Genomic DNA, 112,514 nt, shown 5'->3' on the forward strand with positions numbered 1-112,514 from the left:
TCGGCATATTTGAAGCCGGCCCACTTGCCGTCGAGCCAGTCAGCCTTGTTCGGCTTGTAGCCGGCGCCGGCTTCGAGCTCGGCATCGAGACGGGCGCGCCAGTCGGCCTTCGCCTTGTCGACTTCGCCTTCGGTCATCACGCCATCGGCGATGATGCGCTTGGCATAGATATCCAGCGTCGACTGATGCGCGCCGATCTTCTTGTACATCACCGGCTGGGTGAACGCCGGCTCGTCGCCTTCGTTATGGCCGTGGCGGCGATAGCAGAACATGTCGATGACGACAGGCTTGTGGAACTTCTGCCGGAACTCGATCGCGATCTTGGCGGCGAACACCACCGCTTCCGGATCGTCGCCGTTCACGTGGAAGATCGGAGCATCGATCATCTTCGCAACATCGGACGGATAGGGCGACGAACGGGAGTAACGCGGATAGGTGGTGAAGCCGATCTGGTTGTTGACGATGAAGTGGATCGAACCGCCGGTGCGGTAGCCCTTCAGGTCCGACAGCGCAAAACATTCCGCGACCACGCCCTGACCTGCGAAGGCCGCATCGCCATGCATCAGCAGAGGCAGCACGGAAATGCGCTGGTCTGGCGGATCACCATTCTGGTCCTGCTTGGCGCGGACCTTTCCGAGCACCACGGGATCGACGATTTCAAGATGCGACGGGTTCGCCGTCAGCGACAGGTGGATATTGTTGTTGTCGAACTCGCGATCCGACGAGGCGCCGAGGTGATACTTGACGTCACCCGAGCCTTCGACCTCGTCCGGATTGGCCGAACCGCCCTTGAATTCATGGAACAGCGCGCGGTGCGGCTTGCCCATCACCTGGGTCAACACATTGAGGCGACCGCGATGTGGCATGCCGACGACGATGTCACGGACACCCAGGCTGCCGCCGCGCTTGATGATCTGTTCCAGCGCCGGGATCAGTGATTCGCCGCCGTCGAGGCCGAAGCGCTTGGTACCGGTGAACTTGACGTCGCAAAACTTCTCGAAGCCGTCGGCTTCGACCAGCTTCTGGAGGATGGCGCGGCGGCCTTCCGGCGTGAAGCTGATTTCCTTGTCCGGGCCTTCGATACGTTCCTGGATCCACGCCTTCTGCGCGCGGTTGGAAATGTGCATGAACTCGACGCCGAGGGTCTGGCAGTAGGTGCGCTGCAGGATCGCAACGATCTCGCGCAGCGTGCCGTATTCGAGGCCGATGACGTTATCGAGGAAGATCTTGCGGTCGTAGTCGGCATCGGTGAAGCCGTAGGAGCGCGGATCGAGCTCCTCGTGATCCTTCTGGCCTTCGATGCCCAGCGGATCGAGATTGGCGTGGAAATGGCCGCGCATGCGGAAGGCGCGGATCAGCATCAAGGCGCGTACCGAATCGCGGGTCGCCTGATTGATGTCGCCGGTCGGGGCGGCAGCACCGGGCTGCGCGGTCTTGGCGGCGAGCTTGGCACCCATCACCTTCTCGACCTGGGCCCAGTTGCCGTCCATGGCGGAGGTCAGGTCGTCCTTGGGCGTCAGCGGCCAGTTGGCCTTCTCCCAGGACGGGCCTTCGGCGTTCTTCTGAACGTCGGCGGGCGAGTCCTTCAGGCTCTTGAAGAACTCCTGCCACTCGGCGTCGACCGAGGAGGGGTCCTTTTCGTAACGGGCATAGAGGTCGTCGATGTAAGTGGCGTTTGCGCCTTGCAGAAATGAGGAGAGTGCAAAGGCGGCGTTCGCGTCCTGGCGAGACATGATGGCGTCCTGATTTGGTATCGCGCGGAAATTTTAACGAGGGCTGATCCGGTTGCCGGACCATCCTAAAGTCGAGCGAGCTTCTACCCTATTTAATCCGAATGTGCGCCCTGAAAAGCACGAAGAACTGAATATTTCGTCAATTCTTTGTGCGCGAGATTTTGTCCGCTGATTTCAGTCGACGACACTGAGGTCTTCCTTGGCCAAAGCGGCAGCGCCGCCTTGCAGTCCGGCGCGTCGGGTGCGGCGGATTTTGGGCGGTCCGCAGGCCTCGTCGAGCAGGGCATTGGCGGCCATGCCGGCGGCGTCTGCCACGGTCGGGTCGCGGGTCACCATGGCGGCGACGATGGCGCCGTCCATCAAGAGGCCGATCTGGTGCGCGAGAAAGTCCGGCTTCTTGGCGCCGGCGGCCTCGGCCAGTCCGGAGATGTGCTTGAGAATGAACGACTTGTGCCGGATCGTGATGTCACGCAGTCGGGTCTCGTCCTTGGAGTGTTCACCGACCGCATTAATGAAAACACAGCCATAATAGGTCTCTTCGGCAAACCAGCCCTTCAGCGCGGGGAAAATCGAATCCAGTTTTTCACGCGGAGTTCTGGCGCGTTCCACGGCGGCAATGAACCAGCCGCGCCAGGTCTCGCTCTCCGCCCTGAGCACGGCGTCGACCAGGTCGTCCTTGGATTTGAAGTTTTTGTAGAGCGTGGTTTTGGCCGTACCGGCCTCGCTGACGATGGCGTCTATGCCGGTGGCATTGATGCCATTCTTGCAGAACAGCCTTGTCGCCGCGTCCATCAGCCGCTCCCGCGGCGTCACCTGCGGAACATTGCTTTCGACAGCCTGCGGCATCGCATCAGTCATGCCCTGTCATATGTCATGGCGCGCGCGCGGCGCAAGCGATCATCGGTTCCTGACCAATATTCGAGCGGGTAAATACGCTTTTGCCGCGCTAAGCGGCAGTTCAGCCTGTGCCCCATTTTGCGTCAATTACGCAACTCGCTGATCCCACGATGATTTTTGCATCAGCCGACGCTGGCACGGTTTCTGCAAAGCTACAGAACGTTCTGTATCTTGCCATCTTTCCAAGGGAGAAAACCAATGACTGCTGTTGCCGCCAAAACCGCCCTGACCGGCTGCCTCGCGCCGATCGACAAAGGCGGCCTCGAACAGCTGATCGCCAACGGCAAAGCCAATCCCAATGTCATCAAGACGCTGAAGTGCAAGACGGTGGCCGAGGGCAAGTTCCGCCACGCCAACTACATCCGCAATCTGCCGCCCTATATCGTCGATGAGCCACCAGCCCTGCTCGGCGACGACACCGCGCCGAATCCGTCAGAGGCGTCATTGGCGGCGCTTGGCTCCTGCATCGCCGTCGGCCTGCACGCAAATGCCGTGCATCGTGGTTGGACCGTCAACAAACTCGAACTGCAGCTCGAAGGCGATCTCAACATCACTGCCGTCTGGGGCACCGGCGATATCAGCGAGAAGCCGGTCGGTTTCACCGATGTGCGCATCAAGGTCGACATGGAATGCGAAGGCGTTCCCCAGGCCGAGATCGATGCGCTGATCACCCACGTCAAGAAATGGTCGCCCGTCGCCAACACGTTTACGCGCCCGGTCAATCTCGAAGTCTCTGCCTGAATGTGAGTTAGCGCGGCCGCAGCGATGCGGCCGCAGTCTCTCTTCCTTGTGCGTGACGGAGGTCGACATGACCACGACGGCAGTGCTGCGGAAATCTGACGATATTGAAGGGGCCGGCGACACACCGTCGCTCGTTGAACGAATAGCTGTCGTCGCGCGCACCGATCTTTCACCAATAGTTTTGGAGATCGATGAAGGCACAATCTATCCAGATCGTGCGCTACGTCATCTCGGCGATGTCGGTGCCTGGTCGGCACACGCGGATCTCGGCGAGACGATCGCGGGCATCACCACCATCGGCGAGACCTGCGGCTCCACGGCCTTCATGGCGTGGTGCCAGAACACGCTGGTCTGGTACATCCTCAACTCCGACAACGCCGCGCTGAAGGCGAAGTATCTGAGCGATGCCGCGAGCGGCAAGCTGCTCGGCGGCACGGGCCTCTCCAATCCGATGAAGAGCTTCTTCGGCATCGAGAAGCTCAAGCTGAAAGGTCGCCGCACTGATGGCGGCTATATCGTGCGCGGTGCTCTGCCATGGGTGTCGAATCTTGGTCCCGACCACATGTTCGGCACCATCTTCGAACTCGATGACGGCTCCGGCGAGAAGGTGATGTTCCTCGCCGACTGCGCCGACGAGAATCTCTCGCTGACGCCATGCAAGCCGTTCCTTGCCATGGATGGCACCGGCACCTACGCCGTGCAATTCCGCGACGTCTTCATTCCCGACGATCAGGTGCTCGCGGCACCGGCGATGCCGTTCGTGAGGAAGATTCGCGCCGGTTTCATCCTGATGCAGATGGGCATGGGCCTTGGGCTGGTGCGCGATTGCGTTGCTATCATGCATAGCGTCAAGCCGTCGCTCGCCCACGTCAATTGCTTCCTGCCGCAGCAGCCCGAGGATTTCGCCGGGCTTCTCGCGAAAATGGAGGCCGAGACGATGATGCTCGCCGCCACACCCTTTGACACGAGCAATGCCTATTGGCGCAGCGTCGTCGAACTGCGTCTGCGCGCCGGCGACGCCGCCGTCGCCGCAGCCCATGCAGCGATGCTGCATTGTGGCGCGCGCGGCTATCTCAAATCGCACCGCGCCCAGCGCCGACTGCGCGAAGCCTATTTCGTGGCGATCGTCACCCCCGCCACCAAGCAGCTCAGAAAAATGCTCGCAGACAATGCGCGCGAATATCAGGGAGACCAGGGCGGGGCGTGATCCCGATCATGCAAATGATCCCGATCACGCGAACGGAAAGCGAATTGACTTAAGTCACGGCGAAACGACAGGCGATCCAGCACAAACGACTCAACAACGACGGTTCAACACAGTGGAGGCTTTCAATGGCTGAAGTTCTCATTTCCGCAGACGACCTCGTCACGTTCATGAAGTCAGAACCTTGTGTCATCATCGACACGCGCAATCCCGACGCCTATGCGGCCGGGCATATCCCCGGCGCCGTCAATCTCCATGAGATCTTTACGTTCCTCGCCACCTCGACGCCCGAAGGTATGGACGAGTTGAAGAAGAAGTTCGCTGCGGCCTTCGGCGGTGCCGGCCTGTCCGGCAGCGAGACTGCGGTGATCTACGAACAGTCGATGAATTCGGGCTTCGGCCAGTCCTGCCGCGGTTACTTCCTGCTGGAGTTTCTCGGCTATCCCAGGATCAAGGTCCTGCATGGCGGCTTTGAAGCCTGGACCATGAAGGGCCTGCCGACCACCACGGACGTTCCGACGCCGACGGCAGCATCCTTCGTCATCAAGCCGGAAGCCGGTTCGATCCTGATCGATGCGGGCACCATGCAGGGCGCGCTCGGCAATCCGTCGATCGCCATCCTCGACGTACGCGATGTCGACGAGTGGATCGGCGAAAGCTCGTCGCCCTATGGCAAGGATTTCTGCCCGCGCATGGGCCGCATTCCCGGCGCCGTCTGGATCGAGTGGTACCGCATGATGAAGCCGACATCGGAAGGTCCGCGCTTCAAGTCGAAGAACGAGATCCTCGCCGAATGCGCGACTGTCGGGATCACGCCGTCGACCACTGTCTATCTTTACTGCTTCAAGGGCGCACGCGCGTCGAACACGTTTCTCGCGCTAAAGAACGCCGGCGTGGCTGATGTCCGGATGTATTTTGGTTCGTGGAACGAATGGTCGCGCGATACGAAGTATCCAATCGAGGAAGGTTTGCCGCTGGTTGGCGAGAAGCAGGCGCAGGCGGCGTAGAACTCCAGTGTCCTCGCCCGGCCGGGCGCGCACTTGGACCGGGCGATCCAGTCAGAGTGTCAAAACAAAAGGCCCGCTCTCGCGAGCGGGCCTTTCTTTTCTCAACTCTGCCGAGCTCAGCTTAGCCCTTCAGCACATCAACCAGCGTGGTGCCGAGGCGGGCCGGTGATGGCGAGACACGGATGCCGGCGGCTTCCATGGCTGCGATCTTCGACTGGGCATCGCCCTTGCCGCCGGAGACGATTGCGCCGGCATGGCCCATACGACGGCCGGGAGGTGCGGTGACGCCGCCGATAAAGCCGACCATCGGCTTCTTGCGGCCGCGCTTCGCTTCGTCCTTGATGAACTGTGCCGCGTCCTCTTCCGCCGAACCACCGATTTCGCCGATCATGATGATCGAGGTGGTCTTGGGGTCGGCCAGGAACATCTCGAGCACGTCGATGAACTCGGTGCCCTTGACCGGGTCGCCGCCGATGCCGACTGCCGAGCTCTGGCCGAGGCCGGCCTGGGTGGTCTGGAACACGGCTTCATAGGTCAGTGTGCCGGAGCGCGACAGGATGCCGACGCTGCCGGGCTTGAAGATGTTGGCCGGCATGATGCCGATCTTCGACTCACCAGCGGTGACGACGCCCGGGCAGTTCGGCCCGATCAGGCGCGACTTGGAGCCGGACAGCGAACGCTTGACGCGCACCATGTCGAGCACCGGAATGCCTTCGGTGATGCAGACGATCAGCGGAATCTCCGCGTCGATGGCTTCGCAGATCGCGTCTGCTGCGCCCGGCGGCGGCACATAGATCACGGATGCATCGGCGCCGGTCTTGTCGCGGGCTTCGGCCACGGTGTCGAACACCGGCAGGCCGATATGCGTCGAGCCGCCTTTGCCCGGCGAAGTGCCGCCGACCATCTTGGTGCCGTAGGCAATCGCCTGTTCGGAGTGGAAGGTGCCGTTCTTGCCGGTAAAGCCCTGGCAGATGACCTTGGTGTTCTTGTCGATCAGGACGGACATCGGCTTACTTTCCCTTCACGGCGTTGACGATCTTCTGAGCGGCGTCGTCGAGATCGTCGGCGGGCAGAACGTTGAGACCGGATTCACGGATGATCTTCTTGCCTTCCTCGACATTCGTACCTTCGAGGCGGACAACCAGTGGCACCTGGAGGCCGACAGCCTTCACTGCGGCGACAACGCCGGCAGCGATGACGTCGCATTTCATGATGCCGCCGAAGATGTTGACCAGGATGCCCTTCACGTTCGGATCGGCAGTGATGATCTTGAACGCTGCGGTCACCTTCTCCTCGGAAGCGCCGCCACCGACGTCGAGGAAGTTGGCCGGGCTTTCGCCATAGAGCTTGATGATGTCGAGCGTGGCCATTGCGAGGCCGGCGCCGTTGACCATGCAGCCGATGGTGCCGTCGAGCGCGATGTAAGCGAGGTCATATTTCGACGCCTCGATTTCCTTGGCGTCTTCTTCGGTGGTGTCGCGCAGCGCGACGATTTCCGGGTGACGATACAGCGCGTTCGAGTCGAACGACATCTTGGCATCGAGGCACTTGAGTTCGCCCTGCTTGGAGATGATCAGCGGATTGATCTCCAGCATGTCCATGTCCTTGGCGATGAACGCGGTGTAGAGCTGCGACACCAGCTTCTCGGCCTGCTTGGCGAGATCGCCCTTGAGGCCCAGCGCCTGCGCCACGGTGCGGCCGTGGTGGCCCATCACTCCGGTGGCTGGATCGACCGAGAAGGTCACGATCTTGTCCGGGGTGTTGTGCGCGACTTCCTCAATGTTCATGCCGCCTTCGGTGGAAACCACGAAAGCCACGCGTGAGGTCTCACGGTCGACGAGCAGCGAGAGGTAGAATTCCTTCTCGATGTCCGAGCCGTCTTCCAGATAGATCCGGTTGACCTGCTTGCCCGCCGGGCCGGTCTGTTCGGTCACGAGGGTCGCGCCGAGCATTTCCTTGACGAACTGCTTGGTCTCGTCGATCGACTTGGCGAGGCGGACGCCGCCCTTGTCGCCGGCCGATGCTTCCTTGAACTTGCCCTTGCCGCGGCCGCCGGCGTGGATCTGGCTCTTCACCACCCACAACGGACCACCCAGCTGCTTGGCGGCAGCTTCAGCTTCCTCGGCCTTGAGGATTGGCACGCCCTTGGAAACGGGCACGCCGAATTCCTTCAGCACGGCCTTCGCCTGATATTCATGGATATTCATAAGTTGCTCCCGAACCCCGGATGGTGAACTTGGAATTCACGTCATTTTCTTTGAACTGGCATACCGTATACCAAGCATGCTGCAAGTCAAAGCCGACGATAATTCCGCGTGACGGACGAATTGGCTGAGGGGTTCGTTGCAGTGTTTGCCAACGTCGTCAAATGCAAAACCGGCACCCAGAGGGTGCCGGTGAAGTGAGCTTGATCTTAGCCGAGCAGGTCGGGTGCGATCTTCTTGCAGGCGTCCATCAGGCCGACCACCGAAGCTACCGACTTGTCGAAGCCTTCCTTGTCCTTGCCGAGGAGTTCGATCTCGACGATGCGCTCGACACCCTTGGCGCCGATGACAACGGGAACGCCGACATACATGTCCTTGACGCCGTATTCACCGTTCAGGTGAACGGCGCAGGGCAGAACGCGCTTCTTGTCCTTGAGATAGCTCTCAGCCATCGCGATGGCCGACGCGGCCGGAGCGTAGAAGGCCGAACCGGTCTTGAGCAGGTTGACGATCTCGGCGCCGCCATTGCGGGTACGGTCGACGATTTCGTCGATGCGAGCCTGCGAGGTCCAGCCCATCTTCACGAGGTCGGGCAGCGGGATGCCGGCAACGGTCGAATATTTGACCAGCGGAACCATGGTGTCGCCGTGGCCACCGAGCACGAAAGCGGTGACGTCTTCGACCGACACATTGAATTCATCGGCCAGGAAGTAGCGAAAGCGCGCCGAGTCCAGCACGCCGGCCATGCCGACGACCTTGTTCGCCGGAAGACCGCAGGCCTTCTGCAGCGCCCAGACCATCGCATCGAGCGGATTGGTAATACAGATCACGAAGGCATTCGGGGCGTACTTCTTGATGCCTGCGCCAACCTGCTCCATCACCTTGAGGTTGATCGAGAGCAAATCGTCGCGGCTCATGCCCGGCTTGCGCGGCACGCCGGCGGTGACGATGATGACGTCCGAACCTTCGATCGCCTCATAGGAGTTGGCGCCGGTCAGCTTGGAGTCGAAGCCGTCGACCGGTGAGGACTGCGCGAGATCGAGCGATTTGCCCTGCGGCACACCTTCCGCAATGTCGAACATCACGACGTCGCCGAGTTCTTTCAGGCCGACGAGGTGAGCAAGTGTTCCGCCGATCTGACCAGAACCAATCAATGCGATTTTGTTACGCGCCATGGGAAATCTATCCTTTAAGCCCGAAGGGGTAGGGAGGGAGCAGGAAATGCTGACAGGCTGGTTATCCCTTTCGCGGACACCGTTCAAGTCGGAGCCTGCCCAATTGTCGAGCGCCGGCCTGCAATGCAAATTATTATGAGTGAACTGGAAATTGGAATCGCTCGCGAAAGTACCGATTCCGCTTTGATATCGATCTGATCGCGCGCGTCAGGTTTCGACCAGGCCGGTGGTGGCGCCTGAGGCGGTGGAATCGCTGCGGCCATGGGGCAGGGCCAGATATGTTTCTGAACCCATCTCGAACAGCCGCGACGCGGTCCGCGCGAATTCCATTGCCTCGAAACCTTCGCTGGCCTGATACAGCGCGTGCGGTTCGCCGGCCGCCGAGGCCATCAGCTTCACGGCATTGTCATAGAGCGTGTCGATGAGTGCGATGAAGCGTTTGGCGGCGTTGCGGTCGCCGTAGTCCATCATCGGAATATGTTCGATGAACAGCGTGTGATAGTCGTGCGCCAGTTTCAGGTAGTCTGACGCGCCAAGCGGCTTCTCGCAGAGGTCGCCAAATGAAAACCGGGCCACGCCCTGCGCTTCCAGGGGAACGCGTAGCGTGCGACCCTTGATCGAGATTTCACGCGACTTTGCCGGTGCGCCGCCCGTGAGCTTTGCCCAAGCCTTGTCGAGCGCGGCCTTTGCTGCATCATCGTCCGGCACCAGCCAGCTCTTTACGCCGGCCAGTTTTTCCAATCGATAGTCGGTGCGCGAATCCAGCTTGCGCACCTCCATATGATCTTCGATCTGTTTGATGAACGGCAAAAACAGCGCGCGGTTGAGACCGCCTTTGTAGAGATTGACGGGTTCGACATTGGACGTCGCGAAGACGACGGTGCCGAGCTCGAACAGCCGTGCGAACAGTCGGCCGAGGATCATCGCATCGGCGATGTCGGTGACGTGAAATTCGTCGAAGCAGAGGAGCCAGGCTTCGTCGAAGATCGAATTCGCCGTCAGCGCGATGACATCGCCGTCGGGCAGCTCGCCGCTCGCGATTTTCTGGCGAAAATTATAGATGCGCTCATGGGTGTCGGCCATGAACTCATGGAAATGAGCGCGACGCTTGTGCGTGACCGCGCTGGCTTCGAAGAACAGGTCCATCAGCATGGTCTTGCCGCGGCCGACCTCGCCATGGACGTAGAGACCGCGCGGCGGTTGCATATCCTTGTCGCCGAACAGGCGTCCAAAGAAGCCCTGCTTGCGCGGTGGCTTATAAGTGGACAGCGCAACGTCGAGCGCCGCGATGGCCTCGACGGCGCCGGCCTGCGCCGGGTCAGCCTCGATGGCGCCGGAGGCTACGAGGGCTTGATATTGTTCGCGGAAGGATTGCGGAGGGCTGGACGACATGGGGCCCTAACGGCCCCATACGCCCGGAAAATGCAAGATGCGAATTGGTCGAAGCGGATATGCGCTCATGCGCAGAGCGCGTAGGAATCCTCGACCAGATAAGGGCCGCCGCCCGTGGATGCCCGCGACGAGAACAACACGAAGCGCGAGGCGGTGAAGATCTTCGTCGGGAAGTAGCCCCGCACCGAAAGATAGTCGGCGACGTCGCGGTCGCAGGAATCGCGCAGCCGGGCCAGCGTGACATGCGGCGTGAATTTGCGGCCCTCGGGCTCGAGCCCGCAGCGGCGCACCAGCCGTTCCAGTTCGGATTGCAGTTCAAGCAGCGGACGGCTCGGCTCGACCGCAGCGACGACAGCGCGGGGTTTCTTGCCGCCGAAGCTCGAAAGGCCACGCACCGCGACCTCGAAGGGTCTGCGCTCCACGCGTGACATCAGATCGGCGATTTCGTTGGCGGAAACGCCATCGATATCGCCGATGAAGCGAAGCGTGACATGATAATTTTCGGGATCGATCCAGCGTGCGCCTGGCAGGCCGCCACGCAAATTGGCCAATGTCTGGCCGATCTCGGCTGGTATCTCCAGTCCGGCGAACAAACGCGGCATAGTCAGCTCCTCTTTGCCGGGGCGCGATTTTCGCCGAAAGGTGCTGACTACGGTGTGCTTACGCACGCCCGCACCCCTCGGCGAAAATCATGCCCGAACAAACGAGCCGGTGACGAATCACCGATGTCTTTTTTTACCCGACTTCTGTGACTCTGCGAAGCAGATGCCGCGCTCGGTGCATGAAGGTTCCGTGAAAAACCGTCATTAAGGTTGAGGCTGCCTGTTTCTCAACTGCGTTGCCCAGCGATCGTGCCGACAAATGCCTCGACGCTGGGCAGGATGTTTTTCACGACGATGTCGACGCCATCCGCTGTCGGATGCATCGCGTCGGCCTGGTTGAGTTTACTGTCACCGGCGACGCCTTCGAGAAAGAACGAATAGAGCGGCACGCCAAATTGCTTGGCGAGATCCGGATAGATCGAATTGAACTTTTCCGCATAGTCGGCGCCGTAGTTCGGCGGTGCCACCATGCCGCAGAGAAGCACGGCGATGTTGCGGGCCTTCAGCCGCGTCAGAATCTCGGTGAGCGCCGCACGCGGGACCTTCGGATCGGTGCCGCGCAGCGCGTCGTTGGCGCCGAGTTCGACGATCACGCCCTGCGTCCCCTCGGGCACCGACCAGTCGAGCCGCCCGAGGCCGCCCGAGGTGGTATCCCCGGATACACCGGCATTGATCATCTCGACCTCTATCCCCTTGTCCTTCAGGGCCTTTTGTAGCCGGACCGGAAACGCGGCTGCCGCCGGCAGGCCATAACCTGCGCTCAGGGAGTCTCCCAGCACGACCAGTTTGACGGGCTTGGCCGTGCCGGTGGCGGCCGTCTGCGCCGTGGCGGTGGGGATCGGAAGTGCGGCCGTCAGCCCGGCGACGACCAGCCACATAAACGTGCGCAGCAGCCCCTCGACCGCCGCAAACGAAGTGCCATATGAAGCTCGCATGGATACTTTCATTGAAGCCTCATCATCGGCCGGCGTTTCGCCGGACACCATTTCAATCTCGAACATCAACCTCTCGCTCGGCACCGGCGCTGCGCGGGTGCATATCCTCAAGGATATCAGCCTGCGCGTCGGATCGGGTGAAGCGATCGGGCTGATTGGCCCGTCGGGCTCCGGCAAGTCCACGCTGCTGATGGTGATGGCGGGGCTGGAGCGTCCTGACTCCGGTCAGGTGGTGGTCAATGGCACCTCTTTCAATGATCTCGATGAGGACGGATTGGCGCGGTTTCGTGGCCGTCATGTCGGCATCGTCTTCCAGTCCTTTCACCTGATCCCGACCATGACGGCGCTGGAGAATGTCGCGGTACCGCTGGAGCTGGCAGGTCATCCCGACCCAGCCGGCCGTGCGGCGCGCGAGCTGGAAGCGGTCGGTCTCGGTGCCCGTCTGCATCACTATCCGACCCAGCTTTCCGGTGGCGAGCAGCAGCGCGTCGCGCTGGCGCGCGCATTGGCGCCGGATCCTGCGATCCTGGTCGCCGACGAGCCGACCGGCAATCTCGACGAATCCACCGGCGGCCAGATCGTCGATCTCTTGTTCGCGCAGCACGCGCAGCGCGGCATGACGCTGGTGCTGGTGACTCACGACAATACGCTGGCGCATCGCTGCGACCGCGTGGTGCGATTACGTTCCGGCCGGATCGATGGGCCCGCCACCGAGCGCAACTGGGTCGAGACGGCCTGATCCGATGACCATCACCGAGACCATTCCTAACAGCCGAGGCCCGTCGCTGGCGTTGCGTTACGCTTTCCGCGAGCTGCGCAGCGGCCTGCGCGGCTTCTACGTTTTCATCGCCTGCATCGCGCTGGGCGTCATGGCCATCGCAGGCGTTGGCTCGGTCGCGGCAAGTTTGGGCGAGGGCGTGGCGCGCGAAGGCCGTACGCTGCTCGGCGGCGACGTGGCATTCTCGCTGATGCAGTGTGAGGCCAAGCCGGAAGAACTCGCCTTCTTGCGCGCACGCGGTGCGGTGTCGGTTGCCGCAACGCTGCGCGGCATGGCGCGCGCGCCGGACGGCAATCTTGCGCTTGTTGAGATCAAGGCCGTCGATGGCAGCTATCCCTTGCTCGGCAAGGCGACCCTGGCGCCGGACATGCCGATGAGCGATCTGCTCGCCGAACGTGACGGGGCCTATGGCGCCGCGACGGATACGACATTGATGGCCCGGCTAGGCCTCAAGGTTGGTGACCGCCTCACGGTCGGTAATGCGACGTTCGAGCTTCGCAGCGAAATTTCAGCGGAGCCCGACAAGCTCGCTGGCGGTGTCGGTTTCGCGCCGCGTTTCCTCACCAGTGAGGACGCTCTGCGCGCCACCAAGCTTCTGCAGCCCGGCAGTCTGGTGCGCTGGATCTATCGTGTTCGCCTGCCGGACACCGTTTCCGGCGATCGCGCTGCCAAGGCGCTGGCCGACGCCGCGCGTGCCCAATTGCCGCAAGCCGGCTGGGAAATCCGTTCGCGCGACAACGCATCGCCGCAGCTTGAGCGCACCATCACGCGATTCACCCAGTTCCTGACGTTGGTCGGCCTCGCGTCACTGCTGGTCGGCGGCGTCGGCGTCGCCAATGCCGTGAAGAGCCATATTGATCGCCGCCGCGATGTCATCGCGTCGTTGAAAGCGCTTGGCGCGACTGGCCGCGACGTATTCGCGATCTACCTCACCCAGGTACTGGTGCTGGCGGTGATCGGCTCGCTGATCGGCATGGTGGTCGGTGCGTCCCTGCCGTTTGCTATTGTCGGCCTGTTTGGCAAGCTGCTGCCGCTGCCGGTGGTGCCGGCGCTTCATCTCGGCGAGCTGGCGTTGTCGTTGCTGTACGGGCTGCTGACGGCGCTGGCTTTTGGGCTGTGGCCCTTGGCCCGGGTGCATGACGTCCCGGTCGCGGCGCTGTTTCGTGATGCGGCATTGACGGAATCTCACCGGCCGAAGTTGCGCTACATACTCTGGATGGCACTCGTGGTCGGGGTGCTGATCGCGGTGGTGGTCGGGCTCGCTTACGACAAACGCGTCGCTGCCGTATTTGTGGTGTCGTCGATGGTCGTTTTCGCCTTGCTGCGCGGTATCGCTGGCGCATTGATGGCTTTTGCGCGCAAATTACCGCGGCCGAGCATGACCATGCTGCGGCTGGCTATTGCCAATATCTACCGGCCGGGCGCGCTGACGCCGTCGGTGGTGATGTCGCTCGGGCTCGGCCTGACGGTGCTGGTGACCGTCACCCAGATCGACGGCAATCTGCGCCGGCAGTTCATGGCAGCGCTGCCGGAGAAGGCGCCGTCGTTCTATTTCATCGACATTCCCTCCACCGAGGCCGACCGCTTCAGCGCGTTTCTCAGGGAGAAGCAGCCGCAGTCGACCGTCGAGGATGTGCCGATGCTGCGCGGCCGGATCGTCGCCGCGCGCGGCGTCAAGGCAGAAGACCTCAAGCCGTCATCCGATGCCGAATGGGTACTGCAGAGCGACCGCGGCCTCAGTTACACCAACGAGGTTCCGCGTGGCTCCAAGCTGGTCGAGGGCGAATGGTGGGCGCCCGACTATAGCGGCCCGCCACTGGTGTCGTTCGAGAAGAAGCTGGCCGACGGGCTCGGGCTCAAACTGGGCGACGAGGTCACCGTCAACGTGCTCGGCCGCGATATCACCGCCAGGATCGGCAATATGCGGTCCGTCGACTGGCAGAGCCTCGGCATCAATTTCGTCCTGGTGTTCTCGCCCAATACCTTCCGCGGTGCGCCGCATACCCATATTGCCACGCTGACCGAACCGAAGTCCGATCCGTCCCAGGACGCCGGTCTGGTCAAGGCGGTGGCCGACGCATTCCCGATGATCACCACCGTGCGGGTCCGGGAAGCGCTCGACACTGTGGGATCGGTTGTCACAAATCTCGTGCTGGCGATCCGCGGTACCAGCGCGGTGACCCTGCTCTCGGCCATCCTCGTGCTCGGTGGCGCGCTGGCCGCCGGTCACCGGCATCGCGTCTATGACGCCGTGATTCTCAAGACCCTCGGCGCAACGCGTGCGCGGCTTTTGGGTGCCTATGCCCTCGAATATCTGATGATCGGCCTGGCCACGGCGGTGTTTGGGGTCATCGCCGGCTCGGTGGCGGCGTGGCTGATCGTCACGCGCCTGATGACGCTGAGCTTTGTCTGGCAGGCTGGCAGCGCGGCTGGCGTCGTGCTGGCGGCGCTAATTGTCACAGTGGGTTTGGGCCTGGTGGGTACGTTGGTAGCCTTGAACCAGAAGCCTGCCACCGTGTTACGGAATTTGTGACCTGTTTTGACACGAAGCAGCCTTTGCACGGGCTGATTCGTGCAAAATGACTGAGAAATCGCCAAGCTTGCGTCAGGCTGAAAGTTTACCCGGTTGCCTGAATGCAAATCGGAGCGACATTCCGCCACGCGTGGAAGCTTGCAGCGAATGTGTTAGTTTACCACATACCCTATGGGTCAGGCATCGAGCGCAGATGACATCGATTTTTTATGAAATCGAGTTTAGTGTCAGGAAGCGCAGATATCTGGGATATAATTCGAACCGGCGACGCGAACCCTTTGCGATCAGCCGGACAACATCGAGGTTTCGACCATGTCGGATCTAGACCGTAACTATGCTTCCCCCTTCGGCCGGGCCGGCGCGCGCGATGCCGCTGCCGTGGACGCCGGACTGCGCTCCTACATGCTGCGCATCTACAACTACATGACGATCGGTCTGGCCATCACCGGCCTGGCTGCTCTCGGCGTGTACATGGCCGCCGTGACTACCGACCCGTCGGGCGCCGCTGCCCGGATCGGTAGCTCCTACCTGACGCCGTTCGGCTATGCGATGTTCGTGAGCCCGCTGAAGTGGGTGTTCATCCTGGCGCCTCTGGTCATGGTGTTCGCCATCTCGTTCGGCATCAACCGGCTGAAGCCGGCTACTGCGCAGTTGCTGTTCTGGGCCTTCGCGGCTCTGATGGGCATCTCGCTGTCGTCGATCTTCCTGGTGTACACGCACACGTCGATCGTGCGGGTGTTCTTCATCACCGCTGCCTCGTTCGGTGCGCTGAGCCTTTACGGCTACACCACCAAGCGTGACATGACGGGCATGGGCTCGTTCCTGCTGATGGGCCTGTTCGGCATCATCATCGCGAGCGTCGTGAACATCTTCGTCGCTTCGTCGATGCTGCAGTTCATCGTGTCGGTCGTCGGTGTGCTGATCTTCGCGGGCCTCACTGCCTACGATACCCAGCGGTTGAAGAACGACTACATCTACGGTTACGCCTCGCAGGGCGGCGATATCGCCGAGCGCGCGGCGATCACCGGTGCCCTGTCGCTCTACTTGAACTTCATCAACCTGTTCACGCTGCTGCTGCAGCTGCTCGGACAGCGCGAATAAGCTCAGAGCATAGAGAAGATCTTAGCCCCGACCGAAAGGCCGGGGCTTTTCTTTTGGGTGGAGCAAAAATAGTCTCAGCGCCATGTCCGATATTGAAATCAGGCCCGCCACGGCGGCAGATCTGCCCGCGATCACCGCGATCTATGCCGAGGCGGTGCAGTTCGGCACGGCCACGTTCGAACTGATCCCGCCAGATTTGGCCGAGATGACGCGGCGTTTCGAGGGGATGGTGAGCGGGGGCTATCCGTATCTCGCGGCTGTGCTGGAAGGCCGGGTTGTCGGCTATGCCTATGCCAGCGCGCATCGCCCGCGACCGGCCTATCGCTTTACCGTCGAGAATTCGATTTATCTCGATCCGAAAGCCCAACGGCGAGGCGTTGGCGGCAAACTTCTGGCGCGGCTGATCGCCGAATGCGAGAGCCGCGGCTACCGCCAGATGGTCGCCGTGATCGGTGACAGCGCCAATGCCGGCTCCATCGCGGTTCATCGCAATGCCGGGTTTCAGATGGTTGGGGTGCATACCGATGTCGGGTTCAAGTTCGATCGCTGGCTTGATACCGTTTCGATGCAGCTCGCACTTGGCGACGGCGCCCGCACGCTGCCCTGACGCTGTGCGAATCGATTACACCACCGCCAGCTTGCGATCAATCACCAGGAGCACGCGGTCGAGTTCTTGGCCGCGGCGCAGAATCATGCCGCTGGCCGAGATCACACTATACATGCCCTGCTTGCGCGCCAGTCGCGGATCTTTCTCGATGCGATAGAGCGGCACTTCCGACGAGCGGCGGAACACCGAGAACACCGCGCGGTCGCGCAGAAAGTCGATGGCGTAATCGCGCCACTCGCCGTCGGAGACCATACGGCCGTACAGGTTGAGGATGCGGCTGAGCTCAAGGCGATTGAAGCTGACGACGGGCGCGGCGGCGGCAGAGCCCGTCGCCGCGCGATTCTCGGTGGGCTCAGTATCTCCCGGAATCACATTCATGCAGCGCCTCCTGTCATATCGTCGACATGATCGCGCCGACCGCGGTCCTCTGCAAGGGCCGATCCGCAGGCCCGATGGTAGAAATTTCCCGTCACGGGAACGTCAGGTGAATCTTATTGCCGCCAAATTTTGGCCCATCGGGCGCCCTTCTGGATTGCGACAAGAAGATACTGCGTCGGGTCCGGTTCTTCCGGTCTCGGATTCCTCAGCCCCCAGCCCCCCGCGGTCGTTGGGATCGGACCCTGCGCAGGAAGTTAATCCCCACTGGGCCAACGCAAGTTGGTCCTTTTCTTTTTGGTGGATGCTTTTGCGAGACCATCAAGCGTCATTGCGATAGGCGAAGCGACGAAGCAATCCAGTCTTCGCCGAGGGCTCACAATGGTGCGGGCATGCCACGCGTAAGGGCAGCAGCTACCGAAGTTATCAATCTGAAGACTTACTGTAGCGACGTATAGGCCGCGCCGCGCATCGCGCCGGGCTTGTCGCGCGTGCCGTCTTGCACATAAACGACGGCGGCATCGACACCATCCCTGGAGATGTTCTCCAGCGGCAGCGTCCAGTTGGCGGCGTTGCCGGTCCAGTCACCGACCTTCAGCCAGTTCCGGACGACATTGTAGTAGGTCAGTTGCTTGCCGCGATTCTCGCCGCGCCCGACCGTGATCGGCACTGCCTTCGACACGGAACAGATCCAGACTTCGCCATGCGCCGTATCCGGCGCATTGTTCGATGCGGCAACGGACACGTTGACGTGTTTGCCGGAAACCGACATCGACACCGGCACCGTCATCACGGTGCCTTTCTTGGTTTCGCTGATCGCGCCCTGGATACGATCGGCATCGCTGCCGATCACTTGAGTGGCGCCGTTGACGACGACTTGCGGTGTGTAGACGTCGCGATCGCCGCGCATCTGCGAATAGGCCTTCTGCCGTGCGCTGAAACGCGAGTCGGCCAGCGTATCCTTCCAGCCAAGGTAATCCCAGTAGTCGATCGGCATACTTAATGCGATCACGGATGGGTCTTTGGCGAGGTCGCCGATGATCTTGTCTGCAGGCGGGCAGGACGAGCAACCTTGCGAGGTAAACAGTTCCACCACGGCCCTAGGCTGGGCCAGCGCGCTACCGCTTGCTGCAATGGCGGCGCACACGCTGAGCGCGCCGGTCCACTGCGATATGCCGCCAAAGGATTTCATGAGGTTTTGCCACGCTCGAGGTGAGACACATAACAGACGGTGTCGCACATTGGTGTCGCTAACACGTTCATGCCCTCAAACGCCAGAAGGCGGCCCTTCATAGGCCGCCTTCTGTTCACTAGCCACTCACTTCGCGGTGAGGCACTACGTCACACCACGTATGGGCGTCAGGCCGCAAGCTGACGCAGCACGTAATGCAGGATGCCGCCATTGCGGTAATATTCGAGCTCGTCCAGCGTATCGATGCGGCAGAGCAGCGTCTCCTTGTGGAGTGAGCCATCGGCCGACACGATTTCCGCCACCATCTGCTGGCGCGGCTTGATGTCGCCCGTCAGACCGCGGATCGTGACCTTCTCGTCGCCCTTGAGGCCGAGTTTCTTCCACGATGAGCCGTTCTCGAAGGTTAGCGGCAGAATGCCCATGCCGACCAGATTGGATCGATGAATACGTTCGAAGCTTTCGGTAATCACGGCGCGAACGCCGAGCAGACGGGTGCCCTTTGCAGCCCAGTCGCGCGACGAACCGTTGCCGTATTCGGCACCGCCGAACACGACCAGCGGCACTTGTTCGGCCTGATACTTCATCGCGGCGTCGTAGATCGACATGGCTTCGCCATCGGGCCAGTGCTTGGTCATGCCGCCCTCCGGCACGTTGCCGTCAGCACCCTGCATCATGAAGTTCTTAATGCGGATATTGGCAAAGGTGCCGCGCATCATCACTTCGTGGTTGCCGCGGCGCGTGCCGTACTGGTTGAAGTCGGCCGGGCGCACCTGGTGCTCCGACAGATACTTGCCGGCGGGTGAGGTGAGCTTGATCGAACCGGCAGGCGAGATGTGGTCGGTGGTGATCTTGTCGCCGAACAGAGCCAGGATGCGCGCATCGACGATGTCGGTGGTCGGTTCCGGTTCCTTCTTCATGCCTTCGAAGTAGGGCGGGTTCTGCACATAGGTCGAACCCATGTTCCACTTGTAGGTCTCGCTCTCGACCGTCTTGATCTTGCGCCAGTTGGCGTCGCCGTCGAACACGTTTGCGTACTTCTTCTTGAAGATCGTCGACGTCACGTACTTCTTGATGAAGGCGTTGATATCCTTCGTGGTCGGCCAGATGTCTTTCAGGAACACCGGCTTGCCATCCTTGCCTTCGCCGATCGGCTCGACCGCTAGATTCTTGGTCACCGTACCGGCAAGTGCGTGCGCGACGACCAGCGGCGGCGAGGCGAGATAGTTTGCCTGCACGTCCGGCGAGACGCGACCCTCGAAGTTACGGTTGCCCGAAAGAACCGCTGCGGCAACGATGCCGTTGTCGTTGATCGATTTCGAAATCTCCGGCGGCAGCGGGCCGGAATTGCCGATACAGGTGGTGCAGCCGAAGCCGACGAGGTTGAAGCCGATCTTGTCGAGATCGAGCTGCAAGCCGGAATTGGCGAGATATTCAGCGACGACCTGCGAGCCCGGCGCCAGCGAGGTCTTCACCCACGGCTTGGTCTTGAGGCCCTTGGCCACGGCGTTACGTGCCAGCAGGCCGGCGGCGATCAGCACGCTCGGATTCGAGGTGTTGGTGCAGGAGGTGATGGCAGCGATCACCACGTCGCCATGGCCGACATCGAAGTTCTTGCCCTCGACGGGGAAGCGCGCGTTGTGGTTATCCGGCTTCTTGTATTCGGTGGTTAGCGCGGCAGAGAAGCCTTCGGCGATGGCGGGCAGTGCGACGCGGCCTTCCGGACGCTTCGGGCCGGCCATCGAGGGTACGACGTCGCCGAGATCGAGCTTCAGCGTTTCGGTGAACACCGGATCGGGCGACTTGGCGGTGCGGTACAGGCCCTGCGCCTTAGCATAAGCGGCAACCAGTGCGACACGCGCCGATTTGCGGCCCGAAGTTTTCAGATAGTCGATGGTGGCGGCATCGACCGGGAAGAAGCCGCAGGTCGCGCCATATTCCGGCGCCATATTTCCGATTGTCGCCTTGTCAGCGACCGACATGGCGTCGAGGCCGGGGCCGTAGAATTCCACGAACTTGCCGACGACGCCCTGCTTGCGCAGCATCTGGGTGACGGTGAGCACGAGGTCGGTGGCGGTGACGCCTTCCTTGAGTGCGCCCGACAGCTTGAAGCCGACCACGTCGGGCAGCAGCATCGACTGCGGCTGGCCTAGCATCGCGGCTTCCGCCTCGATGCCGCCGACGCCCCAGCCGAGCACGGCGAGGCCGTTGACCATGGTGGTGTGCGAGTCGGTGCCGACCAGCGTGTCCGGATAGGCGACCTCGAAGGTGCCGGTCTTCTTGCCGACCGTCATCTTCTGCTTCTTCGTCCAGACGGTCTGGGCGAGATATTCGAGATTGACCTGGTGGCAGATGCCGGTGCCGGGCGGCACGACGGAGAAATTCGAGAACGCGCTCTGGCCCCACTTCAGGAACTCGTAGCGCTCCTTGTTCTGCTTGTACTCTTCGGCGACGTTCTTGCCGAACGCCTTGTTGTCACCGAAGAAGTTCACGATCACCGAGTGGTCGATGACCAGATCGACCGGGACCAGCGGGTTGATCTTCTTGGGATCGCCCTTCAGCGCCTGCATCGCGTTGCGCATGGCAGCAAGATCGACTACCGCGGGGACGCCAGTGAAGTCCTGCATCAGCACGCGCGCAGGGCGGAACGAGATTTCGTGCTCAAGCTTGCGCTTCTTCAGCCATTTCGAGAAAGCAACGATGTCTTCCTTCTTGACGCTGCGGCCGTCCTCGTTGCGCAGCAGATTCTCGAGCAGGACCTTCATCGAATACGGCAGCTTCGAAATGCCCGTCAGACCATTTTTCTCAGCGAGCGGCAGGCTGTAGTACACGTAAGTTTTAGCGCCCACCTTGAGGGTTTTTTGGCACTTGAAACTGTCGAGCGAGGTCATGCGAAGGGGTCCCAATTCAGTTGACCGATACCCGGAAAAGGGTATCTACACACCGTCGGCGGAGAAGGCCGGTTTGCTCGCTGGCGCCGATTGTGTGCTGCATCAAGTTCCGACTTATAGAATCTTTCTAGAACCGCTGCCATATCCACAATCGTTTGCAGCCCTGCGAAATGATGCAACAACGCCGCGGCGACCTCTGAGCCAAATCAGATGGTCATGGAAGGGTTAAGATGCGGCTCTCGGGGCGCAATTTGAGATGCCTGCGGGGTGGCCGCGAAGTCTTCGCCGGGCTCGATTTCGATGCCACGGCAGGCACGACCGTGGCGGTCATTGGCCCTAACGGAGCAGGTAAAACCTCGTTGTTGCGGTTGATCGCAGGCCTGCTGGCGCCGGCCGAGGGCTCCATCACTCTCGAGGGCGGCGACGGCGAAATGACTGTTGCCGAACAGGCCCATTACCTGGGCCACCGCGACGCCATGAAGCCGGCTTTGACGGTGACGGAAAACCTGACCTTCTGGGCCGACTTCCTCGGTGGCACGCCGGCCGATCCAGCCACGTGCATTGCAGCAGTAGGTCTCTCCCATGCCGCAGCATTGCCCGCGGGTTTCTTGTCGGCCGGCCAGCGTCGCCGGCTGTCGATTGCGCGTCTGCTGACCGTCCGCCGGCCGATCTGGCTGCTCGACGAACCGACCGCAGCGCTGGATCTCGCCAGCCAGCGAGTGTTTGCGGGGCTGATGACGGATCATCTCGCATCGGGCGGACTGGTTATTGCCGCGACCCATGGTCCGCTCGGCATTCCCGCCCGGGAGTTGCGCATCGGGGGCGAGGCGTGAGTGCCCTTGGCGCGTTGATTCGCCGTGACATCCGTATTGCCGTCCGGGTCGGCGGCGGGGCGCTGATCGGTGTGCTGTTCTTTCTGACGGTTGTCGTCCTGATGCCTTTCGCGCTGGGGCCGGATCTGGCGCTGCTGGCACGGCTGGGGCCGGCGATTCTATGGCTCGGGGCGCTGCTCGCGAGCCTGCTGACGCTGGACCGGTTGTTTACCGCCGATCACGACGATGGCTCGCTGGATCTCATTCTGATGAGCCGGACGCCACTGGAACTCGCCTGCGCCGCCAAGGCTCTTGCACACTGGCTGGCCGCGGGCGTGCCGCTGATCGTCGCGACGCCAGTGCTGGGGCTGCTGCTCAATCTCGACGGATCGGCGACGCTGGCGGTCGCCCTGACGCTGTTGGCGGGCACGCCGGCGCTGACCTTCACCGGCATGATTGGCGCCGCGCTGGCGGTGACGCTGCAGCGCGGCGGGCTCTTGCTGGCGGTGCTGGTGTTGCCGTTGTCGATCCCGGTGCTGATTTTCGGCGTTGCGGCCTCCAATGCGGCCATCGCCGGACAGTTGTCATTCTCGACGCCATTCTCGATCCTCTGCGCGCTATCGCTGGCGAGCCTCGTGATCGGGCCTTTCGCGGCGGCGGCGAGCCTGCGGCATGGACTGGATTGAGACAGTTGGATGGATCACGACAGGCTGAGACACTGGATTGACCTGGGTCAACTCGTCGCGAGCCGTGTTGAACGAGAATAAGTTGCATTGATCGCGGACAGGGCCGCGACTATTGGAAATGCCATGACGCTGACCGAACTCGCCAATCCAACCCGGTTCCTGTCGCTCGCCACCCGCATCCTGCCGTGGCTGGCGATGGCGACGGGCATTCTGCTTGCGATCGGCTTGTATCAGTCGGCCATGGCCCCCGATGACTATCAGCAGGGCGCCACCGTCAAGATCATGTTCATCCATGTGCCCAATGCCTGGCTGTCGATGTTCGTCTGGGGCGTCATGAGCGTGGCATCGCTGGGCACGCTGGTGTGGCGGCATCCGCTCGCCGACGTCGCCGCCAAATCCGCAGCACCGATCGGCGCGGCCTTCACCTTTCTCGCACTGGTCACGGGGTCGCTGTGGGGCCGGCCGATGTGGGGTACCTATTGGGAATGGGACGCCCGACTGACTTCGGTGCTCATTCTGTTTCTGATGTATCTCGGCCTGATCGCGCTGTGGCGCGCCGTCGAAGATCCATCGCGGGCGGCGCGCGCCGCGGCGGTGCTGACCTTGGTCGGCGCCATCAATATTCCGATCATCAAGTTCTCGGTCGATTGGTGGAATACGCTGCATCAGCCTGCGTCGGTGATGAAGATGGGCGGCTCGTCGCTCGACAAGTCGTTTCTGATCCCACTGCTGGTGATGGCGGTGGCATTCTCGCTGCTGTTCATCACACTGCATCTCGCGGCCATGCGTAACGAGATCCTGCGGCGCCGCCTGCGTGCGCTGCAGATGCTGCAGGCCTCAAAGCCGGTGGCACTCCCGTGATGGCGCTTGGTCCCTACGCATCTTTCATCGTCACGTCCTACGCGCTGGTCGCAGCGGTGGTGCTGATCCTCATCGTGTGGATCGCCATCGATCATCGTCGCGTCCGCGCGCGGCTGCATGAGTTGGAATCCTCCGGCGTGGCGCGGCGCTCGGGTCGTGGCGCGACGGATCTCACATGACCACGCAAGCCACTCCAAAGCGCCGCTGGGTGCTGGCACTGCCTCTGCTGATCTTTGCCGCGCTCGCAGGGCTGTTCTGGTTTCGGCTCGGAGCCGACCCTGCGAAACTGCCCTCGGCATTGATCGGCCGCGCCGCGCCACAGACGACATTACCGGCACTGGAAGGCCTTACCGATAGCGATGCGCTGGTGCCGGGTCTCGATCCCGCAGCCTTCAAGGGCAAGGTCAGTCTCGTCAATGTCTGGGCATCGTGGTGTGTGCCGTGCCACGAGGAGGCGCCGCTGCTGACAGAACTCGGCAAGGACAAACGGCTGCAACTGGTCGGCATCAACTACAAGGACGCACCGGACAACGCGCGCCGCTTTCTCGGTCGTTACGGCAATCCGTTCGGCATCGTCGGCGTCGACGGCAACGGCCGCGCCGCGATCGAATGGGGCGTCTATGGCGTGCCCGAAACCTTCATCGTCGGCCGCGACGGCCGCATCGCCTACAAGATGGTCGGTGGCATCACGCAGGAAAATTACGAGCGCGTGCTGAAAGTCGAGATCGACAAGGCACTGCAGGCAGGGTCCTGAGCGCAATCCTCATCATGAGCAAGCCGGCTTAACTACCAAAATAAACTTCAGCTTTTATCTGCGGTTCATTTTCGCGCCATGGCGGCGCCATGAATCCGCAGCTAGCTTGATGGCGTTACTTAACCGTCCTTGGAGGGACACCACGATGCGCCATTTCAAATTTGCTACTTTGACCGCTGCCGCTCTCACTCTGGGTCTGCTCGCATCCGCGCCGTCGATGGCGCAGTCGCCGCAGCCCGCTGCTCCCGCCGGCAAGATGGCCCCGGCTGCCACATCCAAGATGGCGCCTGCCAGCGAATCGAAGATGGCCCCGGCACCGAAGGCTGAGCTGCTCGATCTCAACTCCGCCAGTGTCGAGGCGCTCGAGGCTCTGCCCGGCATCGGCAAGGCCTATTCGGCGGCCATCGTCAAAGGCCGTCCGTATAAGGGCAAGGACGAACTCGTGCAGAAGAAGATCGTGCCCGAGAAGACCTATGACGGCATCAAGGACAAGGTCATCGCCAAGCAGAAGAGCTAGGCGCGATCGCTTCGCTCGTCCGGAAACGCATCGGCGCAGCCGCGCCGGTGCGTTTTCTTTTGTGGTCCATCACGATCAGCCGATAACGCTGTCCTTCACCACATCGCCCAATGCGGCGAAGTCCGCCTTGCGCGGAGACGTCCGGCGAAAGGCGAGGCCGATGGTGCGGCCGGGCTGCGGATTCTCCAACCGCAGGAATTTGACGCGCTGGTCGCGTTGTTCGACGTCGGCGGCGATCTGCGGGATCAATGTCACGCCATAGCCGCTGGCGACCATCTGCATCACCGTGGAGAGGCTGGACGCAGCGAAGGCCATGCCGTTGCCGCCGGACTGATGGCCGCGCGCTGCGGTGGCGCAGAAGGCCAGCGCCTGATCGCGCAGGCAGTGGCCGTCCTCCAGCAGGATCAGTCGGCTCTGGTCGATCTCCATCGCCTTGATGCGTTTGTCGGCCGGACGGGGATCGTCTGCCGGCACCGCGAGCAGGAACAGATCGTCGAACAATTTGGCCGTATCGATCTCAGGCTCGCCAAGCGGCAGCGCCAGCATCGCGGCATCGAGTGCGCCTGACTTGATATCGTCGACCAGTTGCCTGGTCTGCGTCTCGCGCAGCTCCAGCCGCAATTCCGGAAACTGTTTCTGTAGCATCGGCAGGATCCGCGGCAGCAGATACGGCGCCAGCGACGGGATCACGCCGAGCGTCAGCCGCCCGGTCAGGAGTCCACCGCGATGCCGCGCAAAGTCCACCAGGTCGCGCGAGGCCGCCAGCACATCCTCGCCGCGCCGCGCCACTTCGCGCCCGACATCGGTCAGCATCACCTCGCCGGGCCGGCGCTCCACCACCTTGACGCCCAGCGTCCGTTCGAGATCGCGTATCTGCATCGACAGCGCAGGCTGGGTGACGTTGCAGGCCTCGGCCGCGCGGCCGAAATGGCCGTGTTTGGCGAGCGCGGCGAGATAGCGGAGCTGGCGGAGCGTGATCATGGATCATCAGATAAACTGATCGGAGAGAGAAGACAATTCGACTGGACCTGATCTAAGAATTCTTCCAATCTCTCGTCACGAAATCCAATTAGGGTGAGCGCCAAGCTCGCCGAGGAATTCGGCAGACAATTGAAATTAGACAGCTTTTGGAAAATTTGAGCGGGTTTTTGAAGGCGATCCGGTGTGTCGGTGTTGCCTGGGACGGCTCATATTCCAAACAGCCAGAAGGAGAGACTGATGGACACGACGAATGAGAATGGCGCCGGCAAGTGCCCCGTTGCGCATGCCCCCGCTGCCCGGGCCAATCGTGACTGGTGGCCGAACAAGCTAGACCTGTCGATTCTCCACCAGCACTCGTCGCTGTCCGATCCGATGGGCGATGCGTTTAACTACGCCGAGGAATTCAAGAAGCTTGATTACGAGGCGTTGAAAAACGACCTGCGCAAGCTGATGACCGATTCGCAGGATTGGTGGCCGGCTGATTTCGGACATTACGGTCCGCAGTTCATCCGCATGTCGTGGCACGCCGCCGGCACCTATCGGCTCAGCGATGGCCGCGGCGGTGGCGGTCGCGGTCAGCAGCGTTTCGCTCCGCTCAATTCTTGGCCGGACAACGTCAACATTGACAAGTCACGCCGCCTCCTGTGGCCGATCAAGCAGAAATACGGCAACAAGATCTCGTGGGCCGACCTGCTGATCCTGACTGGCAACGTGGCGCTGGAGACCATGGGTTTTCGCACCTTCGGTTTCGCTGGCGGTCGCGCCGACGTCTGGGAGCCTGATCAGGACGTGAACTGGGGCCCCGAAACCACGTGGCTGTCCCACCGGTCGCTCGACAAGTTCGAAGCTCCGCTCAGTGCCACGGAAATGGGCCTGATCTATGTGAATCCGGAAGGTCCGGGTGCCAGCGGCGATCCGGTTGCGGCCGCCAGCTTCATCCGCGAGACCTTCAAGCGCATGGCGATGAACGACGAGGAAACCGTGGCGCTGATCGCCGGCGGTCACACCTTCGGTAAGACCCATGGCGCTGCGCCTGAGTCCCACAAGGGTCCCGAGCCTGAAGCTGCCGGCCTGGAAGCGCAGGGTCTTGGCTGGGCGAGCAACTACGGTACTGGATCCGGTGCAGACGCCGTTGGTAGCGGCATTGAGGTCACCTGGACGCAGACGCCGGCGCAGTGGAGCAACTTCTTCTTCGAGAACCTGTTCAAGTATGAATGGGTGCAGACCCGCAGCCCCGGTGGGGCCATCCAGTGGGAGGCCAAGGACGCCGAGGAAGTGATCCCCGACGCGCATGATCCATCGAAGAAGCACAAGCCGACCATGCTCACGACGGATCTGTCCCTGCGCCTGGACCCGGCCTATGAGAAAATCTCACGCCGCTTCCTGCAGAATCCGCAGGCCTTCGCTGAAGCTTTTGCTCGGGCCTGGTTCAAGCTGACTCATCGCGACATGGGTCCGCGCGTGCGTTATCTCGGTCCGGAAGTGCCCAAGGAAGAGTTGATCTGGCAGGATCCGATCCCTGCGGTTGACTATCCCGTGATCGACGACACCGACGTCTCTGCGCTCAAGGCCAAGCTGCTGGCATCGGGCCTGACCGTGTCCGAATTGGTCAGCACGGCCTGGGCTTCGGCCTCCACCTTCCGTGGCGGCGATAAGCGTGGCGGTGCCAACGGCGCGCGCATCCGTCTGGCCCCTCAGAAGGACTGGGAGGTTAACCAGCCGGCTCAGCTAGCCAAGGTGTTGCAGGTGCTCGATGGAATCCGGAAGGAGTTCAACGCGGCGCAATCCGGTGACAAGCAGGTTTCGCTTGCCGACCTGATCGTCCTCGGCGGCAGCGCGGCGGTCGAGAAAGCCGCGAAGGATGCTGGCCTGGATGTAACCGTTCCGTTCTCTCCGGGGCGCGGCGACGCCTCGCAGGCGCAAACCGATGTGGAATCCTTCGAGGTGATGGAACCGGTCGCGGACGGCTTCCGTAACTACCTCAAGGGCACGTCTGCCGTACCGGCCGAAGTATCCTTGGTGGATCGCGCGCAGTTGCTGACGCTGACCGCTCCGGAAATGACTGTTCTCGTCGGCGGCTTGCGGGTACTCGGTGCGAATTCCGGGCAGTCTGTGCGCGGTGTCTTCACCAAGACACCGGAGACGTTGACCAACGACTTCTTCATCAACCTGCTCGACATGAGCACGGAGTGGAAGGCGGTCGATGGCTCGAACAACGTGTACGAGGGACGTGATCGCAAGAGCGGCGAAGTCAGGTGGACCGGTACACGCGCCGATCTGGTCTTCGGTTCGCACTCGCAGCTGCGTGCCTTCGCGGAGGTCTATGCAAGCGCCGACGCCAAGCAGAAGTTCGTGAAGGACTTCGTCAAGGCTTGGGTGAAGGTGATGAACGCGGATCGTTTCGATCTTGTCGAGAAGCCGATACTGCAGGCGGCTGAGTAACCTCGGCCCGCCATCGTGCATATGAAAGCCCCTGCGACTATGTCGCGGGGGCTTTTTCTTGTCGCGCCGCGTCATACTCAACTGTCATCACTGACACTGCCGGTTACTGGATCCCGTTTTCGCGGCGATGAGAGTTTCAAAGAGTCTGAGCGCTCTGCGTCTTGCAGCTTTCTCCGAATCCCCGCACAAATGGCAAAATGTTTCTCCGGAGGATCTCCAGATGATGAAACTCTACTGGTCGCCGCGCTCGCGCTCATTCACGGCGCTTTGGCTGATGGAGGAAACCGGCGTCGCCTATGAGCGCGTGCTGACCGATATCTCCACCGGTGCGCAGCGCACGCTGGAATTCCTCGCCGTCAATCCGATGGGCAAGGTGCCGGCTCTGCAGGACGGCGATGCCACCATGGCCGAGGCTGCGGCAATCTGCGCTTATGTGGCCGAGCGTTATCCCGACGCGAAACTGGCGCCACCGCTCGGCGACTCGCATCGTGCGAAATATCTCTATTGGCTGTTCTTTGCGCCGGGCTGTATTGAACCGGCGATCGCACAGATCGCGACCAAGATGGAGTTGAATCCGGTGGCCGCGGGCTGGGGCGATGCGCAGCGCGTGTTCGATGTGCTCGAAGCCGCGCTTGATGAAGGTCCATGGATTCTCGGCGGACAATTCTCTGCCGCCGATATCGCCATCGGCTCTGGACTGAACTTCGCCGTGCGCAATTTCAAGATGGTGCCGTCGCGCCCGGCGTTCGAGCGCTATCTCGATCGTTGCAGCGCCCGTCCGGCCTTCCAGCGCGCGATGAAGTTTGCATCGGGGGAGAAGACGTAAGGCGAATTACTCGCCTGCGTCCGCCTTCAGCGCATCCGGATGCGGCATCGAGATGATGTTGTAGCCGGAGTCGACGAAATGCGTTTCGCCGGTCACGCCGCCGGAAAGATCCGACAGCAGATACAGCGCAGTGCCGCCGAGTTCTTCCAGTGTTACGCCACGGCCGAGCGGCGAATGTTTCTGCTGGAATGCGAACATCGCGCGGGAATCGCCGATGCCCGAGCCGGCCAGTGTACGTACCGGGCCAGCCGACACAGCGTTGACGCGAATGCCCTGGCGGCCAAAGTCAGATGCGAGATAACGCACCGAGGCTTCGAGAGCGGCCTTGGCAACGCCCATGACATTGTAGTTCGGCATCACGCGGGTCGATCCGCCAAAAGTTAGCGTGATCATGGCGCTGCCCGGCTTCATGATTTCCGACGCGCGCTTGGCGATTTCGGTGAAGGAGAAGCAGGAGATCACCATGGTGCGCGAGAAGTTCGCACGCGTGGTGTCGGCGTAGCGGCCCTTGAGTTCGTTCTTGTCGGAGAAACCGATGGCGTGGACCAGGAAATCCAGGCTGCCCCATTTCTCCTTGATCGCAGAGAACGTAGCATCGACGCTGGCGATGTCCTCGACGTCGCAGGGCAGGATCAGATCCGCATTGAGCGATTCCGCCAGCGGCTTGACGCGCTTGCCAAGCGCATCGCCTTGATAGGTGAAAGCCAGTTCGGCACCCTGCGCATGCAGGGCCTTGGCGATTCCCCACGCGATCGAATGATCATTGGCGACGCCCATGATCAATCCGCGCTTGCCCTGCATCAGTGATGGCATCGCGCTATGCGTCCATCCGCTTGAAGACCAGCGTGGCGTTAGTGCCGCCGAAGCCGAAGGAGTTCGACAGCACGGTGCCGACCTTCACATTGTCGATGCGCTTGCGCACGATCGGCATGTCGGCGAACACTGGATCGAGTTCGGTGATGTTGCCGCTCTCGCAGATAAATCCGTTCTGCATCATCAGCAGCGAGTAGATTGCTTCCTGGACGCCGGTGGCGCCGAGCGAGTGGCCGGTGAGGGCCTTGGTCGCCGAGATTGGCGGGCATTTCTCGCCAGTGCCGAACACGTTGCGGATCGCCTGCATTTCCGGCGGATCGCCGGCAGGCGTCGACGTCGCATGCGGGTTGATGTAGTCGATCTTGATGCCGCCGGTGGTGGCCAGCGCCATCTTCATGCAACGCTCTGCGCCTTCGCCCGACGGGGCGACCATGTCGTAACCGTCCGAGGTGGCGCCGTAGCCGATGATTTCGCCATAGATCTTGGCGCCGCGTGCTTTTGCGTGCTCGAGTTCTTCGACCACGACCACGCCGGCGCCGCCGGCGATGACAAAGCCGTCACGGCTGACGTCATAGGGACGCGAGGCCGTCGATGGGGTGTCGTTATACTTCGAGGACATTGCGCCCATGGCGTCGAACAGTACCGAGAGTGACCAGTCGAGCTCTTCGCAGCCGCCGGCGAATACGACGTCCTGCTTGCCCCACTGGATCATCTCATAGGCATTGCCGATGCAGTGGTTCGAGGTCGCGCAGGCCGAAGAGATCGAATAGTTCACGCCCTTGATCTTGAACCAGGTCGCGAGCGTGGCGGATGCCGTCGAAGACATCGCCTTCGGCACCGCGAACGGACCAACGCGCTTCGGACCCTTCGTTCGCGTGATGTCCGCGGCTTCGACGATGGTGCGTGCGGAAGGTCCGCCCGAGCCCATGATGATGCCGGTGCGCTCGTTCGAGATGTCCGACTCTTCGAGACCGGAGTCCTGGATCGCCTGTTCCATGGCGATGTGATTCCATGCGGCGCCTTCGCCGAGGAAGCGCATCGCGCGGCGGTCGATCACATCGGCCGGATTGATGGTCGGTGCGCCCTGCACCTGCGAACGGAAACCGAGCTCTGCGTATTTGTCGGCGCGCGTGATGCCCGACTTTGCCTCATGGAGGCTCGCAAGCACTTCCTGAGTGTTGTTTCCGATAGATGAGACAATGCCCATCCCCGTGACGACAACCCGCCTCATGATCGCCTCGCCCTTTGAATTACGTTGTTGTGGAACTGGCGGTCGCCCCCTCGGAGACCGCCGTTGAATGGCACCCGGTAGATCACGTTCCCGGCTGCAATGCGGCAGGTGCTTCCTGCTTGAACAGGCCGACCTTCAGGTCCTTGGCGCGATAGATAATCTCGCCATCGGCCGAAAGCGAGCCGTCGGCAATCCCCAACCACAATTTTGAACGCATCACGCGCTTGATATCGATGGTGTACACGACCTTTTTGACGTTCGGGAGAACCTGGCCGGAAAACTTCAGCTCGCTGAGCCCGAGCGCACGTCCGGGGCCGATGCCGCCCGACCAGCCCAGAAAGAACCCGACCATCTGCCACATGGCGTCCAGGCCGAGGCAGCCCGGCATGACCGGATCGCCCTTGAAGTGGCAGGCAAAGAACCAGAGGTCCGAATTGACGTCGAGTTCAGCGCGCACGAGACCCTTGCCGAATTCGCCGCCATCAGCCGTGATCTCGGTGATGCGGTCGAACATCAGCATCGGCGGCAGCGGCAATTGAGCATTGCCTGGTCCGAACAGCTCGCCGCGGCCGCAGGCCAGCAGGTCTTCATATGCGTAGCTGTTGCGTTGTTCCTGGATCATGCCGGCTTTCTGGGATGGTGGTGGCTACCCGGGTGGAGTCGCCACATATAGAATTGTTCCAAATGACACGGGAACTTGCCCCGGCTGGGCGCTCTCTATCATAGGCTTATGGGGCGGCAAAGCGGCGGATCGCCTGCTTTTGGCGGGTTATTGACCATGTTGCGATGCACTGCGGAAGCATCCCTTCTGATGCATGGCTCCTAGTTGCGAAAACCTTGCATCTGAGGCCCCGCCTTTCTATAATAGAAGGCTAATTCAGTGTTCTTTTTGAGTGTGAACGGCAGGATTACTGACGTGGATATGAGCGACAGCGTTTCAGTTCTGAATGACGCAGCTGCGGTTGCGGAAATCAATCACGGCCGCCAGCCGGCTTTGACTGGTTGCCCGTGGCATGACGTCAACGAGATGCTGCAGTCGGTCGGTCTGCGTCCCACTCGTCAGCGAATGGCGCTGGGCTGGCTGCTATTCGGCAAGGGCGCGCGTCATCTCACCGCGGAAATGCTCTACGAGGAAGCGACTCTCGCCAAGGTGCCGGTGTCGCTGGCGACCGTTTACAACACGCTCAATCAGCTCACGGATTCCGGCCTGCTTCGTCAGGTCAGTGTCGATGGTACGAAGACCTATTTCGATACCAATGTGACCTCGCATCACCACTACTATCTCGAGAACAACCACGAGCTGGTCGATATTCCGGACCAGAACCTCGTGCTGACCAAGATGCCGGAAGTCCCCGAGGGCTTCGAGATCAGCCGCATCGACATGGTCGTTCGTCTGCGCAAAAAGCGCTAACGGCTTTATCCAAATTCTGAAGTTATTTGCGCCGCCGAACCGTTTTCGGCGGCGTTTGCTCGCCAGCTGCAGCCGTCGCCATGATAGCGCGGGCGAGGGCGCGGCCGGTGCATTCGTAGCCGGCTGCGGAATTGTGTAGTCCGTCCCAAGCCGTCAGTGCTCCCATGGAGAGCCCTGCGTCCACTGCACGGCGCATCAGCTCGAAGCGCGAGAACAGCGGTGCGCGTCCCTGCCGGGCGGCGTCAGCTATGCTCGCCTGCATCTTGGAATATTGCGATGCAAGAATGATCGGCGCGTATTGCTGATCCATCAGGATCACGTCGGCGCCGTCAGCCTTCAGCAGGCGGATGCCCTCGACGATCCTGCCGGTCAGGCTGTCTGCGCTTTGCAGCCAGGTCACGTCATTGGTGCCGATCTGCCAGATCACCAGATCCGGGCGATGCGCCAGCACATCGCGGTCGAAGCGGGCGATATTGCCGGGGATCGTGTCGGCGTTCCGCCCACTATTGATGACCTTCAGCCGCAGTCCCGGCTTCAGGCGTTGCAGCTCGCTCTGCAGCATGCCGGGATAGGTTTTGGTGGGGTCGGATTGCCACAGGCCGAGCGTCGAGGACGAGCCCGTGGCGACGATCTTGAGCGGGCCACCGGTTTTGAGCGCAGCCACGGTGCGCGGAAGGGTCGCATCACCAGACAGCCGCTGATCCACAGCCAGACACGCCTCAGTGGCGGATTGCGCACGAGCCGGGCCGGACCATGGCAGCGCTGCCATGGCGACCACTGCGCCGGCGCAGGCCAAGCTCCCGATGCGGGATGTGCTCAGTTCACCTTCTCGTCGGCGTAGACGCCCCATAGCCGTTGCTGTTCGATCCAGCCATCAAAGCCGTTGCCGATCACCCGGCACCAGCCATTGTTGCAGCGCTTTACCTGCGCCACGACACCCGCCTGTAACCGCGCTGCGACGGCGCTGGTCGCATCCGGATTGTCGTAGATCGAGGCGAGTTCGTCCTTGGATTTCATGGTCACGACCGCGGTGCGGCGGCCGGACAGCAGCGAGTGATAGACCCAGCCCTCGGCGCCCTCGGAATCACGAACGCGGCGCCAGTTCTCGTATTCGGCGGTGATCTCTACCGGCAGGCCGGAGCGAGTATAGACCCAGGCGACATCGTTGTCCTTGGTGGGGCCGGCGCGGACATTAACGTGATCCGACTTGAGGCTGACGTAGCGCGGCACCGGCAGGCCGCTGGCGCCCAGCGGCGTGTCCTTGGCAGCGAGAGCCGGATCGATTGCTGCCGCGATCAGAGTACCCATCGCCAACATCGCACACGCAAATCGCCGGAACGCCATCAACCCCACCTCAACCCAATCCAAAGAACGCAAGTGCCGCCGCGCCGCACGCGCCTGTTGGGTTCTTGTTTTGGCTTGGTCTTCTGCTAGAGAGGACCGAAGGCCAAGGCACCAAAAAGGGTGTCGGGGAACCCGAGGAAACGGTGAATTCGCGGCTGCGGCAGTTTCGAACAACCGGGTTAATGCGGACTGAACGGATTAGCCAAAGCGCGAGTGAGCAGGACATGTCGGTCAAGAAAAAGCCTCTCGTCATCGTCACGCGCAAGCTGCCGGACTCGATCGAGACCCGTATGCGCGAACTGTTCGATGCGCACATCAATCTCGACGACACGCCGCTGACGCCCGAGCAACTCGCTGAAGCGACCCGCACCGCCGACGTGCTGGTGCCAACCGTCACCGACGAGATCACCAAGGAACTGCTCGAGCATCCCGACTGCAAGCTCAGGCTGATCGCCAATTTTGGCAACGGCGTCGACAACATCGATGTCGTCGCGGCCCATGCCCGCGGCATCACCGTCACCAACACGCCGAAGGTGCTCACTGAAGACACCGCCGACATGACCATGTCGATGATTCTCGCGGTGCCGCGCCGGCTGATCGAGGGTGCCTCGATTCTGACCGAAGGCAAGGACTGGCAGGGCTGGTCGCCGACCTGGATGCTGGGCAAGCGGTTAGGGGGCAAGCGGCTCGGCATCATCGGTATGGGCCGTATCGGCCAGGCCGTGGCGCGCCGCGCCCGCGCCTTCGGGCTACAGATCCACTATCACAACCGCAAACCTGTCGCGCCGAAGATCGCCGAAGAACTCGGTGCGACCTATTGGGATTCGCTCGACCAGATGCTGGCGCGCATGGACATCATCTCGGTGAACTGTCCGCATACGCCGGCGACGTTCCACCTGCTGTCGGCGCGCCGTCTCAAGCTGATCCGCAAGGACGCCTATATCGTCAACACCGCGCGCGGCGAGGTGATCGATGAAGAGACGATGATCAAGCTGATCGAATCGGGTGACATTGCCGGTGCCGCGCTCGACGTGTTCGAGCACGAGCCCGCGGTGAGTCCGAAACTGGTGCGGCTCGCGCGCGCCGGCAAGGTCGTGCTGCTGCCGCATATGGGCTCGGCGACGATCGAAGGTCGTGTCGAGATGGGCGAGAAGGTCATCATCAACATCCGTGCCTTCCTCGACAATCACAAGCCGCCGGATCGTGTGCTGCCGAACATGCTGTAAGGCGCGGCATCTATGCGACGCTAGATTTACGAGGTCAGTTTGAAAATGAGATAGGCCGCGATGCGGCCCTCGCGGGTGGCTTTGCGGCCGTAGCGCGTCATGGTGTAGTTCGGCCATGGCAGGCGCCAGTCATCGGCGCGCTCTGCAGTCCAGGTGAAATCCGGCGATCGCGACACATGCCAGAGTGTCCACGCGACGTAATCCGGAATGTCATGCACGAAACGAAATTCGCCTGACGGCTTCAGCACGCGCGCCATCGCAGCCAGTGTTGCGTCCTGCACGAAGCGGCGCTTCCAGTGACGCTTCTTCGGCCACGGATCCGGATGGATCAGGTCGATGCGTGACAGCGATTGGGCCGGTGCCCATGTGAGAAGTTCAGCGGCGTCGCCGGCGACGAGGCGGATATTGCCGATGTTCTGAGCCTCGATCTGCGTCAGAATCTTCGCCATGCCGTTGATATAGGGCTCGCAGCCGATGAAGCCGATGTCGGGATGCGCCAGCGCTTCCGCGACCAGATGTTCGCCGCCGCCGAAGCCGATCTCCAGACGCACGGTCTCGACATCAGTGCCGAACAGCGTGCGGATATCGTCAGGTGCCGCGTGTGCGATGTCGACGGTGAGCGCCGGCAGCAGCGTCGCCATCAGGTCGGCCTGATGGTCGCGCAGCTTGTGGCCCTTGCGGCGTCCGAAGAACGAGCCGGTGTAATGGCCGCTCTCGGCAGGCGTGGACGCACCCGCATCAGTGGGGGCATCGTGATCGTTATGATTGGAATTGGCTGTGGTCATCGCGCGCGAGTGATACAGCCGAAACGCCATCGGCGCCATCAGGCGCGATGACGAATTTCCGTTGAAACTACCGTGATTTTAGCGCTGATCCGGGGCTTCGCGCGAAGCGATCTGTTCGACCAGGTCGACGATGCTGCGGCGGAGCTTGGCATCGGTGATGCGCGTGAAGGCGCGGGTCAGAGCGAGGCCTTCGGAGGTGGCGAGGAAGTCGGAGACATAGGCAGGCGAGGACGCTTCAGCGAAGCCTTCGCCGTTATGGATCGCGCCGGGGCCGCCTTCGAACAGGAACGAGACGGGGACCTGCAGGATTTCCGAAATCTGCTGCAGCCGGCTGGCGCCGACGCGGTTGGTGCCCTTCTCGTATTTCTGAACTTGCTGAAACGTCAGACCGAGGGCTTCGCCCAGCTTTTCCTGACTCATGCCGAGCATAATGCGCCGCATGCGCACACGGCTGCCGACATATTTGTCAACAGGATTGGGCGCTTTCGTCGACATCTCAATTACTCCTGGATCACATCAAGGGAGACGGATCATGCGTGGCAATCCGTCATTTAGGGCGGCTTCGGTTGTAACCAAAGGTATCCTAGTGGATTATAACAACCGCGCAAATTTTCCTAAGCGGAAAATTTAAGCCACTGCACCTTTATTTCTCAATAGGTGAGAAATAAAGCTTACAAAGCTAGCTTAAAAAGCAATCACATCGAGAGGGTTGTTCGGTAGGCGGCGAAAGCTAGCTTGCAAGCTATATCAAATGCTTCAAGTATCAAGCTAGTGACGTACCGGCGTACGCCGCCGAACGGCGAAAATGATCGCGAGCGCGACAAACATCGCGGCGGGAATATCGCCGATTTTCGAGTAGACCGTCGGCGAAATGGCCGCTGGTAATCCCGAATCCAGCACGCCTTCGACACCGAGATCGAGCCGCGCGATCAGGCGGCCGACAGGGTCGACCACGACGGAAATGCCGGTGTTCGCAGCGCGAACCAGCGGCAGGCCTTCCTCGATGGCGCGGACGCGGCTTTGCTGCAGGTGCTGATAGGGGCCCGTGGAAATCCCGAACCAGCCATCATTGGTGAGATTGACGATCCAGCCCGGCCGATCGTTGCGCGTGGTGATATCGTCCGGGAAAACCGCCTCGTAGCAGATCAGCGGCAGCATGTGCGGCGCGCCGGGAATGTCCATTGGCTTCCGGCGCGTGCCGGGAATGAAGCCGCCATGGACTTTGGTCAATTGCTGGAAGCCGATCTTCTCCATGAAGCTCTGGAACGGCAGATACTCGCCGAACGGCACCAGATGAAGTTTGTCGTAGGTCGACAGGATGCTGCCGTCATGGTCGATCACGTAAATGGAATTATAGGCCTGCGTGATGCGCGCGCCGAGTGGCGCATCCGGCGGGCGCACGGCTCCGGTGACCAGCACGGTGCCTTTCGGCAGCAGATTGGCGATCTGCGCCATCGCATCGGGTTCGCGCGACAGGAAGAACGGGAATGCCGATTCCGGCCAGATCAGGATGTTGGCTGCGCCGACGCCTGAATTCTGTGGACCGGTCGCGCGGTCAGACAGCGCAAGATATCTGCTCATGACATCCGCCTTGGCGGAATAGTTGAAGCGCGTGTCCTGCGACAGATTCGGCTGCATGATGCGCAGTTTCACATTGGCAACCAGTTGCGTCGGGGTGCGTGACAGCCGGGCCATGCCATAGGCGCCCATCGCGACGAGCAGCACCAGCGCAAGCGCCGGCGCCAGCCACGGCCGCTGCGTGCGCGAGCGTCCGTCGATCAGCACCGCAGGCGATGCAAAGATCGCTACGGTGATAAATGTCAGTCCCCATAGGCCGACCAGCGATGCGCTCTGCGCGAGCGCGAGCGGTTCGGTGAGTGCATAGCCGAACGCATTCCAGGGAAAGCCCGTCAATACATGACCGCGCAGCCATTCGCCGATCGTCAGGCTCGCGGCGAGCGCGAAGATCCGCGCGACATCCTTGGTCCAAAGCAGGCGTGCCAGCGCGAAGCCGATCGCAGTGAACAGCGCGAGATAGGCGGGCAGGCCGCAGATCGCGGCGGGCAACAGCCATGCGAAGGTCTGCGCGTCGACGAGGAAAGCGTAGCCGATCCAGTATAGGCCCGGCACGAAATAGCCGAAACCGAACCACCAGCCCGCCATGGCGGCCGCGGGAATGCCGCGCATCTTGCCGGCGGCGGCGCCATCGATCAGCCAGACGACGACGGGGAACGTGATGAACAGCACCGGCCAGGCGTTGAACGGCGCCATCGCCAGCGACGATACCGCGCCGGCCAGCAGCGCGATGCCTGCGCGCTTCCAACCCCAAGCGAGAATGATGCTGAGTGCGACCGAGCGCAGGCTGCGTGATGTCACGGCGTTCCCGCGCTGTCGCCTGATGGAGGCGTATTCACATTGTCATTGGACGGTGCCGCGCCGGTGTCCGATGACGCATCGCGGCGGCGTGGTTCGCGGGCACGCGGCGCAGGCCGCTCCTTGCGGGGGCCGACGCGCAGCCGCTTGACGCGGCGCGGATCGGCATCGAGCACTTCGATCTCGAAATTGCCGGGGCCGGAAATCACCTCGCCGCGCACGGGCAGCCGGCCGACATGGGTGACGAGATAGCCGCCGAGTGTCTCGACTTCCTCGCCGTCTTCGCCGGTCTCGAATTCTTCGCCGATCATGGCGCGCACGTCATCTAGGCTGGCGCGTGCATCGGCGATGAAGCTGTCGCCCTGCCTGACAATGGATGGCGGCTCGTCGCTGTCGTGTTCGTCATCGATCTCGCCGACGATCTGCTCGACAATGTCCTCGATAGAGACGAGGCCGTCGGTGCCGCCATATTCGTCGACAACGAGTGCGAGATGGATGCGTGCGGCCTGCATCTGCGCGAGCAGATCGATGGCGCGCATCGATGGCGGCACGTAGAGCAGCTTGCGGATGATGCCGGTGTCAACGACGGTCTGCGCCAGATCGACCGAACGTAGGTCGAGGCCCGCGGGAAACACTTTCTTCTTCTTGGCCGTCGACGGCACGACGTTGCGCGCCTTCACGGTCATGTATGCCAGCAGGTCGCGGATATGAACGATGCCGACGGGATCGTCGAGGGTTTCGTTGAATACGACCAAGCGCGAATGCGCCGCGCTCTCGAACAGGCCCATCAATTCGCCGAGCGAGATATCCTGCTTCACCGCGACAATATCGGCGCGATGCACCATGACGTCGGCGATGCGGCGCTCGTTGAGCCCCAAAATATTGCGCAACATCGTGCGCTCGATGGTGGAGAAGCCGGTCTCGTCCGGCGCGGAGGCGTCGAGCACGACTTGCAGGTCGGCACGCACCGAGCCCGGCTTCCAGCCGAACAGCGAGCGGATCGCGCGGGTCAGCCAGGTCTCCGACGTCGGGCGCATGACCTCGCCGTCGTGAACCACCGCAGGCAGATTGCTTGAGGTCTTCGAATGATCGCTTCTAGTGTCGCCGTCCGGCATCTCAGGTCACCCGATCCTGATCTGCATAGGGGTCCGGGATCCCGAGCGTTGCCAGGATCTCGCGCTCCAGCGCTTCCATCTCTTCGGCTTCGTCGTCCTTCTCATGATCGTAACCGACCAGATGCAGAAAACCGTGAATGGCGAGATGGCTGAGATGGTTGGCGAAGCTCTTCTCTTCTTCGTCAGCCTCGCGGCGCGTGGTCTCGTAGGCAATAGCGATGTCGCCGAGCATGCGCGGCATGTCATCGGGCTCGTCCGCGCCTTCGGGCGGCTGCAGCGCCGGGAATGACAGGACGTTGGTCGGCTTGTCGATGCCACGCCAGTTCTGGTTCAGCGTGCGAATGCCGGCGTCGTCGGTGAGCATGATGGCGAGTTCGGTGTCGGCCGTATCGGTATCGACCATGGCGGCGGCGGCTTCGATGGCGCGGTGAATCACGGCGTCGGCATCGGCCTCCGCAGACCAGCAATCGGCGACAACAAGAACCTCTGTCGCGGGAGATGAATAGGTCGGCATCGGTATCGAACTTCTTTCGCGAACGGACCCGATTCCGGGTCCGCCGTCAGCGTATGAGTGTGTCATCAGGTCTTTGTAGCGACCGCCTTCTGCGGCGTTCCTTCGTAGGCGGCGACGATGCGGGCCACGAGTTCGTGGCGGACGACGTCTTCGCCGGTGAATTTCACCTGCGAGATACCCTGCACGCCGTCGAGCAGACGCGCGGCCTCGGCGAGACCCGAGGTCTGGCCGTTGGGCAAGTCGACCTGCGAGGGATCTCCGGTGATGATCATGCGGCTGTTCTCGCCGAGACGCGTCAGAAACATCTTCATCTGCATTGAGGTGGTGTTCTGCGCTTCGTCGAGGATGATCGCGGCATTGGTCAGCGTGCGACCGCGCATGAACGCAAGCGGCGCGATTTCGATTTCGCCGGTCTGCAGTGCGCGTTCGACAATGCGCCCGTCCATCAGGTCATACAATGCGTCATAGATAGGGCGCAGATAGGGATCGACCTTCTCGCGCATGTCGCCGGGCAGGAAGCCGAGCCGTTCGCCGGCTTCCACCGCGGGACGCGACAGGATGATGCGATCGACCTCCTTGCGCTCGAACAGCATCGCCGCCTGCGCAACCGCAAGCCAGGTCTTGCCGGTACCGGCGGGGCCGATGCCGAAAACCAGCTCGTTGCTTCTCAGCGCGCGGATATAGGCGTCCTGCGTCGCGGTGCGGGCACGCACCGGGCGCTTGCGCAGATTGATGGTGTCGAAATTCGAGGCGGCTGCTTTCGATCCCTTGGGATCGAACGGAAACAGCGTGCCTTGTGCCAGCGTCGCGCGGATCGTGCCTTCGACATCGCCGGGGGCAAGGTCATGGCCCTGCACTGCCTGCGCATAGAGCGTTTCGAGCACACGGCGGGCGGCGTCGCAGGCGTCGCGGATGCCGGTGAGGGTGATGTGGTTGCCGCGGGAATCGACGACGACATTCAGCCGGCGTTCGATGATCGCGAGGTTCTGGCCATAAGGCCCGACCAGCGAAGAGGCCGCCCGGTTGTCATCAAAGTCGATGACGACCTGCGTCTCGGCCTGCGGTGGAGTATCGAGTTTGCGAACAGCGAGCGTAGACGAATCCGATGCGCTTTTGGCCAAGAATTCAGGCTCCCGTGACGGTGTGAGAACGGACTGGCTGCAACACTGGTGGTACTGGAGAACTAGCAACTGGAGGTGATGCGAGGCTGCCGAGCAGGCTGTAGCGCTCAAGGCTCTCAATGGTGACCGGAAGCACCTGGCCGATGATGTCGTCAGAAGCCATCACATGGGCCGGCTGCAGGTAAGCGGTACGACCGACGATCTGGCCGGGATTGCGCGCGGGGCGTTCGAACAGCACATCCACAGTGCGTCCAATCGTGGCCGCGTTGAAGGCCGATTGCTGGCTGTCGATCAGGTTCTGAAGCCGCACCAATCGCTCGTCCATGTCAGCCTGTGACACCGTCTCCTGCAAATCCGCGGCCGGCGTTCCCGGACGCGGCGAATACTTGAACGAATAAGCGCCAGCGTATCCGATTTGTGTGACGAGCGCGAGCGTGGCTGCAAAATCTTCCTCGGTCTCGCCCGGGAAGCCCACGATGAAATCAGAAGTAAAAGCAATGTCTTGCCGCGCGTCGCGAAAACGATCGATGACGCGGCGATAATCTTCGGCTGTATGTTTGCGGTTCATGGCCGCCAGAATGCGGTCGGAACCCGACTGCACGGGCAGATGCACGAACGGCATCAGCTCCGGCAAATCGCGATGCGCCGCGATCAGCGTGTCCTCGACATCGCGGGGATGGCTGGTCGAATAGCGCAGCCGGGCGATACCGGGAATCTCGGCGAGGCGATAGAGCAGCGTGCCCAGCGCCCACGGGCGGCCGTCGGGGCCCTCGCCGTGATAGCCGTTGACGTTCTGGCCGATCAGCGTGATCTCGCGCACGCCGTTATCGGCGAGCCGCTGCACGTCGTCGATGATCTTCGCCACGGGGCGCGAGACTTCGGAGCCGCGGGTGTAGGGCACCACGCAGAAGGTGCAGAACTTGTCGCAGCCTTCCTGCACGGTAACGAAGGAGGAAATGCCGCGGGCGCGAATCGCTGCCGGTTTCGGCGGCGGCAGGAAGCCGAACTTGTCCTCGACTGGAAATTCGGTGTCGAGCGCGCGGCCGCCGGCTTTCGCCTGCTTCAGCAGCGCCGGCAGGTTGTGATAGCTCTGCGGCCCGACCACGACATCGACAACAGGCGCGCGGCGAATGATCTCGTTGCCCTCGGCCTGCGCGACGCAGCCGGCGACGACCACGTTCATCTTGCGTCCGGCCTGCGCGGCTTCCGCCTTGGCCACGCGCAGCTTGCCGAGCTCCGAATAGACCTTCTCGGACGCCTTCTCGCGGATGTGGCAGGTGTTGAGGATCACCAGATCCGCGTCGTCGACATTGGCCGTCTCGACGAAGCCTTCCGGCGCCAGCGTGTCCACCATGCGCTGGGCATCGTAGACGTTCATCTGGCAGCCGTAGGATTTGATATGCAGCTTACGCGGCGCGGTCATGGAACCTGTAATGGGCTGGAAATGCGCTTGCTGCGCAGCGCTCAATTATAGGCTAACGCTCGGAAAATCCAGCATTTCTGCAAAATATAAGTGCTCGCAATGGCTTAGGCGAGGCCGACGGGCTCGCCAGCCAGTGCGCCCCTGGCCACCAGGCCAGGGAGCTGCCGCATATCGTCGAATACGAGATGGGCTCCAGCGGCCGTCAGGGCTGCCGCGGTGGCCGGGCTGCAATGGCCGCCGCCGTGATAGCCGAATACGGTCATGCCGGCTGCGACCCCCGCCGTCACGCCGGGAATGCTGTCCTCGATGACCACGCAGCGCTTGGGTGCGGCATTCATTTGCGCGGCGGCAAACAGAAACAGATCGGGCTGCGGCTTGCCGCGCTCAACCTGCAGAGCGGAAAACAGATGCGGATCGAAACGGTCGAGCAGCCCGGTCGTGGTGAGGCTGCTGCGAATGCGTGTCGGTGTGCCCGAGGACGCCACGCAAACCGGGTGTGACAATATTGCGAGCGTCTCTGCGATATGCGGGATCGGCTGCAGCTTCGCGCCGAACACCTCGTCGATCGTGGCTTTCAGCGTCGCGGTGTAGTCATCGGGCAGCACGCGGCCGAGCTCGGTCTCGACTTCCAGGCGCGCCTCGCGCGCGGACCGGCCGAGGAAACGCTCATGCACCTGATCGGCGGTGATGGGATAGCCGAACTGTGTCAGGACATCTGCGTGGACGACGCAGGCGAGGGACTCACTGTCGACGAGCACGCCGTCACAATCGAAGATGACGAGATCGAAGCGCGAAGAAACTGAACTCACTTGGTTGATTCGCTCACTTGGTGGTTTTGTCCTCGTCGAGCGGCACGCAGTACAGCTCCAGCCGGTGATCGACCAGCTTGTAACCGAGCTTCGCGGCGACTTCAGCCTGCAATTTCTCGATTTCTTCAGACGTGAATTCGATGACGGTCCCGTCACGCAAGTTGATCAGATGATCGTGATGGCTGTCACGCATCGTCTCGTAGCGCGCGCGGCCTTCGCGAAAATCGTGACGCTCGATGATGCCGGCGTCTTCGAACAGCTTCACAGTGCGATACACCGTCGAGATCGAGATCTTGTCATCCACCGCAACGCAGCGGCGATACAGTTCCTCGACATCGGGATGATCGTCGGCTTCCGCCAGAACGCGCGCAATCACGCGGCGCTGCTCCGTCATGCGCATGCCGGTCGCGGCGCAGCGCGCCTCGATACCAGCAGACTTCATCGCAGATGATTTCAGTGCAGTCATGATCCGGATCCCATCGTGGCTTCTTTTGCCACTCCGCAGGCGTCAGGACAAGTCGCGCCGCATCACCAGCGCATTCAATTCCGCTCCATCCGCTTCCTTGTAGTAGCGTTCCCGGCGTCCCGCGACTGCGAAGCCGGTTCTGTCATAAAGCCGCCGCGCGGGTAGATTGTTTTCCTCGACTTCGAGGAATACGGTACGCACGCCGCGACCGGCCAGATGGCCGAGATGGGTGAGAAACAGATCGCGCGACAGGCCGCGGCCGCGATGACCCGGCGACACCGCAATGGAGAGAATCTCGGCTTCATCGGCGGCGATTCGCGAGACCGCGAAGCCGACGAGGCGGCCGCGCAGTTTCAGCCGATGCACGAGGGTGTTTTGTTCGCGCAGCATCTGCTCGAATTCCCCGGCACCCCAGCCGCGATGGAAGGACGCGGCATGCAACTGCGCGAGTTGTCGCGCGTCGCGGAGCGTGGCGGGCTCGACCACAGCATTGCCGCGGCTGAACAGGCGCAGCCACCAGGCCGGCATCATGATGCGGCTAGTGCGGCCTGCTGCATCAGGCTGCTTTGCGGCTTGGCATCGGGTGCGCGCAGATAATAGGGACGCGCCAGCGCGGTCTCCGGATTCACCGCGGCGCCAAGCCATGCCACCCATGAGATTTCGGGAGCGGGTTGCATATCGACGCGCAGCGGCGCCGGTGCATCGGACGGCCAGCGCGCGGCCAGGATCTCTGCGGCATTGCCGACCAGATACGGTGCGCCGAACTGCGCGGCCTCAAGGGCCTCGTCGATGGGGATGACGCCCGGCCGCACCAGCGAGGTGCCGTTACCGCTGACGACCTGGAAATAGACATGGTCATGCCGCGCATCGATGGCGGCGATGACAGGCGCATCCATGTTCTCACTGACGACGGGTGCCGCATAGGCCGTCAGTGTGGTGATGCCGACCACGGGCTTGCTGGCCGCCAGGCCAATGCCGCGCGCCGCCGCCAGGCCGACGCGCAGGCCGGTAAAGCTGCCCGGACCAGTGGTGACGGCAATGCGGTCGAGGTCGGCGAAGGCGATGCCGGAATCCGCCATGACGCGCCCGAGCAACGGCATCAGCGCCTCGGCATGTCCGCGCTTCATCGGCATGGACTCATGCGCAATGAGCTTGCTGGTGCGGGTGTCGAGGATGCCTGCGGCGCAGGCGTCAAGGGCGGTATCAATGGCAAGGATCAACATAAAGAGACGCTACCACGGCTTGCGAGGGTTTGCGCCTGCCACTCGCAGAATATCGCTCCACGCGCAATGGTGCTGTGATTCGCGTTGCTGCCGGAGAGGGGGCGGCAGCTTTAGCGTGCATCCACTACTCGCTTTCTCATAAAGATATTTTCACAAGATACGATAGCGAGATCATGAAAGTTCCCGTGAGCGAAATGCGCCCGTGGACAGCTTCAGTTTCGCTCTGGCTAAAAGCTTCACTTAATAAATTCTTCGGAGATCGATGAGATAAGCATACCGTTCGGAAGCGACATTTCGCGGATGCGCGTGGCTTTCATGCGGGCTGAAATTATTCGTCTAATTTTTTGAATACGATTATATTTATGGGAGGCGATTCGATGCTGCATTGGTTGAGCAGTTCAGGGGCGCGCGAGGGGCTGGCCCTGGCGGCAGCGATCAAAAAATCGCAAGCGGTGATCGAGTTCAGCGCTGACGGCACGATCCTTGGAGCCAATCAAAACTTCCTGTCCGCCCTTGGATATACGCTGGAAGAAATCGTCGGCAAGAACCACAGCATGTTCGTGACGCCGGAGATGAAGAGCAGCGCGGAATATCGCACGTTCTGGAACAACCTCAATCGCGGCGAGTACCAGGCCGGCGAGTTCAAGCGTCTCGGCAAAGGTGGCAAGGAAGTCTGGATCCAGGGTTCCTACAACCCGATCCTTGGGAATGATGGCAAGCCCCTGAAAATCGTCAAGTTTGCCATGGATACAACTGCAGTGAAAATCCGCAGTATGGACGATGCCGGCAAGATCGCAGCCATCGGTCGTTCGCAGGCTGTCATCGAGTTCAAGCTCGATGGGACGATTGTCACGGCCAATGACTTGTTCTTGAATGTCATGGGTTACAATCTCGCGGAAATCGAAGGAAAACATCACAGCATGTTTGTCGATTCTGCAACTCGCGACGGCGCGGCCTATCGCGAATTCTGGGCCAGCCTCAATCGTGGTGAATATCAGGCCGCCGAATACAAGCGGATCGGCAAGAACGGCAAAGAGGTCTGGATTCTCGCGACCTACAATCCAATCCTTGATGAGACAGGCCGGCCAATCAAGGTAGTCAAGTTCGCGTCAGACGTTACCGAACAGAAGCTGCGCACGGCGAATTTCTCAGGTCAGATCGAGGCCATCGGCAAGTCGCAGGCCGTGATCGAATTTAGCATGGATGGCATCGTTCTCAGCGCCAATGAGAATTTTCTGGGCGTGCTCGGTTACGCGCTCTCGGAAATACAGGGCAAGCACCACAGCATGTTCGTTGTGCCGAGTGAGCGCGACGGTGCCGACTATCGCGAATTCTGGGCGGCGCTTAAGCGTGGTAACTATCAGGCGGCGGAGTACCAGCGGATCGGTAAGGGCGGCAAACAAGTCTGGATACAGGCTTCGTACAATCCGATCCTCGATCTCAATGGCAAGCCCTACAAGGTCGTAAAATATGCCACCGACACCACGGCGCAGGTGATTGCGCGCATGAAGAGCGAACGCGTCCGCGCGATGATGGAATCGGTCGCCGCTGGCGCTGAGGAACTGAACGCGTCGGTGCGCGAAATCTCTGAGGCCATGATGAAATCAAAGACCACGGCGATGTCTGCGGTGGGCAAGGTCGAGTTGGCGGACGATCAAGCGCAGCGTCTCAGCACGGCAGCGCAGGCGATGAGTGGGATCGTCGAGCTGATCGGCAACATCACCGGGCAAATCAATCTGTTGGCGCTGAATGCCACCATCGAATCGGCGCGTGCCGGTGAAGCCGGTCGTGGCTTTGCGGTCGTTGCATCGGAGGTGAAAAATCTGGCCAACCAGGCCAAGCAGGCGACCGATAAGATCGCCAGCGAGATTGGCAGCCTCAATGGCATTTCGAGCGATGTGGTCGATGCGCTGAACGCGATCAAGCAGGAGATCCAGAACGTCAGCGAATATGTCACCGCAACTGCGGCTGCCGTCGAAGAGCAGAGCACGGTGACGAACGAAATGTCATCGAGCATGCAGCGGGCCGCAGAAGAAGCCGCAAGTATCGGCCGCTAAACGAAGGCTGGTTCCAGAAACGAAAATGCCCGGGATTGTCCCGGGCATTTTTATGTGTCGCGGTGCGACCGAACTTACATCGGGCGGACTTCGACAACGTCCGGCACGAAGTGCTTCAGCAGGTTCTGTATGCCGTGCTGCAGGGTCGCTGTCGATGACGGGCAGCCGGCGCACGACCCCTTCATGTTCAGATAAACGATGCCGTCCTTGAAGCCGCGGAAAGTAATGTCGCCGCCGTCATTGGCCACGGCCGGGCGCACGCGAGTCTCGATCAGGTCCTTGATCGTATCGACTGTCTCGGCGTCTTCCTCGTTGAAGAATTCGGCCTCGTCGTCGGAGATCACGTCGCCGCTCACGCTGCCGTCGGCCATCAGCGGCGCGCCGGACATGTAGTGCTCCATGATGGCGCCGAGGATCGCCGGCTTGAGGTGCTGCCAGTCGCTGTCGTCTTTGGTCACGGTGACGAAGTCGGAGCCGTAGAACACTGACGTGACGCCCTTCACGGCGAACAGCTTTTCGGCCAGCGGCGAACGCGTTGCGGCTTCCGGTGAGGTGAATTCCATGGTGCCGCTGTCGAGCACGTCGCGGCCGGGAATGAACTTCAGCGTGGCGGGATTGGGGGTAGCTTCGGTCTGGATGAACATCGGTCTCTCCTGCGTCGCCGGTTCAAGGCCGGCGCGTGAGTATCCCCTAGCAGATGGCGACGAAAAACGCACGATCAAGGCGCGAAATCGCCGAATTCGGCCTATTTCGCAGTCCCTTAGCCGTCCGAAAGGGTGGTTACGACAGGGCGTCGATGTCGAGGTCGCTCAGGGCGCCCGACACGATGACGACCGGCACCGGAAACGAGCCGACCAGCTTGGCCATCATGGTGACGATCGGGCCGGGGCCTTCCGCGCCGGCCGATGCAGCCAGCACCAGCATGGAAATGTCGACGTCCTTGTCGATTACGTCGAGGATTTGCTCGGTGGGATCACCCTCGCGGATCACGCGTTCAGGGGTGATGGCGGCGATGCCATTGGCGCGGCCTGAGGCGCGGTCCAGCGCGGCATTGGCACCTTCTTCCGCTTCGGCCTTCATGACATCGGCAACGCCGAGCCATTGCTGGTTGCGATCTTCGGTGTCGATGATGCGCAGCATCACCACGCCGCCACCGACACGAATGGCCCAGCGGCTGGCGTAATACACTGCGCGGTCCCATTCCTCGCTGTCATCGACGACCACGAGGCATTTCGGCTTGTGGCCGCTTTCATAACTACGTCGCTGGGTGCTCATGCATGTCCCGATGCTGTGGCGTGTCTGATGCGCCAGAATGTGAGCGGCTTGGCAATCGTGTCATGCTGCCACGGCGCAGCGGCGTTCGACAAGCGCGACGCAAGGATGACTTGCGTCGCGTCGATTGTGGCAGAGAAAAGGAATGCGATAGCGAATTTACCGCTTGTGGACGAAGCCGATGATGTCCTTCACGGACTTGATGGTTTCGGCGGCAATGACGCCGGCGCGTTCGCCGCCATCGGCCAGAACCTGATCGACATAGGTCAGATCGGATGTCGTCAGCCGCTTCATCTCGCCGGCGATAGGTGACAGTTTTTCGACAGCGAGATCGACAAGGCTCGATTTGAAGCCCGAAAACTGCGCGCCGCCGAATTCTGTGAGAATGTCAGCCTTCGACCGATTGGACAGTGCGGCATAGATGCCGACGAGATTATCGGCCTCGGGACGCGGCTCCAGGCCCTTCTCTTCCGACGGCAATGGTTCCGGATCGGTCTTCGCCTTGCGGATCTTCTGCGCGATCGTGTCTGCATCGTCCGTGAGGTTGATGCGCGAATTGTCTGACGCGTCCGATTTCGACATCTTCTTGGTGCCGTCGCGCAGGCTCATCACCCGAGTCGCCGGTCCGGTGATGACAGGCTCCGGCATCGGGAAGTAAGGGCCGTCATGGCCCTGCGCTGCGATGGATTCGGAGAAGTCGTTGTTGAACTTCTGCGAGATGTCGCGGCACAGTTCTAGATGCTGCTTCTGGTCCTCGCCGACCGGAACGTGCGTGGCGCGATACAGCAGAATGTCCGCAGCCATCAGCACCGGATAGTCGTAGAGACCCACGGACGCGTTTTCGCGATCCTTGCCGGCCTTTTCCTTGAACTGGGTCATGCGGTTCAGCCAGCCGAGGCGGGCGACGCAGTTGAAGATCCAGGCCAGCTCGGCATGGCCGGAGACCTGGCTCTGGTTGAAGATGATCTGCTTTTTCGGATCGATACCCGAGGCGATGAAGGCCGCAGTCACTTCACGGGTGTTGCGGCGCAATTCATCGGGTCCGCCCCACACGGAGATCGGCACGGTGACGGCATGCATATCGACCACGCAGTAGATGCAATTATGCGTCTCCTGCAGTTTGACGAAATTCACGATCGCGCCGAGATAGTTGCCGAGGTGCAGATTGCCCGTCGGCTGGACGCCCGAAAAAACCCGTTGAGTAAAAGCCATCGTCTAGTTCCTGTGTGCCCGTGGTGGAATGCGGGCCAAGGGGCGTGACTTGCCATAGGCGCCGGGCGGCGTCCATTGCCAATCTGCCCTAGCCGGCCGCCGGTGATCGCTTGAGGGCGCCGCGGACCTCGGCCCAGCGCACGGCCCCCGTCAGCGTCAGTAACGCGGCGTAGATTGCCAGCCCGCCAACGATCAGGAGGCCGAGCAAGCTCGCTCGTACCAGGCCGTGGGCCTGCGCCGTCCAGGGCAAGGCAATATGCGCGGCGAGCCATAGCAGGCCGCCCATGGCCAGCGACGACAGGACAATGATCGGCAGTCGGCGTCTTGCATCATGGTCGGGCGAGAAGCCGAAAGCTGCTGCGCTCCGGACGATCAAAAAGATCGCGCTGCCCCACGCCGCCAGAGCGATCGCCGCCGCGATGCCGCTCGTACCGAATGGCCTATTCAAAACCAGTGCGAAGATGATTGCGATTACCAAACCGACGAGCGTCGCCAGCAGCGGCGTCGTCGTATCCTCGCGTGCGAAGAAGGCGGGCGACAGAGCTTTCACAAGCACCTGAGCGGGCAAGCCCAGCGCCAACCATATCAGCGCACTTGCAGTCGAGACCGTGTCGCTCGCGCCGAACGCGCCGTGTTGAAACAGACACTGCACGATGAGATGGCTCAATATCATCAGTCCGAGCGTAGCCGGCAATGCGAGACCGATCGCGAGTTCAAGCCCGCGCGATTCGGCCTGTGTGATAGCTGCGTGATCGTCTGATCGCACGGCGCGCGTCAATGCGGGGACCAGCACAGTGCCCATGGCCGTGCCGACGATGCCGAGCGGCAGTTCAATCAGGCGGTTCGCGAAATACAGCCACGATACGGCAGCCGGAGTCGTCGATGCGATGATTGCGCCGGTGACGATGAGAAGCTGCGGCCCGGAATTGGCGACCATGCCAGGCAGCGCCTTGCGGAAGAAGCCGCGCATCTCGCTATCGAGCGACAGCCGCAAAGGCGTCGCAAGATTGCCGCCAGATTTCCGCAAGAGCAGCATCAGCAATTGCAGCAGCCCCGCAATGCCCACAGTGGCCGCCATGGCCATAGCGGCAGTGTCTAGCTCTTGCCGCCACACTAGCAGTAGGGCCATGACGGCGATCAGGGCGATGTTGAACAGCAGCGGCGAAAATGCGGTCACCGCGAAGCGTTGTTGCGCGTTCAGCAGTCCCATCATGACCGTGACGGGGCCGGCGAAGGCCAGATAGGGCAGCATCAATCGCGCATTGTCGACGGCGAGCTGCAGCGTCGGCTGGCCGACGAAACCCGGGGCAAGCAGTGCGATCACGAGCGGCATCGCAAAGCCGATCAGGATCGTCGCGACGATCAGCGCAACGCTAATGGTGCCGAGCACACGACCTGCAAAAGCTGTGGCTGCGACAGCGCCCTGGGTCGTCTGGATGCGCAGCCAGGCCGGAATCAGCGCCGCGTTCAGCGCGCCCTCGGTGAGCAGCCGCCGGATCACGTTGACGAGCTGAAATGCGACCAGAAAAGCATCCGCGATCGGGCCTGCGCCGAGCAGTGCGGCGACCATCGCGTCGCGGGCAAAGCCCAGCAACCGCGACGCCAAAGTGCCCGTGGAAACGGTCAGGATGGAACGGATCATAGAACCATCGTAAGGGGCTGTCCTTGCTGGTGCGGGGCAGAACGTGATAGTCGCTGCAGCCATCAAACCGGCCTTTGCCGACGGCTCAACTTGGGCGACCGCGAGACGAGTTGAAACGGATTTTCAGCCTCATCGCAATTGCTGCAACGGGATATTCTTAATGACCTCAGCGAAATATGACGTACTCGGAATCGGCAATGCGATTTTCGACGTGCTGGTGCAGGCCGACGACAAGTTTCTCGCCGCACATGAGATGACCAAAGGCGGCATGGCGCTGATCGACGAAGCCCGCGCCACTGCGATCTACAAGGCGATGGGCCCTGCCACCGAAATGTCCGGCGGTTCGGCCGCCAATACCATCGTCGGCCTCGCCAGCCTCGGCGCCCGCGCGGCCTATGTCGGCAAGGTCAAGGACGACCAGATCGGCAAGCTCTACACCCATGACATCCGCGCCGCTGGCGTCGCTTTCGATACAAAGCCTGCGACGGGCGGCCCTGCAACCGGCTGTTCCTACATCCTGGTGACGCCCGATGGCGAGCGCACCATGAACACCTATCTCGGTGCTGCGCAGGATCTGACGCCCGACGATATCGACGCCGCTGCGGTCGCAGCCTCGTCGATCGTCTATCTCGAAGGCTATCTGTGGGATCCCGCCAGCGCCAAGGAAGCCTTCGTGAAGGCCTCGAAGATCGCCCATGACGCCAAGCGTCAGGTCGCATTGACGCTGTCGGACGCGTTCTGCGTTGGTCGTTATCGTGCCGAGTTTCTCGACCTGATGCGTTCCGGCACCGTCGATCTCATCTTCGCGAACGAGGCCGAACTGACCTCGCTCTACGAGACCACGGATTTCGATGCCGCGCTCAAGCAGCTCGGTAAGGACATCAAGCTCGGCGTCGTGACGCGTAGCGAGAAGGGCTGTGTCGTGACATCGAGTGATGGCGTCGTTGCAGTGCCTGCACACAAGATCGAGAAGCTCGTCGATACCACCGGTGCAGGCGATCTGTTCGCGGCGGGCTTCCTGTTCGGCCTGGTGCGCAACGCCGGGTATGAGAATGCCGGCAAGCTCGGCGCGATGGCCGCCGCTGAAGTCATCCAGCATATCGGCGCGCGTCCCCAGGTTTCGCTGAAGGACCTTGCGGGCAAGAACGGGTTGCCGGTTTAAGACTGCATTTCTTGGGTTTTCTTCTCTGTCGTCATGCCCGGCCAGCGCGAAGCGAGCTTCGCTAGGTGTGCCGGGCATCCACGTCTTGGCAAGAGAGGAAAGTCGAGGATGGCCGGGTCAAGCCCGGCCATGACGTGGTGAGATCAGCGCATCGCGGCTCTCACGCCGCTTTCTTCGCACCCAGCCCCGCATAAACGGCGCGTTCGAAATCTGAAAACACCTTCAAACAAGTCGAATCCGCAAATGGTAGCACCTGCATCATGATGACGCCGGTGACGTCGCACACCGGATCGATCCAGTAATAGGTGTTGGCGAGGCCGGCCCAGGCGAGGCTGCCGGCGCTGCGGCCTTCGGCTGACTGCGCCGTGTTGATCATGAAGCTGAGGCCGTATTTCTTGTCGATGCCCGGAAGGAAGTCGACATTGTTACTGGCGGTCGGCACTGCTGAAGTCATCGGCGTCATGTTGAGCTCGCCGATGTGGTTTTGGCTCATCAGCGCGACGGTCTCTGGCTTTAATATCCGATTGCCGTTGCCGGTCCCGTTATTCAGCATCATTTGCGTAAACTTGATGTAGTCGGGGGCGGTGCCATAGAGCCCCCCGCCACCGGCGAAGAATTCCGGATCCTGTTTGATCTCGAATGGGATCGGGGTCAGTGCACCGTCGGCGCCGCGGCTGTGCATGGCAACGAGGCGCTTGCGCTGGTCGCCGCCAATCACGAAGGCGGTGTCGGTCATCCCAAGTGGCGCCAGCAAATGGTTCTGGAAATAGGCGTCCAGGCGTTCGCCGCTGACGGCCTCGACGACCTTGCCGACGAAGTCGATATTGGTGCCGTACTCCCAGCGGGTCCCGGGATCGCGCATGATCGGCACCTTCATGGCGGCGTTCAGTCCGGAGCGAAACGGCGGAATGCCGGTTGTCTCGAGATAGCGCACCATGTCGCCGTTCCACATGTCGTAGCAGAAACCGGCGGTGTGGGTCAGCAGATGCCGCAAGGTGATCGGTTGGCGCGGCGGACGTAGTTTCGGAGTGCCTTCGCTGTCGAAACCATCCAGCACCTGCGTCTCCGCGAGGTCCGGAAGCACGGTCGCCAGCGGTGCGTCCAGCGTCAATTTGTCCTGCTCCACCAGCTGCATCGCTGCAGCGGCCGTAATCGCCTTGGTCATGGAGGCGATCCAGAACACGCTGTCCGGCGTCATGGTGGTATCTTTGGATGCGTCGCGCTTGCCGAATGCTCCTTGGTAAATGATCTCATTCCGCGTCGCAGCCACTGTCACGGCACCTGGAATCGCGCTGGTTTCGCTGGCTTGCTGCAGAATCCGGTCAATCTCGACTTGAACTGACATCCGTTTCCTCTCCGATTTTCTTTGATCTTACCGATGTCCGGCGTGGACATTCAACTTGAGCGCGAGGTCGTCGGTCTCGCGGATGTGATTACATTTGCGCTGGTTTTAGCGTTTCAGAGGAACCATATCGGGCTGGGAGCGAGTTTGACCGCACCCTGGAACGAAATTGGCGCAGCTGTGTTCAAAAAATGACGTGAACGTCAAAGCGCTTTCCGACACTAACCCGTAAGACCATGAGTAACACGTGCAGCGTGTCAGCTGCGGAGACCGACGATGATCGCGAACTGGACCGACTGGAAACATTATCCCCGCGCTTCCCGTGGCGAGAGCATCGAGGCCCCGATCGGTCCAGGAATTTTCGAAGTTCGCGTGGCGCAGACCGGCGCCTTGTTCGCTTTCGATGCGGCTGAAAATCTGGCGCAGGCGCTGGCGAAGATTTCGGCCCCGCCCAAATCGTTTATTTCCTGGTTCGGTCGCAGCGACGCCGCGATGCTGCCGGAGCTGGAATATCGCACCTTCTCCACGACCACCCGTGCCAACGCCCGCATCGCTTTCGAGCGCATGATCGACCGGCGCGAGACCTATATGCGCGGCGCGGCCTGATCGGGCTTGCGGCGCTCTGCGACTGTTGAATTCGGGCGTTAAATACCCCCTTGCGGGCGATAGCTGCCATTCGCCGCCAAGGGGCGCTTTCGGGCCTATACTCCTCTACAAGTCCGCGGCTATACGTTCGCGACACTTTCCGCAGGAGAACCGCCCATGTCACCGACCTCAGCCGCACGCCAGTCCACCGCCCCCTCGCTGCGCGACCGCCTCAAGGACCCCTCGCTGCTGCGCGACAAGTGCTACATCGACGGCGCCTGGGTCGGCACGGGCGAGACCTCGGTGACCAATCCGGTCAATGAGATTGAAATTGCCAAGGTGCCCAATATGGGCGCCAAGGAAACGACGCAGGCTGTCGAGGCCGCCGAAAAGGCGTTTCCGGCCTGGGCCAAGTTCACCGCCAAGCAGCGCTCCAACATCCTGCGCAAGTGGTTCGAGCTGATCATCGCCAACCGCGAGGATCTCGCGCTGATCCTGACCACCGAGCAGGGCAAGCCGCTGGCCGAAGCGCTGGGCGAGGTCGATATCGGCGCCGCCTATATCGAATTCTTCGCCGAGGAAGCCCGCCGCGTCTATGGCGAGACCATCCCGACCCAGCGTGCCGATGCCCGGCTCCTCGCCATCAAGCAGCCGATCGGCGTCTGCGGCGCCATCACGCCGTGGAATTTCCCGAACTCGATGATCACCCGCAAAGTGTCGCCGGCGCTGGCCGCCGGCTGCACCGTGGTGATCAAGCCTGCCAACGAGACGCCGCTGTCGGCGCTCGCGCTGGCTGAACTCGCCGAGCGTGCCGGCGTGCCGAAGGGTGTGCTGAACATCATCACCGGCGACGCATCGGCGATCGGCCTCGTGCTCTGCGAACATCCTGCGGTGCGCTTCGTCGGCTTCACCGGCTCCACCAATGTCGGCAAGATCCTCTACAAGCAGGCTTCGGTCGGCGTGAAGAAGCTCGGCCTCGAACTCGGCGGCAACGCACCCTTCGTGGTGTTCGACGATGCCGACATCGATGCCGCCGTGGAAGGCGCGATTGTCTCGAAATATCGCAACATGGGCCAGACCTGCGTCTGCGCCAACCGCCTCTATGCGCAGGATGGCATCTACGATCAGTTCGTCGAGAAGCTGTCGAAGAAGGTCGCGGCGATGAAGGTCGGCGACGGCACCGAACAGGGCATCACCCAGGGTCCGCTGATCAACGAGAAAGCCGTCGAGAAAGTCGAGCGCCACATCGCCGATGCGGTAAAGGGCGGCGCCAAGATCGTCACCGGCGGCAAGCGCCATGCGCTCGGCGGCACGTTCTTCGAGCCGACGGTGCTCGCCAATGTGAAATCGGATGCACTGGTCTCGCAGGAAGAAACCTTCGGCCCGCTGGCGCCGGTGTTCCGCTTCAAGGACGAAGCCGATGTCATCGCCATGTGCAACGCCTCGCCGTTCGGTCTGGCGTCGTACTTCTATTCGCGTGATCTCGGCCGTGTCTGGCGTGTTGCGGAAGCGCTGGAGTCCGGCATGGTCGGCGTCAATACCGGCCTCATCACCACCGAAGTCGCTCCGTTCGGTGGTGTGAAGGAGTCGGGTTTGGGTCGCGAAGGCTCGCATCACGGCATGGAAGAATATGTCGAGATCAAATACATCATGATGTCAGGGATCTGAGGCGTCACCTCCGACCCAATTAAAATTCATTATGCGTCATGCCCGGCCAGCGCGAAGCAAGCTTCGCTAGATGTGCCGGGCATTTGCATTTGGGCTGGCCGAGCCAGCGTCGCTCAGTAGCAGCGACGTACGCGCACGCCATTGACCCAGACGGTGCGGCACGCGACCGCCACCGGGCGGCGCACCACCGCGGCGCCACGATAGCCGGCGCAGCCGGCACGGTAAACGCCGCGTGCGCAGACGACGGCGTTGGCGTCGGTGGCTTCAAACGCCATCGTCGTGCCGAATGCGAGAACGGCTGCAACCATCATCAAGAAAGTACGCATGGTGATCTCCCGGCTGTGTTGGTTGGCAAAACAAACGAAGAAAGGTTCGTGGGCTTCAGTAGGCGGAATTAAGAACGATCAAATGAGAAGTGGCTTCACGCGCAAAGAGTAGTTCGCAGGAGACGCAAAGGCTGAGTGGTCAATGACAAATCTTGCGACGCCGCCTTGCGTCTCGATCCGACAGAACGTTTATTCAATCTCGTAAATACAAATCCTTGCCGACCAGAAACATGCGATGTGATGATTTCGCCCGGTGTTGATCTCAACAGGAGAAAGCATGTCGGATTTCAAAACCAGGTGGCTTACTTTTCACGGTCGACATATCGAGCCCGCCTCAAAGGAAATATTCAGTCACGTCGAAAAGATGGTGATCGGCACTTTGATCATCTCGGCCGGGGCGCATGTGTCGAGCAATGAGCCCTTGATCGTCCTGTTTGGATATTTGCGCCACGGTCTTGTCGGCCGCGGTGTCATGCTGTTCGGAATTGTTTTGTTGCTGCTGAATTTCCTCGATGGCCTCTACAAGCTCGCAAAGTTGGAATGGCACGTGGCGCTTCAGATCATCATGTCGCTCTGTTACGTCATTCTGTCTGTCCGGTTGATCCAGTTGATTTTGGCCTTCCGTGGAGAGTGATCCCGCCTATTGCGGGGCGCATCGTGTTCATCGTTGAGCGAATGGCGCAAGAACGCTGGTGCAAGCCGGCGAAAGTGATGCGCTATTGCTGGCCAGGCATTGCACGATGCGGCCGCCACCAGGCGCTATGCCGCCGCAGAGCGATCTGATGTCGCCACCGCATGCTGATCTCATCACGAGCAATTCTTCGCGTGGCCGCATCGGCCGCAGCACGATGGCTGCAGGAGCAGCGGCGGCGGCAGGCGCCGCGGTTGTGGCTGCCGCAGCAGGTGGCGGGGCTGTGCTTTTCACTGCCGCCTTTGGTGCGGCAGTGGCGGGCGCGGGCTTGGTAGCCGGTGGTGTTGCTTCTGTCTTGGGCGCTGCAGCAGGCGTTGGTGCGGTGGCCTTCGGTGCCGCAGTTGGCGCCTGAACTGCGCGCACCGCGCCCGCACATCCCGCAGAAAGACTAGCCATGTTCTTTTGCAGGCATTGCAGCGAGGCTTCTCCACCAGGAGGAACGCTTGAGCAATGCGCGATGTAATCCGAGCGACACTGCGTCTTGATCGCGTCACGCTGCGCCTGGCTCGGCGCTTGCGCAAAGGTGGGGCTCGCGATTGCGATTAGAATGATAGTAGCCATCGATACGCGATATCGCGCGGCCAAGCCGAACATGAAATTCATCGCTGAAATCCTCGTTGCTACCGCCCGGTTAGTCAGGGCAACTGCGTAAAATCTTCAAGAAGCGTGAGTTCTGAAAGGCATTCGCAAAACAACTTCGGTCCGACATCATTTTACGGTTTCGGTTTCACTACAAGTGGATTGTTGCTATTGATGCGGGCGGCTGTCGTTTTTGGCCAAGGTTTTTTTGAGAGTCTTTTGATTGAGGCAGGACAATGCGATTTATGCGCGCCTGTTCATCTGGACCGAAAGATCGCATTGAGCAGCTGCAGCATGTCCCCGCTATACGCGCTGCCGGCGTTGTGCTGACGAGCATCTTTTTAAGTGCCTGCGAGCAAAACACTTTCGTGCCGCCACCGCCGCCGAAAGTTGAGGTGGCGGTTCCTGTGCAGCGCGGCATCACGCGCTTTCTCGAAGCGACAGGCAATACAGCACCGATCAAGAATGTCGATCTCGTGGCGCGCGTTCAGGGCGTTCTACAGTCGATCAACTATCAGGACGGCTCCTTCGTCAAGCAAGGCACCACGCTGTTCACGATCGAGCCTGAGACATACCAGTTGAAGCTGGAACAGGCGCAGGCTGCGGAAGCCGGTGCGCAGGCGTCTGCAAAGCAGGCGGAAGCGGATTTCAAACGCCAGTCGGACCTCGTATCCCGCCAGGTTGTTGCGCAGTCAACGCTCGAGCAGTCGACGGCGACACGAGAGAATTCACAAGCCAATCTGCAGCAGGCGCAAGTCAACACCAAGATCGCGGCCGTCAATTACGGCTATACGAATGTCATTGCGCCGTTTGACGGCATCGTCAGCGCACATCTGGTGTCGGTTGGCGAACTGGTCGGTGTGGCGTCGCCGACCCAGCTTGCGACGATCGTGCAGCTCGATCCGATTTATGTGAATTTCAACGTCAACGAACAGGACGTTCTGCGCATCCGGGATGAAGCCCGGCGACGCGGGCTGACGGTGAACGATCTCAGGCAGCTGCCGATCGAGATCGGACTGCAGACCGAGACTGGTTTTCCGCACAAGGGCCAGATCGACTACATCTCGCCGACCATCAATCAGTCGACGGGTACGCTGCCGGTGCGAGGTGTTCTGCCAAATCCGGATCGCATCCTGTTGCCGGGTTTTTATGTTCGCGTGCGCGTGCCTATCGACCAGCAGGACAACGCCCTGCTGGTGCCGGATGTATCGCTCGGCAGCGATCAGGCCGGGCGTTATGTGCTGGTCGTGAGTGGCGACAATGTCATCGAGCAGCGCAAGGTCGTCACCGGCCCGCTGGAAGGTGAGCTTCGCGTCATTGAAAGCGGTCTGAAGCCGGATGATCGCGTCGTCATTGCAGGCCTGCTGCGTGCCATTCCGGGGCAGAAGGTCGATCCGCAACTGAGAAAGATCGAAGCGCCGACCCCGACCAAATAGGACAGGCCATGATTTCGAAGTTCTTCATCGAGCGGCCGGTCCTGTCCAATGTCATCGCGTTGCTGATGATCCTGATCGGCGGCGTCTCGCTCTATGGCCTCGCAGTCGCACAATATCCGGACGTGGTGCCGCCGACCGTCCAGGTGACGACGCGCTATCCCGGCGCCAGCGCCAAGACCATCGTCGACACGGTGGCGCTGCCGATCGAGCAGCAGGTGAATGGCGTCGAGGACATGCTCTATATGCAGTCCTACAGCGCAGCCGATGGTACCTATTCACTTACGGTCACGTTCAAGATCGGTACCGATCTGAATTTTGCGCAGGTGCTGGTGCAGAACCGCGTATCGAGCGCGCTGTCGTCGCTGCCGACCGCCGTGCAGAATCAGGGCGTGACCGTTCAGAAGAAATCGACGGCAATCCTGTTGTTCGTGACACTGACGTCGCCGAAGGCGACCTATGACAGCCTGTTCCTGAGCAATTACGCCACGATCAACATCCGGGACGAGCTGTCGCGTCTGTCGGGGGTCGGCAATGTGACGGTGTTCGGCGCCGGCCAGTATTCGATGCGGATATGGCTGGATCCGAACAAGCTGCAGGTGCGCGCGCTGATGCCGCAGGATGTCATCCAGTCCATCCAGCAGCAGAGCCAGCAGGTTTCTGCGGGGCAAATCGGCATGCCGCCGACGCCCGCGGGACAGGCCTTCCAGTACACGCTGAACATCAACGGGCGGCTGGATGATCCCGGTGAATTCGAGGACATCATCGTCAAGACCGGCGACAATGGCGATGTCACGCGGGTCCGTGACGTCGGACGCGTCGAATTGGGTGCGCAGACCTACAGCCAGATCTTTTCGCTCAACCAGAAGCCAGCCGTCGGCATCGGCGTATTCCAGTCGCCGGGCGCCAATGCGCTCGAGGTGGAGAAGGCTGTAGAGAAGAAGATGGCGGCGCTGGCCACGCAATTTCCCGACGACATCAAATACGACACGCCGTTCGACACCACGAAATTCGTCCAGGCATCGATCAACGAGGTCTACAAGACGCTCCTCGAAGCAGGTTTGCTAGTGCTGGTGGTCATCCTGATCTTCCTGCAGGACTGGCGCGCGATGCTGGTGCCGGCGACCACTGTGCCGGTGACGATCATCGGCGCCTTCGCGGCGATGGCGGCGCTCGGTTTCACCATCAATCTGTCGACCCTGTTTGCCATTGTGCTGGCGATCGGCATTGTCGTCGACGATGCCATCGTGGTTGTCGAAGGCGCGGCGTACAATATCGAGCAGGGCATGTCCGGCCACGACGCGGCGATCAGCGCGATGGACAAGCTGTTCGCCCCGATCATCGGCATCACGCTGGTGCTGATCTCTGTGTTCCTGCCGGCGGCATTCCTGCCCGGGCTGACGGGGCGCATGTATGCGCAATTTGCACTGGTTATCGCGGCCACGGCGCTGCTCAGCGCCGTCAATGCGGCCACGCTGAAGCCGACGCAATGCGCATTGTGGCTGCGCCGCCCGGTGCCGCCGGAGAAGCGCAATTTTTTCTATCGTGGGTTCAACAGGGTCTACGACCGGCTCGAACGGGGCTATGCCGCTCTGATCGGTCGCATGGTCGCGCACAGCAATCTCTCGGTTGTCCTGGCATTGATCCTGATCAGTATTGGCGGTTACGGCCTATCCCGGATTCCCACCGGCTTCATCCCGATCGAGGATCAAGGCTATCTGCTGGTCGCAGTCCAGTTGCCCGATGGTGCCGCGCTGGATCGGACTCAGCGTGTACTCGATCGGGTCAGTGAATTGGCCGCGAAGACGCCAGCGGTGGAACAGGTGGTTACCATCGCCGGCATCTCCGCACTCGACAGCAGCTCCAGCCTGGCCAATGCCGGTGTTGCCTATCTGATCCTGAAAGAATGGAGCGAGCGCGGACCGGGGCAGGATCTTCGTTCGCTGTTCGTTGGATTGAACGAGAGCCTGTCGGTGATTCCAGAGGCGCGCATTCTGGTGATCCCGCCGCCGCCCATTCAGGGCATCGGCAATGCGGCGGGCTTCGCCATGCAGATCGAACTGCGCGATGGCAACGCCGATTACAGCAAGCTGCAGGCGATCACCGGCGCGATCGTGGCGAATGCACAGACGCAGAGCGCCTTGCAACGCGTCAGTTCGCCGTTCCGCTCGATGGTGCCACAATTCGATATCGAGATCGACCGTATCAAGACCCAGACCCTACATGTCACGACGGATCAGGTGTTCTCGACCCTGTCGTCCTATCTGGGCTCGTCCTTCGTCAACCAGTTCAACAAGTTTGGCCGCACCTTTCAGGTCTACACACAAGCAGATGCCAAATTCCGGCTGACTGCCCGGGACATCGAGAACCTGATGGTCCGCAACCAGCAGGGCAACATGGTCCCGCTTGGCACCGTGGCGAAGATTACGCCTGCCGTGGGGCCGTCGCTGATCAGTCTCTACAATCTCTATCCGACGGCGACGGTGATCGGCCTGCCAGCACAGGGCTACAGCTCCGGGCAGTCCATGGCGTTGATGGAGCAGATCGCAGCGAAGACTTTGCCTCCGGGAACGGGATTCGAGTGGACGGCGATGTCGTATCAGGAAAAGATTGTCGGCAATCAGCTCTATTATGTATTCGGTCTTGCGCTGCTGCTCGTCTATCTGGTGCTCGCCGGACAGTATGAAAGCTGGTACGCGCCGATTTCGGTGATCCTGGCCGTGCCGCTGTCACTGCTTGGCCCGATGGCGGTGCTCACCGCGCTGCGGATCGAGAACAATCTCTACACCCAGATCGGCATTATCCTTTTGATCGCGCTGTCAGCGAAGAACGCGATCCTGATCGTTGAGGTGGCGATCGAACTGCACGTGCATGATCGCAAGCCACTACTGGAGTCGGCGGTCGCAGCTGCACGTGCGCGATTCAGGCCGATTCTGATGACGTCCTTCGCCTTCATTCTCGGCGTGCTGCCGCTGGTGCTCGCGACCGGCGCCGGCGCCAACGCCCGCAAGTCGATCGGCATCACCGTATTCTCGGGCATGCTCGCCTCGACCTGCCTTGCCGTCCTGTTCGTTCCGACCTTTTTTGTCGTCGTCCAAAGGTGGGAGAACTGGCGCGCCAGCCGCAAGGCAACGAAACCTGCCAATTCGGCCGTCGGTGTCGGCGGCTCCAACTCGTAGACGATCGCGACGTCCGTTTCAGATGCGCTGTATCGGCTATTCTTACCTTCGCAGCACCGCGATCATCCGGCTCGCAAAAGCCAGCCTCTCCGCCATCACAGACACGAAATAAGTCAGCAGTTTCTGGCTCAATGCCGGATGGTTCTGCTTGATGTCCTCGAAGGCGTCGGCGCGCAGCAGATACAGCACGCTGGCGATCTCTGCCTGGATGGTGGCGCTGCGGGGAGCATAGGCGACGAGGCCCATTTCGCCCACCGTCGTGTAACGCCCGAGGCTGCGCACCCGCGTCAGCTTGCCATCGCCCGCCGGCACCATGATGCCGAGTCGGCCGTCCAGAATGAAGTGCATGGAATCGGCAGCGTCGCCAGCCTGAACGATGATCTCGCCGGCAACGACCTCGACGCGCTGGCAGCGTCGCATCAGTTCTTCGGAATCGTCGGCGGTGCGCAGGATCTTGGTGAACCAGTCGCGCAAGTTGGCTTCTTCTTCGGCGAGCCCACGATGCCGCGCGATCACCTCGTTCTCGCACCACTCCAGCGCGTGATCGAGTTCGCCCATGACCTTGACGGCGTCATCGATGAACAGGCTGGCGCGCAAATTGCGATTGGCTGAGGGATGAAGGTTGGCGAGCACCAGCGTGGTGCCGTGGCCTTCGGCGATGCGCTTGATCTGGGCGAAGCTGTGGGCGGCCGACGAATCGATGCCCGTCACCAGCTTGAAGTCGAACACCAGATACCGGCATTCTGGATGACGGCGCAGCAGCGCCTTGACGTGCAGATAGAGCCGGTTGGCCGAGCCGAAGAACAAATAGCTCTGCAGGTTAAGGCCTTGGATTTCGCGGCCATGCGCCGCCAGCGTACGCTGATCCTCAAGTGATCGATCGAGCGAACTGCGATATTCCGAGCCATCGAAACCGTATTTGATCGAGGATACCCGCGATACGCTGAGCGCAAAGGTGGCGCAGCCGATCACGATGCCGATCAGCACGCCGGCCACGAACCCCCATGTGAGAATAATGACGATGATTGCCAACAGCGACAGGTAGTCGAGCAGCGACAGTCGCTTGCGGGAGTCGACGATCCAGCGATGAAGTTGCTCCAAGCCGAGATACAGCAGCAGGCCGCCGAGCACGAAGCGCGGCATATAGGCCAGGAGCGCGGGGTCGACGACGAGCATCAGCGCGGCTGCCGCGGCGACGGTGAGGCCCGAAAGCCGCCCTGTGGCACCGCTGTTGCGATTCAGGAGCGAACGACTGATCGAGATGCAGCCGGCATAGCCACCGAGCGCGCCAGCCAGGATATTGGCCGCCCCGGTCGCATTGAGCTCGCGTTCGATATCGGCTTCCCGATGTGCGGCGACTTCGAGGCCCGTCGTATTGAACAGGGTACTCACGGCCGTCACGAAGATCACAGCGATGAAATTGCCGATGAGTCCGGGCAGCGCCTGCCATGGATAGCCGTTGCTGAAGAAGGCCCAGGGTAAGGTCAGGTTGGCCTTGGGTGGCGATGCGAAGGTCCAGCCCATAGCCTGTGCCTCGATCACGGACACACCGGCGATCTTGAAAACTAGATGAGCCGCTATGACGCTCCCGATGAGAATCATCGGCAGGCCTAGTGGCTTACGGGACCGATGCCAAGTCGCATAGATGGTGAGTGCCACGGCTACCGCGGCCAGCAACTCGTAGAACGTCATCGGATTGGCGAGTTTTGCCAGGTTCGCCCATTGCAGCTTGTAGCCGGTGATCACCTGAATGGCGCCGGTGACGATCAGGCAGGCGGTGGCTCCGAGAAATCCGCCGATCACCGGATAGGGCACATAGCGGATAGCGCGTCCCATGCGGGTAACGCCGAAGCCGCACAGCACAATGCCGGTGATGATCGTGGCCGAGGATAGGGTGATGAGCACCGGGCCAAGCAAGGCAGACGGTGCATCGGCCGTAACGATGTGCTCGACCAGAGCCGCCGCCAGGATGGCGGTGACGGCTGCGGTCGAGCTCTCGGGGCCGGCGACCGCGAAGGGGAACGAACTGCCAAGGGCGATCACGGCGGCTATGACGCTTGCAGAGATGAAGGTCGCGGCAATGCCGTAGGGCAGCAGCGAGGCCAGCGGCCCGGTGAAGATCAGCACCGAATAGGACAGGCCGAAGCTGATGGTGAGGACGCTGGCGATCAGGCCGCCGAACACGTCATTACGCCATGCGTGCAACACGCCCGGGCTGACAAGGGAGTCAGTCATGGGCGGCTACTTTCGCAATGACGGGCGATGAGGAGTGCGGGCCGGAAGTATGTCACGCGCGAACCTGTAGGAGCGCTGCGCGACAGGCGCAACCGCCGCCGTCTCTGGTAGACGACGGTGAGATGTACGGACAAGACTATTTTTATGACAGTCCGAGGGAAAGACAGTCAGTTTGTTAGTTGATGACCAGCTCCGTGCCGGTCAGGCGGCGATAGGCCTCCAAATAGCGCTTGCTGGTGGCGTCGATCACCTCAGGGGGGAGCGGCGGCGGCGGAGCTTCGCCGTTCCAGCGGCCGGCGCGGCGCTCGATGTCGAGATAGTCGCGCAGCGGCTGCTTGTCGAAGCTCGGCTGCGGCTGGCCCGGTCTATAGACGTCGGCGGCCCAGAAACGGGAGCTGTCAGGGGTCATCACCTCGTCGATCAGGATGATGCGGCCATTGCCTTCCCTGCCGAATTCGAACTTGGTGTCGCCGATGATGATGCCGGCCTCGCGGGCGATCTCCTCGCCCTGGGTGTAGACGGCGCGAGTCATGCTCTCGAGGGTGAAGGCATCCTCCTCGCCGATAATCTCGCGCATCCTGGCGATGGTGATGTTTTCGTCATGGCCGGTCTCGGCCTTGGTCGCCGGGCTGAACACCGGTTCGGCGAATTTCTGGCTTTCGAGCAGCCCGGCTTCCAGCTTCTCGCCAGCCAGCGTGCCTGACGCGGCATATTCCTTCCAGGCCGATCCCGAAATGTAGCCGCGGATCACGCACTCGATCGGGAACACGGTGGTGCGGCGGCACAGCATGGCGCGACCGGCCAAAGCGGCGCGGTGACCTGCGAGAGCCGGCACCTGCCTGATGATCTCGTCGGCATCGGCCGAGATCATGTGATGCGGGACCACGCCGCCAAGCTGGTTGAACCACCAGGCGCTGATCTGGGTCAGTACCGCGCCCTTCATCGGGATGGTCTCGTTCATGACAACGTCGAAGGCACTGATGCGGTCGGTGGTCAGCAGCAGCACGCGGTCGTCGCCGACGGCATAGATATCGCGCACCTTGCCGCGACCGATCTTGGGGAGGGGCAGGTCGCTGGTGGCCATCGTGGTCATGTCAGGGTCTTTCGAAAACAGAGTCGTCCGGCGTCTGGCCGGCGGCGGCGTGATGAAGGAGTGAGCCTATTCCGGCAGCGGGATGAATTCGTGTTCGTTGGGCACATGGGCGAAGCGGCCGGTCTTCCAGTCCTCTTTCGCCTGCTCGATGCGCTCCTTGCTGGAGGACACGAAATTCCACCACAGGTGCCTCGGCCCTTCCAGCGCGTCGCCGCCGAGGAACATCATGCGGGTATTGCGCGTCGCCTTGATGGTGATGGCATCGCCGGGCCGGAAAATCAGCAGTTGCGGCCCCTCATGGCGGTCGCCGGCGATCTCGATCTCGCCATCAACCACATAGACTGCACGTTCCTCATGGTCGGGATCGAGCGGCACGCTGGTGCCGGCCTCGACGGCCACTTCGGCATAGAACCATGGCGACACCATCGACACCGGCGACGCTTTGCCAAACGCCTTGCCGGCGATCACCCGCGCGGTGAAGCCGGTGTCGGTGATGGTTGGCAGGCTGTCTGCGGCATAATGCTGGAACGACGGCGCGATTTCCTCGGAGCCCTTGGGCAGCGCGATCCAGCTCTGGAGGCCCAGCATCTTCTGGCCGTCGCGGCGCTGCACGTCCGGAGTGCGCTCGGAATGGGCGATGCCCTTTCCGGCAGTCATCAGATTCATGGCGCCTGGCTGGATCTCGCGGACATTGCCCTCGCTGTCGCGATGCATGATCGCGCCGTCGAACAGATAGGTCACCGTGGCCAGGCCGATATGCGGATGCGGCCGCACGTCCATGCCCTTGCCGGAGATGAACTGCATCGGGCCGAAATGGTCGAAGAAAATGAACGGGCCGACCATCTGCCGCTTGCCATGGGGGAGGGCGCGGCGGACGAGGAAGCCGTCGCCGAGATCGCGGGTGCGCGGCACGATCACGAGCTCCAGTGCGTCGCAGGTCTGCGCATCGCCGAGGATCGGATCTTCTGATGGTTGCCAGCTCATGAGGGCTCCGTGGGGTTGGGGCCATCATAGCAGCATTTGGCGGGGCGGGTAAAAGGGCCTCAGCCCGGATGGATCGTTCCGTCCGGGCTGAGGAATGGCTGTGCTTACAGCGGCTTGATCTGGACCTTGCGGAATTTCACCACGCCGGAGCCGTATTGCAGGGCGATCGGGCCGGCGGCGTGCTTGGTGTCCTCGACATCGACGGTCTTTTCGCCGTTCAGGATGACCGTGAGCTTCGGGCCCTTCGCCGTGATCTCATAGGTGTTCCACTTGTCCGCCGCCTTGGGCATCGGATTGACCTTGGCCACATCGACGATGGCGCCGGTGCCGTAGGACGGGTCGGGCCGCTTGTCGAAGATGTTGACCTCGTAGCAGGTCTTGCCATCGATCACCTTCGGGTTATCGCAGCGGATGAAGATGCCGCTATTGGCTTCGGCATCGGTCCAGAACTCTGCCTTGATCTGGAAATCCTTGTAGGGCGTCTTGCTGACGAGATAAGCGAGATCCTTGCCGGAGAGCAGCTTGTCGGCGGCGAGTGCCCCGTCCTTCATCTCCCAGTTGGCGTCGCCAACCTTGTCCCAGTCGCCCATCTTGGTGCTGTCGACCAGCGTGACCCAGCCGTCAGACTGGCTCATGGCAGGCTGGATTGTCGTAAGAGCCGCAACGCCGATAACGAATCCGGCTGCAATCGCTGTAACGCGCAACATAAAGGTCTCCTCCCGTTTGCTTTTTATTGGTGTGACGTTAGCCACGGGCGAATGCGGTTGTAAATCTACTTCACATTGTGCGGTGCGCTAACGCTTGATGCCTTGCGCTTCGCTGCAGGGCCGCGGGTCGTTCGTTCGTCCAGCAGCACTTTTTGCATCGCCTGGACGTTCGGCGAAGCTGCGCCCTTGCGCCAGATCAGCACGGTCTCGGCGTGATTCTCGCCGCGCGGCAGGCGATGCACGGTGAGCCGCTTGCCCTCCGGGAATGTCGACAGCACGCTTTCCGGCAGCAGCGCGATGCCCATACCCGCGACTACGCAGCCGAGCATGGCGTGATAGGAGCCGAGTTCGATGGTGCGCTCGGGCATCTCGCCGCGCTTTGCATACCAGTCTTCCAGCCGCTTTCGATGCGGGCAGCCGTTCTCGAACACCAGCACCGAGCGCGGCGCGCTGTCCTTGCGGCCGATCGGCGGATGGCGTGGCGACGACACGATCACCGGCTCCTCGTCGAACGCATGCATGCGGTCGAACGGGGCCGCGGCGATCGGCTCGGCTACGAAGGCGGCGTCGAGATCGCCGGCGAGGATACCCTTCGCGAGCGTCTCCGGATTGCCGATGCGCATTTCGAGCTGCACGTCGGGATAGCGGCGGTGAAATTCATTGAGCGGTCCGGGCAAGCGTACTGCCGCGGTGCTCTCCATGGCGCCGAGGCGGAAGACGCCGCGCGGCCGCGGGTCCTGCACCGCGTCGCGGGCCTCGTCGGCGAGCGCCAGCAGCCGGTCGGCATAGCCGAGCAGCGTTTGACCTGCGGGCGTCAGATGCAACCGCTTGCCCTCGCGCACGAACAGCGCCGTGCCGAGATCGTCTTCGAGCTGACGCACCCGCGTCGTCACGTTGGACTGCACGCGATGCAACCGCTCCGCGGCGCGCGTCACACCGCCTTCGCGCACAACGGCGCGGAAGATGCGCAGCTCGGACAGATCCATACATCTCTCCATGAGATCGAAATGATCTTGATTATTCATTTTATGGGATGAAATGCGCCGGGTAAACCCATCGTGGCCAGCGTCACAGCATAAGCGGAGAGGGTGGACATGATCGAGGATGAACCCGAACCGCACGCGCACGATGCGCGCTACCTGACGCCGCTGCAATGGACCGCGCTGAGGCGATCCATCATCCGGCGCGCCCATGTCGAGCGTGGCCGGATGTTGCGTGCGATCGCGATCGCCGCCGTCGCAGCCCTGCGCCACGGCTGGCGTCGCCTGCGCGAGCGGCAGCAGGCGCGAGACCAACTACGCTCCATGAGCGACTACGAATTGCGCGATATCGGCGTGACCCGCGCCGGCATTGATGCCGTGATCCGCCACGGCAATGACGATGCGACACAGGACGCGCCACAACGATCACATCAAAACTGGAGAGCCATGATGTCGAAAGCCTACTGGATTGTCCGCGTCTCGGTGCGCGACGAGAGCCGTTATCCGGAATATCTCGCCGCGGCCAAGCCGGCGTTCGACAAGTTCGGTGCACGGTTCATCGTGCGCGGTGGCGCCTTCGAAACCATGGAAGGCGTCGCCCGGGATCGCAATGTGGTGGTAGAATTCGCCGACCGCACGACCGCAACGGCCTGCTACCGTAGCCCGGAATACGAAACCGCCAGATCCATCCGGCAAAAATACGCCGAGGCCGATTTCATCATCATCGACGGCGCCTGATGTCCGTTAGCGTCCCATCGCCGTCGCCGTTGCCACGCGGTCGAAAGTCTCGAGCGAGAGGATCGCATCCGCAAATTTCTCGGCGCGATTATTCAGCACGGGGCGCGCGAGCTGCAGGAACTTCTGCTGCATGGCGGCGGCATCGGGAAACGATGTCGGCTCGCCCGATGGATCGGCATAGATGCGCTCATGCACGCCATCCTCGGTGGTGATGCTGACGCGGGCGCCGAACGGATGGCGCTTGCCTTCGAGGCGTTCGTCCTGAACCACGTCGAAGCGGTCGGCCAGCGTGTTGATCGCGCTGTCGCCGAGGCGCTTGTAGTCGTCCCAGCCGAAGCTGCCCTGGTCGAGCGCCAGCGCGCCGGTGAAGAACATCGAGAACTGGCCGCCAACGATGGAGGTCGGATGGCGCTTGGTGGCGGCGTCGCCGGTCAGCGTGATGCCGTTGCGATGCAATCCAATCTCGACGCGCTTGACCTGCTCGGGCGTCAGATTGTGCTCGCGCCGCATCGCGACCAATGCGTCGATGGCCGCATGCGTATAGCGGCAGCTCGGATAGGGCTTGATGCCGATCTTCATGGTCTCATAGACCGAGCCGAGATCGGCCACGGCCTTCTCCGGATGCGCGTTATCGCTATAGCCAACCAGGAGGCCATGCTTGCCTTCGACGGATTCCGTCGCGCCGATGAAGTCGTTACGCGCCAGAGTCGCGGCGATCACGCCGTTCATAGCGGCGGCGCCGACCTGGTAGCGCTTGTTCCAGGCGCCGTTGACAAGGAATTGCAGCGAGCCCGCGGCCTGGCTACCCGACACGCCGAAGGCTGAAATCAGCTGATCCTTCGACAGCCCGAACAACTTGCCAGCTGCAGCCGCAGCACCATAGGTGCCGGCGGTGGCAGTGGGGTGGAAGCCCTTGGCATAATGCGAGGTCGGGTCGAGGGCGTTGCCCAGCCGGCAGCAGACTTCATAGCCGGCGACGATGGCTGTCAGCACCTCTTTGCCGGATGCGCCGACCATTTCGCCGACGGCGAAGGCGGCGGGGACCACGGGAGCGCTGGGATGCAGCGAGGAATCGGCATGGGTGTCGTCGAAATCGAGCGAGTGGCCGAGCGCGCCGTTGAGCAGGGCGGCCACGGCGGGCGTCCAGGTCTTGCTGTCGCCGAACACAGTGGATTCGCCCTTGCCGTCCAGTGACAGGGCCTCCAGCATCTTGAGCAGTGAGGGGGTAGATTCGGCCTCGCTACGGGCACGGATCGTGCTGCCGAGATAATCGAGGGTGAGGACCTTGGCGCGTTCCAGCACGTCCTGCGGAATGTCGTCGAATTTCAGGTCCGCGACATAAGCGGCAAGCGTTGCGGTCTCATTGGCCATTGTGTTTCCTCACTCTTGTTGAAATAGCCTTAGGCGGACCAAATCGGCGTTTCAAGCGGCCATGGCGACGCGTGGATCAGCCATGCTGAAACTGGTTCGTCAAAATCCGTTTCAGGGATCAATTCTGACATGTCCGCATCGAAGCGAATTCTCGGCCTCCTGAAACGGGTGGTTGCCTTCTTCCGGGCGCGAAAGGTCGAACTCGGCCTCGGCGTCCGGGTGACCACAGCGGCGCTTGCTGCGCTGATCATAGCCCTGACCGTCGGGCTGAAACTGCCGCTGTGGGCTGTGCTAACGGCGATCATTGTCACCCAGATGAGTGTCGGGCGGTCGCTGAAGGCAACACGTGATTATCTGGTCGGCACGATCGGCGGCGCCATCTATGGCGGCGCGGTTGCGATCCTGATCCCGCATTCCAATGAAGGTGCGCTGCTCGCGGTGCTTGTGCTCTCCGTGGCGCCACTGGCCTTCATCGCGGCGATCAATCCGAGCCTCAATGTCGCGACCGTGACGGCCATCATCGTGCTGCTGCTGCCGATGATGAACCACAACACGCCGCTGGAATCCGCCATCGATCGTGTGCTCGAAGTCACGGTCGGTGCCGTCACAGGTCTTCTGGTGTCGTTCCTGGTGCTGCCATCGCGGGCGCATAGTCAGGTCCGGGCCAGTTCGGCAGAGGCGCTCGATCTGATCGCAACGGCGCTCACCGAACTGCTCGCCTCTCTGACGCGCGGCCGCGACAATGAAGCACTGCACCGGTTGCAGGATGGCATCGGCCATGCGCTCACCAATCTGAATGCGATCGGAGCCGAAGCCGAACGGGAGCGTGCCGCGCATTTGTCCCGCGGCCCTGACACTGGCCCGCTGCTGCGCACAACGCTGCGGTTGCGGCACGATCTGGTCATGATCGGGCGGTCCACGGTGGTGCCGTTGCCATCCGCGTTGCAGGTCAGGCTGGTTGGTCCCCTGTCGCGGGTCAGCGATGCGATGACGACGTTTCTGCATTCGACCGCCATAGCACTGCGCAGCGGCACCGGCGCGCCGGCGATCTGGCCGGTGCAGATCGCACTACAGGCTTATGCGGGAGAGGTCGGTGCGCTTCGGCAAGAGGGGCAAACGCGCGGATTACCCGGCGATGTAGCCGAGCGCTTCTTCGCGATCGGCTTTTCGCTGGAACAGATGCGGCAGAATTTGAAGGATCTCGAACGTTGCGTCGCCGAATGGGCCGAGACGGATCCGGTGAGCAAGGAGCCTACTGACGCGATTTGAGCAATGCCAAGGCGTGGAGCTGCAGCTTTTCCGGGTCGCGCTCCCCGCGCGATGCTTCATCGAGAATACTGCTCGAGAGCAACTGCACGGCGTCCGATGAAATCCGCAGCGGCAATTCATCGAGGCAGCGATCCAGCGCTGTGGACATCGCAGCGACCGTCTCCGGGCCGAACGACTGGTTTCGTTGGTCGTCAGCCTGAGGTGCCAGATCGGGGGATGCGACGTCACGAATGCGGGCCGAAAGCCGCGCCGCCTCGGCGAGTACGCGGAGGTAAATCAATCCGGCCTCGCTGAGCGCCTTTTCATCGATCTGTCCTGACCGCGCCACGGCGACAATCCGCGCGGCAAGGCGGCGGCGGTTCTCGGGCGTGTCCGCGGACTCGCCTTCATGCGCCACAAAGGGCTGCCAAGCGGCGTCAAACGCGTGCGCCAGCGTGACTTTCAGCTCCTCGTTCTGCGGATCAATCTCTGTAAATGGCATATGGGCTAACGGGCTGCGATGACCCAGGTTCCCCACGGCCGCCACCGCAAATTCAGCGCGTGACCTGCCGCAACATGGAACGGACCACCATCCGGTGAAATGGCTTGATGACCGACAGGTAGATGCGTCCGAGCCAGTTATGCATCAGCACGACAGTCGTTGCCGTAACGCGCTGGCCGGTACCGTCCGCTGCGACATCGACCACGACGCGAAAATCGAGATGATTGTCATTGAATCCCGCGATCAGACGCTGCGGCGTCTCGCTGAGCACAGGGAAAAAGCCGACCTTGTCGACATTGGCGTGACGCGCAGAGTGCGCCGTCTTCAGCCCGAAGGGCGCAACGATCAGATCCCGCAGCCGCATCAGGGCGTCCACCCAGGGCGGAGAGTGGCTGAGCATGCGGGTGGCGGCGTCGCGGGCGGTCAGGTCCGTCGTCTCGGTCGTGATACTGAAGGCGTCGGCGAATTGTGCGCCGGTCAGCAGGCTCTTGGTGTCGATCGTTGGGTGAACCATGGAGATGGTCATAGGACCTCCGTAGACGTCAAGGAACGGCGCCGCACGCCGTCGGTTACGCCGCTCTGCAGCATAACATGTCTTTGCATCCGGCGCCGGATACTCCCTAAGATCACGGAAAAATCAGGCAAAGATCTACTTAGACAAGACCTGGTCAGGGAGGATTTGGGATGGCTTGGTTCAGGCTTGCTCCGCTCTGTCTGGTGCTGATCGCGCCGCTGTGTGCATCCGCGCAGGATTATCCCACCCGTCCCATCACGCTCGTTGTGCCATTCGCTGCCGGCGGCAGTTCCGATGTCAATGCACGGCTGATTGCCGAACAGATGAGCCGGCATCTCGGTCAGCCCATCGTGATCGAAAATATCGGCGGTGCGGGCGGGGCCGTGGCGCTGGCTCGCGTCGCGCAGGCCCCGCCTGACGGCTACACCATCGTGCAGGGCAATAGCGGCACCAATACTGCGGTCTACCTGTTCACGCCCGATGTGAAATTCGCGCCGTCGGATTTTGCAGGCATCGGCATGTTCAACAAGAGTTCGGCTATGGTTGCCATCCGGCGCAATTTTCCGGCCGACAATCTTGCGCAATTCATCGCGCATGCGAAACAGAATCCCGGCCGTCTCAATATCGGCCACTCCGGCGTGGGCTCGCAGAACTATCTATTCTGCAAGGCTTTCGTTCAGGCTGCGGGCATCGATGTTACGCTGGTCGGCTATCGCGGCGGCGGTCCGGCCCTGAATGATCTGATAGGTGGGCAGATCGATGGCATCTGCGATTCCTCGGCGTCGGTGACGCCGGCCATCCAGAGCGGTCTCATTCGCGCGATTGCGCTGGCATCCAGAACGCGCTTGCCGCATCTGCCTGACGTTCCGACCGCCAGCGAGGCCGGGTTGCCGCAATTTGAAATATCTGGCTGGTATGCGCTGTTCGCGCCGAAGGGCACGCCTGCGCCGATCATCGCGAAGCTCAATGCCGCGATGCGCGCTGCCGTTGCCAATCCCGATTATCAGAAGCGCCTCGATGATCTCGGCTCGATGCCCGCCGCAGATGCCGAAATGGCGCCGGCCTATCTTGCGCATTTCGTGCCGCAGGAGATCGAACGTTTTCGAAAGATGCTGGGCGACAGCAAGTGATCTAAGGCCGGACCACCCATGCACCGGTATGGTATGGCCGTCATCGCTTCTGTGTTATAAGGGTTCCAGTCTGATTGTGGGTGGGGGACTAAGTTGGCTTATGATCGTTCGACCGTTGAAGCGGTGATCCAGCATTATTTCGACGGCCTCTACGAGGCCGATGCCGACAAGCTCGGCGCGATCTTTCATCCGACCGCGGACCTGCGCTGGGTCGAGAATGGCGAGCTGAAGGTGCTGACCATGCCGGATTGGATGGCCATGGTTCGTACGCGGACCTCGGGCAAGGTCGATGGCAAGACCCGCGATGACCTCATTGTCACCATCGATCGCTCCGACGACAAGACAGCCTTCATCAAGGTGCGCTGCCAGCTGCCGCCGCGTTACTTCACCGATTACCTGATCGCGATGAAGCTGGCCGATGGCTGGCAGATCGTCTCGAAATCCTATCGCTACGACGTGAAGGACTAACAGGCGCAGGCATCCTGTCTGCGCCTATAGAAGAGATGCGCCAGGTTCGGTTGCGCGACATTGGTTGGAAGTATCAAAAATTGCGATTGATCCCGGTCGGAATCCGTTCGCGGGCTTGACCTAAGTCAATCGCTGTGGCGGTGGAGTGAGTTAGTCGTGATGGTGTGAGGATGCTCTGTGCCGATCGGGCGCTGCGCGTCCTGCCTGACGAGCCGCCGCGAGACGAGCAGGGGATGACCGGATGATCGCGCAATTGACCAAATCGGAGCGGCAGCTCGCGCTCATCATCCTGCTGGCTCTCACGATTTGCGGCCTCGCGATGGCGATCGCCGGCCGCCAGGACCCGCTCGGCGTCCATGGTGCGATTGTCATGCTGGCGGGGATCGCCGGCATCTTCGGTGTCATTTATGTCTATTACGAGCCGGAGCCGGACGAGGCCCGGCTCGCGCTGTATTACGATGACCCTACCAAACTGGCGATCATTCTAGCGATGATCTGGGCCGTCATCGGCATGTTCATCGGCGACTGGGTCGCGTGGCAGCTGGTGTTTCCCAATCTGACGTTCGATGCTGGCTGGTCGAGCTTCGGCCGCATCCGCCCCGCGCATACCAGCGCAGTGATCTTCGGCTTCGGCGGCAATGGACTGATTGGCACCTCGCTTTATGTGCTCCAGCGCACCTCGCGCGCGCGGTTGCCGGATCAGATCAGCCCGTGGTTCGTGTTGCTCGGTTACAATCTGTTCTGCCTACTCGCCGCCACCGGCTATCTGATGGGCGTCACCCAGTCGAAGGAATATGCCGAGCCGGAATGGTATGCCGACCTTCTGCTGGAAATCGTCTGGATCGTCTATTTCGTCATCTATATGCGGACGCTGGCGCGGCGGAAGGAGCCACATATCTACGTCGCCAACTGGTACTACATGGCCTTCATCCTGGTGGTGGCGATCCTGCATACCGTCAATAATCTGGCGATGCCGGTCTCGTTCGGTCACGCCAAGAGCTATTCGGCCTTTTCCGGCGTGCAGGATGCGATGACCCAATGGTGGTACGGCCACAACGCCGTCGCCTTCTTTCTCACCTCCGGCTTCCTCGGCATGATGTATTACTATCTGCCGGTGCGGGCGGGGCGGCCAATCTATTCCTACCGGATGTCGATCATCTCGTTCTGGGGCATCACCTTCATGTATATGTGGGTGGGCTCCCATCACCTGCATTACACGGCGCTGCCGCAATGGGTGCAGACGCTCGGCATGACTTTCTCGCTGATGCTGCTGATTCCGTCCTGGGGCTCCGCCGGCAATGCCCTGCTGACGCTGAACGGCGCATGGTACAAGGTGCGCGACGATGCGACGCTGCGTTTCATGATGGTGGCTGCGGTGTTCTACGGCCTCACCACGTTCGAGGGATCGTTCATGGCGATCCGCTCGGTGAACTCGCTGTCGCATTACACCGACTGGACCGTGGGTCATGTCCATGCCGGCGCGCTCGGCTGGGTGGCCATGATCACCTTCGGCTCGATCTATGCGTCGGTGCCGTGGCTGTGGAAGCGCGAGCGGATGTATTCGCCGGCGCTCGTCGAATGGCACTTCTGGCTCGCTGTCGCCGGCCTCTTCACATACGTCTTCGCGATGTGGAATTCAGGTATCATCCAGGGTTTGATGTGGCGCACCTATAACAGTAGCGGCACGCTGTCTTATTCCTTTATCGAGACAGTGATCGCGATGAAGCCCTATTACGTTGCGCGCGCGGTCGGCGGGTTCTTCTTCTTCGCTGGTGCGGTGATCGGTCTCTACAACATCGTCATGACTATCCGCACTGCTGATCAGCCGGCCGATGAACGCGCCGCAGATCGTCCGACGGCACAGCCCGCTGGCGTGCCTGCGCTGCAGCCGGGAGAATGACGATGGGTTTGTTCGGCCTGCATTACAAGCTCGAACGCAAGACGATGAGTCTTGCCATCGGCATCATCATTGCCGCTAGCATCGGCGGCCTCATCGAGATCGTGCCGCTGTTCACGATCCATCAGACCGTGGAAGATGCACCGGATATGCGCGTCTATACGCCGCTCGAAATCGCCGGCCGCAACATCTACATCCGCGAGGGCTGCTACGCCTGTCATTCGCAGATGATCCGCACGTTGCGTGATGAGGTCGAGCGCTACGGGCCGTATTCGCTCGCGGTCGAATCCAAATACGATCATCCGATGCTGTGGGGCTCTAAGCGCACCGGACCGGATATAGCGCGTCTCGGCGGCAAATATTCCGACGAATGGCACGTCAGGCATTTGATCAATCCGCGCGACGTGGTGCCGGAATCGGTGATGCCGCCTTATGCCTATCTCACGCGGGCGAAGGCGCGGATCGACGATCTCGGCCTGCATCTGGCCGCGCTGCGCAAGGTCGGCGTGCCCTATACGGATGAGATGATCGCCAACGCGTCGAACGATGCCTATGGCCAGACAACGCCGGATACGCCTTTCGCGGAAGGCGTCACCAAACGCTATGGCGAGGCGACCAATGTGCGCGCCTTCGATGGCCAGCCCGGCGAGCCCACCGAGATGGATGCGCTGGTCGCTTACTTGCAGATCTTGGGCAAGCTGACTGATGCGGCTCACAAGGCCAAAACGGCTGCGGCGGGAGAGTGACGATGGAGCACGAGGCCACTGTCTGGTTCGCGAAGTCCTTCGGGCTGTTCTATCTGATCGCCATGTCTGTTGGCGTGGTGGTCTATGCCTATTGGCCGAAGAACAAAAAGTCGTTCGACTCTGCGGCGCAGTCGATCCTCGATCCTTCCGTTGAGGACAAGCCATACGAGGCGAAGCGATGGCAGTAGAGGAGCGCGACCCCGTCTCCGGTTATCTCACCACCGGTCACGAATGGAATGGCATCAAGGAACTGAACACGCCGGTGCCGCGTGCGGTGGTCTTCTTCCTCTGGGCGACCTTTCTCTATTCGGTCGTGTACTGGATCCTGATGCCGGCCTGGCCGCTCGGCGTGACCTATACCAAGGGCCTGCTCGGGATCGACCAGCGCAACGTCGTGGCCGAGCAGATCAAGGACGCGGCCTCGGACCGCGCCAAGTGGAGCAAGCTGATCGAGACCGAAAGCTTCGAAGCTATCCAGGCCGATCCGAAGTTGATGAAGATCGTGCGGCAGACCGGCGCGACTTTGTTTGGCGATAATTGCGCGGCCTGTCATGGCCGCACCGCCGAGGGCGGCAACGGCTTTCCAACGCTGGTGTCGCAGGCCTTCCTGTGGGGCGGCACGCCCGATGCGATCGCCGAGACGATCCGCGTTGGCATCAATTCGCCACACAAGGACTCGCGGACCTCGCAGATGCCGGCCTTCGGCCGTGACGGGATGCTGAAGCGCGAGCAGATCGACGATGTCGTCGACTATGTCCGCAGCCTGTCGAATCCCGCGGCGGCCAAGGCGATCGCGCCCGCGAAGCTCGCCAGCGGCAAGGCGGTGTTCACCGACAATTGCGTCGCCTGCCACGGCGAGAACGCGACCGGCAATATCGAACTCGGTGCGCCGAACCTGCGCGACAATTTCTGGATCTATAGCGGTGACGCCCAGTCGGTCTTCACCACTGTCTGGGGTGGCCGGCAAGGTCATATGCCGAGCTGGGATTCGCGACTGTCGGCGCTCGATCGCAAGATCCTCGCGCTCTATCTCGTCAACCTCAGGGCTGCCGGGCCATGAATGTAGCAGCGATGAAGCACGTCAACGCGAAGGTCTGGGTCTGGATGGCGGTCGCCGCCGGTGTCCTGTTCGTGCTGATGGCGAATGCTCATCTGGTCTATGTGGCGTTTTCGTCGCAGCCCGACTGTATCGATCACGTCAAGCGCGGTGCCAGTGTCGCGGAAGCCGGCCAATTCAGTGCGGCGTCCTCGTCATGCACACCGCGTCATTGAGATTGCGAGGTTGAAGATGACTCTTCCAGCCGTTGCCCCTCCGCTGCCGCCCTCGGTGTCGTGGAATCGTCATGTCGCGCCATCCGCTGCTTTTGACTGGCTCAAAGCCGGCTGGCGCGATCTGACAATTATCCCGTCGGTGAGCCTCAGCTATGGCGTGCTGGTTTTCGCGGTCTCGGTCGTCCTGGTCGGCGGGTTGTTCGCCTTCGGCTGGGACTACATCCTGTTTCCGGCCTTTGCCGGCTTCATGGTGGTCGGGCCGGTGCTCGCCATCGGACTCTATGAGAAGAGTCGCCGGATCGCCGCGCGTGAGCGTGTGTCGCTGCTGCAGATGATCCTTGTCCGGCCAAAGTCGGGAGGGCAGTTGCTGTTCGCGGGCCTTTTGTTGTGCTCGCTGATGCTGGTCTGGATCCGCGCCGCGGTGATCATCTACGCGTTGTTTTTCGGCATGAACCCGTTTCCCGGCCTCGATGGCGTTGCGGCCATGCTGTTCACCACACCCATCGGGTGGGCGATGCTGATCGCCGGCACCGCGGTCGGCGGCATCTTTGCGGCATTCTCCTTCGCGATCAGCGTGTTCGCCATTCCCATGCTGCTCAACGAGCGCGTCGATGCGCTCACCGCCATGGGCACCAGCATGGGGATGGTCTGGGCCAATCTGCCGGTCATGCTGACCTGGGCGGGAATCGCGCTGGCTTTGTTCTTGATCAATGTCATGACCGGCCTGCTCGGTATGATCGTCGTGTTTCCCGTGCTCGGTCACGGGACATGGCACGCTTATGTGGCGATGAAGCCGGGTGTCGAGGTGACTGGCTAAAGCATGATCCGGAGAAGCGGGAACCGGTTTCCGAAAGGATCATGTGCAAAGTGAGAAACGAGGTCTCCGATGAGTTGCTGTGGCTCAGGAGCAGAATTGGCAGTGCTGGCGGCGCCGGATCCGCGCGAAATCCTGCTGGTCAGCCGGACCATTGCGGGCGGTTTGAGGCAGACCGATCTCTCGGTGCCGGATGTTCATTGCGGCGCCTGTATTCGCACGATCGAACAGTCGCTCGGTGCGCTTGACGGCGTGACATGGGCGCGGGTGAATCTCTCGACCAAGCGCGTCACCATCAAATGGCGCGCCGATGCCGCACCGCCGCCTTTCATCGAAACGCTACGCAATGTTGGCTATGAAGCGCATCTGTTCGAGGTCGATGGCGATGCGACGGATACGGCGCTGTCGGAACTGATCCGTGCGCTGGCGGTGTCGGGCTTTGCAGCCAGCAATATCATGCTGCTGTCGGTCTCGGTGTGGTCCGGTGCCGAGCCCGCGACGCGCGATCTGTTCCACGGTATCTCTGCGCTGATCGCGCTGCCGACGCTGATCTATTCCGGCCGGGTATTCTTTCGCTCGGCCTGGCAGGCACTGCGTCACGGTCGCACCAATATGGATGTGCCGATCTCGCTCGGCGTCTTGCTGGCCTTCGGTATGAGCCTGTACGAGACCGCGATCCATGGTCCGCATGTCTATTTCGATGCGTCGGTGACGCTGCTGTTCTTCCTGCTGATTGGCCGCACCCTCGATCACATGATGCGCGAACGCGCTCGCGTTGCAGTGAAGGGGCTCGCGCGTCTGGCGGCACGCGGCGCGCTGGTTCTGCAGAGTGACGGTGCGCAGACCTATCTGCCGGTCGGCGAAATCACGCCGGGTATGACCATCATGCTCGCTGCCGGCGAGCGCGTGCCGGTCGATTCGCAGGTCATTAAAGGTTTGTCCGAGCTCGATGTCTCGCTGGTGTCAGGCGAAAGCGTGCCGCAGCCGGCACTGCCGGGGTCGGTGCTGCGCGCGGGCACATTGAATCTGACGGGGCCGCTGACGATTACCGCGACGGCCTCTGCCAACGAGTCGTTCCTCGCCGAGATGCTGCGGATGATGGAAGCCGCGGAGCAGGGCCGTTCGGTCTATCGCCGCATCGCCGATCGTGCAGCTGGGCTCTATGCGCCGGTCGTACATCTCACCGCGGCCATCACACTCGTCGGCTGGCTCATTGTGTCCGGCGATGTGCATCGCGCGATCACCATTGCAGTGGCGGTGCTGATCATCACTTGTCCTTGTGCGCTTGGCTTAGCTGTGCCGATGGTGCAGGTGGTTGCCGCGCGGCGGCTGTTCGAGAATGGCATCATGATCAAGGATGGCGGCGCGCTGGAGCGCCTCGCCGAGATCGATACGGTGGTGTTCGACAAGACGGGCACACTGACGCTAGGTAATCCCCGCGTCGTCAATGCGGAAACGATCGCGCCCGCGACGCTGACGCTGGCCGGCGCAATCGCCGCACATTCGCGGCATCCTTATTCGCGCGCGCTTGCTGCAGCCGTTCCGACGGCGCAGAGGCCGATTGCGCTCGATGATGTTTCCGAACATCCGGGCTGCGGCATGGAAGCGCGTCTCGGCGGCAGCGTGCTGCGCCTCGGTCGGCCGGAATGGGCCCTCGCCGATACCAGCGGTATGGATCTCGATGGATCCTCCGTCGTGTTGTCGCGCGATGGACAATGCGTGGCGGATTTCCGCTTTGAGGATCGGTTGCGCGAGGGCGCAACCGAGACGGTCGGCGCGTTGAAGCGCAACGGGTTCGCTGTCGAAGTCGTTTCGGGAGATCGCGAGACGCCTGTGCGGATGCTTGCGAGTGGCATGAGCGTGCCGTATTTCGCCGGCGTGCTGCCGGGCGGCAAGGCGGCGCATGTGGCGAAGCTGGCATCGGCCGGCAAGAAGGTCCTGATGGTCGGCGACGGGCTCAATGACACGCCGGCGCTGATGGCCGCGCATGCGTCGATGGCGCCGGCGTCGGCCGCCGATGTCGGGCGCAACGCGGCCGATCTCGTCTTTCTGCGCGAGGATCTGTCGGCCGTGTCGCAGGCCGTCGCGGTCTCGCGCGAGGCAGGGCATCTCGTGCGGCAGAATCTCGCACTGGCAGTCGGCTACAATCTCATTGCGGTGCCGATCGCGATCATGGGCCATGTCACGCCGCTGGTTGCGGCGATCGCGATGTCCGGTTCGTCCATCGTGGTTGTCGCCAATGCGCTGCGGCTACGTGGTCGCGGCAAGTCCGACAAGTCTCAGGGCGCAGGCGCATCAACACCGCGGATGTCAGTCAGAATGGAGCCGGCGGAATGACGGATTATTTCTATCTGATCCCGATCGCCATTGGACTCGGCCTTTGTGGCCTCGCGGCGTTCCTGTGGTCGTTGAAATCAGGTCAGTATGACGACCTGCAGGGCGCCGCCGAACGCATCCTGTACCAGGATGATGTGCCGCTGTCGCATTAGCGAAGTAGATGCCGATTCGCGTCAGGGAAACGAGTCAGAACAAAAAGAAAGGGCCCCGGTTCTGCTCAGAACCGGGGCCCTTTCTTTAGCGGCGGTGTTGCTTACGGCTGGATCGCCGAGGCGTCGCGGCTGGCGAACTGCCGGTTGATCGAGATCGCAAGCAGGGTCACGACTGCGCCCGACAGCAGATACACGCCCGACGAGGACAGGCCGAAGCGGCTCGACATCACCAGCGCCACGAATGGTGCGAAGCCGGCGCCGAACAGCCAGGCAAGGTCGGTGGTGAGCGCCGAACCCGTATAGCGGAAGCGCTTCGAGAAGCTCGATGCGACCGAGCCCGAAGATTGACCGAGCGACAGGCCGAGCAGGATGAAGCCGGTCACCATGAAGGCCAGTTCGCCGACGATGCCGCCGTCCAGCATCTGCGGTGCGAAGCCGCTGAATACCGCGATGGCAATCGCCGAACCGGTCAGCAGCGTGCGGCGACCGACCTTGTCGGCGACATAGCCCGACACGATCATGGCGACGATGCCGAACACGGCGCCGATACATTCGACGATCAGGAAGCGGCCGGGTGCTTCGCGGGTGAACAGGAACACCCATGAGAGCGGGAATACTGTGACCATGTGGAACAGTGCGAAGCTCGCCAGCGGTGCGAAGGCGCCGATCACAACGGTGCGGCCCTGCTGGGCGATCGTCTCGGTGATCGAGGACGGCTCGAGTTCGCGGGCTTCGAACAGTTCGGTGTAGCCCGGCGTCACCACCATGCGCAGGCGCGCGAACAGGGCGACGACGTTGATGGCGAAAGCAACGAAGAACGGATAGCGCCAGCCCCAGTCGAGGAAGTCATCAGCAGATAGAGTATCGACAAAGAAGGCGAACAGCGCGCTCGCCACCAGAAGTCCGATCGGGGCGCCGAGTTGCGGGATCATGGCGTACCAGCCCTTCTTGCCTTCCGGCGCATTCAGCGCCAGCAGCGAAGCAAGACCGTCCCAGGTGCCACCCCAGGAAATGCCCTGGCCGATACGTGCAGCAGCCAGCAGCCAGGCCGATGCGACGCCAATGGATTCGTGACCGGGCAGGAAGGCGATGGCGACGGTGGCAACGCCGAGCAGGAACAGCGCGATGGTCAGCTTGGCGCCCTTGCCCTGGCTGCGATCGATAGCTGTGAAGATCATCGTGCCGATCGGGCGGGCGATGAATGCCAGCGAAAAGATCGCAAAGGAATAGAGAGTGCCGGTCAGAGGATCGAGATAGGGGAAGACGAGCTTCGGAAACACCAGCACCGAAGCGATCGCATAGACGAAGAAGTCAAAGAACTCGGAGGTCCGGCCGATGATGACGCCAATGGCGATCTCGCCCGGGTTAACCGCTCCGTGGCCATCCGCGTGCAGAAGGCGTGCGTCCCGTTCGATCGTCGATGACGTCTGCGCCATTTTTTCTATCCGTCGGTGGTGTGTTGAAGGTCATACAATCGACGCCCAAAGGGCGACGCGAGGTTGACGATTTGTCGTGAACGGCGTCTCCGGACCATTGGACAAATTGTCCAATGTTGCCCTGCAGCAAATGCGCCTAACCGTGCGCGCGAACGAACATTATCGAATGGGTAACACCTTGAGCCGCCTACGGATACTCCTTTTGCTGCCCTTGGTTGCCTTGCTGGGCGGATGCAATTTCGTCGTGATGAATCCTGCGGGTGACATCGCAGTGCAGCAACGCGATCTGGTGGTCATTTCCACGGTGTTGATGCTGCTGATCATCGTGCCGGTGATGGCCCTGATCGTGTTCTTCGCCTGGAAGTACCGGCAGTCGAATGCCGACGCGAAATACGAGCCGGACTGGGATCACTCGACCCATCTCGAGCTCGTCATCTGGTCGATGCCCCTCCTCATCATCATCTGTCTCGGCGCCGTGACCTGGTCCAGCACGCATCTGCTCGACCCGTATCGTCGGCTCGACCGGATTGCACCCGGGAACGCTGCGAGCCTTCTTGAACCGCTGCAGGTCGAAGTCGTCGCGCTCGACTGGAAGTGGCTGTTCTTCTACCCGGAATACGGCATTGCTACGGTCAATGAGCTGGCTGCGCCTGTGGATCGTCCAGTGCGCTTCAAGATCACTGCCTCGTCGGTGATGAACTCCTTCTATATCCCCGCGCTCGCCGGCCAGATCTATGCGATGCCCGGCATGGAAACCAAGCTGCACGCGGTCATCAATAAGGCCGGCGTTTATGACGGCTTCTCGGCGAACTATAGCGGCGCCGGCTTCTCCGGCATGCGCTTCAAGTTCCATGGCGTCGACCAGGCCGGCTTCGATGCCTGGATCGCCAAGGTTAAGGCGAGCAGCGAGACGCTGAGCCGCGAGGCCTATCTGGATCTCGAAAAGCCCAGCGAGAATGTGCCGGTTCGTCTCTATAAGGAAGTCGCGCCTGACCTCTACAAGGCGATCCTCAACATGTGCGCCCAGCCCGGCAAGATGTGCATGAGCGAGATGATGGCGATGGATGCGAAGGGTGGCCTCGGCCTCGCCAGCGCCCGCAACGTTCTGCCGCTGAAATACAATATCTCGATGCTCGACGGCACAAGCTCGACGAAGAACTACGTCGCCAGCGTCTGTACCCTTGCCGAGGCCGCACGCGAAGCAGCCGATCACCGCTCGACGACGACTCCACTCGACCCGACACCGGTCACCGGTGCCGGTCTCGCGCGCCCGGGTGCCGCCCCCGCGCCGTTCAATTTCACGCCTGCGCCGCCGCCTGCCGAGCGGCGCGCTTCCAACACCTGATCGGGTCGATCTAAATGTCTGATACAGCCGCACTGGCAAATACCGGGCTTGCGAAGTTCATCTTCGGCCGCTTGACGCTTGAGTCGTTTCCATATCATGAGCCGATTCTGGTCGCGACTTTCGCGATGGTCGCGCTCGGCGGCATCGTGCTGCTCGGCGCGCTGACCTATTTCAAGCTGTGGGGCTATCTCTGGAAGGAGTGGTTCACCAGCGTGGACCACAAGAAGATCGGCATCATGTATATGGTGCTGGGCATCGTCATGCTGCTGCGCGGTTTCGCCGACGCGATCATGATGCGCGCCCAGCAAGCCATGGCCTTCAACGGCTCCGAAGGTTTCTTGCCCGCCCATCACTACGATCAGGTGTTCACGGCGCATGGCGTGATCATGATCTTCTTCGTCGCGATGCCGCTGGTCACCGGCCTGATGAACTACATCGTGCCGCTGCAGATCGGTGCGCGCGACGTGTCGTTCCCGTTCCTGAACAATTTCAGCTTCTGGATGACCACCGGTGGCGCCATCCTTGTCATGATGTCGCTGTTCGTCGGTGAGTTCGCCAAGACCGGCTGGCTGGCTTATCCGCCGCTATCGAACATCGGCTACAGTCCGGATGTCGGCGTCGACTACTATATCTGGGCGCTGCAGGTGGCCGGCGTTGGCACGACGCTGTCGGGCATCAACCTGATTGCGACCATCGTGAAGATGCGTGCGCCGGGCATGACCATGATGAAGATGCCGATCTTCACCTGGACCTCGCTCTGCACCAACGTCCTGATCGTCGCGTCCTTCCCGATCCTGACCGCCGTGCTCGCGCTGCTCTCGCTGGATCGTTACGTCGGGACCAACTTTTTCACGAACGATCTCGGCGGCAACCCGATGATGTATGTGAACCTGATCTGGATCTGGGGCCATCCGGAGGTTTACATCCTGATCCTGCCGCTGTTCGGCGTGTTCTCGGAAGTGACCTCGACCTTCTCGGGCAAGAAGCTGTTTGGCTACACCTCGATGGTCTACGCCACGCTGGTCATCACGATCTTGTCCTATCTGGTCTGGTTGCATCACTTCTTCACCATGGGCTCGGGCGCCAGCGTGAATTCCTTCTTCGGCATCACGACGATGATCATCTCGATCCCGACGGGCGCGAAGATATTCAACTGGCTGTTCACAATGTATCGCGGCCGCATCCGGTTCGAACTGCCGATGATGTGGACGATTGCCTTCATGCTGACCTTCGTGATCGGCGGCATGACCGGCGTTCTGCTCGCAGTACCGCCGGCCGACTTCGTCCTGCATAACAGCCTGTTCCTGATCGCTCACTTCCACAACGTCATCATCGGCGGCGTGGTGTTCGGCATCTTCGCTGCCATCAACTTCTGGTTCCCGAAGGCCTTCGGCTTCAAGCTCGATCAGTTCTGGGGCAAGGTCTCGTTCTGGGGCTGGGTCCTCGGCTTTTACTTCGCCTTCATGCCGCTCTATGTGCTTGGTCTGATGGGCGTCACCCGCCGCCTGCGCACCTTCGACGATCCGTCGCTGCAGATCTGGTTCGTCATCGCCGCCTTCGGTGCGGTTCTGATCGCGATCGGCATCGGTGCTTTCCTCGTCCAGATCGCCGTCAGCATCTGGAATCGCGAGAAGCTGCGCGATACCACGGGCGATCCCTGGAACGGGCGCACGCTGGAATGGGCAACGTCGTCGCCGCCGCCGGATTACAACTTCGCTTTCACCCCGGTCATTCACGACAATGACTCGTGGTGGGACATGAAGCGCCGCGGTTATACGCGTCCGCTGGAGGGCTTCAGGCCGATCCATATGCCGAAGAACACCGGCACCGGCGTGATCCTCTCGATCTTGGCCACGGCGATGGGCTTCGCCCTGATCTGGTACATGTGGTGGCTCGCGGCCCTGAGCTTCGTTGCCATCGTCGGCGTCGCGATCTTCCATACCTTCAACTACAACCGTGACTTCCACATTCCGTTGGAGGACGTCATCCGTACCGAAGGCGAGCGTACGAAACTTCTCGCAGTGCAGGCCGCGTCATGAACGTACCGACCCAAACGATAAACGGCACTGAAGTGCCGGTCTTCTACGTCGTCGATGAACACGATCATCCGGCCGGTTCCAGCACCATGCTGGGCTTCTGGCTCTACCTGATGAGCGATTGCCTCATCTTCGCGATGCTGTTCGCCACCTTCGGCGTACTCGGCGGCAGCTATGCTGCGGGCCCCGGGCCGAAGGATTTGTTCGACCTCAAGCTCGTCGCGCTTAACACCGCGATGCTGCTGCTCTCGTCGATCACCTATGGCTTCGCGATGCTGGAGATGATGAAGGGCAGAGTGAAGTCGACCCAAATGTGGCTCGGCATCACCGGTCTGTTCGGCCTCGCGTTCCTCTGCATCGAACTCTATGAGTTCCATCACATGATCCACGAAGGTGCTGGCCCCTGGCGGAGCGCCTTCCTATCGTCCTTCTTCACGCTGGTAGGCACCCACGGCCTGCACGTCACCTTCGGCATCATCTGGCTGGTGACGCTGATGGTGCAGGTCGCCCGTTTCGGCCTGATCGAGGCGAACCAGCGGCGGCTGATGTGCCTGAGCATGTTCTGGCATTTCCTCGACGTCGTCTGGATCGGCGTCTTCACCTTTGTTTATCTGCTGGGAGTGCTGCGATGAGCGCCGATGCACATGCCGCGCACGGACCTGGTCACGATGACCACGGCCACGATGACGGCCGCGACCATGGTTCGTTCAAGTCGTATATGACTGGCTTCGTCCTCTCGGTCATCCTTACCGCCATTCCATTCTGGCTGGTGATGACGGGCGCGATCGAGAACAAGAACTGGACCATCGCGATCGTCGTTGCGTTCGCTGTGGTGCAGATCGTGGTTCACATGGTCTACTTCCTGCACATGAACACGACGTCGGATGCCGGCTGGACCATGATGGCGCTGATCTTCACGATCATCATCGTCGTGATTGCGCTGAGCGGTTCGCTCTGGGTGATGTACCACCTCAACGTCAACATGATGCCGGTTCACGACATGAGGAATATGCCCTGATGGCCACGGCGCGCGCCAACGACGGGATCGTCGTAGGCCGCCCGGCCAGACAGGAGTCGTCTGAATCGAAAATGGAATCCGGGCGGTCGCCGCGTCGCGCGACGACCCTCACGGTGCTGGGCCTACTGGCACTGCTCGGTATCGCGGGATTGACCGCGCTGGGCATCTGGCAGGTCGAACGCCGCGCCTGGAAACTGGATCTGATCGCACGTGTCGATCAGCGCAGCCACGCCGCGCCCGAAGCTGCACCCGGGCCTGCGGCGTGGCCTGCGATCAATCGCAATGACGATGAATATCGTCGCGTCGGCGTCACCGGGCGGTTTGTGCCGGGCGCCGATACTCTGGTGCAGGCTGTCTCGGATCTCGGCGCCGGCTTCTGGGTGCTGACGCCGCTGCGCGCCGAGGCCGGCTACATCGTGCTGGTGAACCGGGGTTTCGTCAGCCCGGATGAGCGCAAAGCCGGCGCATTCGCGGCGCCCGCGACGCAGGTGTCGGTAACCGGGCTGCTGCGCGTCACCGAACCGAAGGGCGGGTTCCTGCGCTCAAATGATCCCGCTACCCAGCGCTGGTATTCCCGCGATGTCGAGGCGATTGCCGCCAGCCAGACGCTCGGCGCTGTCGCGCCCTATTTCATCGATGCCAATGCCGCGCTGGACGCGCCGGGGCAGCCCCATGGCGGCCTGACCGTGATCGCCTTCCCGAACAACCACGTGGTCTATGCCATCACCTGGTTCGGCCTCGCTTTGATGCTGGCCGGCGCTGCGCTGTTCGTCGCCCGCGACGAGTGGCGGATTCGGAAAAAATCACTACCTCGCGTATGACGTCATGGATGGCGCGCCGGTCCGATTGAGGCTGGCCGATCAAGCTGACGGGGCGAGATGCCGGGTTTGGGAGCAGAGAGCAAGGTGGGCACACCAGACGTCACAGGCGTCAGTGCGGTTGCCGGATCACCAGTCGACGCGACGGGTGTCACCACACCCGTTGCAGTCACGGCTCTGCCGCTCGACGAGACCACCAATATCAAGAATATCAATCTGCTGATCCAGTTGCGCTGGATCGCAGTGGTCGGGCAGGTCCTGACCATCGGCTTCGTGCATCTGGTGATGGGCATTTCGCTGCCGTTGATGGCCATGGTGATGGTGCTGTGCGGTTCGGTATTCCTGAATGTCATTAGCCAGGAGTGGCTGCGCCAGCAGACCGACGCGCGTGACCGCGAACTACTCCTGCTTTTGCTGCTCGACGTCGCGGCGCTGACCGCCCAGCTTTATCTGAGCGGCGGCGCCACAAATCCATTCATATCGCTCTATCTCCTGCAGGTTACGCTCGGGGCGATGTTGCTGAATGGTCGCTCGACCTGGGTCGTTGTTGTTGTTGCCTGTCTGTGCTTCGCCGGACTGATTGTATTTCATCGCCCGCTGGCGCTACCGGAAGCGCTGCGCGACGATCTGTTCGAGCTGCACATCATCGGCATGTTGATCTGCTTCGTGCTCGACGCGGCGCTGATCGTCGTTTTCATGACGCGCATTGCGGAAAACCTGCGCGAGCGCGACGAGGGTCTAGCAGAGCTGCGTCAGCAGGCCGCGGAGGAAGATCATATTGTGCGCATGGGCCTGCTCGCTTCCGGCGCCGCGCATGAACTCGGTACGCCGCTGGCCTCACTGTCGGTGATCCTCAGTGACTGGCGCCGGATGCCGGAACTTGCAGGCAACTCGGAGCTGATGGAAGAGATCAGCGAGATGCAGGCCGATGTGCAGCGCTGCAAGTCGATCGTCACTGGAATTCTCATGTCAGCGGGCGACATGCGCGGCGAGGCGCCGGTTGTGACGACCGTCAATGGTTTCTTCGGCGAACTGGTCGAGGACTGGCGCGGTGCGCGCTCGATCAACACGCTGGTCTATGAGAATCGGTTCGGCGAGGACATGCCGATCGTGTCGGATTCGGCGTTGAAGCAGATGATCTTCAACGTGCTCGATAACGCCAACGAGGTATCGCCGCTCTGGGTTCGCCTCGCTATCGAGCGCGATGGCGATTCGCTGGTGCTGAAGGTCAGCGACATGGGACCGGGTTTCGCCAAGGAGATGCTGGCGAATTTCGGCAAGCCCTATAATTCAAGCAAGGGCCAGTCCGGGCGCGGGCTCGGTCTGTTTCTGGTGGTCAATGCCGTCCGCAAGCTGGGCGGCGCAGTGGTGGCGGAGAATCGTCCTGTGGGCGGTGCCCTCGTGATGTTGTCGCTACCACTATCCGCCCTCGCGATTGGAGCGCGCAAACATGTCGGATGAACGTCTGCTGATCATTGTCGAGGATGACGAGGGTTTCGCGCGCACGCTGAAGCGATCGTTCGAGCGGCGCGGTTACACCGTGCTGCATTCCGAGGGCTTCGAGACCTTGACCGAGGTGCTCGGCGACAAGGTGCCAGGCTATGCGGTGGTCGATCTCAAGCTTGCGGGTGCCTCCGGCCTTGCTTGTGTCGAGGCGCTGCATGCGCTGAGCCCCGAGATGCTGATCGTGGTGCTCACCGGCTATGCCAGCATCGCCACGGCGGTGGAGGCGATCAAGCTCGGCGCGTGTCATTACCTCGCCAAGCCTTCGAACACCGACGATATCGAGGAAGCGTTCCAGAAAGCGACCGGCGATGTGCAGGTGGCGCTCACGGAGCGCCCGACCTCGATCAAGACGCTTGAATGGGAGCGCATCCACCAGACCCTCGTGGAAAGCGATTTCAACATTTCGGAGACCGCACGCCGTCTCGGCATGCATCGCCGTACGCTGGCACGGAAGCTCGAGAAGCGTCAGGTAAACTGAAGCCGGTTGAGGCTCAATGAGCTAGCAACACCCCTGTTGCCGGAACCAATGCGACACGGCGCTTTCGAACGGCGCCCAGGCGCGTTCGAACGCCTTGAATTGCGGCACGCTCTTGCGATAGAGCCCGCGCAACTCGGTCTCCATGGCCTCCAGGTCGACGCCGGTCGGTTTGCCGTCGCGGCTGATGGTGCGGCCGTTGACGACGATATCGCGGATGCAGCTCGTATTGCCGCGCGCAAACAGCATGTCGATCGGATCGACCGGCATGATGGCATCGCGGTCGAGCTGGCCGATATCGAGTGTCACGAAATCTGCGGCTTCTCCGGCGGCGAGCGTGCCCGGGCCGGGGGCGCCGATCGATTTGCGGCCATTGCGGATGGCAAGCGCGAGAAACTCCGACCGACCCCATGTGCGGTCGAAACCGAGGCCGTCATGCGCCATTTGCACGAGGCGCATTTCGCGGATCGCATCATCGTCCTCGTCGAGGGCGACACCGTCGATGCCGACGGCGATCGGGCAGCCGCGGCGATGCGCATCGGCAATCGGCGCAAGACCGGAATGCAGATGGAGATTGGAGCTGAAATTCGTCACGATGGTCGCGCCAGACTCGGCGATCATATCGAGTTCGCCCGGCCGGGCATGGATGCAATGCGCCAGTGTCAGGCGGTTGGACAGCAGGCCGATATCTTTCAGGTAGCGCACAATGCCGCTCGGAAAAGCGCGGTCGGCCCATTGCCGCTGATAGATGGTCTCGAGCAGATGCATATGGACGCGCCGGCCGGTGGCGGCGGATCGTTCGGCGATGGCTTCGAGCAGCGCGGGTGAACACCACTGCACGCCCGCCGGGCCGAATTGCACATCGATCATCGGCCCGGCAATGGCGGCATGAATGGCCTCGACACGGTCGAGATATTCCGATGGTGTCGGGCTCGGGCGGACGAACAGGTCCTGGATGGTACTGCGATCGTCCTCGGGCAGTGCGGCAAGCACGTCTGCGCCGTCGCCATAGACGATTGGGTTCTGGTCGCGTACGGCCAGCGCGAAGGCCAGCCGGATGCCGACATCGCTCGCGGCCTTTGCGATGGCGATCGACTCATCGAGAATCGGCATCTTGCCGCTCGGGCGAGTGTAATGAATCATCGCGCCGCCGCAGCCTGCGCGCGCCGAACGGGCGAGCGAGACAGCGGCGACGAGATAGGGATCTGGCGGTGTGCCGAAGGCTGACCGTGCGATCCATGATTCCAGCGGCATATTGGATGCGCCGAAGGATGTCATGGACGGCCGGGCATGGTCGTGGGCGTTGACCAACGCGGGGATGACCAGGTGGTTCGTCTGCGGTGAAATACGCGCGCCGGCCGAGACGCTCGTGATCAGGCCGTCCGCATGGTGGATGCTGGCCTGAGGCACGAGGCCTCGATCTGTGCCGGTGAAGATATTCGTCGCAGACGCAACCTGAGTCATGTTACGCGCCTGCTTAGTTCGCCGTATAGATCAGTTCGCGATCCTTGCGTTCCGGCAAAAATTCGCGCGAGAAGATTTCCTTCGGGGTTGGCGTGCGCTTCAGGTCGTAACCTTCGACGACCATGCCGATGGCACGGGTCATGCGGTCATCCTTGATGTCGCCGACGCCGATTTCCTTCATCTCGGGGGAGACCATCAGCTTGTCGAAAGAATATTGCAGGCGGCGCTTCTCGACGGGGACATCGACGAGGTTGTCGAAGGCGACGACCGACGCCATGCCGGCGTTCTGATCCTTGGCGACGGCGATGTTAGCCTTGTTGATGGCGCGGACCAGACCGGCAACGGCCTTCGGGTTCGAGGCCAACAGCTTCTGCGACACCATCACGCCGTTCGAATACAGGTCGAGGCCGAATTCACCGAACGAGAACCACCTGTAGTCCTTCTCGGGATCCTGGCGGTTCAGGACGAGGTTGAAGTAGCTGGTGATGTTGAAGACCAGCGCAGCGTCGATATCGCCCTTGATCAGCATCGGCTCCTGCAGATTGGGCGCCATGTTGGTGACCTTGATCTTGTCGGCCGCGAGGCCGTTTTTCTGGATGAAGACGGGCAACAGACGGGTCGTCGGCGTGCCCTGCGCGCCGCCCAGCGTGTGTCCTTCGAAATCCTTGATCGTCTTGATGCCACTGGTGTTCTTGGTGACGATCGAGAAGGGAGGCTGGTTCCACATCATATAGACCATCACCGGCGCGTCCTGTGGGCGCGTCGAGGAGTTCTGGATGATGGCATTGACGTCGCCGAAGCCGGCATCCCAGGCGCCGGACATGATACGGGTCACTGTTGCGCCCGAGCCTTCGCCCTGATCGATGACAACGTTCAGGCCCTCTTCCTTGAAGTAGCCCTTGTCCTTGGCATAGAAGAACGCCGCGTCACTGCCCTGGGTTTTCCAGCCCAGCGTGAACTTGATGGTCGTCTCCTGAGCGAAGGCGGAGCCTGTGAGCAGGACGCTGCCGACTGCGAGGGCGGTCAATCTCTTCAACATGACATTCTCCTGGTTGATGGGGGTGAATTAGGTCGCAACGAGATCGTTCTTGCGCGTGGCCCAGCCGGTCACGCGCGCCTCGATCAGAGAGAAAATGACGTAGAGCGCCACGCCAAGGATAGCGAGAATGAACAGGCAGGCGAACACCAGCGGGACGTTGAAGTTCGACGATGCGCTCATCATCACATTGCCGATGCCGCGATTGGACGCGACGGTCTCGGCCAGAACGGCACCGACAAAGGCGTAGCTGACGGCGACTTTCAGCGAGGCAAAGAAGAACGGCATGGTGCGCGGCAGGCCGACATTCCAGAGAATGTCCATCTTGCTGGCGCCGAGTGCCTTCAGCACGTCTTCCAGCTCGGGTTCGGTGGTTGCGAGGCCGGTCGCGATATTGACGACGATGGGGAAGAAGCAGATCGACAGCGCGGTGAGGATCGCCGGTACCGAGCCGGAGCCGAACCACAGCACGAAGATCGGCACGACGGCGACCTTCGGAATCGACGAGAAGCCGACCAACAGCGGATAGGCGGTGTCATAGGCGACTTTCGAGACGCCGATGACCGCGCCTAGCACTACGCCGAGGCCGACGCCAAGGACGAAGCCGGCCATGGTCGTGCCGAGGGTCTGCAGAATATGCGGCCACAGGATCGGGAAGCGCGCGATCAGCGTCGCAATGATTTCCGTCGGACGCGGAAGAACCAGATCCGACACGCCCGACATGGCGCAAAATAATTGCCATCCGACGAAGAAGATGACGATCAGTCCGAACGACCAGAGTTTTTGACGCAGGCCTACACTCATGACCTATGCCTCCTGCGCTTCGGGAGCGTTGCTCCGGGCATTGACGATGAGTTCCCGCAGGCGCTGGTTGAGCGCGACGAAATCAGGCTCGAAAGTCATGGGGATGGTGCGCGGGCGCGGGAAGTCCACCGGGCTGTCGTCGAGGATGCGGCCCGGTCGTGCGCTCATCACGCAGATGCGGCTGGCCAGGAAGCCGGCTTCGCGGAGGTCATGCGTGACCAGCAGCACCGTCGGTTTGTGTTGCAGCCAGAGGCTCTGCAGGATCGACCAGAGTTCTTCCTTGGTGAATTGGTCGAGTGCGCCGAACGGCTCGTCGAGCAGCAACATGCGCGGCTCGTGAATTAATGCGCGGCAGAGATTGGCCCGCTGCAGCATGCCGCCGGACAACTGCCAAGGATATTTGTTGCCGAAACCCTTGAGGCCGACCTGGGCCAGCAATGCATGGGCCTTGTCGCGAAATTCGCCTTTGCGCTTCTGCCGATACTCGGACCGGAACGGCTCGACGATCTTGAGCGGAAGCATGATGTTCCGCTCGATGGTCAGCCAGGGCAGCATGGTCGGGTTCTGGAACGCCATCCCAATCCGCAACGCCTTGGCGGCGACCTCACGCCCGCCGACGATGACGACGCCGGTGGTCGGGCGGAGCAGATTGCTGACGAGCTTGAGGATCGTCGACTTTCCGCAGCCGGAGGGGCCGACAAGGGCAAGGAATTCGCCGTCGGGGATGATAAGGTTCGTCTCCGCAAGCGCCGGCGTGGCGGTCGGACCGCGGCCGAACGTTACTGAGGTCGCGGACAGCTCAACGGCGACCGGTCTGCGCTGGCCCTCGGTGGGTCCATTTTCTTGCATACTTGTCATGGCGATAAGTGCATGCAATTGGGGTGCCACTTGAGTCCGGAGCGAAACGTTGTCATTTTACGTTCGCTCGCCATTCCCTGAGGAATTATTGGGCAGTCACTCTCCTCGATTGCATGCACTTCGGGCACGGCCCGGAATGCCCAAATCGCGACAGGTTCGATCTGAATGCCAGAAGCGCCGAATTCAAAAGACAAGGTTGGGATGATCTGCCGCGCGCTGCGGCGGGCGATCATCGAGCAGGCTCTGGAACCCGGCGCCAAGCTTCCCGAGGACTCCTTGGGTGAGCGCTTCGGCGTCAGCCGCACCATTGCGCGCTATGCACTCGGGCAACTGGCGTCCGAGGGGCTTGTGGAGCTGCGACGTAACCGCATTGCCGTGGTCGTGACGCCGAGCTGGCAGGACGCGCGGGACATCTTCGACATCCGGATGGATCTCGAACGGCTGATCGTCCGCAAGATCGCCGGCAAGCTCAGCAGCAGCCAGATCGCGCGCCTCAAGGCGCATGTCGAGGCGGAGCGCGAGGCGCATGACGGGCCGAACGCCGTGTCCATTCGCCTGGCGACTGAATTTCATATCATGCTGGCGTCGATGACCAACAGCCCGGTGCTGGTCCGCTATGTCAGCGAGATCGCCTATCGCTGTTGTCTGACACTGTCGCTGTTCAGTCGCCCGCATTCGTCGGAATGCGGCATCAGCGAGCATATCGCGATCATCGAGGCGCTGCAGGACGGCGACGCCAACAAGGCGATGTCGCTGATGCATTCGCATCTGGACTCGGTCGCCAACCGCGCGCTGGTGGAGCCGACCCCGGCGCGAGGCCGGGATCTGCTGGATGTGCTGGCTCCCTATACCGAGGAAGCGACCTGAAGGCGTCGTGGCGTCTATTGCAGCCGGCGCAGCAGAAATTCGTAGAATTTCGGATTGTCCGCCCGCGACACATTGATCCTGATCGCTCGCGCCAGCGGACTGTTCTTGTCGAGGCAGAACAGGCTTCCCGGCGCGATGAAGATGCTGTCCTTCGCGCCTTCGCGCGCCAGCGCCATGTCGTCGATTCCGTCGGGCAGCAGCAGATACAGGTAATAGCCCGTGCGTGCGTCGGCATAGAGCTGATGTCCGCCGCGCACGAGATTGGCGCGCACCTGGCCTATGGCGGCTTCACTCCGCTGTCCCAGCCGCTTCAGGTGCCGTTCATAGTGGCCGTCCGCGAGCAGCCGGTGCAGCAGTCGCTCCACATGTCCTGAACTGTTGACGGTGGTAAGCATCTTCAATTCGGCCAGCGTCGCGATGCGGTCGCTGCGGGCCGCGATGAAGCCCGATCGCAGGCTCGCCGACAGCGTCTTCGAAAAGGTCCCGATCGAGATCACATTGTTCAACTGATCGAGCGTCGCCAGCCGGCTGTTCACCGCCATCGGCAGATCGGCAAACGGGTCGTCCTCGACGATGACGAGGTTCGATCGGATCGCCGTCTGAAGCACCGCATGCGCCACGGGCAGCGTGATCGATCCTCCGGTCGGATTGTGGCCAAGCGACTGCGTGAAAAACAGCTTCGGCCGCTCCGACTGGATCTTTGCGGCGAGGTCGCCGACATCCGGTCCATCCGCCAGGCGGCGAACGCCGACGATGCGGACCTGCGCCAGCGTGAGCTTTGCGAACAGGGGATAATAGCCGGGCTCGTCGACCAGCACCGTATCGCCAGGTGACAGCATCGCGCGGATGATCAGGTCGAGCGCGTGATTGGCTCCGAATGTGAGCAGAAGCCCGTCTTCCTTCACTGCGACTTGCTGGGCTTGCAGCCGCAATGCGATCTGTTGTCGGAGCGGCAGGAATCCGAGCGCGGAGCCATAGGCGTCAACGGCGGCCGGCAGGATCCGTCCGGTCCCGCTCAGATGGCGCTTGATCTCCGATTGCTCCGTCCACGACGCCGGCGGTCGTCCATCGCCGACGCGGATCTCGAAATTTTGCGAGAGCTGGGCACTCAGCAGCGATGCGATGTCGACGGCTTCGCTGACGTGTTTCGGTCGCCCGCCATCATCCCCGCGATAGATGACAACGAAACCGGAGCCTGCCTTTGCTGCGACGAGATTGCCAAGCACCAGTCGGTCATAGGCTTCGACCACGGTGTTCTTCGACACGCCAAATTCCCCGGCGGCCTTTCTGATCGAGGGCAGGCGGTTGCCTTCCGGCAATGCGCCGGAGAGGATTTGTACACGCAACCGGCCGGCCAAAGTCTCGGCCAACGTTGTGCCGCGGTCGGACGGCTCACGAGAAGCAGTCAAGCAATGCCTCCAGGTGCAGTGCTGGACGATCCATCAGAACCGTACCTTTCTCCAAGAGCGACAAGATTGAATTCAATCGTCCAGTCTCATGTCTTCGCGCAGATGGACCTGGTCTGCGTTCCCTTTGCACGGAAGAATGCTGCATCCGCGAATACAAAGGTCATATCGCCATGGGTACAGTCTAGGACAATATTTCAGAACTGTCTCTTTCGGACGTCATCCGCGGATGCCAACGTGCCTCCAACAGAAGACCCTGTGTGTGGGAGGCGCCGCAATGGCCGGTTCGAAGTCGGGCGAACAGTCCGGAAAGATCAATTCGCGTTTGGAAAATCTGCGCAATCTCGCGCCTGCCGAAAGGCTGGGCCGTGTGATCGACGCGACCTCGCTCGGTGATACCGAGCGCGCGGCCTTCTGTCCCGGTGCGCTGCCGCTCGAACTCGCCAATGGCATGATCGAGAATGTCATCGGCACGTTCGAACTGCCGGTCGGTATCGCCACCAATTTCACCGTGAACGGCCGTGACTACCTGATTCCGATGGCGGTCGAGGAGCCGTCGGTGGTGGCCGCGGCATCCTATATGGCACGCATCGTTCGCAAATGCGGCGGTTTCCAGACCTCAAGCTCCGCGCCGATCATGCGTGCGCAGGTGCAGGTGCTGGGCGTGACCGACGTGCACGGCGCCCGTGCGCGCGTGCTACGCGAGCGCGATGCCATCCTTGAGGCGGCCAATGCCAAAGACAAGGTGCTGATCTCGCTCGGCGGCGGCTGCCGCGACGTCGAGGTGCATGTGTTCGAAGACACACCGGTGGGACCGATGATGGCCGTGCATCTCATCGTCGACGTGCGCGATGCCATGGGCGCCAACACGGTCAACACGATGGCGGAGACGGTCGCGCCGCTGATCGAGAAGATCACAGGCGGAACCGTGCGTCTGCGCATCCTGTCGAACTATGCCGATCTGCGTATCGCTCGCGCAATGGTGTCAGTGACGCCGGAGGCGTTGAAGACCGAGGAATATGATGGCGAGCGGATCGCCCGCGGCATCGTCGAGGCCTGTGCGTTTGCGATCGTCGATCCCTACCGCGCTGCGACCCACAACAAGGGCATCATGAATGGTATCGATCCCATCGTGGTCGCCACCGGCAATGACTGGCGCGCCATCGAGGCCGGCGCCCATGTCTGGGCCTCGCGCTCCGGCCGCTATACCTCGCTCACCAATTGGGAAATCGATGGCAGCGGCAATCTCGTCGGCACCATTGAGATGCCGATGGCGCTCGGCCTCGTCGGCGGTGCCACCAAGACCCATCCCGCCGCGCGAGCGGCCCTGAAGATACTTGGCGTGCAGAGTGCGCAGGAACTGGCGGAAGTCGCCGTTGCCGTCGGTCTGGCGCAGAACATGGGTGCGCTTCGTGCGCTGGCCACCGAAGGCATCCAGAAGGGGCACATGGCACTGCATGCGCGCAATATCGCCATCGTCGCCGGCGCCACCGGTGACGAGATCGAGAAGGTCGCCGCCGCGCTCGCCGCCAATCACGACGTGCGTGTTGATCGCGCTAAGGAAGTTCTCGAGAAGCTGCGTTCGTAAAAAGTGGAGGCGTTCTAACGCCACTTTGTGCAACGCAACTTCGTGCAGGCGTCACGCTTGCACGCCCGGCGGGTATGAAAATGTATCTTCGATACTCATGCTCTTGTACGAAAACCACGCGTGCCGATGTTGTCGGCGGATATTCGTATGGACTGGGAGGATGATGTGAACACTGCAGAAAAGATAGATGGGCTCAAGGAGCGCAACGGTCCTCTCAAGGGCGTGACGGTGCTTGACATCACGCGTGTTGTCGCAGGTCCATTCTGCTCGATGTTGTTCGCAGACCTGGGTGCCACCGTGATCAAGGTGGAGCATCCCGGAGAGCCGGATTATGCGCGGACCTTTCCACCCTTCGTCGGCAACGACGATGAGCAGCTCAGCGCCTTCTTCACACAGTTCAACCGCAACAAGAGGGGCATCACGCTCAATCTCAAATCCGAGGATGGCAAGGCCCTGCTGAAGAAGCTGGTGCAGAAGGCCGACATCCTCGTTGAGAACTTCCGTCCCGGCACGATGGACAAGCTTGGCCTCAGCTACGAGGTGCTGCGCGAACTCAATCCCAGGCTCGTCTACACCGCTATCAGTGGCTTCGGTCGCACAGGTCCAAATTCATCCAAGCCGGCCTATGACAATACGGGGCAGGCGGCCGGCGGCCTGTGGTCGATGAACGGCTATGCCGATCTGCCGCCGGTGCGCGTCGGCACGATCATCGGCGACCTCGCCGCTTCCCTCTATGCGGCTATCGGAACGCTCGCAGCATTGCGAGAGGCGGAGAAGACCGGCGTCGGTCAGGTGGTCGATGTATCTCAGCAAGACTCCGTGCTGACACTGACCGAGAACGCCGTGGTCCGTTACACCGCGCAGAAAGAGGTCGCCTCGCCATTGGGCAACGATCATCCGTTCGTTCGGCCCTATGGCCAGTTTCCCTGCAAGGACGGCTACGTTTTCTTCGGCGGCTACACCGACAAGTTCTGGGCAATTACCTGCGCGCTGTTCGGCGAGCCGGAACAGGCCAAAGATCCTGCCATCGATACGATGGAGAAGCGGTTCGATCACGCCGTGGCAGAGACCAGGGTCAAGCCGCTGCTGGAACGCTGGTTCGCGAACTACACCAAGGCCGAACTCGAGGAGATGGCGGCCGACAAGATCCCGCTTAGCGCCATCAAGACCATCGCCGAAGTGGTGGAAGACGCGCACATCGCTGCGCGTAACATGATCGTCGACGTTCCGATAGCCGGAAAGCTGATCGGCATGTTCGGTCTGCCGATCAAGCTATCCGGTGCGGGACAGATGTCGTTCGAAAAAGCGCCGCTGCCTGGCGAGGACAATGCAGAGGTTCTCTCCCGGTTGGCGGATGTCACGGCGGCCGAACTGGCGCGTCTCAAGGCGTCGGGAGCGATCTGATGGCGATTGATTTCACCAAGGACAGTCACGTCGCAACGGTGCGGATCAACCGGCCGGACAAGATGAATGCGCTGACGCTCGCCATGTATGACGACCTCGGCCGCGCATTCCACGCCATCAAGGATGACGATGAGATCCGGGCCGTAGTGCTGACCGGCGCGGGCGATCGCGCCTTCTGCGTCGGTGCTGACCTCCGGGAGTCTATTCCTGCACTTGCGGCGGACACGATCGACATCTCTGCCTGGGACCCGGCCCACATCAAGTTTCCCGAATTCTATAAGCCGGTCATCAGCGCCATTCGCGGCATGTGCATGGGCGGCGGGTTCGAGATCATGCTGGCGACGGACATCCGGATCGCGGCGCGCGACGGTGTCTTTCAACTGCCCGAACCGAAGCACGGTTTCGTACCGGCGGGAGGCACGCTCGTGCGCCTGGTCCGGCAGATCGGCTACGCGCATGCCATGGAGATCATGCTGACGGCGGAGCGCTTTTCCGCGGATGACATGCTTGCCAAAGGCGTCGTCAACCGGGTTGTCGATTCCGATCAAGTCGAACCACTGGCCTATGAGATGGCAGCCAGGATCGCGGCACTGAGTCCGATCGCCGTCCAGACCATCAAGGAAGCGGCGCTGACGCTTCAGGACCTGCCGCTCGCAGAAGCATTTCGCGTGGAGGCCGCGCTCGGTCAGCGCACCTTCACGAGTGCGGATGCCAAGCGTGGCCTGGCTGCGTTTGCGAACAGAGGAAATGAGAAGTGACGATGCGATAGGTCCCTGGAGAGATCGCGCGTCGCAGGCGTATTGAAAAATCAAAAACGTAAAAGGGGTGGAGGATATGAGACGATCTGAACTGGGTGTGTGCTTTACGACGGCAATTGCCAGCGTTTTTCTTTGCACGGTCTCTGCTTTGGCGCAGAACGCACAGGTCTCGGATGGCGTCGTCCGTGTCGGCGTGATCGAGGATATGTCGGGCGTCTATGCCGACATTACCGGCAAGGGTGCCGTGACTGCGGCGCAGATGGCGGTGGAGGATTTCGGCGGCAAGGTCCTCGGCATGCCGGTCGAAGTCGTATTCGCAGATCACCAGAACAAGCCCGATATTGCCGCCAACGCTGCACGCAAATGGTTCGATACCGACAAGGTCGATGCCATTCTCGACGTTGCGTCGTCGTCGCCTGCTTTGGCCGTCCTTGAAATCGCCAAGGAGAAGAAGAAGATCATCACGCTGAGCTCGCCGGGATCGACCCGGATCACGAACGAGGTGTGTGGACCCTATGTGGTTCATTGGGCCTATGACACATTCGCGATCGCGAACAGCACTGGCAAGGCGCTTGTCAGCCAGGGTTTCGATACCTGGTATTTCGTGACGGCGGACTATGCGTTCGGTCAAGGCCTTGAGAAGGACACTGGCGATGTCGTCAAGGCATCGGGCGGCAAGGTCGCCGGTGCAACGAAACACCCGGTCGGGACCGCGGACTTCGCCTCCGTCCTACTGCAGGCACAGTCGTCCAAGGCCAAGGTTGTGGCTCTCGCCAATGCCGGCGGCGACACCATTAATTCGATCAAGCAGGCGGCAGAGTTCGGCTTGACAGCAGGCGGCCAGAAGCTCTCGGCACTGGCCGGATTTATCAACGACGTTCACGGTCTCGGGCTGAAGGAGGCCCAGGGGCTGACGATCACCGAGGCGTCGTATTGGGACATGAACGACGAGACGCGGAAGTGGTCGAAGCGCTTCTACGGGAAGATGAACGCCATGCCGAACATGCTTCAGACCGGCACATATTCATCGGTACTGCATTATCTGAAAGCCGTGCAGGCCGCCGGCACCGACAGCACCGAAGAGGTGATGAAGAAGATGCGTGAACTGCCCGTCGATGACGTGTTCTACAAGAACGGCAAGATCCGCGAAGATGGTCGTATGGTCCACGACATGTATCTGTTCGAGGTGAAGAAGCCGAATGAGTCCAAGGCACCATGGGACTATTACAAACTGCTCGCCACGGTACCCGCCGATCAGGCGTTTCAGCCGTTGGCGCAGTCGCGCTGCCCGCTGGTGAAGAAGTAGGATAAACGCAAAAAGGCCCGCCAGAATGGCGGGCCTTTTCAGTTGTATCTCTAGGGTGCGATACGCTTACACGTCCACATTCGCGCTGAGCGAATTGTCCTGGATGAATTCGCGGCGCGGTTCGACCACATCGCCCATCAGTTTGGTGAAGATGTCGTCGGCCTCATCGACTTCCTTGACCCGGACTTGCAGCAGCGAACGCTCATTGGTGTCGAGCGTGGTTTCCCAGAGCTGGCCGGGGTTCATCTCGCCCAGACCTTTGTAGCGCTGCAGGGCCACGCCCTTGCGGCCGGCGTCGGTGACGGCCTCGAACAGCGAGACAGGGCCGTGGATCGGGAATTCGATGTCCTTGCGGCGCAGGACGCCGGACTTCGGATAGGCTTCCTGCAGGCTACCGGCATATTCGTCGAGCTTGCGCGCATCGGCGGAGCCGAGCAGGGCGTCATCGATGAAGGAGACGTCCTTCACACCGCGAATCGTGCGTTCAAAAAAGAAGCCCTGGCCTTCGCGGAATTCACCGATCCAGCCGCGCTCGACTTCGTCGGCCAGCGCATCCAGCCGCTTGGCGATGTAGTCGGCGGCGGCGTTGGCGGTGGCGAGATCAGCGGTGACCCTCGGATTGAGCACGCCAGCGATTGCAGCTTGCTCGACGACCTTGCGATTATAGCGCGAGTGCAGGTTGTTCAGCGTCGAGCGGATGACGCGGGCGTCTTCCACCAGCGCCAGCAGATCTCGGCCCGTGCGATCCTCGCCCGAGGCGAGCTTGAAGATGCAATCGTCGAGACCCGTCTCGATCAGGTAGTCTTCCAGCGCCCGTTCGTCCTTGAGGTACTGCTCGGACTTGCCGCGCGTCACTTTGTAGAGCGGCGGCTGCGCGATGTAGAGATAGCCGCCTTCGATCAGCGTCGGCATCTGGCGGAAGAAGAACGTCAGCAGCAGCGTGCGGATATGCGCGCCATCGACGTCGGCGTCCGTCATCAGGATGATCTTGTGATAACGCAGTTTCGACAGGTCGAAGTCGTCGCGGCCGATGCCGGTGCCGAGCGCCGTGATCAGCGTGCCGATCTGTTCGGAACCGAGCATCTTGTCGAAGCGCGCGCGCTCGACATTGAGGATCTTGCCGCGCAGCGGCAGCACGGCCTGGAATTCGCGGTTGCGGCCCTGTTTCGCGGAGCCGCCTGCCGAGTCACCCTCGACGATGAACAGTTCGGACTTGGCGGGATCGCGCTCCTGGCAGTCGGCGAGCTTGCCGGGCAGGGAGGCGATATCCAGCGCGCCCTTGCGCCGGGTCAGTTCGCGGGCCTTGCGGGCGGCTTCGCGGGCGGCGCCGGCCTCGATCACCTTGCTGACGATGATCTTGGCTTCGGTCGGATGTTCCTCGAACCACGAGGCGAGGGCTTCGTTGAGAACGTTCTCGACCACTGGTCGCACTTCCGAAGACACCAGCTTGTCCTTGGTCTGCGATGAAAATTTCGGATCGGGCACTTTCACCGACAGCACGGCAGTGAGACCTTCGCGGCAATCGTCGCCGGTCAGGGCGATCTTTTCCTTCTTGGCGACAACTTCGGCATAGCCGTTGACCTGACGCGTCAGCGCGCCGCGGAAACCGGCCAGATGGGTGCCGCCGTCGCGCTGCGGGATGTTGTTGGTAAAACACAGCACGTTCTCGTGGTAGCTGTCGTTCCACCACATCGCGACTTCGACAGTGATGCCGCTCTGTTCGGCGCGCATCACGATCGGCGTCGGCACCATCGCCTTTTTGTTGCGGTCAAGATATTTGACGAATTCCTCGACGCCGCCCTCATACATCATGTTCTCGGTCTTCTCGACCGGATGACGCAGATCCGACAATCTGATGTTGACGCCGGAATTCAGGAAGGCGAGCTCGCGCAGACGATGTTCGAGTGTCGCGAAATCATATTCGAGTGTCGTGAATGTTTCCGCCGAGGCATAGAATGTCACTTCGGTGCCGCGCCTGCCATTGGCATCGCCGACCACCGAGAGCGGCGCCACCGCGTCGCCATGGGCGAATTCGATGCGGTGCTCTTTGTCGTTGCGCCAGACGCGAAGGATCAGCTTGCTCGACAGCGCGTTGACGACGGACACGCCGACGCCATGCAGACCGCCGGATACCTTGTAGGAGTTCTGGTCGAATTTTCCGCCGGCATGGAGCTGGGTCATGATGACCTCGGCTGCCGAAATGCCTTCGCCCTTGTGAATGTCCACGGGAATGCCGCGACCGTCGTCGCGCACCGTCACCGAGCCATCGGCATTCAGAATAACTTCGACGGCGCTGGCGTGACCCGCAAGCGCTTCGTCGATCGCGTTGTCGACGACTTCGTAGACCATGTGATGCAGGCCCGAACCATCGTCCGTATCGCCGATATACATGCCCGGGCGCTTGCGGACGGCGTCGAGTCCCTTCAGGACCCGGATCGATTCCGCACCGTATTCGATGGGAATGGCATGCTCAGTGTCGGCGATGGGTTGCCGGGCTGGTTCAGTCATGTAGGGGCCTTCGAAGGTGTGCCGAATCAGCGCGGAAAACGGCGCTTGAATCGCTCTATTTGTGCCATGAAAGGCGCATTGCGCCTAGCGCAAAGTAACGCGCAGCAAGCTATTGAATAAATAGGTTTTTTTGGCGCCGTTTCAAGCCGATTTGAGGCCGTTTTCGTAGCCTGATTTCGCGCCTGTTCCGGGCGTCGAAATGCGCGGCTTACGTGCATCCGAGAGGCTATTTTTCGGCCAATCCTGCAGCCGGTTTGGCGGGGGTCCCCTTCAGGCCGCGCCGGGCGATCAAATGCGCGGCCAGCACGACAGGCTCCAGCAGAACCATTCCGAACAGAATGCCAAACAGGCGGTCATAACCGGGCTCCAGGGCGGCATTGGCGTAGTTGTCAGGCACCAGCACCACGAGGAAGGCCAAAGTGAATTGCAGGCCCGCATAACTCATGGAGGGCGGGCCATTTTCGATGTGACGGCCGATCATGACGCCGAGCGCGAGTCCGATGGTCATCACGACGGGCGAATGTTGGCTGACCAGCAGGATCGCGCTGGCCAGCAGACCGCCCGCGAGACAGCCGACCAGCCGGTTCATCATGCGCGAGGAAACCGGGCTGAGCATGCCGTCCGCCAGCGATGCCGCCGGCACCAGCATGACCGCGAAGATCGTGATGCTGGATTGGCTGAGCGACGGGATGCCGAGCCACTGCCAGGCCCACGGGATCAGCGCCAATGCAATGCCGCCGACCAAGGCGTGACGCGCCACCGTGGCGTGCCATTGTCGCGTCGGCTGGTCGACCGGCTTGGCGCGCAGATTGTTGTCCGGATTCGGTAGCGCGCGCCGCACTGTCCAGGTCGAGATCGCACTGACGATGACGCAAGCGGTGGTACCGGCCAGCACTTCGAGCACGCGCGTCGAGGCAAAGCGCAGGATCGGCTCGCGCGCATGCTCCATGCCTTCGATCAGCACCATCAGGAAAGTGAGGCCGGTGAACAGCCAAGCATAGGCGCGGCGGCCGACGATGGCGAAATAGAGCGTGACGCCGCCGCCGATCAGAAGACCGAGACTCAGCAACAATGGCTGCTTGAGCACGAACGGCGCCGCGGCAAGCGCGAGCCCTGCACCTGCGAGCGTCCCGATCACACGGAGCAGCCCGCGGGTGAAGCTTTCGGTGACGTGCGAGCGCATCACCATGTAGCCGGAGAATGCGGCCCAGCCGACATTCTCAGCGCCGATGGCGTGCGACAAGACGATCGCCAGCAGCACCGAACAGATGCATTCGGCCTCATCGATCATGCGCGGTCCGGGAATCGGAAGCGAACGCATTTCGGTTCCGAACGCGCGTGCGATCCGCGATAGATGAATGGCCAAAAATACCAGCATGGCCAGATATTTATGCTGTCGAACGTGGTCTACAACAGACGATTTCTCATGGCCCAATGCAGTGGCGGACGCGCGCGCTGGCGCGCTTGCACGTTTTGTTCTTAGTAGAGTTGCAGCGGGAGGATATCCCGACCGTCAGGGCCAACCATCAGGCCCCAGCTGTCGTTGGCCGCCACCTTGATCGTACTGTCATGCGCGGGCCTGCCCGCGGCCTTGATCGTGACCTTGTAGGCGCCGGGCGGCAGTTCCATCGTCGGCCCGTTCGGATTTTGCGGTCCGCCCACGCCGGGCGCGACCTTGATCGTCTTGTTGTTGATGCTGACCGACACTTCGGCGTCGCCCATATTGCCGAACAGCAGCCGAACCTTGCCCAGTGCAGGCAGGATGCCCGCCTTCGTCGCTTCTGCGGGATGGCGCACCACCAGACTGACCGTGGTCTCGTCGTTGCGGCGTTCCAGCTTCAGCATGGCCGGCCCATCGGGGGCCTTGAAGGCGAGCGTGGCGCTGTCCAGCTTGATGACAGCGCTCTTCGTGTCTTCCTGCCACTGTCGCTGCGTGAGTTCGCGTCGGTAGAACGCCAGAACCGAGTCCAGTCCCGCAGGCACAGATGCACTCAACTCATGTCTGAACGGCGCGCCGCCTGGCAGCCCTGAAGTACCCAGCGATCGCAACGTCCGCTGCTTCGGCGTGGGATAATCGGTGTCGCCATCGGACTCGAGAACCTGTTCGGCGCTCTTGGCGTTGCCCGTGGTGGTCGTGTTGCTGGCAACGGTTGCGACAGGCGCGCCCTTCAGGCCCGAGCCTGTCGCCGTGACATTGACCTTCGGGCCCATCTGCATCGCCGTCATTGAGATGCTCTGCTTGGCCTTGCTGAAATTCAACACCACCATATTGGGATTGTTGATGACTGACGGCGTGCTCTTCCAGCCGAGCGTCTTCATTCCGCTGCGGTAAAAATCCGCCAGCGCGCTGACGCTTGATGAGCTGGTGAATGCGAGCCTGCCATCGGCGCCGTCGAAGTCGATCTCGCTGGCGGTGTCGGGGACGGGAATCGGTGTGCTCGAACCGTTCATCGCGCGCAACGCAGTTTCCGGCCCACGCGCGGCTTGTGCCGCTGCGCGCTTCGCATCCGCTTCGGCAATAGCCGCTTGCCCGAACGCGAGTGCATCCTTGATAAAGCGGTCGTCTGCTTCCTTCTTGGCCTTGGCGCGCGCAGTGATCACCGATGGCAGAACCTGTACGTCGATCTGCACGGTGGTCAGATCGTATTTGCGACCGATCTGCATCGTTGCCGTCTCTTCCGGCGATGTGAATGCGAGCGAGGCGCGATCGGCGGTGACGACGGTGTCCTTGCCCTGTTCGACCCAGCCCTTCTTGCCGAGTTCGCGGCGATAGAAGGCCAGCACCGGGCCAAGTTCAGCCGGGATCAGCGCATGCGCTTCACGCCTGATAGAATCCGCGCTGCCCGTGGTTCCTGCGGATTTAATGCGTTCCGGTCGCGGCAGGCCTGCGGATTCAGGGCCCGCAGCGAGATCTTGCGGAAGCGCGAAGGGCGCGACGCGAATTTCGACGCTGGTCTTGTTATCGGCGCTCCGCTGTAAGGTCAGCATCACCGGCAATTGCCGCGTGTTGCCGTCACGAGAAAAATAGACGCGCACGCCATTCGCGATCGTCTCGTCGATCTTCGCATCCGGCCAACGCGCCTCGGCTGCGCCCGCGGACAGCGGCGACCAGCCCAATGCAGCGAGTTCTTTCTGAAAGAAGGCGAGCGTCGCATCAACGGTTTCAGCCGTCGTGCATCCAAGATACGGCCGCCGCTCGTCATAGACGATGTCGGTCGCCTGATCAGGGAAAGGCAGGTTTACCTCAAGGCGCTGCGAGCTGTAGCTGACCCCCGACCGATCCGTTCGGCTGCCGTCAGTCATGAAGGATGCTGACACGCCCTGCGCACCCTTCTTGTACCAGCGGCTGCGATCTGATCCCTCGAGTGGCGGCGTGTAGGCGATCCAGCCATCGGCTGCGAGTAATTTTCCGGTATTGGCAATGGTGTCTGCGACGCTGCCTGCGCCGAAATAGCTGGCGCTGAGATTGGGGTATTTGGTGGCTTCAGGCCGGGCCATCGCGCCTTCGATATGCGGCAGCGTTCTCACATCCACCAGGCCGTCTTCCGCACGGCAGGCCAGCGAGCCGCCGGCGATGGCGGTGCTGACGAGCAGGGCCAACAGGCAGTGTCTGGCCGGGAGCTGTATCCCGCGCTTGCTTGAAAACATCACTGAAAGCCTCCGGCGTTTGCTTGCGTGCATGCAAAAGCGCTGCCCACAAGGGCAGCGACATTATTTGCGCGGGGCACTTAGAGTGAGTTGTAGGAGGTGTTGCTTTGGTTCAACCGGCCGGCTGGCGCCGCGCGATATGCCCATTGGCGACGTCGAAAATCTCGCCGGATGGGCCGATTTCTGCGAAAGCAACAGGATCGGCGCCGGTCATCCAGACCTGGGCGCCCAATTTCGAGAGTTCGCCGAACAGCGACTTGCGCCGATCAGGGTCGAGATGGGCGACGACTTCGTCAAGTAACAGGAGCGGCGTGATGCCGGTCATCTCGGCGACCAGCGTGGCGTGGGCGAGGATGAGCCCGATCAACAGGGCCTTCTGTTCGCCGGTGGAGGCATCGCGTGCCGGCATGTTTTTCGGCGCATAGATCACCTGCAGATCGGTGAGATGCGGGCCGTCGAGCGTGCGGCCGGCGGCGGCATCACGCGGGCGACCATCGCGCAAGATCTGGCGATAACGATCTTCGACCGCCGTGGCCGGTTCATTGACCAGCGCATTCTCCATCCAGCCGTCGAGCATGATGAGTGCGGATGGAAAGGCCGAGGCTTCGCCGCGCACGCGCAGCATCTCTCCGAGCCGCATTGCAGTCTGGCCGCGCGTCGCGGCGACGGCAACCGCGAGTTCGGCTGTCTCCCGCTCGATGGCATCGAGCCAGTGGGCGTCGCTGTTCCGGTCTTCGAGCAAGCGGTTACGCGAACGCAGGCTACGCTCGAGTGCGGAGACGCGACCGGAGTGATCCTTGTCGATGGCCAGCACGAGGCGGTCGAAGAAGCGCCGGCGTTCGGAGGCGGCGCCCATGAACAACTGGTCCATGGCTGGCGTCAGCCACACCATGCGGAGGTGATCGCCGAACGCTGCGGCAGAACCGACAGGCTCGCGGTCGATACGACAGCGACGGCTGGTGGACGCACCTTCTGCCGCGGGGGCATCGATGCCGGTGCCGAGTGTGGCGAGACCAACCTCACCCTCGACAGTCGCCGACACAGCCCAGGAACCGTCGCCTTCGTTATTCGCAACGTCTTCGAGCGTCGCGCGGCGCAGGCCGCGGCCGGGCGACAGAAACGAGATCGCTTCGATACAATTGGTCTTGCCGGCGCCGTTCGGACCGACGAGGGCGACCATGTCCGCCGATGTCTCCAGCGACGCCGCGCGATAGCTGCGGAAATTGGTGAGCGACAGGCGATGGATGCGGGAGGCGGTCATTCGTGAATATGGGACTCAGCTAAAGTCGTCGCAACGCGCCGCGCCAATCTCCGTTGTCATCCCCGCCTAGTGCGCCGAAGGCGCATGCGGGGCGGGGATCCATGACCACGGCCGGCATAAAACGGCAGAGTCGTGGCTACCTGGCTGCAACTAGTTCTTCGGAGGCTATGGGTCCTCGCTTTCGCGGGGACGGCACCTGAAGGAACTCACACCCGCATCGGCATCAGCACATACAGGGCGCCCTTGGCGTCCTTGTCCTGCACCAGCGTCGGCGAGCCGGGATCGGCGAGGCGCAGCACGGCGACTTCGCCTTCGATCTGGGCGGCGATGTCGAGCAGATAGCGCGAGTTGAAGCCGATATCGAGCGCGTCGGAGGCGTATTCGACCTCAAGCTCTTCGGTCGCACTGCCCGAGTCCGGATTGGTCACGGACAGCACCAGCTTGCCCGCGGACAGCGCGAGTTTCACGGCGCGGCCGCGCTCGCTGGAGATCGTCGAGACGCGGTCGACTGCGTTCTCGAAGTCCTTCTTGTCGATCACCAGTTCCTTGTCGTTGTTCTGCGGGATTACGCGGCCATAGTCGGGGAAGGTGCCGTCGATCAGCTTCGAGGTCAGAACCACGTTGCCAAGCGTGAAGCGGATCTTGCCCTGCGACAGCTCGATGGTGATCTCGGCTTCCAGATCCTCGATCAGGCGCTGCACTTCACCGACCGTCTTGCGCGGCACGATGACGCCCGGCATGCCGTCGGCGCCCTTGGGCAGCTTGAGGTCGATCTGCGCCAGACGATGACCGTCGGTGGCGACGGCACGCAGGGTCGCCGCGGTTGCGGTGCCGGTGGCGTGGAGATAGATGCCGTTGAGATAATAGCGGGTCTCCTCGGTGGAGATCGCGAACTGCGTGCGGTCGATCAGGCGTTTGACGTCGGAGGCGGGCAGCGCAAACGAGTGCGTCATTTCGCCGGCGGCGAGATCCGGGAAATCATTCTCCGGCAGCGTCTGCAGCGTGAAGCGCGAACGGCCGGCGCGGATCGCCATCACCGAGCGGTCGCCATCGGCTTCGAGCACGATCTGGGAGCCGTCCGGCAGTTTGCGGACGATGTCGTAAAACATATGGGCAGGCACGGTGGTGGAACCGGCAGTGCCGACTTCGGCGGCCAGGGTTTCCGTGACTTCAAGGTCGAGGTCGGTGGCCTTTAGCGACAGCCGGGCATTTTCGGCACGGATCAGTACGTTGCCCAGGATCGGAATCGTGTTGCGGCGCTCGACCACGCGATGCACGTGGCTCAGCGACTTCAGGAGTTGCGCGCGTTCGACGGTGACCTTCATAACAAAACCCGCCCGATTCAATCCGGTGTCGTGTGGAAATGCCTGGCGGCCCGAATGGGCGCCGCGGCGATGACACCCGCAAGCTCGATCAAGTGGATTTTGCTCAATCCCGCGGGGGACCGCAAGGTGGCGTGGATGGCCGGGAAGCGCAAGAGAGATGCGCTTCCGGCCCCCAATGTTTTGACGGTTAACACCCTCGTCCTGCCCCGGCGCACGCTTTGGCGCGTCGGGGGCGGGGACGCTTTTACTCCTGCAGTTGGCGCTTCAGCGTCTCGACCTCATCCTGCAGGGCCACGTCCTTGCCGACCAGCGCCTCGATCTTGCGTACGGCATGCAGAACCGTGGTGTGATCGCGGCCACCGAAGCGGCGGCCGATTTCCGGCAGCGAGCGCAGCGTCAGGGTCTTGGCCAGATACATCGCAACCTGACGGGGGCGCACGACATTGGCGGTGCGGCGCGACGACAGGAGGTCGGACCGGCTGACATTGTACTGACGCGCGACGACACGCTGGATGTCCTCGATCTTGATCCGCTTCGGCTCCTGCGGGCGGATCAGGTCGCGCACTTCGCGTTCGGCCATTTCCAGCGTCACCGGCGTGGCGTTCAGCTTCGAATGCGCCAGCAGGCGGTTGATTGCGCCTTCGAGATCGCGGCCATTGTGGGTGATGGTGCGGGCCAGATAGTCCAGCACCGGTTCCGGCACCTCGAACGAGGCATGATGTGCACGGGCCGCAGCAACGCGCGACTTCAGGATGCCCAGGCGCAGCTCTTCGCCGAGCGAGCTCATTTCGACGACGAGACCGCCGGCGAGGCGCGAACGCACGCGTTCGTCAAGGCTTTCCAGATCCGACGGCGGACGATCGGCGGCGATCACCACCTGGCGGCCGGCATCGATCAGCGCGTTCAGTGTGTGACAGAATTCGGCCTGCGTGGTCTTGCCCTGCAGGAACTGCATGTCGTCGATCACCAGCACGTCGATGCCGCGTAGCGCTTCCTTGAAGGCGAGCGCCGTCTGCGTCTTCAGCGCAGCGACGAAGCCGTACATGAACTTCTCGGCGGTGAGATACAGCACCTTGCGGTCGGGGCCGGAATTGCCAGCCCAGGTCACGGCCTGCAACAGATGGGTTTTGCCGAGGCCGACGCCGGCATGGATGTAAAGCGGGTTGAACATCACCGGATCGCCGCGGCGACCTTCGGCGACCTGACGCGCGGCAGCATGGGCCAGCGTGTTGGCGCGGCCGAGCACGAAGCTCGCAAAAGTCAGGCGCGGATCGAGCGGCGAGCCGCCGAGTGCTTCATGGCTTGCGGACACCGGCGCGGTGGCCGTGGCGCGGAGTTCGGGCGCGGGACGGTTGTTGAACGTCTCGGTGCGGCGCGCTTCGGTCGGCGCTGCGGCTTCCTTGTTGGCGGGCGCAACGTTGCGCATCGCCGAACGCACGGTGAGATCGACGCGATGAACTTGCGGCATCTCGGCCTGCCAGGCGTTCAGCACGCGCTCGGCGTAGTGGGCCTGGATCCAGCTCTTCAGGAATCGGGTGGGTACCGAAAGATGGACGCTGTCGTCCTGCACGCTTTCGAGATCCATCCGCGCGAACCAGCTGGAGTAAACGTCTTCGCCAACCGTCGACCGCAGCCGACCTTTCACGCGAGACCAGTGATCCTGTTCCATATTAGCCATTGTCAGAGAACTTTTCAGATAGAGTGAGTGTCCGGCACAACGCTGCCGATGAATGTCCGCGTATGGAGACGCGGTGCGACCTCGTGTGACGCGTCGTCTTCGGGCACAGCTCCGCCAACGGCCATCCGGCCGAGGTCAGATCAGTGATGTCGAAGAGGACCTCGTCGCGAGGTCAGCGCGTACTGGAGGGTCTGTCGGGAGCGTGCGCGGAGGTGTGGGTCGCCGCATGTGCTGCCATATCTGAACGAAACGCAGATCGCAGTCGCTGGAATGCTGTCGTGGTCGATTTGCGCATAAAGCCTCCCCCGCTCACCGCGGTCGCTCGCGGCAAGATGTCAGTTTACATGTGGTTCAAAGTCAGTCCGCAACGCTGAACATCGAAACTCGTTCAGTCGCATTCCCGTATCGTCGTCTTGCCCGCTCGCCTGCCCGCTTACTTCCGCACCGTCAGCTTTGCTGGTTGCGATTGGACGGTGCGCATTTCTTTTCAAAGCATCCGAATGGATACCCGAGAAATTTCGACACAGAACAACCCT

The 112,514-nt window shown here is 61.7% G+C and carries 104 protein-coding genes and 1 pseudogene (1 of these 105 running past the window's edge); 51 read left to right on the plus strand and 54 right to left on the minus strand.

Features of this window, described 5'->3' with window-relative positions; translation table 11 throughout:
- Positions 1-1,733: the 5' portion of a 2-oxoglutarate dehydrogenase E1 component gene (locus AC1DUY_RS08980; RefSeq protein WP_478113699.1), read on the minus strand. The gene continues 1,225 nt to the left of window position 1, outside the view; 1,733 of the gene's 2,958 nt are visible here — the first part of the coding sequence; it begins with the start codon at positions 1,731-1,733; its stop codon lies off the left edge, out of view.
- 174 nt (positions 1,734-1,907) lie between these two features.
- On the minus strand, positions 1,908-2,591 hold the full coding sequence (locus tag AC1DUY_RS08985) for a TetR/AcrR family transcriptional regulator (RefSeq protein ID WP_478113701.1): 684 nt from the start codon (positions 2,589-2,591) through the stop codon (positions 1,908-1,910).
- Positions 2,592-2,828: 237 nt separating this feature from the next.
- On the opposite strand from AC1DUY_RS08985, the gene AC1DUY_RS08990 reads away from it, so the two are divergent.
- The 3 genes from AC1DUY_RS08990 to AC1DUY_RS09000 all read left to right on the plus strand — a co-directional run bounded on the left by AC1DUY_RS08990 (position 2,829) and on the right by AC1DUY_RS09000 (position 5,582).
- On the plus strand, positions 2,829-3,371 hold the full coding sequence (locus tag AC1DUY_RS08990) for an OsmC family protein (protein WP_089263266.1): 543 nt from the start codon (positions 2,829-2,831) through the stop codon (positions 3,369-3,371).
- Positions 3,372-3,438: 67 nt separating this feature from the next.
- Positions 3,439-4,578: an acyl-CoA dehydrogenase family protein gene (locus AC1DUY_RS08995; protein ID WP_478113703.1), complete on the plus strand. Its 1,140-nt coding sequence runs from the start codon at positions 3,439-3,441 to the stop codon at positions 4,576-4,578.
- Positions 4,579-4,703: 125 nt separating this feature from the next.
- Positions 4,704-5,582: a sulfurtransferase gene (locus AC1DUY_RS09000; protein ID WP_478113705.1), complete on the plus strand. Its 879-nt coding sequence runs from the start codon at positions 4,704-4,706 to the stop codon at positions 5,580-5,582.
- 121 nt (positions 5,583-5,703) lie between these two features.
- Here the strand turns inward: AC1DUY_RS09000 and sucD are convergent, their stop codons facing one another.
- From sucD to AC1DUY_RS09030, 6 genes are all read right to left on the minus strand, one after another.
- Entirely contained in the window at positions 5,704-6,588 is an 885-nt protein-coding gene (sucD, locus tag AC1DUY_RS09005; RefSeq protein ID WP_093757749.1) for a succinate--CoA ligase subunit alpha, read from the minus strand.
- 4 nt (positions 6,589-6,592) lie between these two features.
- Positions 6,593-7,789, minus strand: coding sequence for an ADP-forming succinate--CoA ligase subunit beta (sucC, locus tag AC1DUY_RS09010; protein ID WP_089263274.1), 1,197 nt, complete (start codon positions 7,787-7,789; stop codon positions 6,593-6,595).
- 206 nt (positions 7,790-7,995) lie between these two features.
- Entirely contained in the window at positions 7,996-8,961 is a 966-nt protein-coding gene (gene mdh, locus AC1DUY_RS09015; RefSeq protein WP_068730094.1) for a malate dehydrogenase, read from the minus strand.
- Positions 8,962-9,168: 207 nt separating this feature from the next.
- Positions 9,169-10,353, minus strand: a complete 1,185-nt coding sequence (zapE, locus tag AC1DUY_RS09020; protein ID WP_439074195.1) for a cell division protein ZapE — start codon at positions 10,351-10,353, stop codon at positions 9,169-9,171.
- Between the two features lie 65 nt (positions 10,354-10,418).
- On the minus strand, positions 10,419-10,955 hold the full coding sequence (gene thpR / locus AC1DUY_RS09025; protein WP_089263280.1) for an RNA 2',3'-cyclic phosphodiesterase: 537 nt from the start codon (positions 10,953-10,955) through the stop codon (positions 10,419-10,421).
- A gap of 227 nt (positions 10,956-11,182) precedes the next feature.
- Positions 11,183-11,890 (minus strand): arylesterase, encoded by a 708-nt coding sequence (locus AC1DUY_RS09030; protein WP_478113709.1) that lies wholly within the window; start codon positions 11,888-11,890, stop codon positions 11,183-11,185.
- Between AC1DUY_RS09030 and AC1DUY_RS09035 the strand changes: the two genes are divergently transcribed.
- From AC1DUY_RS09035 to AC1DUY_RS09050, 4 genes are all read left to right on the plus strand, one after another.
- Positions 11,889-12,629 (plus strand): ABC transporter ATP-binding protein, encoded by a 741-nt coding sequence (locus AC1DUY_RS09035; RefSeq protein WP_089263284.1) that lies wholly within the window; start codon positions 11,889-11,891, stop codon positions 12,627-12,629. The two genes, AC1DUY_RS09030 and AC1DUY_RS09035, sit on opposite strands and share 2 nt — an antisense overlap.
- A gap of 4 nt (positions 12,630-12,633) precedes the next feature.
- The gene (locus AC1DUY_RS09040) at positions 12,634-15,201 is read left to right on the plus strand and encodes an ABC transporter permease (RefSeq protein ID WP_478113711.1); all 2,568 of its coding nucleotides are present in this window, start codon (positions 12,634-12,636) and stop codon (positions 15,199-15,201) included.
- Positions 15,202-15,513: 312 nt separating this feature from the next.
- Positions 15,514-16,302, plus strand: a complete 789-nt coding sequence (locus AC1DUY_RS09045) for a Bax inhibitor-1/YccA family protein (protein WP_089263288.1) — start codon at positions 15,514-15,516, stop codon at positions 16,300-16,302.
- 82 nt (positions 16,303-16,384) lie between these two features.
- Entirely contained in the window at positions 16,385-16,909 is a 525-nt protein-coding gene (locus AC1DUY_RS09050) for a GNAT family N-acetyltransferase (RefSeq protein ID WP_089263290.1), read from the plus strand.
- Between the two features lie 15 nt (positions 16,910-16,924).
- Here AC1DUY_RS09050 and AC1DUY_RS09055 read toward each other — a convergent pair whose 3' ends face one another.
- The 3 genes from AC1DUY_RS09055 to acnA all read right to left on the minus strand — a co-directional run bounded on the left by AC1DUY_RS09055 (position 16,925) and on the right by acnA (position 21,364).
- Positions 16,925-17,287 (minus strand): DUF2794 domain-containing protein, encoded by a 363-nt coding sequence (locus AC1DUY_RS09055; protein WP_089263291.1) that lies wholly within the window; start codon positions 17,285-17,287, stop codon positions 16,925-16,927.
- Between the two features lie 436 nt (positions 17,288-17,723).
- Complete coding sequence (locus AC1DUY_RS09060) at positions 17,724-18,476, minus strand: DUF1223 domain-containing protein (RefSeq protein WP_309941746.1); 753 nt, start codon at positions 18,474-18,476, stop codon at positions 17,724-17,726.
- Between the two features lie 167 nt (positions 18,477-18,643).
- Positions 18,644-21,364, minus strand: a complete 2,721-nt coding sequence (gene acnA, locus AC1DUY_RS09065) for an aconitate hydratase AcnA (RefSeq protein WP_478113715.1) — start codon at positions 21,362-21,364, stop codon at positions 18,644-18,646.
- Between the two features lie 230 nt (positions 21,365-21,594).
- Here acnA and ccmA point away from each other — a divergent pair, with 230 nt between their 5' ends.
- The 6 genes from ccmA to AC1DUY_RS09095 all read left to right on the plus strand — a co-directional run bounded on the left by ccmA (position 21,595) and on the right by AC1DUY_RS09095 (position 24,994).
- Positions 21,595-22,197, plus strand: coding sequence for a heme ABC exporter ATP-binding protein CcmA (ccmA, locus tag AC1DUY_RS09070; protein ID WP_478113717.1), 603 nt, complete (start codon positions 21,595-21,597; stop codon positions 22,195-22,197).
- Positions 22,194-22,862: a heme exporter protein CcmB gene (gene ccmB, locus AC1DUY_RS09075; protein WP_093757742.1), complete on the plus strand. Its 669-nt coding sequence runs from the start codon at positions 22,194-22,196 to the stop codon at positions 22,860-22,862. Before ccmA ends, ccmB begins: the two co-directional genes overlap by 4 nt.
- 123 nt (positions 22,863-22,985) lie before the next feature.
- On the plus strand, positions 22,986-23,723 hold the full coding sequence (locus tag AC1DUY_RS09080; RefSeq protein ID WP_089263301.1) for a heme ABC transporter permease: 738 nt from the start codon (positions 22,986-22,988) through the stop codon (positions 23,721-23,723).
- Positions 23,723-23,902 (plus strand): heme exporter protein CcmD, encoded by a 180-nt coding sequence (gene ccmD / locus AC1DUY_RS09085; protein WP_068730071.1) that lies wholly within the window; start codon positions 23,723-23,725, stop codon positions 23,900-23,902. Before AC1DUY_RS09080 ends, ccmD begins: the two co-directional genes overlap by 1 nt.
- Complete coding sequence (locus AC1DUY_RS09090; RefSeq protein ID WP_478113720.1) at positions 23,899-24,477, plus strand: DsbE family thiol:disulfide interchange protein; 579 nt, start codon at positions 23,899-23,901, stop codon at positions 24,475-24,477. Before ccmD ends, AC1DUY_RS09090 begins: the two co-directional genes overlap by 4 nt.
- Before the next feature lie 145 nt (positions 24,478-24,622).
- Entirely contained in the window at positions 24,623-24,994 is a 372-nt protein-coding gene (locus AC1DUY_RS09095) for a ComEA family DNA-binding protein (protein ID WP_089263307.1), read from the plus strand.
- Between the two features lie 75 nt (positions 24,995-25,069).
- On the opposite strand, the gene AC1DUY_RS09100 is transcribed toward AC1DUY_RS09095, so the two are convergent.
- Positions 25,070-25,975, minus strand: a complete 906-nt coding sequence (locus AC1DUY_RS09100; RefSeq protein ID WP_309941759.1) for a LysR substrate-binding domain-containing protein — start codon at positions 25,973-25,975, stop codon at positions 25,070-25,072.
- Between the two features lie 237 nt (positions 25,976-26,212).
- On the opposite strand from AC1DUY_RS09100, the gene katG reads away from it, so the two are divergent.
- The gene (katG, locus tag AC1DUY_RS09105) at positions 26,213-28,417 is read left to right on the plus strand and encodes a catalase/peroxidase HPI (protein ID WP_309941761.1); all 2,205 of its coding nucleotides are present in this window, start codon (positions 26,213-26,215) and stop codon (positions 28,415-28,417) included.
- 220 nt (positions 28,418-28,637) lie between these two features.
- Positions 28,638-29,243, plus strand: a complete 606-nt coding sequence (locus AC1DUY_RS09110; RefSeq protein WP_309941763.1) for a glutathione S-transferase family protein — start codon at positions 28,638-28,640, stop codon at positions 29,241-29,243.
- A gap of 6 nt (positions 29,244-29,249) precedes the next feature.
- Here AC1DUY_RS09110 and fabI read toward each other — a convergent pair whose 3' ends face one another.
- From fabI to fabA, 3 genes are all read right to left on the minus strand, one after another.
- On the minus strand, positions 29,250-30,056 hold the full coding sequence (fabI, locus tag AC1DUY_RS09115) for an enoyl-ACP reductase FabI (protein WP_478113723.1): 807 nt from the start codon (positions 30,054-30,056) through the stop codon (positions 29,250-29,252).
- A gap of 4 nt (positions 30,057-30,060) precedes the next feature.
- Positions 30,061-31,287, minus strand: coding sequence for a beta-ketoacyl-ACP synthase I (gene fabB, locus AC1DUY_RS09120; protein WP_068730055.1), 1,227 nt, complete (start codon positions 31,285-31,287; stop codon positions 30,061-30,063).
- Between the two features lie 82 nt (positions 31,288-31,369).
- Positions 31,370-31,909: a bifunctional 3-hydroxydecanoyl-ACP dehydratase/trans-2-decenoyl-ACP isomerase gene (gene fabA, locus AC1DUY_RS09125; protein ID WP_210269351.1), complete on the minus strand. Its 540-nt coding sequence runs from the start codon at positions 31,907-31,909 to the stop codon at positions 31,370-31,372.
- Between the two features lie 300 nt (positions 31,910-32,209).
- On the opposite strand from fabA, the gene irrA reads away from it, so the two are divergent.
- Positions 32,210-32,698, plus strand: coding sequence for an iron response transcriptional regulator IrrA (irrA, locus tag AC1DUY_RS09130; RefSeq protein ID WP_478114034.1), 489 nt, complete (start codon positions 32,210-32,212; stop codon positions 32,696-32,698).
- A 22-nt stretch (positions 32,699-32,720) separates the two neighbouring features.
- On the opposite strand, the gene AC1DUY_RS09135 is transcribed toward irrA, so the two are convergent.
- Together AC1DUY_RS09135 and AC1DUY_RS09140 are read right to left on the minus strand one after the other, a co-directional pair.
- Positions 32,721-33,467, minus strand: coding sequence for an SGNH/GDSL hydrolase family protein (locus AC1DUY_RS09135; protein WP_478113726.1), 747 nt, complete (start codon positions 33,465-33,467; stop codon positions 32,721-32,723).
- Between the two features lie 47 nt (positions 33,468-33,514).
- Positions 33,515-34,042, minus strand: coding sequence for an SH3 domain-containing protein (locus AC1DUY_RS09140; RefSeq protein WP_068730049.1), 528 nt, complete (start codon positions 34,040-34,042; stop codon positions 33,515-33,517).
- Positions 34,043-34,266: 224 nt separating this feature from the next.
- Between AC1DUY_RS09140 and AC1DUY_RS09145 the strand changes: the two genes are divergently transcribed.
- Positions 34,267-35,268 carry a 2-hydroxyacid dehydrogenase gene (locus AC1DUY_RS09145; RefSeq protein ID WP_068730047.1) on the plus strand — a complete coding sequence of 334 codons (1,002 nt, stop codon included), beginning with the start codon at positions 34,267-34,269 and terminating at the stop codon, positions 35,266-35,268.
- A 26-nt stretch (positions 35,269-35,294) separates the two neighbouring features.
- Here AC1DUY_RS09145 and AC1DUY_RS09150 read toward each other — a convergent pair whose 3' ends face one another.
- From AC1DUY_RS09150 to tsaB, 11 genes are all read right to left on the minus strand, one after another.
- Entirely contained in the window at positions 35,295-36,053 is a 759-nt protein-coding gene (locus AC1DUY_RS09150; RefSeq protein ID WP_478114036.1) for a tRNA (guanine(46)-N(7))-methyltransferase TrmB, read from the minus strand.
- A gap of 78 nt (positions 36,054-36,131) precedes the next feature.
- The gene (locus tag AC1DUY_RS09155) at positions 36,132-36,548 is read right to left on the minus strand and encodes a helix-turn-helix domain-containing protein (RefSeq protein WP_068730045.1); all 417 of its coding nucleotides are present in this window, start codon (positions 36,546-36,548) and stop codon (positions 36,132-36,134) included.
- Between the two features lie 273 nt (positions 36,549-36,821).
- The gene (gene lnt / locus AC1DUY_RS09160; RefSeq protein ID WP_478113729.1) at positions 36,822-38,429 is read right to left on the minus strand and encodes an apolipoprotein N-acyltransferase; all 1,608 of its coding nucleotides are present in this window, start codon (positions 38,427-38,429) and stop codon (positions 36,822-36,824) included.
- Positions 38,426-39,541 (minus strand): hemolysin family protein, encoded by a 1,116-nt coding sequence (locus tag AC1DUY_RS09165; protein WP_478113731.1) that lies wholly within the window; start codon positions 39,539-39,541, stop codon positions 38,426-38,428. The genes lnt and AC1DUY_RS09165 overlap by 4 nt, the downstream gene beginning before the upstream one ends.
- Before the next feature lies 1 nt (position 39,542).
- Positions 39,543-40,055 carry an rRNA maturation RNase YbeY gene (ybeY, locus tag AC1DUY_RS09170; protein ID WP_478113733.1) on the minus strand — a complete coding sequence of 171 codons (513 nt, stop codon included), beginning with the start codon at positions 40,053-40,055 and terminating at the stop codon, positions 39,543-39,545.
- Positions 40,056-40,120: 65 nt separating this feature from the next.
- Positions 40,121-41,176, minus strand: a complete 1,056-nt coding sequence (locus AC1DUY_RS09175; RefSeq protein WP_478113735.1) for a PhoH family protein — start codon at positions 41,174-41,176, stop codon at positions 40,121-40,123.
- 4 nt (positions 41,177-41,180) lie between these two features.
- Positions 41,181-42,599, minus strand: a complete 1,419-nt coding sequence (gene miaB, locus AC1DUY_RS09180; RefSeq protein WP_439078762.1) for a tRNA (N6-isopentenyl adenosine(37)-C2)-methylthiotransferase MiaB — start codon at positions 42,597-42,599, stop codon at positions 41,181-41,183.
- 104 nt (positions 42,600-42,703) lie between these two features.
- Complete coding sequence (locus AC1DUY_RS09185) at positions 42,704-43,408, minus strand: HAD family hydrolase (protein WP_478113737.1); 705 nt, start codon at positions 43,406-43,408, stop codon at positions 42,704-42,706.
- Between the two features lie 13 nt (positions 43,409-43,421).
- Positions 43,422-43,874 carry a Fur family transcriptional regulator gene (locus AC1DUY_RS09190; protein ID WP_068730031.1) on the minus strand — a complete coding sequence of 151 codons (453 nt, stop codon included), beginning with the start codon at positions 43,872-43,874 and terminating at the stop codon, positions 43,422-43,424.
- Positions 43,875-43,916: 42 nt separating this feature from the next.
- Positions 43,917-44,402, minus strand: coding sequence for a ribosomal protein S18-alanine N-acetyltransferase (gene rimI / locus AC1DUY_RS09195; RefSeq protein WP_089263687.1), 486 nt, complete (start codon positions 44,400-44,402; stop codon positions 43,917-43,919).
- Entirely contained in the window at positions 44,402-45,097 is a 696-nt protein-coding gene (tsaB, locus tag AC1DUY_RS09200) for a tRNA (adenosine(37)-N6)-threonylcarbamoyltransferase complex dimerization subunit type 1 TsaB (RefSeq protein ID WP_439074212.1), read from the minus strand. The genes rimI and tsaB overlap by 1 nt, the downstream gene beginning before the upstream one ends.
- 377 nt (positions 45,098-45,474) lie before the next feature.
- Between tsaB and AC1DUY_RS09205 the strand changes: the two genes are divergently transcribed.
- Positions 45,475-47,154: a methyl-accepting chemotaxis protein gene (locus AC1DUY_RS09205; RefSeq protein WP_120288075.1), complete on the plus strand. Its 1,680-nt coding sequence runs from the start codon at positions 45,475-45,477 to the stop codon at positions 47,152-47,154.
- 74 nt (positions 47,155-47,228) lie between these two features.
- On the opposite strand, the gene AC1DUY_RS09210 is transcribed toward AC1DUY_RS09205, so the two are convergent.
- The 4 genes from AC1DUY_RS09210 to murJ form a co-directional block, all read right to left on the minus strand.
- On the minus strand, positions 47,229-47,798 hold the full coding sequence (locus AC1DUY_RS09210) for a NifU family protein (RefSeq protein ID WP_089263329.1): 570 nt from the start codon (positions 47,796-47,798) through the stop codon (positions 47,229-47,231).
- A 136-nt stretch (positions 47,799-47,934) separates the two neighbouring features.
- Positions 47,935-48,429 carry a universal stress protein gene (locus tag AC1DUY_RS09215; protein WP_089263331.1) on the minus strand — a complete coding sequence of 165 codons (495 nt, stop codon included), beginning with the start codon at positions 48,427-48,429 and terminating at the stop codon, positions 47,935-47,937.
- A 156-nt stretch (positions 48,430-48,585) separates the two neighbouring features.
- Positions 48,586-49,638, minus strand: coding sequence for a tryptophan--tRNA ligase (gene trpS / locus AC1DUY_RS09220; RefSeq protein ID WP_093757729.1), 1,053 nt, complete (start codon positions 49,636-49,638; stop codon positions 48,586-48,588).
- 88 nt (positions 49,639-49,726) lie between these two features.
- Positions 49,727-51,280, minus strand: coding sequence for a murein biosynthesis integral membrane protein MurJ (gene murJ, locus AC1DUY_RS09225; RefSeq protein WP_478113742.1), 1,554 nt, complete (start codon positions 51,278-51,280; stop codon positions 49,727-49,729).
- A 160-nt stretch (positions 51,281-51,440) separates the two neighbouring features.
- Between murJ and AC1DUY_RS09230 the strand changes: the two genes are divergently transcribed.
- Positions 51,441-52,442 (plus strand): adenosine kinase, encoded by a 1,002-nt coding sequence (locus AC1DUY_RS09230; protein WP_478113744.1) that lies wholly within the window; start codon positions 51,441-51,443, stop codon positions 52,440-52,442.
- A gap of 160 nt (positions 52,443-52,602) precedes the next feature.
- Here the strand turns inward: AC1DUY_RS09230 and AC1DUY_RS09235 are convergent, their stop codons facing one another.
- Positions 52,603-53,787 carry a serine hydrolase domain-containing protein gene (locus AC1DUY_RS09235; protein WP_478113746.1) on the minus strand — a complete coding sequence of 395 codons (1,185 nt, stop codon included), beginning with the start codon at positions 53,785-53,787 and terminating at the stop codon, positions 52,603-52,605.
- 33 nt (positions 53,788-53,820) lie between these two features.
- On the opposite strand from AC1DUY_RS09235, the gene AC1DUY_RS09240 reads away from it, so the two are divergent.
- The 3 genes from AC1DUY_RS09240 to AC1DUY_RS09250 all read left to right on the plus strand — a co-directional run bounded on the left by AC1DUY_RS09240 (position 53,821) and on the right by AC1DUY_RS09250 (position 56,037).
- On the plus strand, positions 53,821-53,979 hold the full coding sequence (locus tag AC1DUY_RS09240; protein WP_478113748.1) for a hypothetical protein: 159 nt from the start codon (positions 53,821-53,823) through the stop codon (positions 53,977-53,979).
- An 81-nt stretch (positions 53,980-54,060) separates the two neighbouring features.
- Entirely contained in the window at positions 54,061-54,390 is a 330-nt protein-coding gene (locus AC1DUY_RS09245; RefSeq protein ID WP_093757725.1) for a hypothetical protein, read from the plus strand.
- Positions 54,391-54,546: 156 nt separating this feature from the next.
- Positions 54,547-56,037 carry an NAD-dependent succinate-semialdehyde dehydrogenase gene (locus AC1DUY_RS09250; RefSeq protein ID WP_478113751.1) on the plus strand — a complete coding sequence of 497 codons (1,491 nt, stop codon included), beginning with the start codon at positions 54,547-54,549 and terminating at the stop codon, positions 56,035-56,037.
- A gap of 113 nt (positions 56,038-56,150) precedes the next feature.
- Here AC1DUY_RS09250 and AC1DUY_RS09255 read toward each other — a convergent pair whose 3' ends face one another.
- Positions 56,151-56,363 carry a hypothetical protein gene (locus AC1DUY_RS09255; protein WP_478113753.1) on the minus strand — a complete coding sequence of 71 codons (213 nt, stop codon included), beginning with the start codon at positions 56,361-56,363 and terminating at the stop codon, positions 56,151-56,153.
- A gap of 277 nt (positions 56,364-56,640) precedes the next feature.
- On the opposite strand from AC1DUY_RS09255, the gene AC1DUY_RS09260 reads away from it, so the two are divergent.
- The 4 genes from AC1DUY_RS09260 (at position 56,641) to AC1DUY_RS09275 (ending at position 62,245) form a co-directional block, all read left to right on the plus strand.
- The gene (locus AC1DUY_RS09260) at positions 56,641-56,997 is read left to right on the plus strand and encodes a hypothetical protein (protein WP_478113755.1); all 357 of its coding nucleotides are present in this window, start codon (positions 56,641-56,643) and stop codon (positions 56,995-56,997) included.
- A 148-nt stretch (positions 56,998-57,145) separates the two neighbouring features.
- A complete protein-coding gene (locus AC1DUY_RS09265) occupies positions 57,146-57,406 on the plus strand; it encodes a hypothetical protein (RefSeq protein WP_478113757.1) in 261 nt (86 codons plus the stop codon).
- Positions 57,407-57,878: 472 nt separating this feature from the next.
- Positions 57,879-59,069, plus strand: a complete 1,191-nt coding sequence (locus AC1DUY_RS09270) for an efflux RND transporter periplasmic adaptor subunit (RefSeq protein WP_478113759.1) — start codon at positions 57,879-57,881, stop codon at positions 59,067-59,069.
- 8 nt (positions 59,070-59,077) lie between these two features.
- Positions 59,078-62,245 (plus strand): efflux RND transporter permease subunit, encoded by a 3,168-nt coding sequence (locus AC1DUY_RS09275; RefSeq protein WP_478113761.1) that lies wholly within the window; start codon positions 59,078-59,080, stop codon positions 62,243-62,245.
- 42 nt (positions 62,246-62,287) lie between these two features.
- Here the strand turns inward: AC1DUY_RS09275 and AC1DUY_RS09280 are convergent, their stop codons facing one another.
- The 5 genes from AC1DUY_RS09280 to AC1DUY_RS09300 form a co-directional block, all read right to left on the minus strand.
- A complete protein-coding gene (locus AC1DUY_RS09280; RefSeq protein WP_478113763.1) occupies positions 62,288-64,480 on the minus strand; it encodes an SLC26A/SulP transporter family protein in 2,193 nt (730 codons plus the stop codon).
- A gap of 175 nt (positions 64,481-64,655) precedes the next feature.
- Complete coding sequence (locus AC1DUY_RS09285) at positions 64,656-65,573, minus strand: phosphoribosylaminoimidazolesuccinocarboxamide synthase (RefSeq protein WP_441278829.1); 918 nt, start codon at positions 65,571-65,573, stop codon at positions 64,656-64,658.
- 66 nt (positions 65,574-65,639) lie between these two features.
- On the minus strand, positions 65,640-66,557 hold the full coding sequence (locus AC1DUY_RS09290; RefSeq protein ID WP_089263359.1) for a pirin family protein: 918 nt from the start codon (positions 66,555-66,557) through the stop codon (positions 65,640-65,642).
- Positions 66,558-66,661: 104 nt separating this feature from the next.
- Positions 66,662-67,264, minus strand: coding sequence for a 3-keto-disaccharide hydrolase (locus AC1DUY_RS09295; protein ID WP_089263360.1), 603 nt, complete (start codon positions 67,262-67,264; stop codon positions 66,662-66,664).
- Between the two features lie 65 nt (positions 67,265-67,329).
- Positions 67,330-68,250, minus strand: a complete 921-nt coding sequence (locus AC1DUY_RS09300; protein WP_478113766.1) for a LysR substrate-binding domain-containing protein — start codon at positions 68,248-68,250, stop codon at positions 67,330-67,332.
- A gap of 222 nt (positions 68,251-68,472) precedes the next feature.
- Here AC1DUY_RS09300 and AC1DUY_RS09305 point away from each other — a divergent pair.
- A pseudogene (locus AC1DUY_RS09305) lies at positions 68,473-68,598 on the plus strand (YjiS-like domain-containing protein); the annotation flags it as partial.
- Between the two features lie 96 nt (positions 68,599-68,694).
- Positions 68,695-68,982 (plus strand): DUF1330 domain-containing protein, encoded by a 288-nt coding sequence (locus tag AC1DUY_RS09310; protein WP_439074992.1) that lies wholly within the window; start codon positions 68,695-68,697, stop codon positions 68,980-68,982.
- A 6-nt stretch (positions 68,983-68,988) separates the two neighbouring features.
- Here the strand turns inward: AC1DUY_RS09310 and AC1DUY_RS09315 are convergent, their stop codons facing one another.
- Positions 68,989-70,353: an MmgE/PrpD family protein gene (locus AC1DUY_RS09315; protein ID WP_184512422.1), complete on the minus strand. Its 1,365-nt coding sequence runs from the start codon at positions 70,351-70,353 to the stop codon at positions 68,989-68,991.
- A gap of 129 nt (positions 70,354-70,482) precedes the next feature.
- Here AC1DUY_RS09315 and AC1DUY_RS09320 point away from each other — a divergent pair, with 129 nt between their 5' ends.
- Positions 70,483-71,622, plus strand: coding sequence for an FUSC family protein (locus AC1DUY_RS09320; RefSeq protein ID WP_478113768.1), 1,140 nt, complete (start codon positions 70,483-70,485; stop codon positions 71,620-71,622).
- Here the strand turns inward: AC1DUY_RS09320 and AC1DUY_RS09325 are convergent.
- Positions 71,606-72,148, minus strand: coding sequence for a hypothetical protein (locus AC1DUY_RS09325; RefSeq protein ID WP_309941808.1), 543 nt, complete (start codon positions 72,146-72,148; stop codon positions 71,606-71,608). The genes AC1DUY_RS09320 and AC1DUY_RS09325 overlap by 17 nt on opposite strands.
- A 7-nt stretch (positions 72,149-72,155) precedes the next feature.
- Entirely contained in the window at positions 72,156-72,629 is a 474-nt protein-coding gene (locus AC1DUY_RS09330; RefSeq protein ID WP_184512419.1) for a DUF2867 domain-containing protein, read from the minus strand.
- Positions 72,630-72,787: 158 nt separating this feature from the next.
- Between AC1DUY_RS09330 and AC1DUY_RS09335 the strand changes: the two genes are divergently transcribed.
- From AC1DUY_RS09335 to ccoS, 10 genes are all read left to right on the plus strand, one after another.
- Positions 72,788-73,747 (plus strand): tripartite tricarboxylate transporter substrate-binding protein, encoded by a 960-nt coding sequence (locus tag AC1DUY_RS09335; protein ID WP_089263370.1) that lies wholly within the window; start codon positions 72,788-72,790, stop codon positions 73,745-73,747.
- Positions 73,748-73,840: 93 nt separating this feature from the next.
- Entirely contained in the window at positions 73,841-74,215 is a 375-nt protein-coding gene (locus tag AC1DUY_RS09340) for a nuclear transport factor 2 family protein (protein WP_068729987.1), read from the plus strand.
- A 241-nt stretch (positions 74,216-74,456) separates the two neighbouring features.
- Positions 74,457-76,115 (plus strand): cytochrome-c oxidase, cbb3-type subunit I, encoded by a 1,659-nt coding sequence (ccoN, locus tag AC1DUY_RS09345; protein WP_478113772.1) that lies wholly within the window; start codon positions 74,457-74,459, stop codon positions 76,113-76,115.
- Between the two features lie 2 nt (positions 76,116-76,117).
- Positions 76,118-76,858 carry a cytochrome-c oxidase, cbb3-type subunit II gene (gene ccoO, locus AC1DUY_RS09350; RefSeq protein ID WP_184512416.1) on the plus strand — a complete coding sequence of 247 codons (741 nt, stop codon included), beginning with the start codon at positions 76,118-76,120 and terminating at the stop codon, positions 76,856-76,858.
- A 2-nt stretch (positions 76,859-76,860) separates the two neighbouring features.
- Positions 76,861-77,046, plus strand: a complete 186-nt coding sequence (locus tag AC1DUY_RS09355) for a cbb3-type cytochrome oxidase subunit 3 (protein WP_374725588.1) — start codon at positions 76,861-76,863, stop codon at positions 77,044-77,046.
- Positions 77,037-77,918, plus strand: coding sequence for a cytochrome-c oxidase, cbb3-type subunit III (gene ccoP, locus AC1DUY_RS09360; protein WP_478113775.1), 882 nt, complete (start codon positions 77,037-77,039; stop codon positions 77,916-77,918). Before AC1DUY_RS09355 ends, ccoP begins: the two co-directional genes overlap by 10 nt.
- A complete protein-coding gene (locus AC1DUY_RS09365; RefSeq protein ID WP_478113777.1) occupies positions 77,915-78,130 on the plus strand; it encodes a hypothetical protein in 216 nt (71 codons plus the stop codon). Before ccoP ends, AC1DUY_RS09365 begins: the two co-directional genes overlap by 4 nt.
- 16 nt (positions 78,131-78,146) lie before the next feature.
- The gene (locus AC1DUY_RS09370; protein WP_478113779.1) at positions 78,147-78,947 is read left to right on the plus strand and encodes a DUF2189 domain-containing protein; all 801 of its coding nucleotides are present in this window, start codon (positions 78,147-78,149) and stop codon (positions 78,945-78,947) included.
- Between the two features lie 69 nt (positions 78,948-79,016).
- Complete coding sequence (locus tag AC1DUY_RS09375; RefSeq protein ID WP_478113781.1) at positions 79,017-81,281, plus strand: cation-translocating P-type ATPase; 2,265 nt, start codon at positions 79,017-79,019, stop codon at positions 81,279-81,281.
- A complete protein-coding gene (gene ccoS / locus AC1DUY_RS09380) occupies positions 81,278-81,433 on the plus strand; it encodes a cbb3-type cytochrome oxidase assembly protein CcoS (RefSeq protein ID WP_478113783.1) in 156 nt (51 codons plus the stop codon). Before AC1DUY_RS09375 ends, ccoS begins: the two co-directional genes overlap by 4 nt.
- A gap of 101 nt (positions 81,434-81,534) precedes the next feature.
- Here the strand turns inward: ccoS and AC1DUY_RS09385 are convergent, their stop codons facing one another.
- The gene (locus AC1DUY_RS09385) at positions 81,535-82,869 is read right to left on the minus strand and encodes an MFS transporter (protein ID WP_309941831.1); all 1,335 of its coding nucleotides are present in this window, start codon (positions 82,867-82,869) and stop codon (positions 81,535-81,537) included.
- 178 nt (positions 82,870-83,047) lie between these two features.
- On the opposite strand from AC1DUY_RS09385, the gene cyoA reads away from it, so the two are divergent.
- The 7 genes from cyoA (at position 83,048) to AC1DUY_RS09420 (ending at position 90,070) form a co-directional block, all read left to right on the plus strand.
- Positions 83,048-84,214 (plus strand): ubiquinol oxidase subunit II, encoded by a 1,167-nt coding sequence (cyoA, locus tag AC1DUY_RS09390; protein WP_478114039.1) that lies wholly within the window; start codon positions 83,048-83,050, stop codon positions 84,212-84,214.
- 14 nt (positions 84,215-84,228) lie between these two features.
- Positions 84,229-86,253, plus strand: coding sequence for a cytochrome o ubiquinol oxidase subunit I (cyoB, locus tag AC1DUY_RS09395; protein WP_231078730.1), 2,025 nt, complete (start codon positions 84,229-84,231; stop codon positions 86,251-86,253).
- Positions 86,250-86,882 (plus strand): cytochrome o ubiquinol oxidase subunit III, encoded by a 633-nt coding sequence (gene cyoC, locus AC1DUY_RS09400; protein ID WP_478113786.1) that lies wholly within the window; start codon positions 86,250-86,252, stop codon positions 86,880-86,882. The genes cyoB and cyoC overlap by 4 nt, the downstream gene beginning before the upstream one ends.
- A complete protein-coding gene (gene cyoD / locus AC1DUY_RS09405; protein ID WP_478113788.1) occupies positions 86,879-87,268 on the plus strand; it encodes a cytochrome o ubiquinol oxidase subunit IV in 390 nt (129 codons plus the stop codon). Before cyoC ends, cyoD begins: the two co-directional genes overlap by 4 nt.
- A 71-nt stretch (positions 87,269-87,339) precedes the next feature.
- The gene (locus AC1DUY_RS09410) at positions 87,340-88,089 is read left to right on the plus strand and encodes an SURF1 family protein (protein WP_478114041.1); all 750 of its coding nucleotides are present in this window, start codon (positions 87,340-87,342) and stop codon (positions 88,087-88,089) included.
- Between the two features lie 174 nt (positions 88,090-88,263).
- On the plus strand, positions 88,264-89,547 hold the full coding sequence (locus AC1DUY_RS09415) for an ATP-binding protein (RefSeq protein WP_478114043.1): 1,284 nt from the start codon (positions 88,264-88,266) through the stop codon (positions 89,545-89,547).
- Positions 89,537-90,070 (plus strand): response regulator transcription factor, encoded by a 534-nt coding sequence (locus AC1DUY_RS09420; RefSeq protein ID WP_184512409.1) that lies wholly within the window; start codon positions 89,537-89,539, stop codon positions 90,068-90,070. Before AC1DUY_RS09415 ends, AC1DUY_RS09420 begins: the two co-directional genes overlap by 11 nt.
- A 21-nt stretch (positions 90,071-90,091) precedes the next feature.
- On the opposite strand, the gene AC1DUY_RS09425 is transcribed toward AC1DUY_RS09420, so the two are convergent.
- From AC1DUY_RS09425 to AC1DUY_RS09440, 4 genes are read right to left on the minus strand one after another with little or no spacing between them, the layout of a single operon-like run.
- Entirely contained in the window at positions 90,092-91,531 is a 1,440-nt protein-coding gene (locus AC1DUY_RS09425) for an amidohydrolase family protein (protein ID WP_478113790.1), read from the minus strand.
- Between the two features lie 13 nt (positions 91,532-91,544).
- Positions 91,545-92,570, minus strand: a complete 1,026-nt coding sequence (locus AC1DUY_RS09430; RefSeq protein ID WP_478113792.1) for an ABC transporter substrate-binding protein — start codon at positions 92,568-92,570, stop codon at positions 91,545-91,547.
- 27 nt (positions 92,571-92,597) lie between these two features.
- Positions 92,598-93,371 (minus strand): ABC transporter permease, encoded by a 774-nt coding sequence (locus AC1DUY_RS09435; RefSeq protein ID WP_068729960.1) that lies wholly within the window; start codon positions 93,369-93,371, stop codon positions 92,598-92,600.
- Positions 93,372-93,374: 3 nt separating this feature from the next.
- On the minus strand, positions 93,375-94,229 hold the full coding sequence (locus AC1DUY_RS09440) for an ABC transporter ATP-binding protein (protein WP_478113794.1): 855 nt from the start codon (positions 94,227-94,229) through the stop codon (positions 93,375-93,377).
- A 165-nt stretch (positions 94,230-94,394) separates the two neighbouring features.
- Here AC1DUY_RS09440 and AC1DUY_RS09445 point away from each other — a divergent pair, with 165 nt between their 5' ends.
- Positions 94,395-95,096, plus strand: coding sequence for a GntR family transcriptional regulator (locus AC1DUY_RS09445; RefSeq protein WP_439074237.1), 702 nt, complete (start codon positions 94,395-94,397; stop codon positions 95,094-95,096).
- Positions 95,097-95,110: 14 nt separating this feature from the next.
- On the opposite strand, the gene AC1DUY_RS09450 is transcribed toward AC1DUY_RS09445, so the two are convergent.
- Positions 95,111-96,505: an aminotransferase-like domain-containing protein gene (locus AC1DUY_RS09450; RefSeq protein WP_478113796.1), complete on the minus strand. Its 1,395-nt coding sequence runs from the start codon at positions 96,503-96,505 to the stop codon at positions 95,111-95,113.
- 274 nt (positions 96,506-96,779) lie between these two features.
- Here AC1DUY_RS09450 and AC1DUY_RS09455 point away from each other — a divergent pair, with 274 nt between their 5' ends.
- From AC1DUY_RS09455 to AC1DUY_RS09470, 4 genes are all read left to right on the plus strand, one after another.
- On the plus strand, positions 96,780-98,090 hold the full coding sequence (locus AC1DUY_RS09455) for a hydroxymethylglutaryl-CoA reductase, degradative (RefSeq protein ID WP_478113798.1): 1,311 nt from the start codon (positions 96,780-96,782) through the stop codon (positions 98,088-98,090).
- 165 nt (positions 98,091-98,255) lie between these two features.
- Positions 98,256-99,494 carry a CaiB/BaiF CoA transferase family protein gene (locus tag AC1DUY_RS09460; RefSeq protein ID WP_478113800.1) on the plus strand — a complete coding sequence of 413 codons (1,239 nt, stop codon included), beginning with the start codon at positions 98,256-98,258 and terminating at the stop codon, positions 99,492-99,494.
- Positions 99,494-100,252 (plus strand): enoyl-CoA hydratase/isomerase family protein, encoded by a 759-nt coding sequence (locus tag AC1DUY_RS09465; protein WP_478113802.1) that lies wholly within the window; start codon positions 99,494-99,496, stop codon positions 100,250-100,252. Before AC1DUY_RS09460 ends, AC1DUY_RS09465 begins: the two co-directional genes overlap by 1 nt.
- A gap of 76 nt (positions 100,253-100,328) precedes the next feature.
- A complete protein-coding gene (locus tag AC1DUY_RS09470; protein WP_478113804.1) occupies positions 100,329-101,558 on the plus strand; it encodes an ABC transporter substrate-binding protein in 1,230 nt (409 codons plus the stop codon).
- Between the two features lie 66 nt (positions 101,559-101,624).
- Here the strand turns inward: AC1DUY_RS09470 and gyrB are convergent, their stop codons facing one another.
- From gyrB to dnaA, 6 genes are all read right to left on the minus strand, one after another.
- Entirely contained in the window at positions 101,625-104,066 is a 2,442-nt protein-coding gene (gyrB, locus tag AC1DUY_RS09475; protein WP_184512400.1) for a DNA topoisomerase (ATP-hydrolyzing) subunit B, read from the minus strand.
- A gap of 226 nt (positions 104,067-104,292) precedes the next feature.
- The gene (locus tag AC1DUY_RS09480; RefSeq protein WP_210291512.1) at positions 104,293-105,387 is read right to left on the minus strand and encodes an FUSC family protein; all 1,095 of its coding nucleotides are present in this window, start codon (positions 105,385-105,387) and stop codon (positions 104,293-104,295) included.
- 158 nt (positions 105,388-105,545) lie between these two features.
- Positions 105,546-107,666, minus strand: a complete 2,121-nt coding sequence (locus AC1DUY_RS09485; RefSeq protein WP_184512398.1) for a hypothetical protein — start codon at positions 107,664-107,666, stop codon at positions 105,546-105,548.
- A 160-nt stretch (positions 107,667-107,826) separates the two neighbouring features.
- Positions 107,827-108,975, minus strand: coding sequence for a DNA replication/repair protein RecF (gene recF, locus AC1DUY_RS09490; protein ID WP_184512397.1), 1,149 nt, complete (start codon positions 108,973-108,975; stop codon positions 107,827-107,829).
- Positions 108,976-109,181: 206 nt separating this feature from the next.
- Entirely contained in the window at positions 109,182-110,300 is a 1,119-nt protein-coding gene (gene dnaN / locus AC1DUY_RS09495) for a DNA polymerase III subunit beta (RefSeq protein ID WP_441231001.1), read from the minus strand.
- Positions 110,301-110,544: 244 nt separating this feature from the next.
- A complete protein-coding gene (gene dnaA / locus AC1DUY_RS09500; RefSeq protein WP_309941879.1) occupies positions 110,545-111,978 on the minus strand; it encodes a chromosomal replication initiator protein DnaA in 1,434 nt (477 codons plus the stop codon).
- Positions 111,979-112,514 lie beyond the last annotated feature (536 nt).

Source organism: Tardiphaga sp. P4_G1, assembly GCF_056401215.1.

What these genes read in the sequence shown, in the direction of transcription:
- AC1DUY_RS08985 (WP_478113701.1), bottom strand. Translation starts at nt 2,591, where the DNA reads ATGACTGATGCGATGCCGCAGGCTGTCGAAAGCAATGTTCCGCAGGTG.
- AC1DUY_RS08990 (WP_089263266.1), top strand. Translation starts at nt 2,829, where the DNA reads ATGACTGCTGTTGCCGCCAAAACCGCCCTGACCGGCTGCCTCGCGCCG.
- AC1DUY_RS08995 (WP_478113703.1), top strand. Translation starts at nt 3,439, where the DNA reads ATGACCACGACGGCAGTGCTGCGGAAATCTGACGATATTGAAGGGGCC.
- AC1DUY_RS09000 (WP_478113705.1), top strand. Translation starts at nt 4,704, where the DNA reads ATGGCTGAAGTTCTCATTTCCGCAGACGACCTCGTCACGTTCATGAAG.
- sucD (WP_093757749.1), bottom strand. Translation starts at nt 6,588, where the DNA reads ATGTCCGTCCTGATCGACAAGAACACCAAGGTCATCTGCCAGGGCTTT.
- sucC (WP_089263274.1), bottom strand. Translation starts at nt 7,789, where the DNA reads ATGAATATCCATGAATATCAGGCGAAGGCCGTGCTGAAGGAATTCGGC.
- mdh (WP_068730094.1), bottom strand. Translation starts at nt 8,961, where the DNA reads ATGGCGCGTAACAAAATCGCATTGATTGGTTCTGGTCAGATCGGCGGA.
- zapE (WP_439074195.1), bottom strand. Translation starts at nt 10,353, where the DNA reads ATGTCGTCCAGCCCTCCGCAATCCTTCCGCGAACAATATCAAGCCCTC.
- thpR (WP_089263280.1), bottom strand. Translation starts at nt 10,955, where the DNA reads ATGCCGCGTTTGTTCGCCGGACTGGAGATACCAGCCGAGATCGGCCAG.
- AC1DUY_RS09035 (WP_089263284.1), top strand. Translation starts at nt 11,889, where the DNA reads ATGGATACTTTCATTGAAGCCTCATCATCGGCCGGCGTTTCGCCGGAC.
- AC1DUY_RS09030 (WP_478113709.1), bottom strand. Translation starts at nt 11,890, where the DNA reads ATGCGAGCTTCATATGGCACTTCGTTTGCGGCGGTCGAGGGGCTGCTG.
- AC1DUY_RS09040 (WP_478113711.1), top strand. Translation starts at nt 12,634, where the DNA reads ATGACCATCACCGAGACCATTCCTAACAGCCGAGGCCCGTCGCTGGCG.
- AC1DUY_RS09045 (WP_089263288.1), top strand. Translation starts at nt 15,514, where the DNA reads ATGTCGGATCTAGACCGTAACTATGCTTCCCCCTTCGGCCGGGCCGGC.
- AC1DUY_RS09050 (WP_089263290.1), top strand. Translation starts at nt 16,385, where the DNA reads ATGTCCGATATTGAAATCAGGCCCGCCACGGCGGCAGATCTGCCCGCG.
- AC1DUY_RS09055 (WP_089263291.1), bottom strand. Translation starts at nt 17,287, where the DNA reads ATGAATGTGATTCCGGGAGATACTGAGCCCACCGAGAATCGCGCGGCG.
- AC1DUY_RS09060 (WP_309941746.1), bottom strand. Translation starts at nt 18,476, where the DNA reads ATGAAATCCTTTGGCGGCATATCGCAGTGGACCGGCGCGCTCAGCGTG.
- acnA (WP_478113715.1), bottom strand. Translation starts at nt 21,364, where the DNA reads ATGACCTCGCTCGACAGTTTCAAGTGCCAAAAAACCCTCAAGGTGGGC.
- ccmA (WP_478113717.1), top strand. Translation starts at nt 21,595, where the DNA reads ATGCGGCTCTCGGGGCGCAATTTGAGATGCCTGCGGGGTGGCCGCGAA.
- AC1DUY_RS09080 (WP_089263301.1), top strand. Translation starts at nt 22,986, where the DNA reads ATGACGCTGACCGAACTCGCCAATCCAACCCGGTTCCTGTCGCTCGCC.
- ccmD (WP_068730071.1), top strand. Translation starts at nt 23,723, where the DNA reads ATGGCGCTTGGTCCCTACGCATCTTTCATCGTCACGTCCTACGCGCTG.
- AC1DUY_RS09090 (WP_478113720.1), top strand. Translation starts at nt 23,899, where the DNA reads ATGACCACGCAAGCCACTCCAAAGCGCCGCTGGGTGCTGGCACTGCCT.
- AC1DUY_RS09095 (WP_089263307.1), top strand. Translation starts at nt 24,623, where the DNA reads ATGCGCCATTTCAAATTTGCTACTTTGACCGCTGCCGCTCTCACTCTG.
- AC1DUY_RS09100 (WP_309941759.1), bottom strand. Translation starts at nt 25,975, where the DNA reads ATGATCACGCTCCGCCAGCTCCGCTATCTCGCCGCGCTCGCCAAACAC.
- katG (WP_309941761.1), top strand. Translation starts at nt 26,213, where the DNA reads ATGGACACGACGAATGAGAATGGCGCCGGCAAGTGCCCCGTTGCGCAT.
- AC1DUY_RS09110 (WP_309941763.1), top strand. Translation starts at nt 28,638, where the DNA reads ATGATGAAACTCTACTGGTCGCCGCGCTCGCGCTCATTCACGGCGCTT.
- fabI (WP_478113723.1), bottom strand. Translation starts at nt 30,056, where the DNA reads ATGCCATCACTGATGCAGGGCAAGCGCGGATTGATCATGGGCGTCGCC.
- fabB (WP_068730055.1), bottom strand. Translation starts at nt 31,287, where the DNA reads ATGAGGCGGGTTGTCGTCACGGGGATGGGCATTGTCTCATCTATCGGA.
- fabA (WP_210269351.1), bottom strand. Translation starts at nt 31,909, where the DNA reads ATGATCCAGGAACAACGCAACAGCTACGCATATGAAGACCTGCTGGCC.
- irrA (WP_478114034.1), top strand. Translation starts at nt 32,210, where the DNA reads ATGAGCGACAGCGTTTCAGTTCTGAATGACGCAGCTGCGGTTGCGGAA.
- AC1DUY_RS09135 (WP_478113726.1), bottom strand. Translation starts at nt 33,467, where the DNA reads ATGGCAGCGCTGCCATGGTCCGGCCCGGCTCGTGCGCAATCCGCCACT.
- AC1DUY_RS09140 (WP_068730049.1), bottom strand. Translation starts at nt 34,042, where the DNA reads ATGGCGTTCCGGCGATTTGCGTGTGCGATGTTGGCGATGGGTACTCTG.
- AC1DUY_RS09145 (WP_068730047.1), top strand. Translation starts at nt 34,267, where the DNA reads ATGTCGGTCAAGAAAAAGCCTCTCGTCATCGTCACGCGCAAGCTGCCG.
- AC1DUY_RS09150 (WP_478114036.1), bottom strand. Translation starts at nt 36,053, where the DNA reads ATGACCACAGCCAATTCCAATCATAACGATCACGATGCCCCCACTGAT.
- AC1DUY_RS09155 (WP_068730045.1), bottom strand. Translation starts at nt 36,548, where the DNA reads ATGTCGACGAAAGCGCCCAATCCTGTTGACAAATATGTCGGCAGCCGT.
- AC1DUY_RS09165 (WP_478113731.1), bottom strand. Translation starts at nt 39,541, where the DNA reads ATGCCGGACGGCGACACTAGAAGCGATCATTCGAAGACCTCAAGCAAT.
- ybeY (WP_478113733.1), bottom strand. Translation starts at nt 40,055, where the DNA reads ATGCCGACCTATTCATCTCCCGCGACAGAGGTTCTTGTTGTCGCCGAT.
- miaB (WP_439078762.1), bottom strand. Translation starts at nt 42,599, where the DNA reads ATGACCGCGCCGCGTAAGCTGCATATCAAATCCTACGGCTGCCAGATG.
- AC1DUY_RS09190 (WP_068730031.1), bottom strand. Translation starts at nt 43,874, where the DNA reads ATGACTGCACTGAAATCATCTGCGATGAAGTCTGCTGGTATCGAGGCG.
- rimI (WP_089263687.1), bottom strand. Translation starts at nt 44,402, where the DNA reads ATGCCGGCCTGGTGGCTGCGCCTGTTCAGCCGCGGCAATGCTGTGGTC.
- tsaB (WP_439074212.1), bottom strand. Translation starts at nt 45,097, where the DNA reads ATGTTGATCCTTGCCATTGATACCGCCCTTGACGCCTGCGCCGCAGGC.
- AC1DUY_RS09205 (WP_120288075.1), top strand. Translation starts at nt 45,475, where the DNA reads ATGCTGCATTGGTTGAGCAGTTCAGGGGCGCGCGAGGGGCTGGCCCTG.
- AC1DUY_RS09210 (WP_089263329.1), bottom strand. Translation starts at nt 47,798, where the DNA reads ATGTTCATCCAGACCGAAGCTACCCCCAATCCCGCCACGCTGAAGTTC.
- AC1DUY_RS09215 (WP_089263331.1), bottom strand. Translation starts at nt 48,429, where the DNA reads ATGAGCACCCAGCGACGTAGTTATGAAAGCGGCCACAAGCCGAAATGC.
- trpS (WP_093757729.1), bottom strand. Translation starts at nt 49,638, where the DNA reads ATGGCTTTTACTCAACGGGTTTTTTCGGGCGTCCAGCCGACGGGCAAT.
- murJ (WP_478113742.1), bottom strand. Translation starts at nt 51,280, where the DNA reads ATGATCCGTTCCATCCTGACCGTTTCCACGGGCACTTTGGCGTCGCGG.
- AC1DUY_RS09230 (WP_478113744.1), top strand. Translation starts at nt 51,441, where the DNA reads ATGACCTCAGCGAAATATGACGTACTCGGAATCGGCAATGCGATTTTC.
- AC1DUY_RS09235 (WP_478113746.1), bottom strand. Translation starts at nt 53,787, where the DNA reads ATGTCAGTTCAAGTCGAGATTGACCGGATTCTGCAGCAAGCCAGCGAA.
- AC1DUY_RS09240 (WP_478113748.1), top strand. Translation starts at nt 53,821, where the DNA reads ATGTCCGGCGTGGACATTCAACTTGAGCGCGAGGTCGTCGGTCTCGCG.
- AC1DUY_RS09245 (WP_093757725.1), top strand. Translation starts at nt 54,061, where the DNA reads ATGATCGCGAACTGGACCGACTGGAAACATTATCCCCGCGCTTCCCGT.
- AC1DUY_RS09250 (WP_478113751.1), top strand. Translation starts at nt 54,547, where the DNA reads ATGTCACCGACCTCAGCCGCACGCCAGTCCACCGCCCCCTCGCTGCGC.
- AC1DUY_RS09255 (WP_478113753.1), bottom strand. Translation starts at nt 56,363, where the DNA reads ATGCGTACTTTCTTGATGATGGTTGCAGCCGTTCTCGCATTCGGCACG.
- AC1DUY_RS09260 (WP_478113755.1), top strand. Translation starts at nt 56,641, where the DNA reads ATGTCGGATTTCAAAACCAGGTGGCTTACTTTTCACGGTCGACATATC.
- AC1DUY_RS09265 (WP_478113757.1), top strand. Translation starts at nt 57,146, where the DNA reads ATGTCGCCACCGCATGCTGATCTCATCACGAGCAATTCTTCGCGTGGC.
- AC1DUY_RS09270 (WP_478113759.1), top strand. Translation starts at nt 57,879, where the DNA reads ATGCGCGCCTGTTCATCTGGACCGAAAGATCGCATTGAGCAGCTGCAG.
- AC1DUY_RS09275 (WP_478113761.1), top strand. Translation starts at nt 59,078, where the DNA reads ATGATTTCGAAGTTCTTCATCGAGCGGCCGGTCCTGTCCAATGTCATC.
- AC1DUY_RS09280 (WP_478113763.1), bottom strand. Translation starts at nt 64,480, where the DNA reads ATGACTGACTCCCTTGTCAGCCCGGGCGTGTTGCACGCATGGCGTAAT.
- AC1DUY_RS09285 (WP_441278829.1), bottom strand. Translation starts at nt 65,573, where the DNA reads ATGACCACGATGGCCACCAGCGACCTGCCCCTCCCCAAGATCGGTCGC.
- AC1DUY_RS09290 (WP_089263359.1), bottom strand. Translation starts at nt 66,557, where the DNA reads ATGAGCTGGCAACCATCAGAAGATCCGATCCTCGGCGATGCGCAGACC.
- AC1DUY_RS09295 (WP_089263360.1), bottom strand. Translation starts at nt 67,264, where the DNA reads ATGTTGCGCGTTACAGCGATTGCAGCCGGATTCGTTATCGGCGTTGCG.
- AC1DUY_RS09300 (WP_478113766.1), bottom strand. Translation starts at nt 68,250, where the DNA reads ATGGATCTGTCCGAGCTGCGCATCTTCCGCGCCGTTGTGCGCGAAGGC.
- AC1DUY_RS09310 (WP_439074992.1), top strand. Translation starts at nt 68,695, where the DNA reads ATGTCGAAAGCCTACTGGATTGTCCGCGTCTCGGTGCGCGACGAGAGC.
- AC1DUY_RS09315 (WP_184512422.1), bottom strand. Translation starts at nt 70,353, where the DNA reads ATGGCCAATGAGACCGCAACGCTTGCCGCTTATGTCGCGGACCTGAAA.
- AC1DUY_RS09320 (WP_478113768.1), top strand. Translation starts at nt 70,483, where the DNA reads ATGTCCGCATCGAAGCGAATTCTCGGCCTCCTGAAACGGGTGGTTGCC.
- AC1DUY_RS09330 (WP_184512419.1), bottom strand. Translation starts at nt 72,629, where the DNA reads ATGACCATCTCCATGGTTCACCCAACGATCGACACCAAGAGCCTGCTG.
- AC1DUY_RS09335 (WP_089263370.1), top strand. Translation starts at nt 72,788, where the DNA reads ATGGCTTGGTTCAGGCTTGCTCCGCTCTGTCTGGTGCTGATCGCGCCG.
- ccoN (WP_478113772.1), top strand. Translation starts at nt 74,457, where the DNA reads ATGATCGCGCAATTGACCAAATCGGAGCGGCAGCTCGCGCTCATCATC.
- ccoO (WP_184512416.1), top strand. Translation starts at nt 76,118, where the DNA reads ATGGGTTTGTTCGGCCTGCATTACAAGCTCGAACGCAAGACGATGAGT.
- AC1DUY_RS09355 (WP_374725588.1), top strand. Translation starts at nt 76,861, where the DNA reads ATGGAGCACGAGGCCACTGTCTGGTTCGCGAAGTCCTTCGGGCTGTTC.
- ccoP (WP_478113775.1), top strand. Translation starts at nt 77,037, where the DNA reads ATGGCAGTAGAGGAGCGCGACCCCGTCTCCGGTTATCTCACCACCGGT.
- AC1DUY_RS09365 (WP_478113777.1), top strand. Translation starts at nt 77,915, where the DNA reads ATGAATGTAGCAGCGATGAAGCACGTCAACGCGAAGGTCTGGGTCTGG.
- AC1DUY_RS09370 (WP_478113779.1), top strand. Translation starts at nt 78,147, where the DNA reads ATGACTCTTCCAGCCGTTGCCCCTCCGCTGCCGCCCTCGGTGTCGTGG.
- AC1DUY_RS09375 (WP_478113781.1), top strand. Translation starts at nt 79,017, where the DNA reads ATGAGTTGCTGTGGCTCAGGAGCAGAATTGGCAGTGCTGGCGGCGCCG.
- ccoS (WP_478113783.1), top strand. Translation starts at nt 81,278, where the DNA reads ATGACGGATTATTTCTATCTGATCCCGATCGCCATTGGACTCGGCCTT.
- AC1DUY_RS09385 (WP_309941831.1), bottom strand. Translation starts at nt 82,869, where the DNA reads ATGGCGCAGACGTCATCGACGATCGAACGGGACGCACGCCTTCTGCAC.
- cyoB (WP_231078730.1), top strand. Translation starts at nt 84,229, where the DNA reads ATGTCTGATACAGCCGCACTGGCAAATACCGGGCTTGCGAAGTTCATC.
- cyoC (WP_478113786.1), top strand. Translation starts at nt 86,250, where the DNA reads ATGAACGTACCGACCCAAACGATAAACGGCACTGAAGTGCCGGTCTTC.
- cyoD (WP_478113788.1), top strand. Translation starts at nt 86,879, where the DNA reads ATGAGCGCCGATGCACATGCCGCGCACGGACCTGGTCACGATGACCAC.
- AC1DUY_RS09410 (WP_478114041.1), top strand. Translation starts at nt 87,340, where the DNA reads ATGGAATCCGGGCGGTCGCCGCGTCGCGCGACGACCCTCACGGTGCTG.
- AC1DUY_RS09420 (WP_184512409.1), top strand. Translation starts at nt 89,537, where the DNA reads ATGTCGGATGAACGTCTGCTGATCATTGTCGAGGATGACGAGGGTTTC.
- AC1DUY_RS09425 (WP_478113790.1), bottom strand. Translation starts at nt 91,531, where the DNA reads ATGACTCAGGTTGCGTCTGCGACGAATATCTTCACCGGCACAGATCGA.
- AC1DUY_RS09430 (WP_478113792.1), bottom strand. Translation starts at nt 92,570, where the DNA reads ATGTTGAAGAGATTGACCGCCCTCGCAGTCGGCAGCGTCCTGCTCACA.
- AC1DUY_RS09435 (WP_068729960.1), bottom strand. Translation starts at nt 93,371, where the DNA reads ATGAGTGTAGGCCTGCGTCAAAAACTCTGGTCGTTCGGACTGATCGTC.
- AC1DUY_RS09440 (WP_478113794.1), bottom strand. Translation starts at nt 94,229, where the DNA reads ATGACAAGTATGCAAGAAAATGGACCCACCGAGGGCCAGCGCAGACCG.
- AC1DUY_RS09445 (WP_439074237.1), top strand. Translation starts at nt 94,395, where the DNA reads ATGCCAGAAGCGCCGAATTCAAAAGACAAGGTTGGGATGATCTGCCGC.
- AC1DUY_RS09455 (WP_478113798.1), top strand. Translation starts at nt 96,780, where the DNA reads ATGGCCGGTTCGAAGTCGGGCGAACAGTCCGGAAAGATCAATTCGCGT.
- AC1DUY_RS09465 (WP_478113802.1), top strand. Translation starts at nt 99,494, where the DNA reads ATGGCGATTGATTTCACCAAGGACAGTCACGTCGCAACGGTGCGGATC.
- AC1DUY_RS09470 (WP_478113804.1), top strand. Translation starts at nt 100,329, where the DNA reads ATGAGACGATCTGAACTGGGTGTGTGCTTTACGACGGCAATTGCCAGC.
- gyrB (WP_184512400.1), bottom strand. Translation starts at nt 104,066, where the DNA reads ATGACTGAACCAGCCCGGCAACCCATCGCCGACACTGAGCATGCCATT.
- AC1DUY_RS09480 (WP_210291512.1), bottom strand. Translation starts at nt 105,387, where the DNA reads ATGCGTTCGCTTCCGATTCCCGGACCGCGCATGATCGATGAGGCCGAA.
- recF (WP_184512397.1), bottom strand. Translation starts at nt 108,975, where the DNA reads ATGACCGCCTCCCGCATCCATCGCCTGTCGCTCACCAATTTCCGCAGC.
- dnaN (WP_441231001.1), bottom strand. Translation starts at nt 110,300, where the DNA reads ATGAAGGTCACCGTCGAACGCGCGCAACTCCTGAAGTCGCTGAGCCAC.
- dnaA (WP_309941879.1), bottom strand. Translation starts at nt 111,978, where the DNA reads ATGGCTAATATGGAACAGGATCACTGGTCTCGCGTGAAAGGTCGGCTG.